The sequence below is a fragment of the Pseudomonas sp. KBN10P06128 genome (genome assembly GCF_037574945.1).
In the GTDB taxonomy this organism is placed as follows: Bacteria; Pseudomonadota; Gammaproteobacteria; order Pseudomonadales; family Pseudomonadaceae; genus Pseudomonas; species Pseudomonas aeruginosa.
The window spans coordinates 6,707,389-6,790,729 of record NZ_JBBELR010000001.1 but is presented as its reverse complement, the minus strand read 5'-3'; the positions used below and the strand labels follow the sequence as shown (position 1 = coordinate 6,790,729).

At 66.2% G+C, this 83,341-nt stretch carries 78 protein-coding genes (1 of these 78 cut by a window edge); 43 read left to right on the top strand and 35 right to left on the bottom strand.

The annotated features are described in order from the left end of the window. Together VQ065_RS31660 and VQ065_RS31655 are read right to left on the bottom strand one after the other, a co-directional pair. Positions 1 to 286, bottom strand: a 286-nt coding sequence (locus tag VQ065_RS31660) for an MFS transporter (RefSeq protein ID WP_340080522.1), incomplete at its 3' end; no start/stop codon positions are given. A 359-nt stretch (positions 287 to 645) separates the two neighbouring features. Next, entirely contained in the window at positions 646 to 1,269 is a 624-nt protein-coding gene (locus VQ065_RS31655) for an HAD-IB family phosphatase (protein ID WP_003097106.1), read from the bottom strand. 237 nt (positions 1,270 to 1,506) lie between these two features. On the opposite strand from VQ065_RS31655, the gene cfaB reads away from it, so the two are divergent. From cfaB to VQ065_RS31630, 5 genes are all read left to right on the top strand, one after another. Continuing rightward, on the top strand, positions 1,507 to 2,691 hold the full coding sequence (gene cfaB, locus VQ065_RS31650) for a C17 cyclopropane fatty acid synthase CfaB (RefSeq protein ID WP_003097104.1): 1,185 nt from the start codon (positions 1,507 to 1,509) through the stop codon (positions 2,689 to 2,691). 163 nt (positions 2,692 to 2,854) lie between these two features. After that, entirely contained in the window at positions 2,855 to 3,814 is a 960-nt protein-coding gene (locus VQ065_RS31645) for a TAXI family TRAP transporter solute-binding subunit (RefSeq protein WP_003097103.1), read from the top strand. 74 nt (positions 3,815 to 3,888) lie between these two features. Next, a complete protein-coding gene (locus VQ065_RS31640; RefSeq protein ID WP_003097101.1) occupies positions 3,889 to 5,913 on the top strand; it encodes a TRAP transporter permease in 2,025 nt (674 codons plus the stop codon). After that, the gene (locus VQ065_RS31635; protein ID WP_003097100.1) at positions 5,910 to 6,308 is read left to right on the top strand and encodes a DUF1850 domain-containing protein; all 399 of its coding nucleotides are present in this window, start codon (positions 5,910 to 5,912) and stop codon (positions 6,306 to 6,308) included. Before VQ065_RS31640 ends, VQ065_RS31635 begins: the two co-directional genes overlap by 4 nt. 82 nt (positions 6,309 to 6,390) lie before the next feature. Continuing rightward, on the top strand, positions 6,391 to 7,635 hold the full coding sequence (locus VQ065_RS31630; protein WP_003097097.1) for a serine hydrolase domain-containing protein: 1,245 nt from the start codon (positions 6,391 to 6,393) through the stop codon (positions 7,633 to 7,635). Positions 7,636 to 7,679: 44 nt separating this feature from the next. On the opposite strand, the gene VQ065_RS31625 is transcribed toward VQ065_RS31630, so the two are convergent. Genes VQ065_RS31625 through folE2 form a run of 3 tightly spaced genes read right to left on the bottom strand, consistent with a single transcriptional unit; the run spans position 7,680 to position 10,473 of the window. Then, a complete protein-coding gene (locus VQ065_RS31625; protein ID WP_003097095.1) occupies positions 7,680 to 9,017 on the bottom strand; it encodes a dihydroorotase in 1,338 nt (445 codons plus the stop codon). A 2-nt stretch (positions 9,018 to 9,019) separates the two neighbouring features. Continuing rightward, positions 9,020 to 9,580, bottom strand: coding sequence for a gamma carbonic anhydrase family protein (locus VQ065_RS31620; protein WP_003097094.1), 561 nt, complete (start codon positions 9,578 to 9,580; stop codon positions 9,020 to 9,022). After that, a complete protein-coding gene (gene folE2, locus VQ065_RS31615; protein ID WP_023098918.1) occupies positions 9,577 to 10,473 on the bottom strand; it encodes a GTP cyclohydrolase FolE2 in 897 nt (298 codons plus the stop codon). Before folE2 ends, VQ065_RS31620 begins: the two co-directional genes overlap by 4 nt. A gap of 99 nt (positions 10,474 to 10,572) precedes the next feature. Here folE2 and VQ065_RS31610 point away from each other — a divergent pair, with 99 nt between their 5' ends. Continuing rightward, a complete protein-coding gene (locus VQ065_RS31610; RefSeq protein ID WP_003097089.1) occupies positions 10,573 to 11,766 on the top strand; it encodes an N-acetylmuramoyl-L-alanine amidase in 1,194 nt (397 codons plus the stop codon). Here the strand turns inward: VQ065_RS31610 and VQ065_RS31605 are convergent. Further along, positions 11,744 to 12,160 (bottom strand): hypothetical protein, encoded by a 417-nt coding sequence (locus VQ065_RS31605; RefSeq protein ID WP_003097088.1) that lies wholly within the window; start codon positions 12,158 to 12,160, stop codon positions 11,744 to 11,746. The two genes, VQ065_RS31610 and VQ065_RS31605, sit on opposite strands and share 23 nt — an antisense overlap. A 112-nt stretch (positions 12,161 to 12,272) precedes the next feature. Between VQ065_RS31605 and dksA the strand changes: the two genes are divergently transcribed. From dksA to VQ065_RS31590, 3 genes are read left to right on the top strand one after another with little or no spacing between them, the layout of a single operon-like run. After that, positions 12,273 to 12,677 carry an RNA polymerase-binding protein DksA gene (dksA, locus tag VQ065_RS31600; RefSeq protein WP_003097086.1) on the top strand — a complete coding sequence of 135 codons (405 nt, stop codon included), beginning with the start codon at positions 12,273 to 12,275 and terminating at the stop codon, positions 12,675 to 12,677. Between the two features lie 14 nt (positions 12,678 to 12,691). Next, positions 12,692 to 13,894, top strand: a complete 1,203-nt coding sequence (zigA, locus tag VQ065_RS31595) for a zinc metallochaperone GTPase ZigA (RefSeq protein WP_003097084.1) — start codon at positions 12,692 to 12,694, stop codon at positions 13,892 to 13,894. After that, positions 13,891 to 14,532: a DUF1826 domain-containing protein gene (locus VQ065_RS31590; RefSeq protein WP_023098917.1), complete on the top strand. Its 642-nt coding sequence runs from the start codon at positions 13,891 to 13,893 to the stop codon at positions 14,530 to 14,532. The genes zigA and VQ065_RS31590 overlap by 4 nt, the downstream gene beginning before the upstream one ends. Positions 14,533 to 14,684: 152 nt before the next feature. Here the strand turns inward: VQ065_RS31590 and VQ065_RS31585 are convergent, their stop codons facing one another. Continuing rightward, a complete protein-coding gene (locus VQ065_RS31585) occupies positions 14,685 to 15,053 on the bottom strand; it encodes a hypothetical protein (protein WP_003097081.1) in 369 nt (122 codons plus the stop codon). Between the two features lie 102 nt (positions 15,054 to 15,155). Between VQ065_RS31585 and VQ065_RS31580 the strand changes: the two genes are divergently transcribed. Together VQ065_RS31580 and tonB1 are read left to right on the top strand one after the other, a co-directional pair. Beyond that, positions 15,156 to 16,124, top strand: coding sequence for a CobW family GTP-binding protein (locus VQ065_RS31580; protein WP_003097079.1), 969 nt, complete (start codon positions 15,156 to 15,158; stop codon positions 16,122 to 16,124). 92 nt (positions 16,125 to 16,216) lie between these two features. Continuing rightward, positions 16,217 to 17,245, top strand: coding sequence for an energy transducer TonB1 (gene tonB1 / locus VQ065_RS31575; protein ID WP_010895710.1), 1,029 nt, complete (start codon positions 16,217 to 16,219; stop codon positions 17,243 to 17,245). Between the two features lie 415 nt (positions 17,246 to 17,660). Here tonB1 and VQ065_RS31570 read toward each other — a convergent pair whose 3' ends face one another. Continuing rightward, positions 17,661 to 18,968, bottom strand: a complete 1,308-nt coding sequence (locus VQ065_RS31570) for an MFS transporter (protein ID WP_003097074.1) — start codon at positions 18,966 to 18,968, stop codon at positions 17,661 to 17,663. A 315-nt stretch (positions 18,969 to 19,283) separates the two neighbouring features. After that, on the bottom strand, positions 19,284 to 21,041 hold the full coding sequence (locus VQ065_RS31565) for a cation:proton antiporter (RefSeq protein WP_003097071.1): 1,758 nt from the start codon (positions 21,039 to 21,041) through the stop codon (positions 19,284 to 19,286). 363 nt (positions 21,042 to 21,404) lie between these two features. Between VQ065_RS31565 and VQ065_RS31560 the strand changes: the two genes are divergently transcribed. The 3 genes from VQ065_RS31560 to VQ065_RS31550 all read left to right on the top strand — a co-directional run bounded on the left by VQ065_RS31560 (position 21,405) and on the right by VQ065_RS31550 (position 23,284). Beyond that, the gene (locus VQ065_RS31560; protein ID WP_003097066.1) at positions 21,405 to 22,256 is read left to right on the top strand and encodes a Tim44 domain-containing protein; all 852 of its coding nucleotides are present in this window, start codon (positions 21,405 to 21,407) and stop codon (positions 22,254 to 22,256) included. 196 nt (positions 22,257 to 22,452) lie between these two features. Beyond that, positions 22,453 to 22,854 carry an SMI1/KNR4 family protein gene (locus VQ065_RS31555; protein WP_003097064.1) on the top strand — a complete coding sequence of 134 codons (402 nt, stop codon included), beginning with the start codon at positions 22,453 to 22,455 and terminating at the stop codon, positions 22,852 to 22,854. A 217-nt stretch (positions 22,855 to 23,071) separates the two neighbouring features. Then, on the top strand, positions 23,072 to 23,284 hold the full coding sequence (locus VQ065_RS31550; protein WP_003097061.1) for a YgdI/YgdR family lipoprotein: 213 nt from the start codon (positions 23,072 to 23,074) through the stop codon (positions 23,282 to 23,284). Positions 23,285 to 23,300: 16 nt separating this feature from the next. Here the strand turns inward: VQ065_RS31550 and VQ065_RS31545 are convergent, their stop codons facing one another. Together VQ065_RS31545 and VQ065_RS31540 are read right to left on the bottom strand one after the other, a co-directional pair. Beyond that, on the bottom strand, positions 23,301 to 23,981 hold the full coding sequence (locus tag VQ065_RS31545) for a GntR family transcriptional regulator (RefSeq protein WP_003097059.1): 681 nt from the start codon (positions 23,979 to 23,981) through the stop codon (positions 23,301 to 23,303). Between the two features lie 64 nt (positions 23,982 to 24,045). Continuing rightward, entirely contained in the window at positions 24,046 to 24,828 is a 783-nt protein-coding gene (locus VQ065_RS31540) for an SDR family NAD(P)-dependent oxidoreductase (RefSeq protein ID WP_014604139.1), read from the bottom strand. A 115-nt stretch (positions 24,829 to 24,943) separates the two neighbouring features. On the opposite strand from VQ065_RS31540, the gene VQ065_RS31535 reads away from it, so the two are divergent. From VQ065_RS31535 to VQ065_RS31525, 3 genes are all read left to right on the top strand, one after another. Further along, positions 24,944 to 26,338, top strand: a complete 1,395-nt coding sequence (locus tag VQ065_RS31535) for an aspartate aminotransferase family protein (RefSeq protein ID WP_014604138.1) — start codon at positions 24,944 to 24,946, stop codon at positions 26,336 to 26,338. A gap of 1 nt (position 26,339) precedes the next feature. Then, positions 26,340 to 27,707 (top strand): glutamine synthetase family protein, encoded by a 1,368-nt coding sequence (locus tag VQ065_RS31530; protein WP_003097049.1) that lies wholly within the window; start codon positions 26,340 to 26,342, stop codon positions 27,705 to 27,707. A gap of 94 nt (positions 27,708 to 27,801) precedes the next feature. Beyond that, positions 27,802 to 28,560, top strand: a complete 759-nt coding sequence (locus VQ065_RS31525; protein WP_003097046.1) for an SDR family NAD(P)-dependent oxidoreductase — start codon at positions 27,802 to 27,804, stop codon at positions 28,558 to 28,560. A 47-nt stretch (positions 28,561 to 28,607) separates the two neighbouring features. On the opposite strand, the gene VQ065_RS31520 is transcribed toward VQ065_RS31525, so the two are convergent. After that, a complete protein-coding gene (locus VQ065_RS31520) occupies positions 28,608 to 29,351 on the bottom strand; it encodes a hypothetical protein (RefSeq protein WP_003097043.1) in 744 nt (247 codons plus the stop codon). Between the two features lie 160 nt (positions 29,352 to 29,511). Between VQ065_RS31520 and VQ065_RS31515 the strand changes: the two genes are divergently transcribed. The 3 genes from VQ065_RS31515 to VQ065_RS31505 all read left to right on the top strand — a co-directional run bounded on the left by VQ065_RS31515 (position 29,512) and on the right by VQ065_RS31505 (position 32,662). Then, positions 29,512 to 29,994 (top strand): acyl-CoA thioesterase, encoded by a 483-nt coding sequence (locus VQ065_RS31515; protein ID WP_003097040.1) that lies wholly within the window; start codon positions 29,512 to 29,514, stop codon positions 29,992 to 29,994. Positions 29,995 to 30,372: 378 nt separating this feature from the next. Beyond that, the gene (gene ybaL, locus VQ065_RS31510; protein WP_003099695.1) at positions 30,373 to 32,076 is read left to right on the top strand and encodes a YbaL family putative K(+) efflux transporter; all 1,704 of its coding nucleotides are present in this window, start codon (positions 30,373 to 30,375) and stop codon (positions 32,074 to 32,076) included. Between the two features lies 1 nt (position 32,077). After that, positions 32,078 to 32,662 carry a YqaA family protein gene (locus tag VQ065_RS31505; protein ID WP_003097034.1) on the top strand — a complete coding sequence of 195 codons (585 nt, stop codon included), beginning with the start codon at positions 32,078 to 32,080 and terminating at the stop codon, positions 32,660 to 32,662. A 37-nt stretch (positions 32,663 to 32,699) separates the two neighbouring features. Here the strand turns inward: VQ065_RS31505 and pdxY are convergent, their stop codons facing one another. After that, entirely contained in the window at positions 32,700 to 33,566 is an 867-nt protein-coding gene (gene pdxY, locus VQ065_RS31500; RefSeq protein ID WP_003097032.1) for a pyridoxal kinase PdxY, read from the bottom strand. Between the two features lie 32 nt (positions 33,567 to 33,598). Between pdxY and VQ065_RS31495 the strand changes: the two genes are divergently transcribed. Further along, positions 33,599 to 34,099, top strand: coding sequence for a DUF3301 domain-containing protein (locus VQ065_RS31495; protein ID WP_003121391.1), 501 nt, complete (start codon positions 33,599 to 33,601; stop codon positions 34,097 to 34,099). Positions 34,100 to 34,111: 12 nt separating this feature from the next. Here VQ065_RS31495 and VQ065_RS31490 read toward each other — a convergent pair whose 3' ends face one another. Together VQ065_RS31490 and poxA are read right to left on the bottom strand one after the other, a co-directional pair. Next, a complete protein-coding gene (locus tag VQ065_RS31490) occupies positions 34,112 to 34,900 on the bottom strand; it encodes an OXA-50 family oxacillin-hydrolyzing class D beta-lactamase OXA-488 (RefSeq protein WP_003097028.1) in 789 nt (262 codons plus the stop codon). 71 nt (positions 34,901 to 34,971) lie between these two features. Continuing rightward, the gene (gene poxA / locus VQ065_RS31485) at positions 34,972 to 35,850 is read right to left on the bottom strand and encodes an alpha/beta hydrolase PoxA (protein ID WP_003097022.1); all 879 of its coding nucleotides are present in this window, start codon (positions 35,848 to 35,850) and stop codon (positions 34,972 to 34,974) included. Positions 35,851 to 35,931: 81 nt separating this feature from the next. On the opposite strand from poxA, the gene VQ065_RS31480 reads away from it, so the two are divergent. Together VQ065_RS31480 and VQ065_RS31475 are read left to right on the top strand one after the other, a co-directional pair. After that, entirely contained in the window at positions 35,932 to 37,698 is a 1,767-nt protein-coding gene (locus VQ065_RS31480; RefSeq protein WP_003097020.1) for a sensor histidine kinase, read from the top strand. Continuing rightward, positions 37,695 to 39,038, top strand: coding sequence for a sigma-54-dependent transcriptional regulator (locus VQ065_RS31475; protein ID WP_003097018.1), 1,344 nt, complete (start codon positions 37,695 to 37,697; stop codon positions 39,036 to 39,038). The genes VQ065_RS31480 and VQ065_RS31475 overlap by 4 nt, the downstream gene beginning before the upstream one ends. An 18-nt stretch (positions 39,039 to 39,056) precedes the next feature. Here the strand turns inward: VQ065_RS31475 and VQ065_RS31470 are convergent, their stop codons facing one another. From VQ065_RS31470 to zur, 12 genes are all read right to left on the bottom strand, one after another. Next, positions 39,057 to 40,406 carry an APC family permease gene (locus tag VQ065_RS31470; protein ID WP_003097016.1) on the bottom strand — a complete coding sequence of 450 codons (1,350 nt, stop codon included), beginning with the start codon at positions 40,404 to 40,406 and terminating at the stop codon, positions 39,057 to 39,059. A gap of 101 nt (positions 40,407 to 40,507) precedes the next feature. Then, positions 40,508 to 41,176, bottom strand: coding sequence for an N-formylglutamate amidohydrolase (locus VQ065_RS31465; RefSeq protein ID WP_073660292.1), 669 nt, complete (start codon positions 41,174 to 41,176; stop codon positions 40,508 to 40,510). Between the two features lie 67 nt (positions 41,177 to 41,243). Further along, a complete protein-coding gene (locus VQ065_RS31460; RefSeq protein ID WP_003097012.1) occupies positions 41,244 to 42,575 on the bottom strand; it encodes a glutamine synthetase family protein in 1,332 nt (443 codons plus the stop codon). Beyond that, positions 42,572 to 43,225 carry an isochorismatase family cysteine hydrolase gene (locus VQ065_RS31455; RefSeq protein WP_003097010.1) on the bottom strand — a complete coding sequence of 218 codons (654 nt, stop codon included), beginning with the start codon at positions 43,223 to 43,225 and terminating at the stop codon, positions 42,572 to 42,574. The genes VQ065_RS31460 and VQ065_RS31455 overlap by 4 nt, the downstream gene beginning before the upstream one ends. A gap of 4 nt (positions 43,226 to 43,229) precedes the next feature. After that, positions 43,230 to 44,087, bottom strand: coding sequence for a transcriptional repressor QapR (gene qapR, locus VQ065_RS31450; RefSeq protein ID WP_003097009.1), 858 nt, complete (start codon positions 44,085 to 44,087; stop codon positions 43,230 to 43,232). Positions 44,088 to 44,289: 202 nt separating this feature from the next. Beyond that, positions 44,290 to 45,072, bottom strand: coding sequence for a MetQ/NlpA family ABC transporter substrate-binding protein (locus VQ065_RS31445; RefSeq protein ID WP_003097007.1), 783 nt, complete (start codon positions 45,070 to 45,072; stop codon positions 44,290 to 44,292). 76 nt (positions 45,073 to 45,148) lie between these two features. Continuing rightward, positions 45,149 to 45,826, bottom strand: coding sequence for a methionine ABC transporter permease (locus VQ065_RS31440; protein ID WP_003097004.1), 678 nt, complete (start codon positions 45,824 to 45,826; stop codon positions 45,149 to 45,151). Beyond that, complete coding sequence (locus tag VQ065_RS31435; protein WP_003097002.1) at positions 45,826 to 46,833, bottom strand: methionine ABC transporter ATP-binding protein; 1,008 nt, start codon at positions 46,831 to 46,833, stop codon at positions 45,826 to 45,828. The genes VQ065_RS31440 and VQ065_RS31435 overlap by 1 nt, the downstream gene beginning before the upstream one ends. A 206-nt stretch (positions 46,834 to 47,039) precedes the next feature. Further along, on the bottom strand, positions 47,040 to 47,828 hold the full coding sequence (locus tag VQ065_RS31430; protein ID WP_073657448.1) for a PA5502 family lipoprotein: 789 nt from the start codon (positions 47,826 to 47,828) through the stop codon (positions 47,040 to 47,042). Between the two features lie 41 nt (positions 47,829 to 47,869). Beyond that, positions 47,870 to 48,658 carry a zinc ABC transporter permease subunit ZnuB gene (gene znuB, locus VQ065_RS31425; RefSeq protein WP_003096998.1) on the bottom strand — a complete coding sequence of 263 codons (789 nt, stop codon included), beginning with the start codon at positions 48,656 to 48,658 and terminating at the stop codon, positions 47,870 to 47,872. Then, a complete protein-coding gene (gene znuC, locus VQ065_RS31420) occupies positions 48,651 to 49,460 on the bottom strand; it encodes a zinc ABC transporter ATP-binding protein ZnuC (RefSeq protein ID WP_003096993.1) in 810 nt (269 codons plus the stop codon). Before znuC ends, znuB begins: the two co-directional genes overlap by 8 nt. Further along, a complete protein-coding gene (gene zur / locus VQ065_RS31415; RefSeq protein ID WP_003096992.1) occupies positions 49,460 to 49,963 on the bottom strand; it encodes a zinc uptake transcriptional repressor Zur in 504 nt (167 codons plus the stop codon). The genes znuC and zur overlap by 1 nt, the downstream gene beginning before the upstream one ends. A 69-nt stretch (positions 49,964 to 50,032) precedes the next feature. Here zur and VQ065_RS31410 point away from each other — a divergent pair, with 69 nt between their 5' ends. The 3 genes from VQ065_RS31410 (at position 50,033) to VQ065_RS31400 (ending at position 53,976) form a co-directional block, all read left to right on the top strand. After that, positions 50,033 to 50,956, top strand: a complete 924-nt coding sequence (locus VQ065_RS31410; RefSeq protein WP_003096990.1) for a zinc ABC transporter substrate-binding protein — start codon at positions 50,033 to 50,035, stop codon at positions 50,954 to 50,956. A 109-nt stretch (positions 50,957 to 51,065) separates the two neighbouring features. Next, positions 51,066 to 53,270, top strand: a complete 2,205-nt coding sequence (locus VQ065_RS31405; protein WP_014604136.1) for an adenosylcobalamin-dependent ribonucleoside-diphosphate reductase — start codon at positions 51,066 to 51,068, stop codon at positions 53,268 to 53,270. Positions 53,271 to 53,286: 16 nt separating this feature from the next. Then, positions 53,287 to 53,976: a TSCPD domain-containing protein gene (locus tag VQ065_RS31400; protein ID WP_003096987.1), complete on the top strand. Its 690-nt coding sequence runs from the start codon at positions 53,287 to 53,289 to the stop codon at positions 53,974 to 53,976. 617 nt (positions 53,977 to 54,593) lie between these two features. On the opposite strand, the gene VQ065_RS31395 is transcribed toward VQ065_RS31400, so the two are convergent. Together VQ065_RS31395 and VQ065_RS31390 are read right to left on the bottom strand one after the other, a co-directional pair. After that, entirely contained in the window at positions 54,594 to 55,544 is a 951-nt protein-coding gene (locus VQ065_RS31395) for a homoserine kinase (RefSeq protein ID WP_003096985.1), read from the bottom strand. Between the two features lie 33 nt (positions 55,545 to 55,577). Next, positions 55,578 to 55,868 (bottom strand): DUF2782 domain-containing protein, encoded by a 291-nt coding sequence (locus VQ065_RS31390; RefSeq protein WP_003096984.1) that lies wholly within the window; start codon positions 55,866 to 55,868, stop codon positions 55,578 to 55,580. Between the two features lie 77 nt (positions 55,869 to 55,945). On the opposite strand from VQ065_RS31390, the gene polA reads away from it, so the two are divergent. Continuing rightward, positions 55,946 to 58,687 (top strand): DNA polymerase I, encoded by a 2,742-nt coding sequence (gene polA, locus VQ065_RS31385; RefSeq protein WP_003096982.1) that lies wholly within the window; start codon positions 55,946 to 55,948, stop codon positions 58,685 to 58,687. Positions 58,688 to 58,950: 263 nt separating this feature from the next. Here polA and yihA read toward each other — a convergent pair whose 3' ends face one another. Next, entirely contained in the window at positions 58,951 to 59,598 is a 648-nt protein-coding gene (yihA, locus tag VQ065_RS31380) for a ribosome biogenesis GTP-binding protein YihA/YsxC (protein WP_003096980.1), read from the bottom strand. A gap of 183 nt (positions 59,599 to 59,781) precedes the next feature. On the opposite strand from yihA, the gene VQ065_RS31375 reads away from it, so the two are divergent. The 7 genes from VQ065_RS31375 to ampDh2 all read left to right on the top strand — a co-directional run bounded on the left by VQ065_RS31375 (position 59,782) and on the right by ampDh2 (position 65,955). After that, a complete protein-coding gene (locus VQ065_RS31375; protein ID WP_003096979.1) occupies positions 59,782 to 60,075 on the top strand; it encodes a c-type cytochrome in 294 nt (97 codons plus the stop codon). Between the two features lie 45 nt (positions 60,076 to 60,120). Beyond that, entirely contained in the window at positions 60,121 to 60,726 is a 606-nt protein-coding gene (locus VQ065_RS31370; RefSeq protein WP_003102831.1) for a c-type cytochrome, read from the top strand. Positions 60,727 to 60,893: 167 nt separating this feature from the next. Then, complete coding sequence (gene dsbA, locus VQ065_RS31365; RefSeq protein WP_003096976.1) at positions 60,894 to 61,529, top strand: thiol:disulfide interchange protein DsbA; 636 nt, start codon at positions 60,894 to 60,896, stop codon at positions 61,527 to 61,529. Between the two features lie 15 nt (positions 61,530 to 61,544). Beyond that, positions 61,545 to 62,423 carry an endonuclease/exonuclease/phosphatase family protein gene (locus VQ065_RS31360; protein ID WP_003096975.1) on the top strand — a complete coding sequence of 293 codons (879 nt, stop codon included), beginning with the start codon at positions 61,545 to 61,547 and terminating at the stop codon, positions 62,421 to 62,423. After that, complete coding sequence (gene dgcP, locus VQ065_RS31355) at positions 62,420 to 64,435, top strand: diguanylate cyclase DgcP (RefSeq protein ID WP_003096973.1); 2,016 nt, start codon at positions 62,420 to 62,422, stop codon at positions 64,433 to 64,435. Before VQ065_RS31360 ends, dgcP begins: the two co-directional genes overlap by 4 nt. Positions 64,436 to 64,552: 117 nt before the next feature. Next, positions 64,553 to 65,146, top strand: coding sequence for a MarC family protein (locus VQ065_RS31350; protein WP_003096971.1), 594 nt, complete (start codon positions 64,553 to 64,555; stop codon positions 65,144 to 65,146). A gap of 29 nt (positions 65,147 to 65,175) precedes the next feature. Beyond that, positions 65,176 to 65,955 (top strand): N-acetylmuramoyl-L-alanine amidase AmpDh2, encoded by a 780-nt coding sequence (gene ampDh2 / locus VQ065_RS31345; RefSeq protein ID WP_003096970.1) that lies wholly within the window; start codon positions 65,176 to 65,178, stop codon positions 65,953 to 65,955. 34 nt (positions 65,956 to 65,989) lie between these two features. On the opposite strand, the gene VQ065_RS31340 is transcribed toward ampDh2, so the two are convergent. Continuing rightward, on the bottom strand, positions 65,990 to 67,777 hold the full coding sequence (locus tag VQ065_RS31340; protein WP_003096967.1) for a KinB sensor domain-containing domain: 1,788 nt from the start codon (positions 67,775 to 67,777) through the stop codon (positions 65,990 to 65,992). After that, complete coding sequence (algB, locus tag VQ065_RS31335; protein WP_003096964.1) at positions 67,774 to 69,123, bottom strand: sigma-54-dependent response regulator transcription factor AlgB; 1,350 nt, start codon at positions 69,121 to 69,123, stop codon at positions 67,774 to 67,776. Before algB ends, VQ065_RS31340 begins: the two co-directional genes overlap by 4 nt. A gap of 467 nt (positions 69,124 to 69,590) precedes the next feature. Between algB and VQ065_RS31330 the strand changes: the two genes are divergently transcribed. The 4 genes from VQ065_RS31330 (at position 69,591) to VQ065_RS31315 (ending at position 73,622) form a co-directional block, all read left to right on the top strand. Then, entirely contained in the window at positions 69,591 to 69,752 is a 162-nt protein-coding gene (locus VQ065_RS31330) for a DUF1328 domain-containing protein (protein ID WP_003096961.1), read from the top strand. A 21-nt stretch (positions 69,753 to 69,773) separates the two neighbouring features. Next, a complete protein-coding gene (locus tag VQ065_RS31325; protein ID WP_003096958.1) occupies positions 69,774 to 70,241 on the top strand; it encodes an inhibitor of vertebrate lysozyme family protein in 468 nt (155 codons plus the stop codon). A gap of 712 nt (positions 70,242 to 70,953) precedes the next feature. Continuing rightward, on the top strand, positions 70,954 to 72,288 hold the full coding sequence (gene gltP, locus VQ065_RS31320; RefSeq protein WP_003096956.1) for a glutamate/aspartate:proton symporter GltP: 1,335 nt from the start codon (positions 70,954 to 70,956) through the stop codon (positions 72,286 to 72,288). A gap of 104 nt (positions 72,289 to 72,392) precedes the next feature. After that, on the top strand, positions 72,393 to 73,622 hold the full coding sequence (locus VQ065_RS31315) for a nucleoside recognition domain-containing protein (protein WP_003096953.1): 1,230 nt from the start codon (positions 72,393 to 72,395) through the stop codon (positions 73,620 to 73,622). A gap of 18 nt (positions 73,623 to 73,640) precedes the next feature. On the opposite strand, the gene VQ065_RS31310 is transcribed toward VQ065_RS31315, so the two are convergent. Then, a complete protein-coding gene (locus VQ065_RS31310) occupies positions 73,641 to 74,681 on the bottom strand; it encodes a DUF5924 family protein (RefSeq protein ID WP_003096951.1) in 1,041 nt (346 codons plus the stop codon). A 373-nt stretch (positions 74,682 to 75,054) separates the two neighbouring features. On the opposite strand from VQ065_RS31310, the gene VQ065_RS31305 reads away from it, so the two are divergent. Together VQ065_RS31305 and VQ065_RS31300 are read left to right on the top strand one after the other, a co-directional pair. Beyond that, on the top strand, positions 75,055 to 76,344 hold the full coding sequence (locus tag VQ065_RS31305; RefSeq protein ID WP_003096941.1) for an MFS transporter: 1,290 nt from the start codon (positions 75,055 to 75,057) through the stop codon (positions 76,342 to 76,344). Between the two features lie 142 nt (positions 76,345 to 76,486). Beyond that, positions 76,487 to 77,047 carry a GNAT family N-acetyltransferase gene (locus tag VQ065_RS31300; protein ID WP_003096934.1) on the top strand — a complete coding sequence of 187 codons (561 nt, stop codon included), beginning with the start codon at positions 76,487 to 76,489 and terminating at the stop codon, positions 77,045 to 77,047. A 5-nt stretch (positions 77,048 to 77,052) separates the two neighbouring features. Here VQ065_RS31300 and VQ065_RS31295 read toward each other — a convergent pair whose 3' ends face one another. Continuing rightward, a complete protein-coding gene (locus VQ065_RS31295) occupies positions 77,053 to 78,426 on the bottom strand; it encodes a M16 family metallopeptidase (protein ID WP_003096933.1) in 1,374 nt (457 codons plus the stop codon). 68 nt (positions 78,427 to 78,494) lie between these two features. Next, entirely contained in the window at positions 78,495 to 80,243 is a 1,749-nt protein-coding gene (locus VQ065_RS31290) for a Na/Pi cotransporter family protein (protein ID WP_003096931.1), read from the bottom strand. Positions 80,244 to 80,596: 353 nt separating this feature from the next. On the opposite strand from VQ065_RS31290, the gene VQ065_RS31285 reads away from it, so the two are divergent. The 3 genes from VQ065_RS31285 to prfH form a co-directional block, all read left to right on the top strand. After that, positions 80,597 to 81,397 carry a substrate-binding periplasmic protein gene (locus VQ065_RS31285; protein WP_003121370.1) on the top strand — a complete coding sequence of 267 codons (801 nt, stop codon included), beginning with the start codon at positions 80,597 to 80,599 and terminating at the stop codon, positions 81,395 to 81,397. 367 nt (positions 81,398 to 81,764) lie between these two features. Further along, complete coding sequence (locus VQ065_RS31280; RefSeq protein WP_003096925.1) at positions 81,765 to 82,904, top strand: RNA ligase RtcB family protein; 1,140 nt, start codon at positions 81,765 to 81,767, stop codon at positions 82,902 to 82,904. Then, positions 82,901 to 83,341, top strand: partial view of a peptide chain release factor H gene (prfH, locus tag VQ065_RS31275; protein ID WP_003096923.1) — the 5' portion only. 174 nt of this gene lie beyond the right edge of the window; the window shows 441 of its 615 coding nt (coding positions 1–441); the start codon lies at positions 82,901 to 82,903; its stop codon lies beyond the right edge, outside the window. Before VQ065_RS31280 ends, prfH begins: the two co-directional genes overlap by 4 nt.

Sequence of the window (83,341 nt, the reverse complement as noted above, 5' to 3'; positions counted from 1 at the left end):
CCAGGGTATCGACGGCGAAGAGGATCAGGGCGAGCAGCAGCAGCTTCCTGCGTTGCATGCGGTCGGAGAAGTAGCCCAGCAACGGCGCGGCGATCGCATAGGAGAACGCGTAGCTGGAGATCAGCCAGGCGGCGCCGCTGGTAGTGGTGTGGAACGCCTGCGCCAGCGGCCCGAGCATGGAGGACAGCATGAACTCGGTCACGCCGACGAAGAACACGGCCATCGACAGGGCCAGCAGGAACAGGCCGTCGAGCTTCTGTGAAGGCGGGGAAATTTTCTGGTTCATGATGTTCTCTTTGGCTGAATGAGCGGACGAACGCCAAGGGGGCGCCGGCTCGCGGAGCCGGCGCCAGGGCCAGGGATGAACCGCTCGGGCTATGGAAGGGATGGTTGTGTGGCTGGTGCGGGAACGGCGGGGAGAAAAGAAGGGAACGAAGCGAGATTCCGGGCGCCAGTGCACGATTTCATCGAAGAAGGCTTCGGAGTATCGCCGCAAGCGGAACCGCCCGGGCTTGGGAGCGCAGGAGAAACTACCCTATCGGAACGTTAGCCGAATTCTGCTCTCCTGCCGGATATCGCGACATTCGCCCCGGTTTGGTTCCCACTTTGGATTGATACTCGGACCAGACCATACCCGGCAACAGGTCAGCGGAACGGTTTCCAGAAGCGCTCCAGCGCCGCCGCCAGCAGTTCCGTATCGCCGCGCGAGTCGCCCCAGGCGCGCAGGGAGTATTGGGTCAGCGGACCGTAGTGCCGCTCCAGGCGGCAGACTTTCTCGTCGCGCCGGCAGTTGCGGCCGACGATCCTGCCGGTCAGTACGCCGTCTACCACTTCCAGCTCGGTGGCGATCAGGTGCACCCCGAGCTTCTCGGCGAACGGCCTGAGTAGCAGCGAAGGGGAGGCGGAACAGATGGTCACGGTGCTGCCGCTGCTGACCTGGTCGGCCACCGCGGTCAATGCGTGGGGACGCATCAGTGTTTCCCAGAAGCGGTTCTGGTAGGCCAGCGCCCGCTCTTCCAGCACATGTACGGGCACATCGGTGAGGAAGGTGGCGATCAGGCGCGCCTTCAGGTCGTCGCGGCCGATACGCCGGCAGAGATAGGCCAGGCTGGGTCCTGCCATGCGCAGCATGCGGCGGACGAACACTCGGTTGCCGAAGGCGAAGCGCAGGAAGGGCACGAAGCTGTCTCGGTATGTCAGCGTACCGTCGAAGTCGAACACGGAGAGAAAGCGTACTTCGCGTGTTTCGAGGGACACGGTCTCGTTCATCGGCGTTCCTTATATCGCTTCCTTTCCTTTGACACGGACTATGCGTCGTTCCGTTATTGCAGCAAGGGAAAGTTTGTATATCAAAACTGTCAATTATTCATAGGCAGACTGGCTGCTAACCTGAATCCGAGTGTTCAGGGGTTTTGCATCGATAGATAGGAGGCTAAGTAGCCGATAGCAAAACTCTATCAAGGTACTGGACTATAGTGATTCCGTCTTGTGACCAGGAGGTTTGGCATGATTGCACAGCTCCCCTCTGAGTTGCTGTCCCTGCAACTGCCGTTGCGGATCCGCATCGGCGATGCTCAGGCGTTCGATCTGGGGCCGGATCCACAGGTAACCATGGTCATTCGCGATCCCTCGCTGCTAACCGAGATCACCCATCCCAGCCTCGATGCGCTGGGCAAGGCCTACGTCGAGAAGCGTCTCGACATCGAAGGACCGATCAGCCAGGTCATCGGTATCGGCGATGCCCTCAGCGAAGCGCTCGGCGAACCCGATGGCGGCGCGCCGCCGGTTCGCGAAAGCCACGACAAGGTCACCGACGCCGAAGCCATCCATTACCACTACGACCTGTCCAACGACTTCTACCAGCTCTGGCTGGATCCGGAAATGGTCTATTCCTGCGCCTATTTCGAGACCGGCAAGGAAGACCTCGCCACTGCGCAACTGGCCAAGCTCCGCCACCTGTGTCGCAAGCTGCGACTGCAGCCGGGCGAGAAGCTGCTCGATGTCGGTTGTGGCTGGGGGGGCCTGGCGCGCCTGGCCGCTCGCGAGTTCGGCGTCGAGGTCACTGGCATCACATTGAGCAAGGAGCAGCTGGCGCTCGGGCGGAAGCGGGTCAAGGCCGAAGGCCTGGAGGACCGGGTCACCCTCAAGCTGCTGGACTACCGCGACCTGCCGCGCGATGGTCGCTTCGACAAGGTGGTCAGCGTCGGCATGTTCGAGCACGTCGGGCACGCCAACCTGGGGCTGTACTTCCAGCAACTCTACGATGCGGTGCGTCCCGGCGGCCTGGTGATGAACCACGGCATCACCTCGCGCTACACCGACGGCCGCCCGGTGGGCAAGGGGGCCGGCGACTTCATCGATCGCTACGTGTTTCCCCACGGCGAGCTGCCGCACCTGTCGCTGGCGGTGGCGCGGATGAGCGAAGCCGGGCTGGAAGTAGTCGACGTGGAAAGCCTGCGTCTGCACTACGCCCGGACCCTGGACTTTTGGAGCGCCAACCTGGAAGCCAGGCTGAAGGAGGCGGCTCGCCTGGTGCCCGAGGAAACCCTGCGGATCTGGCGGCTGTACCTGGCCGGATGTGCCTACGGCTTCAAGCGCGGCTGGATCAACCTGCACCAGATCCTCGCCATTCGCCCCCACGAGGATGGCTCCCACGAGCTGCCCTGGTCGCGGCGCGACCTGTACGCCTGAACGCCGGCGACCGGCTCCCTTGCGGAGCCGGTCGCGCAATCGGTCCTTGCGGATTGTCCTGCGTGGCGGGGCGGTCTAGTCTGCACGAAGTCCTGCGCGGTCGAGGGAAGCCGGGACGCTTCCGCGACAGCGCGACAACAACGATAAGAACAGGAGACTTCCCATGTCGCTGAGCAGACGCTTCGGTCTTTTCACGCTTGCCGCAACGGTGACCTTCAGTACCGCGGTCTTCGCCGCGCCGACCTTCATCAATATCCTCACCGGCGGCACCAGCGGGGTCTATTACCCCATAGGGGTCGGCCTCTCGCAGATCTACGGGCACGATATCCAGGGCGCGAAAACCTCGGTGCAGGCCACCAAGGCCTCGGTCGAGAACCTCAACCTGCTGCAGGCCGGGCGTGGAGAACTGGCGCTGGCGCTGGGCGACTCGGTCGCCGACGCCTGGAACGGGGTCGCCGACGCCGGCTTCAAGGCGCCGTTGAAAAAGCTGCGGGCTATCGGCAATACCTATCCGAACTATATCCAGGTAGTGGCCAGCCAAGCCTCGGGCATCAAGACCCTGGCCGACCTGAAAGGCAAACGCATTTCGGTGGGCGCGCCCAAGAGCGGTACCGAGCTGAACGCCCGGGCGATCTTCAAGGCCGCCGGCCTGAGCTACGAGGACATGGGCAAGGTGGAGTACCTGCCCTACGCCGAGTCGGTGGAGCTGATCAAGAACCGCCAGCTCGACGCTACGCTGCAATCCTCCGGCTTGGGCATGGCGGCCATCCGCGACCTGGCCTCGACCATGCCGATCACCTTCGTCGCGATCCCGGCGGACGTGGTGGCGAAGATCGACAGCCCGGCCTACCACGCCGCGAGCATTCCCGCCGGCACCTACGACGGCCAGGAGCAGGACGTGCCGACGGTGGCGATCGACAATATCCTGGTCAGCCACTCCGGGGTCAGCGACGAGCTGGCCTACCAGATGACCAAGCTGATGTTCGACAACCTGCCGCGCCTGGTCACCGCCCATGCTGCCGCCAAGGACATCGCCCTGGACAAGGCGGCGAAGAACCTGCCGATTCCGCTGCATCCCGGCGCCGAGCGCTTCTACAAGGAGAAGGGCGTACTGCCCGAGTGAGGCTCGTTTCTCCGTAGCCCCGGTCCGTGCGGCGGACCGGGTTCCCCGCGTTTCCGGCTGTAGGGAGTCGATGCATGAGCGATCATCAGAACGGGCTGCACCTCGAGGCGGAAAACTGGCCGCGCGCGCTGTTCGCCGTGGCCCTGGCCTTTTCCGTGTTCCAGGTCGTCACCGCGGCCTTTCCCCTGATTTCCACCCAGGTCCTGCGGGCAATGCACGTCGGACTGCTGTTGCTGGTGGTGTACATCAGCTATCCCGCCTTCGGCATACGTCGCCCCTGGCAGCCGTTGGCCTGGTTGCTGGGCATGGCCGGCCTGGGCACGGCGGTCTACCAGTGGGTTTTCGAGGCCGACCTGATCCAGCGCTCCGGAGAGCTGACCCAGGCCGACATGGTCGTCGGCGTGGTGCTGATCGTCCTGGTCTTCGAGGCGGCGCGACGGGTGATGGGCATCGCCTTGCCGATCATCTGCGCGCTGTTTCTTGCCTATGGCCTGTTCGGCGAACACCTGCCGGGCGACCTGGCCCACCGCGGCTACGGCTTCGACCAGATCGTCAACCAGCTGTCGTTCGGTACCGAAGGTCTCTACGGCACGCCGACCTACGTGTCGGCAACCTACATCTATCTGTTCATCCTGTTCGGCGCCTTCCTCGAGCAGGCCGGCATGATCCGCCTGTTCACCGATTTCGCCATGGGCCTGTTCGGCCACCGGGTCGGCGGGCCGGCCAAGGTCTCGGTATTCTCCTCGGCGCTGATGGGCACCATCACCGGCTCCGGCGTGGCCAACGTGGTCACCACCGGACAGTTCACCATCCCGCTGATGAAGCGTTTCGGCTACAAGCCGGCGTTCGCCGGCGGCGTCGAGGCGACCGCGAGCATGGGCAGCCAACTGATGCCGCCGGTGATGGGGGCGGTGGCGTTCATCATGGCCGAGACCATCAACGTCCCCTACGTGGAGATCGCCAAGGCGGCGCTGATCCCGGCCTTGCTGTATTTCGGCTCGGTGTACTGGATGGTCCATCTCGAGGCCCGCCGGGCCGACCTCAAGGGCCTGCCGCGCGAGCAGTGTCCGAGCGCCTGGGGTGCCGTCCGCGAGCGCTGGTTCCTGCTGATTCCGTTGCTGGTGCTGATCGCGCTGCTGTTCTCCGGGCGCACGCCGCTGTTCTCCGGAACCATTGGTCTGGCGCTGACCGCCATCGTCATCCTCGGTTCGGCGATCATCCTGCGGGTGTCCTCGCTCGGCCTGCGCATCGCCTTCTGGGTGGCGCTGGGGCTGCTCTGCGCGGGGTTCTTCCGCCTCGGCATCGGAGTGATCTTCGTTGTGATCGCGGCCCTGGCCCTGGCCTGCTGGTTCGTCCGTGGCGGCCGGGAAACCCTGCGCATTTGCGTCCGCGCCCTCGCCGAAGGTGCGCGACATGCGATTCCGGTGGGCATCGCCTGCACCCTGGTGGGAGTCATCATCGGGGTGATTTCGCTGACCGGCATCGCCACCACCTTCGCCAGCTACGTGCTCGACCTGGGACGGGAGAACCTGCTGCTGTCGCTGGTCCTGACCATGGTCACCTGCCTGGTCCTGGGAATGGGCATCCCGACCATCCCCAACTACATCATCACCAGCTCCATCGCCGCGCCGGCGCTGCTGGAACTGGGGGTGCCGCTGATCGTCTCGCACATGTTCGTCTTCTACTTCGGCATCCTCGCCGACCTCACTCCACCGGTGGCGCTGGCCTGTTTCGCGGCGGCGCCGATCGCCAAGGAAAGGGGATTGAAGATCAGCTTCTGGGCGGTGCGCATCGCCCTGGCGGGTTTCGTGGTGCCGTTCATGGCGGTGTATTCCCCGGCGCTGATGCTGCAGGAAGGCGGTTGGGGGGCGACGCTCTATGTCACCTGCAAGGCGGTGCTGGCCATCGGCCTGTGGGGCATGGCTTCCATCGGCTACCTGCAGGGGCCGCTGGCCTGGTGGGAGCGCCTGGTGGCGTTCGCCGCGGGGGCCAGCCTGGTCCTGGCCTTGCCGATCAGCGACGAACTGGGCTTCGTCCTCGGCGCGCTGGTGATCGGCTGGCACCTCTGGCGCCAGCGTGCGCGCGAGGCGGTGGCGTGATCGCGCTGTGCCTGGGCATGGCCGGCAGCGTCTGGGCGACGCTGCCGCTGCAGTCGTTCACCCTGGCCTGGCAACACACGGTCGAGAAGGTGCTCTGGGAAGAAGACTATCGCCTGAGCGAGCGCGGCCTGCTGCTGGAAGAGGCCCGGGTGCGGGGCAGCGGGGCGGGGATGGAGATCCCCGAGGGCGCCGTGCTGCGTGACGGCGCCTGGCATTACCGCCGTGGGGTGCCGCCGCTGCAACCGTTGCGACTGGGGCGCACACCGGAGGCCGGCGACTACCGGATCTGCCGTCAGGGGCGCTGCGATGCGCTGGCGCGCTGGATCGGTCCACCGGACCCTGAGCGCCCGGCGGTCGAACTCTGGGCGTGTCCGATACGGGACCCGAGCGACTGAACGTCCTGTGGATAAGCCGCGACGCCAGTCCACATCCATAAAAACGACGAAGCCGGAGCTGCTTCCGGTCATAAGGAAAACCATGCGTAGCTGTATATCCGTCTTCCGGCCGGCCCTGCTGGCGCTGTTCGTCTCGGCAAGCGGCTCGGCCGGCGCCGACGCGGCTGTGGAAAACCCGCGGATCGGCCGTGCTGCCGATCTCTATGAACTGATCCCGGAATACCAGCCGGACACCTACCGGAACATGGACAAGGTCTATCCGACCCGGGTTATCCACAAGGGGACCAAGGTCCGTCCGCTGCCGGCGGGTGTGGCCATCGCGCCGCGCTACCGGATCGGCGGCGAGGAATACGGCGTCGACGATTTCATGCGGCGCAACCGCGTTGGCGGCGTGCTGGTCCTCAAGGATGGCAAGGTCGCCCTGGAGCGCTACGGCCTGGGCAACGACGAACGCACGCGCTGGACCTCGTTCTCGGTGGTCAAGTCGATCTCCTCGACCCTGGTGGGCGCCGCCGTGCAGCAGGGCCTGCTGGCTCTCGACCAGCCTGTGGACAAGTACCTGCCGAGCCTGGCCGGCTCCGCCTACCAGGGGGTGACGGTGGAGCAGGTCCTGCAGATGAGTTCCGGGGTCCGCTGGAACGAGACCTATCGCGATCCGAAGTCCGACCGCCGGCAGATGTTCGACGCCCAGCTCGCCGAACGTCCCGGTGGCATCCTGCGGCTGCTGGCGAGCCTGCCGCGGCAGTACCCGACCGGTACCCACTTCACCTACAGCACCGGCGAGTCGCACCTGCAGAGCGAGCTGCTGCACGCGGCGACCCGCATTCCGGTGAGCGACTACCTGTCCGAGCGGATCTGGGCGCGAATGGGCATGGAGAGCGACGGCTTCTGGCAACTGGAATCGCCGGCCGGGCAAGAGATCGGCAGCAGCGGCTTGAGCGCGACCCTGCGCGACTATGGCCGCTTCGGCCAGTTCGTCCTCGAGGATGGGGTGATCGATGGCGAACGTATCCTTCCCGAGGGTTGGGTCGATCGTGCCAGTCGCGTCGAGGCTTCTTCCCACCTGGCCCCGGGCAAGCTCTACGATGGCGAATACGCGCTCGGCTACGGCTACCAGTGGTGGACCTTCCCGGTGGGCGCCAAGGCCCTGCCCGAGCATGACGGCGGGGCCTTCGAAGCCCAGGGCATCTTCGGCCAGTACCTCTACATCAACCGCAAGGAGAAGATCGTGGCGGTGGTCTGGAGCGCCTGGCCGAAGCCGGAGATGGACGATCGCGAGGAGGAGACCTATGCCTTCCTTGGCGCGGCGGTGAAAGCCCTGCGCTAGGGCCGTGGGCGAGCGGATATCCACAGCAGGCTGTGGACAGGTCTTCAGCGGGAAAACCGCAGGGGCAGTCCCTGGCAATCGTCGGACAGGCGTCCCGCGTGCCAGGCGAGCTGCCCGGAGACGATGGTGGTATCGATCCGATGGTGGAATGCCCGGTGGCGGAACGGCGTCCAGTTGCAGCGCGACAGCAGCGGCATGGCGCTGGCCAGCGCCGGGTGCTCCAGTTCGCTGACCAGCACCAGGTCGGCCCAGTAGCCTTCGCGGAGGAAACCGCGATCGGCGATGGCGAACAGTTCGGCGACCCGGTGGCTGGTCTTCGCCACCAGGGTGGCCAGCGACAGCCAGCCTTCGCGGACCAGCTCCAGGAGTGCCGGCAACGCATGCTGGACCAGTGGCAGGCCGGCCGGCGCCTGTGGATAAGCCTGCTGCTTCTCGGCCCAGGCGTGCGGCGCGTGGTCGGTGCCGATCACGTCCAGGCGGTTGCCGGCCAGCGCCCTGCGCAGGGCGTCGCGGTCCTCGCGGCTCTTGATCGCCGGGTTGCACTTGAGCAGATGGCCGAGGCGGGCGTAGTCGCTGTCGTCGAACAGCAGATGGTGGACGCAGACTTCCGCGGTGATGCGTTTCTGGCACAGCGGCTTGTCCTCGAACAGGGCCAGTTCACGCGCTGTGGATAAGTGCAGGACATGCAGCAGCGTGCCATGCCGTTGCGCCAGTTCCACCGCCAGGGCGGTGGAACGGTAGCAAGCCTCGGCGTCGCGAATGCGCGGGTGGGCGGCTGCCGGAATACGTTCACCGAAGCGTTGTCGCCAGCGCGCCAGATTGGCTTCGATCCGCGGCGTGTCTTCGCAATGGCTCAGCAGCAGGGTCGGAACGCTGGCGAACAGGCGCTCCAGGGTCGGCAGGTCGTCCACCAGCATGTCGCCGGTGGAGGCGCCCATGAACACCTTCACCGCGGCGACCTCGCGTGGATCGAGGGCGGCCACGGTGTCGAGGTTGTCGCGGCTGACGCCGAAGTGGAAACCGTAATTGGCCACGCTATGGGCGGCGGCGAGGCGCTTCTTTTCCGCCAGCGCTTCGAGGCTCAGCGTCGCCGGGCGGGTATTGGGCATGTCCATGAAACTGGTGATGCCGCCCGCCACGGCGGCGCGGGATTCGCTGGCGATCGAGCCCTTCTGTGGATAACCCGGCTCGCGGAAGTGCACCTGGTCGTCGATCATTCCCGGCAGCAGGTAGCGTCCGGCGGCATCGATCTCCCGGCTGGCGCCGCAGTTTTCCAGGCAGCCGGCGATGCGTTCGATGCGACCGTGGCGGACCAGCAGATCGCCTTCGCGTACCTGTCCCTCGTTGACCATCCGGGCATTGCGGATCAGCAGGCTTTGCATGTTCAGAACTCGTTCTGCAGCGACTTGTAGCCGCGTACCAGGTCGACGTTGGTGCGCGCCACGTCTTCCGAGAACTCGCTGGCCGAAACGCTGACCCGCGGCATGCTCGCCAGGTCGGTGCGCGGACCGATGCGCTCGGTGGACGGGACGTAGAAACCCGCTGGCAGGTCGCAGCCGTCGACCACCGCGTTGTGGCGGACCACGCAGCCATCGCCGACCCGACAGTTGAACAGCACGCTGTTGAAGCCGATGAAGACCCGGTCGCCGACTTCGCAAGGACCGTGGACGATGGAGCGGTGGGCGATGGAGCTGTGCTCGCCGATGGTCACCGCAGCACCCGACTTGGAATGGATCACCACGCCGTCCTGGATGTTCGAGTTGGCGCCGATCACGATCGGTTGCATGCCGCCGTCGGCGTTGACTTCGTCGGCACGGATCACCGCGTAGGGACCGACGAAGACGTTGGCCTGGATGATCACCTTGCCGCAGATGATTGCGGTCTTGTCCACATAGGCCGATTCGTCGATCACCGGCAGGTCGCCGGAGGGATTCTTGCGGATCATGCGGCACCTCGCTGCCAGTGGCTTTCGGCGACGGCGTCGTGGGCATGCAGGCTTTCCGCATGGACGACCCGTACGGAGAACCGGCTCGCCTGTGGATAACCCTGCAGGGCGCGGTGCAGCCGACGCACCGCGTCTTCGCAGAACATCAGGTTCTGTCCGTTGGCGAGGGCGAAGGCCTGCTCGTCGGCGCGTTTCACCGCAGTCTGCACCGCGGTGCCGAGGGCGCTTTCGCCGAGATCCGCCAGCTCTTCCAGGGGCAGTCCGACGCAGTCTTCCGCCAGGCCGATGCGCAGGTGCGCGCTGCTGCGCTGGCTGTGCGGGGTGGCGACGATGCCGGCGCTGCTGCCGAGCCAGGCGAGCACGCTGGCATGATCGAGCGGCTGTCCGGCGAAGTCCTGGTCGAAGCGCTCCTGGATCAATTGCCGGGCCAGTGCCGCCGAACAGGGGCAGGTCGAGGAGTAGGTCAGCTCGAGATGGACTTCGGCTTGGAAGTCATCGCCTTCCAGGCGCGTGTCCAGCACCAGTGGATAACGTTTCCAGCCGCTCAGCGGGCTGACCAGCGCCGGACGCCGCAGCAGCGGCGCGAGGCGCAGGCGCAGGTAGGCGCGACGCGACAGGCCGGCGTGGCTGTCGAGGAAGCGTTGCAGGACGGCGCGCAGGCGGGAAAGGTCCAGCTCGCCCTGTTCCAGTTCGGCCAGCGCCAGGTAGAGGCGCGACATATGGATGCCGCGGGCCTGCGGGTCGTCCAGGCTGACACCGGCATCGGCTTCGGCGGCGACCCTCTGCCCGCCGATCTGCACGGGGAGGGCGATGCCCTGCATGCCGACCCAGTCCAGGGGAAGATCGGCGGTGGTGGTCTGGCGGGCAATATCGGGAAGCGTCAAGGCATTCATGGAGAACTCGAAGAAGGGCAGGCAAGGCCTGGAAATGGCTTGAATGTTATAATATAACGTATTAGCTAATGCCGACCCTTGCAATCGGGTATTTCGTCGATGAAGCGCCGTCGCCTCCTGCAAAGCCTGCTCGCCGGCCTGGCCCTCCAGCCGTTCCTGGCCGCCAGCGCCAATGTACGAATCCGCCAGGCCCGGGCCTGGAATTCCTCGGAAAGCTGGCGCCTGGTGCTGGAACTGGACGGCCCGCCGCGTTATCGAACCTTTTCCCTGCAGGCCCCCGAGCGGTTGATCCTCGACCTGCCCGACGCGCAATTGCTCGCAACGCTCTCCGAGCTGCCGCTGGACGGCCCCGTGCGCGCCATCCGCAGCGGCCAACTGGGTGGCGGCGGGACGCGCATCGTCCTCGACCTGCGCCAGGCGGTCAGGCCGCGCAGCTTCGCCCTGGAACCGCAGGCAGGAAAGGGCCATCGCCTGGTCCTGGACCTTTATCCACAGGCGCTGGCGGCTCCCCCCGAGCCGATGCTGGCGCTGGCCCGCCCGCTACCCTCGACGGGCCGCGACATCCTCGTGGTGGTCGATGCCGGCCATGGCGGCAAGGACCCCGGCGCGGTCGGTAGCAAGGGCGAGCGCGAAAAGGACGTGGCGCTGGCCATCGCCCGCCTGCTGGCGCGGCGGATCGACCGCGAGAAAGGCTTCAAGGCGCGCCTGGTGCGCAACGGCGACGTGTTCGTTCCGCTGCGCAAGCGGCCGGAAGTGGCTCGGCGCTACAACGCCGACATGTTCGTCTCGGTGCACGCCGACGCGGCGCCGCGACTGACCGCCTCCGGCGCATCGGTATATGCCCTCTCCGAGCATGGCGCCAGCTCGACCATGGCGCGCTGGATGGCCGATCGCGAGAACGGCGCCGACCTGATCGGCAACAGCGGCAACCTGCCGCTACAGGGCCGCGACAAGGTACTCGCCGGGGTGATCCTCGACATGGCCCTGAGTTCGACCATCGCCAGCAGCCTGGACCTCGGCCACAGCGTTCTCGGCCAGTTGTCGGACGTCACCGCGCTGCACCAGAAGCGTGTCGAGCAGGCCGGCTTCGCCGTGCTCAAGTCGCCGGACATCCCTTCGATCCTGGTGGAGACCGGCTTCATCTCGAATCGCGGCGATTGTCGCCGGTTGATGGACGAACGCCATCGCCAGCGCCTGGCCGAGGCGATCTTCGCTGGCGTGCAGGGCTACTTCCGGCAACGCCCTCCCGCCGGCAGCTACCTGGCGGCGCTCAGCGCGCAGCCTCCCGGCTAGGGCCTTCGCTGCAGCCGCTGACCCGCCCGCAGGTCAGGCGTTGGCGCTGGCCCGATGAACTGCTCAGGCGGCTGACGCTGGTCCAGCCGATGTTGCGGCTGAGGCCGACCCAGATTTCCCCGTCGCTGGCGATGCCGCTGAAGAAGGTCAGGCGCCCGTAGCGCGTATTGGTCTGGGCCCAGCGTCGTCCGCTTGCCGCGTCGTATCCGCGCAGCCAGGTGTCGTTGCCGCCGGTGGCGACGCTGTAGTGGTTGCCCAGCCGATCCATGCAGGCCAGAACGGTGCGCAGGTAAGCGCATTCCGCCGGGCGGGTGCCGGGAAGAAAGCCCTGCGCCTGTGCCGCCGGAGCGAGCAGCAGGAGGGCCAGGCAGTAAAGGCGGAGGACGCGGCGCATCGGTGGATCCCGGGATGACATGGGCCCAGGGTAGCCGGAAGGCGATTGGCGGGCCATCGATTGTGGTGTTAATTGTTATAGTATAACGTTTTAAATTTCCCAGGTTCAGCCTATGACCGAACAGGAACTGCTTGCCCAGCCCGACGCTGCCTACATGGACGAAGCCCAGCAGGACTTCTTCCGCGACCTGCTGCTGCGCCAGCGCCAGGAACTGCAGGCGCGCATCGAAGGCGAATTCGGCGAGCTGCGCGATCTCGAACGCCCCAGCGACGAGGCCGACCTGGCTTCCCGCGAGGAACAGCGGCAATGGCAACTTCGCCTGCTGGAGCGGGAGAAGAAGCTGCTCGACAAGATCGACGAAGCGCTGGAGCGCCTGGCCCGCGGCGACTACGGCTGGTGCCAGGAAACCGGCGAGCCGATCGGCCTGCGCCGCCTGCTGTTGCGTCCCACCGCCACCCTCTGCATCGAGGCGAAAGAGCGCCAGGAGAAGCGCGAACGCCACGTGCGGCACAACTGAAGAGGTTACCAACCGTGAACCAACGCCTACCTGTCACCGTGCTGTCCGGCTTTCTCGGCGCCGGCAAGAGCACGCTGCTCAACCATGTGCTGAAGAACCGCGAGAACCGCCGGGTTGCGGTGATCGTCAACGATATGAGTGAAATCAATATCGATGGCAGCGAAGTCCAGCGCGATGTCAGCCTGAACCGCGCTGAAGAGCGCCTGGTGGAGATGAGCAACGGCTGTATCTGCTGCACCCTGCGCGAAGACCTGCTGGAAGAGGTCGGCCGTCTCGCCCGGGAAGGCCGCTTCGACTACCTGCTGATCGAGTCCACCGGGATTTCCGAACCGATGCCGGTGGCCGAGACCTTCACCTTCCGCGACGAGCTGGACCGCAGCCTGTCCGACGTGGCGCGACTGGATACCATGGTCACGGTGGTCGACGGGATGAATTTCCTCCGCGACTACCAGGAGGCCGCCAGCCTGGCCAGCCGTGGCGAAACCCTCGGTGAGGAGGATCAGCGCTCGATCACCGACCTGCTGATCGACCAGGTCGAATTCGCCGATGTGATCCTGGTCAGCAAGATCGACCTGATCTCCAGCGAGCAGCGCGAGGAACTGCTGGCGATCCTGCGCCAGCTCAATGCCGAGGCGGAGATCCTGCCGATGGTGATGGGTCAGGTGCCGCTGGCGAAGATCCTCGATACCGGTCGCTTCGATTTCGATCGCGCGGCGTCCGCGCCGGGCTGGCTGAAGGAACTGCGCGGCGAGCACCTGCCGGAAACCGAGGAATATGGCATCGCCTCCATGGCCTACCGGGCGCGCCGTCCGTTCCACCCCGCGCGCTTCCACGCCTTCCTGCACAATCCGCTGAAGCAGGGGCGGCTGCTGCGCTCCAAGGGCTTCTTCTGGCTCGCCAGCCGGCCCCGCGAGGCTGGCAGCTGGTCGCAGGCCGGCGGCCTGATGCGCTACGGCCTGGCGGGCCGCTGGTGGCGCTTCGTGCCGACCGGACAGTGGCCACAGGACGAAGAGGGCCTGCGGGCGATCATGCGGCACTGGGAGGAAGGCGTCGGCGACTGTCGCCAGGAGCTGGTTTTCATCGGCCAGAACCTGGACTTCACGGCCCTGCGCGCAGCCCTCGATGCTTGCCTGCTGGATGATGCCGAGATGAACCTGGGCATTCCGGGCTGGCAGGGCCTGGACGACCCCTTCGAGGACTGGGGGCACGCCGCATGAGCGCACTGCCACAGGAAAGTCTGTTGCCGCGCCAGGCGTTCGGCGAAGACCCCCAGGTGCTGGCCGAGGTGCTTCGCGACGGGGTCAACCTGGCGGTCTGGACACGCCGGTTGAACCCGGCGCTGCGCGACTTCGCCGCCGCCCTGGTACGCAACCGGCCGGGACTGGCGCTGAGCCAGACGCTGGAGATGGAAGAGGAACGGCTACCCGCCTTGGACGGTCTGCTCGACGCGCATCAACTGCCGGGACAAGCCGATTTCCTCGATGACCTGGGCTGGCTGGTCGAGGCCTTCTTTTGCCTGACCGGGGCGCGGCGTATCGGCCTGCGCCTGCGCGTTCTGGATAAACCGATGTGCCCGCGTTTCCACGTCGACCACGTGCCGCTGCGGCTGGTCACCACTTACCAGGGCGCTGCCAGCGAATGGCTGGACGAGTCCGGCCTGGACCGTCGGCTGCTTGGCGGAGCACAGGCGGAAGTTGTCGATGAACAGCTTATCCATAGCTTGTCCACAGGCGACGTGGCGCTGCTCAAGGGCGAACGCTGGGAGGGTAACGAAGGTGCCGGACTGGTGCATCGCTCGCCGCGAGCGGAGCCCGGGCTGGCGCGCCTGCTGTTGACCCTGGACTGGCTTGCCTGAGCCTGTGGACAAGTGTCTTTCGAGGAATAAAAAAAGGCCATCCGCAGATGGCCTATCACCAAAAAGTCGTCCTACCTTGGGGATGGGGACGAAGGGTGCTGAGGTACCCGACTCCCATTTAGCCCGGACGCTGTGACAGGCTGATGACGCGCTCAGGGCTTTTTCGCGGCGCTAGGCTCTTCCCAGCGGCCTTGGCTCTGGCTGGCGCAGAACGGCTCCAGGTAGCGTGCGTCGGTCGCGATGCCGTAGTAGAAGATGTCCTGCCGATAGGGCGCATTGGGTACCCTGGCGTCGCGGCAGACACCGAAGGCGCCCGTCGGACACTCCTCGGCGAACGCCACCTCGACCTTCTGGCCCTGCAGTTGTGGCTGGCAGAAGCCTTCGCGGAACAGCTTGGCCGGGATGCTGCGGTTCTGCTGGCAGACCTTCACATCGAGATTCTTCGCCTGGCTATGGACGATGCAGGCTTCGGCCAGGGCCAGGCCCGGCAGGCAGGACAGGAAGAACAGGAACGGACGCATGCGAGGACTCCATTGCAGACGGGCGCGACTCTAGCACGGGGCCTGGCTCCCCGCAGGCAAGGACCGCATTGATCCACAGGCTTTCACATTCCGGTTGCGCAGATGCTTCGAGAGATACCCACACACCTGATCGGCGGCCCCCTGGGGGCCGGCAAGACCAGCCTGATCCGCTCGCTGCTGGCGCAGAAGCCGGCGGGCGAGCGCTGGGCGGTGCTGGTCAACGAGTTCGGCGAGATCGGCCTGGATGCCGCGCTGCTGGCCACGGACGTCGAGGGCGTGGCCATCGGCGAGGTGGCGGGCGGGTGCCTCTGCTGCGTCAATGGCGTGCCGTTCCAGGTGGGGCTCGGTCGCTTGTTGCGTCGGGCACGACCGGACCGGCTGTTCATCGAACCCTCCGGGTTGGGACATCCGCTGGCGCTGTGGAAACAGCTGCAGGCTCCTCCCTGGTCCGGCGTCCTGGCCCTGCAACCCCTGGTAGTGGTGCTGGATGCCGCCGCGCTGGCCTCCGGCCAACCGCTGCCGGAGGCACAGGAACAGGCGCTGGAAGCGGCCGGCATGTTGCTGCTGAACAAATCCGAAGCGCTCGACGCGACGCAGCGCTGCGCCGTGCGCGCGCGCCTGCCGGTCCTGCCGTTGCGCTGGAGCGTGCGCGGCCACCTGGCATTGCGCGATCTGCCGACCAGCGTTGCCGGGGAAGGTAGCGCGACGACCTGGGCGGCCCTGCCGGACGCGCCTGCTCAGTTGGGAACGGTGCTGCCCGCCGAGCGACCGCTGCGCGCCGTGCGCGAGCAGGACGGCCAGTTGGCCATCGGCTGGCGGCTGGCGCCGTCGGTGCGTTTCGATCGGGTCGCAGTGGACGCCTGGCTGAGCCGTTTGTCCGGACTGCGGCGGGCCAAGGCGGTGCTGCATTGCGCGGACGGTTGGTATGCAGCGAATGCCGCGCCGTTTGTGGATAACTGGGGCAAGTCCTCGTGGCGACGGGATAATCGGCTGGAACTGATCCTCGCCGCAGGCGCGGATGAAGAGGCGCTCGAAGAGGCGTTCCTGGCGTGTCGGATGGTCGCGGAATGATCCGCCAAGGTTGCCCTGAGGACGCGACTGAATGATAATAATTATCAGAAGACTCTACTTCCTTACCTTTCACTTCTCCGCAGGTCGCCCTCATGTCGCCACAGCCTTCACGGTCGCCTGACCGTTTTTCGCTGGCCGCGCTCGCCGAAGACCATCCCACCGCTCCTGCCCAGGGAGACGAAAGCGAGTCCCTGCCATGCGTGAATGCCCAGCGCGGAGAACCCAACCTGCGCGTGGTGGACTGCTCCGGTGCGCGCCGCGACGAGGAAGTGGCGGTCGAGGAAGTGCTGATCCCCTACGCCCATGGCAGCGATCCCGAAGACGTCCCCGGCGAGCCGCCCAAGTCGCGCTGGTGGTTGTCCTCCGGCGCAGCGGTGGCGATGCATGTGGCGATCATCGGTGCGCTGGTGTGGGTGATGCCGACCCCGGCCGAACTCAACCTTGGCCACGGCGAACTGCCGAAGACCATGCAGGTGAATTTCGTCCAGCTCGAGAAGAAGGCCGAGCCGACCCCGCAGCCGCCGGCTGCCGCGCCGGAACCGACGCCGCCGAAGATCGAGGAACCCAAGCCGGAGCCGCCGAAGCCGAAGCCGGTGGAAAAACCCAAGCCCAAGCCGAAACCCAAGCCCAAACCGGTGGAAAACGCCATTCCCAAGGCCAAGCCGAAGCCGGAACCCAAACCCAAGCCGGAACCCGAGCCGAGCACGGAAGCATCCAGCCAGCCCAGCCCGTCCAGCGCCGCGCCGCCGCCCGCGCCTACCGTCGGGCAGAGCACGCCCGGCGCGCAGACTGCGCCCAGCGGCTCGCAAGGCCCGGCCGGCCTGCCCAGCGGCAGCCTCAACGACAGCGACATCAAGCCGCTGCGCATGGATCCTCCGGTCTATCCGCGGATGGCCCAGGCGCGGGGTATCGAAGGCCGGGTGAAGGTGCTGTTCACCATCACCAGCGATGGCCGCATTGACGACATCCAGGTGCTGGAGTCGGTGCCGTCGCGCATGTTCGACCGCGAAGTGCGCCAGGCCATGGCCAAGTGGCGTTTCGAGCCGCGTGTCAGCGGTGGCAAGATCGTCGCCCGCCAGGCGACCAAGATGTTCTTCTTCAAGATCGAGAAGCGCCGCTGAGGCGGTTCGCCGACAACGAAAAGAGCCGCGCCTTCGAGCGCGGTTTTTTTATTCCCGGTAGGTCTCGCAGACGGGGCCTCGCTGCCTGGGGACGGCAGGCCCCTTGCGCTGTTCCGCCGTGGGAACGCGAGGAGATCGGCGTTTACGCGCCAAGGTTCCAGCCCCGCCGGAATGACGAGCCGCAGGGTGAATAACCGCTTGCGGTTATCCGCCGTGGAACGCAGGGGCACCGGCGGATTACTCCGCCGGCGTTGCGCGCCCTAGGGTTCCGGTCGGGATGCCGTGCCGTGGACCAACAGCCGGCGGGTGTGGGGAAATCGGTTGCCGCGCCAAAAAGCAGGACGGCGACCCGAAGGTCGCCGTCCTGTGGATAAAAAGGCCCGGAGTGTGTCGGGGCCATGAGCACGAGGCTCAATCAATCGGTCGTGATCTTCGAGTGCTTCTGGGTGTCCTTCATGAACACATAGACCAGCAGCGAGCAGGCGATGCAGGCGGTGACGTACCAGTAGAAGCCGCTCTCCAGGCCGACGCTCTTGAACCACAAGGCAACGTATTCGGCGGTGCCGCCGAAGATCGATACGGTCAGGGCATACGGCAGGCCGACGCCCAGGGCGCGGATCTCGGTGGGGAACAGTTCGGCCTTCACCACCGCGTTGATCGAGGTGTAGCCGCTGACGATCACCAGCGCCGCCATGATCAGGAAGAACGCGCCCCACCAGCTGTCGACGCTGTGCAGGGTGCTGAGGATCGGGTAGGTGAAGACGGTGCCGAGTACGCCGAAGGCGATCAGGATCGGCCGCCGGCCGATCTTGTCGGAGAGGGCGCCGACGATGGGCTGCAGCAGCATGAAGAGGAACAGGGTGGCAGCCGAGATCATGGTCGAGTCGGTCTTGCTCATGCCTACCGTGTTCACCAGGTACTTCTGCATGTAGGTGGTGTAGGTGTAGAAGGCCAGGGTGCCGCCCATGGTCAGGCCGACCACGGTCAGCACTTCCTTCGGATGGCGCAGCAGGGTGCGCAGCAGGCTTTCCTTCGGCTCTTCCTTCTTCTTCGAGAAGGACTCGGTCTCTTCCATGCCGCGACGCAGGAACATCGCCACCACTGCGCACAGCGCGCCGATGAAGAAGGGTACGCGCCAGCCCCAGCTTTCCAGTTGTTCTACGGTCAGGGTCTGTTGCAGGACGATCAGCACCGCCAGAGCGATGAGCTGGCCGGAGATCAGGGTCACGTACTGGAAGCTGGAGAAGAACCCGCGCTGTTCCTTGTTCGCCATCTCGCTCAGGTAGGTGGCGGAGGTGCCGTATTCGCCGCCGACCGACAGGCCCTGGAGCAGGCGCGCGACCACCAGCAGGATCGGCGCGGCGACGCCGATGGTTTCGTAGCTGGGGGTCAGGGCGATGATCAGCGAGCCGAAGCACATCAGCAGCACCGAGGCCAGCAACGCCGCCTTGCGGCCCTTGCGGTCGGCATAGATACCCATCAGCCAGCCGCCGATCGGGCGCATCAGGAAGCCCACGGCGAAGATAGCTGCGGTGTTCAGCAGTTGGGCGGTCATGTCGCCCTGGGGGAAGAATGCCTTGGCGAAGTACAGCGAGAAGGCGGCGTAGACGTACCAGTCGTACCACTCGACCAGGTTGCCGACGGAACCGCTGAAGATCGACTTGATGCGTTGCGAAGTGGTGCGGGGCTGGGCAGACGCGGAAATGGCGTTGGCGCTTTCCATCGTGTTTCCTCTTTTCGTTGTTGTCTTGGATGTGCTGATCAGGGCGCAGCACACCGGCACATCGCGAGGGCGACGTATTGGGTGGCTCGATAGCAGGCGGCGTGCCAACGCGCTAAAGCCGCATGGGGACTGGGCTGGAGGAGGAAGAGGGAGGTCTCGGCCGAGCGAGAGTCCGCCGACCGGAAGCGTGGATAAGCGGAAAACCGCCGACTTTTCAGGGTAAAGGGCCTGTCATCGACCACCTGGGTAGGCGAGGGCGAATAACCGCAGCGTGGTTATCCGCCGATTCGACGGTAGGCCGGGATTGCTTGGCTCTCAGTGGCTGCCCTTTTCCTGCTCTAGGGTTTCCATCAGGGCGATCTGCATCCGCGAATGCACGCGGATCAGCCAGCGCCAGAGCACTGCGATCACCAGGCCGGCGACCAGCGCCACCACGATCAGCAACTCGCCCGGCGGCAGGATGCTCGAGCTGAGCGCAGCCAGCAGCATCATCATGCCTGCCAGCGACAGCAGCGGGATCACCTCGGAGATCACCCGGCGTACCCGCGCCGTATGGCGTCCGGCTTTCTCCGGCTTGACCCCGAGTTCGGCCAGCAGCATCGACAGAGCCTTGAGCTTGCGGTACGCGGCGATCAGGAAGGCCAGCGAGACCAGCAGCGCGCCGCCCCAGATCAATGCCTTGTGCAGTCCATCGTAGGCGACCCACTGGCTCATCCAGGCGGAAAGCGTATCGGCGAAATAACCGCCGGCGAGGAAGATCGCGATCACCAGCGCCAGGTTCACCCCGACCTGCAGCAGGATGCGCCGGATCATCGCCGCCAGCACCGCACGGTCGCCCTGCGGCTGGATGCTGCGCAGCCAGTCGCCGTAGTGGCCGAAGATCCTCGCCATGCGCTGCGGCATGGCGTTGGCCAGGTGCTGCGAGAGCGGATCGGCGGCGCGGATCAGGTACGGGGTGAGCAGGGTGGTGATGGCCGAGACCGCTACCGCCACCGGGTAGAGGAAGTCGCTGGTGACTTTCAGGGTCATGCCCAGGGCGGCGATGATGAAGGAGAACTCGCCGATCTGCGACAGGCCCATGCCGACCCGCAGCGAGGTGCGTCCATCGTTGCCGGCGATGAACGCGCCCATGCCGCAGGAAAACATCTTGCCGAGCACCACCGCGACGGTGATCAGGGCGATCGGCCAGGCGTACTCGACGAGGATCTTCGGATCGATCAGCAGGCCGATGGCGACGAAGAAGATCGCACTGAACATGTCGCGGACCGGCTCGATCAGCCGTTCGATCTGCACCAACTGGCGCGACTCGGCCATGATCGCGCCGATCAGGAAGGCGCCGAGCACCATGCTGTACTCCAGCTTCACCACCAGCAGGCAGAAGCCGAAGCACAGGCCGAGCACGGTGACCAGCAGCATCTCGTTGCTCTCGAACTTCGCCACGTAGGCCAGCAGGCGCGGCACCAGGAGGATGCCGACGACCAGCGCGACGATCATGAACAGGCTGAGCTTGCCGACCGTGGAGAACACCTCGCCGGTTTCCACCGAACCGCTCACGGCGATTCCCGACAGCAGGGCGATGATGCCGATGCCGAGGATGTCCTCGACGATCAACACGCCGAAGATCAGTTGGGCGAAGCGCTCGTTCTTCATCTTCAGGTCGCCGAGCGCCTTGACGATGATGGTGGTGGAGGAGATCGCCAGGATCGCGCCGAGGAACAGCGAGTCCATGGTGCTCCACTCGAAGAAGCGACCGATCTCGAAGCCGATCCAGATCATCAGGACGATTTCCAGGAACGCCGCGATGAACGCCGTGGCGCCGACCTGGAAGAGCTTGCGCAGGCTGAATTCCAGGCCGAGGCAGAACATCAGGAAGATCACCCCGAGTTCGGCCAGGGTCTTGATCGTGTCTTCGTCGTGGATCAGCCCGAAGGGCGGGGTGTGCGGGCCGATGATGAAGCCGGCGACGATGTAGCCGAGGACCACCGGTTGGCGCAGGCGGTGGAAGAGAATGGTGACCACGCCGGCCACCAGCATGATCACGGCGAGGTCCTGGATGAAATCGACGGCATGCATGGCGGCGGTCCTCGCTCGAGTGGGAATGGGTCGGCAAACGCGCGACCGGGAAGCCTCGCAGAGCCGCAGACTAGCACTGGCAAGTGCTTGATCGGGGTACTGAAAAAAACTGTAACAGACCTTTCTGCAAGGCTTTGCGCTGCGCCTTTCCAGCCGCCGGGCGGGCGTTCGTCCGCCGATCCGGGATAGCGCCTGTCATCCTCGTCAACGACGGTGTACCCTGGCGCCGACCCGCGAGCCAGACGCGGCGGGCGAAAAAACGGCGGCCGCGGAGCAATAGCCCGAAACAAAATCCGGCTGGTCCTGCCGCCCGTACCGCCGCAACATGACGCGCGTCGATTCCCCCAAGAGAGAAAGACTACAATGCAGCGTGTTCTCAGCATCGCCCTCGCCTTCTGCCTGGCGCTGACCGTCAGCCTGGATGCCAATGCCAAGCGCTTCGGCGGCGGCAAGAGCCTCGGCTCGGCACCCAGCCACCAGACCCGCCAGGCGCAGCCGGCCACTGCGCCGAACGCCACTGCTGCCGCCCCCAACGCCGCCCGTCCCGCCGCTGCCGCCAGCGGTGCTTCGCGCTGGCTCGGCCCGCTGGCCGGTATCGCCGCCGGCGGCCTGCTCGCCTCCATGTTCATGGGCGACGGCTTCGAAGGCATCCAGATGCTCGATATCCTGTTGATCGCCCTGGTGGCCTTCATTGCCTTCCGCTTCATCGCCGCTCGCCGGCGCCAGCAGAACCAGGGGCAGCCGGCGATGGCCGGGCACGCGCCGATGCAGCGCGAAATGCCGGCCCAGGCGCCGATCTTCGGTGGCGCTGCCGCCACTGCTGCGCCGAGCCCGGTGATCAACGCGCCGAGCTGGTTCAACGAGGAGCGCTTCGTCGGTGCCGCTCGCGAACACTTCATGTCCCTGCAGCAGCATTGGGATGCCAACGAGATGGACAAGATCGCCGAGTTCGTCACCCCGCAGATGTTGCAATGGCTGAAGCAGGAGCGCGCCGAGATCGGCGACGCCTACCAGTCCACCTACATCGACAATCTGGTCGTGCAACTGGACGGCGTCGACGACCAGGCCGACAAGACCATCGCCACCCTGACCTTCAGCGGTGTGTCGAAGACCTCGCGCTTCGACCAGGGCGAAGCCTTCAGCGAAAGCTGGCGGATGGAGCGCGCCCAGGGCGAGAACCAGCCATGGCTGGTGGCCGGTATCCGGCAGAACTGATCCCGAGTGGTTGCGGTCCCTTCGGGGGGCCGCCGAAACCCCCGCTCCCGCCAGGGAGCGGGGGTTTTTCATTTCCGTTGGCGGGTTGACCGACCATTCGTCCGGCGCCATGGCCGAAGGCCAGCCACGACACTTGTCTTGCGCTCGGTGCGGCTACTGTATAAAAAGCGCGCCACCCGTTGCGAGAGAGCCTGTCGTGGAAGACGTCATCGAAAAACTGCGTGAACTCAACGAACCGGTTCCGGTGCCCCTGGAACTGCCGGAAGAAGAACTGCTGGTGGAAATCGAGGAAGAGCTGCTGATCGGTATTCCCGCCGAATTCCGCGAATTCCTCCTGCTGGTCAGCGATGTGGTCTACGGCCGCCTGGAGCCGGTGACCGTGACCGATCCGCACTCGCACACCTACCTGCCCGAAGTGGCGGCCACTGCCTGGGACCTCGGCGTTCCGCGCGAGCTGATCCCGCTTTGCCAGGACGACGGCAGCTACTACTGCGTGGCGGAGGACGGCGAGGTGGTGCTCTGGGCCGATGGCGACCTCACCGATGAAAGCTGGGATTCGGTGTGGGTCTGGGCTCGCGACGTCTGGCTGGAGAGCTGAACCTGAACCGCCGCAAGGGCTCTGCAACGTGCCTTTGCGGCTGACTTCCCGACGTCGCGCGAGGCTGCCTGGAGGCCCTGCGCGCCGCCGTCGGCGCTTCGTCTCCGACAAAGCGTCGCTGCGCTAAGGAATTTCCCTCGATTGCCACGGTCACAAGGGCAATTCCGCACTTGTCGCTCCGGATGTAGGCAAGTGCGCTGCCCCGTGTGGAGATTCTATGAAGTTCAAAGCTCTGTTCGCTGCATTGCTGCTGACCAGCCTGGCGGGTTGCGCCAACCAGGCGGTGGTCACTTTGCAAGATGGCAGCGAGGTCCTGGTCAAGGATCAGTCGGATTACGACAAATACAATGACTACTACGAGTTCGAACAGCTGAATGGCGACACCATCCTGATCAAGAAGGACAATGTGCGCACCATTCGCCCGCAGTAGCAGCGCTTATCTCCCGTCAGGCGTGCTCGCCGGAACGGTGCCGCTTTCGTGGCCGGGCCTCCAGCTCCAGGAGGTTCAGCAGGTACTGGCCGAAGTAGGCCAGGTCCTGTTCGATCGCCGCGCGCGCGGCCGGGCCGTCGCCGCGGCGTAGCGCGTCCAGGGCGTCCTCGTGGAAATCGTTCAGGCGTAGGGAGAGGTCGGCCTCGGTGAACAGCCGGTTGAAGAACGGCCCGACCTGTAGCCAGAGCGTCTCGATGAGACGCAGCAGCACCGGGTTGCCGCAGGCGCGGTAGAGCGTCAGGTGGAATTCGCTGTTGGCTTCCAGGTAGGCCTGTACCTCGCGTCGGCGCAAGGCGTCCTCCATTCGCCGCAGACAACCTTCGAGTCCTTCCAGTGCCTGCTCGTCCAGCCGGCCGCTGGCGCTTTCGGCCGCCAGCCCTTCGAGGGACAGGCGCACCTGGAGGATCTGCAGGAAACGTTCGCGGGTCATCAGCGGCACCCTGAGCGAGCGTTGTGCCTCGCCCTCCAGCGCCCCTTCCGCCACCAGCCGTTGCAGGGCGGCGCGAACCGGCATCGGGCTGGTGCCCCACTGGTTCGCCAGGTCGCGGATCTTCAGTCGCTCGCCGGGCTGGAAACGTCCGGCCAGCAAGTCTTCCCGCAGTCGTTGGTAGAGTCGTTCCTGGAGATTCTCGGCCATGGTCAGCTCCGGGTCGCCGGTGGTGCCGGAAGCTGGGAAAGCGTCAGGTTGCAGTTGCGCATGTTCAGCTCCGTTTGTTTTCGATCAGGCAGTTGCCGCCGTCCACCACCAGCAGTTCGCCGTTGACGAAGCTGGCTTCGGGCGAGGCGAGGAAGGCCACCGCGGCGGCCACCTCTTCGGGCCGGCCGGCACGTCCGCTGGGGCTGGCCAGGGCGGCCTGGCGTTCTTCGGCGGTGCTCGAGCCGGTGGCGATCCAGCCCGGCGCGACGCTGTTCACCGTGATGCCGCTCTTCGCCACCTCCAGCGCCAGGGCCATGCTCCAGCCGACCAGACCGGCCTTGGCCGCGCTATACGCGGCTTCGCCCGGGTTGCTGCCGCGGGTTCCGGTGGTGGAGGCGACGTTGACGATCCGCCCGTAGCCGCGCTCGCGCATGCCCGGCAGCAGGCCGCGGGTGAGCAGGAAAGCGCTGGTCAGGTTGCGCGAGAGGGACAGTTGCCAATCCCGCAGCGAGGTCGCTTCCACTGCGCTGAAGGGTTCCGCGCTGTTCAACTGGGCCATGCCGGCATTGTTCACCAGGATGTCGACCCGTCCCCACTGGGCTTCGGCCCAGTCCAGCAGGCCCTGCACCTGGGCTTCGTCGGTCAGGTCGGCGCTCGCGGCGCGCACGTCGTGACCACATGCGCTCAGTTCCTCCGCTCGTTGCCTAATCCGCTCGCTGCTGGCGGTGATCAGCAGGCGCACGCCTTCGCGGGCCAGCCGCCGGGCAATGGCGAAACCGATGCCGAGTTCGCTGCCGGCGCCGCTGATGAGCGCGACCTGGCCTGTCCACTTCGGAAAATCGTTCATTTTTGTGATCACAAAATTGACATGGAAAACAGATTATCAGTGCTTTCAAATACTGTATTGACTTTTTTGTGATCACAAATGAAAGTTGTGCGAAATAAAAAACGAGGTGTTCGAAATGACCGCCAGTGGCATCGCCGAAGCCGCCGTGGAAACCTTCATGGCCCGCGAGCAGCAACGTTTCCTTGCGCAAAATCCACAGTCCGTCGCGCTCGCCGAGCGAGCCCGGCGTGCGTTGTTCGACGGCGTGCCGATGCACTGGATGAGCGATTGGTCGACACCCTGTCCGCTGTTCGTGGAGCGTGCCCACGGCGCGCGTTTCCATGATGTGGATGGCCACGTCTACGTGGACTTCTGCCTGGGCGACACCGGCAGCATGTTCGGTCATTCTCCGGCGCCGATCGCCCGGGCACTCGCCGAGCAGGGCGCGAACGGCCTGACCACCATGCTTCCGGGGGAGGATGCCATCGTCGCCGGCGAGCTGCTGGCGCAGCGCTTCGGCCTGCCGTTCTGGCAGGTAGCGACCACCGCCACCGACGCCAACCGCTTCGTCCTGCGCTGGGCGCGTGCGATCACCGGTCGCAAGGTGGTGCTGGTATTCGACGGTTGCTACCACGGCACGGTCGACGACACCCTGGTTCGCTGCCGCGACAGCCGCACCGTGCATCGCTCCGGCCTGCTCGGCCAGGCCCACGACCTCACCCAGTTCAGCCGCGCGGTGCCGTTCAACGACCTCCAGGCCCTGGAGCGGGCGCTGGCCAGCGAAGACGTGGCCGCCGTGCTCTGCGAGCCGGCGATGACCAACATCGGCATGGTCCTGCCGCAACCCGGCTTCCACCAGAAGCTGCGCGAGCTGACCCGTCGTCACGGCACGCTGCTGATCATCGACGAGACCCACACCATCTCCACCGGACCAGGCGGCTGTACCCGCGCCTGGAAACTCGAGCCGGACTTCATCACCCTCGGCAAGCCGATCGCCGGCGGCGTACCGTGCTCGGTGTATGGTTGCAGCGCGGCGATGGCCAGCGCCATGCAACTGGCCAGGACACGCGCCAGCGAGCAGAGCGAAGGCCACGGCCACAGCGGCATGGGTACCACGCTGTCGGCCAACGCCCTGGCGATGCGCTGTATGCGCGCCAACCTGGAAGAAGTGATGACCGATGCCGCCTACGCCCACATGCTGCCCCTGGCGGCGCGTCTGGCCGAGGGCTTCCGCAGGATTATCCACAAGCACGGCCTGGCCTGGTCGGTGACCGAGCTCGGTGCGCGCAGCGAGTTCCAGTTCTGCCCGCAATCCCCACGCGACGGCGCGGCCGCCGAGGCGGCGTTCCACGACAGCCTGCAGATGGCCTTGCACCTGTATCTGATCAACCGCGGCATCCTCATCACGCCGTTCCACAACATGACCCTGTGTTGCCCGGACACTCGCGAAGAAGACGTCGGCCGCCTGCTCTCCAGCCTCGACGAGGCGCTCGGCGAGCTGCTCGCCATACCCGGCGCGCGGGAGGCCTGAGATGCATTTCGCCGATCCGCGGGAAGCCCGCGAGTTCCTCGCCGCACACCCCGAGGTGCGCAGCATCGAGCTGTTCCTGATCGACGCCAACGGCGTGCCGCGCGGCAAGCTGCTGCATCGCGACGAGCTGCTGGCGGTCTACGAAAGCGGGCGGCCGCTGCCGAGCACCATCCTCGGCCTGACCATCAATGGCGATGACGTCGAGGAGACCGGCCTGGTCTGGGACGTCGGCGATGCCGATTGCTGGACCTTCCCGCTGCCCGGCAGCCTGACCCTGCAACCCTGGCGGCGGTCACCGACCGGACAGGTGCAGGTCAGCATGCATCCCGAGTTCGGGCTACCGGCCGCGGCGGGCGATCCCCGGCATGTGCTGCAGCGGGTTATCCACAGCCTGCAGGCGGAGGGTTTCCACCCGGTGATGGCGGTGGAACTGGAGTTCTACCTGCTCGACCGCGAACGCGACAGCGACGGCCGGCCGTTGCCGGCGTTGCAGATGAATGGCCAGCGGCCGCGGGCGACCCAGGTCTATGGCGTCTACGAGCTGGAGCAGTTGCAGCCATTCCTCGATGACTTGTATGCCGCCTGCGAGGCCCAGGGCCTGCCGGCGCGCACGGCGATCTCGGAGTACGCGCCGGGGCAGGTGGAGATTACCCTGCAGCACCGCTTCGACGCGCTCCAGGCGATCGACGAAGGCGTGCGCTACAAGCGCCTGGTCAAGGGTGTGGCGAATCGCCATGGGTTGCAGGCCTGCTTTATGGCCAAGCCGTTCGCCGATCTATCCGGCAACGGCCTGCACCTGCACGTCAGCCTGGCCGACGCCGCTGGCAACAATCTGTTCGCCAGCGAGGACCCGGCCGGGACCCCGCTGCTGCGCCAGGCCATCGGTGGAATGAAGGCGTGCCTGCTGGAGTCTTTGGCGCTGTTCTGTCCGAACGCCAACTCGTTCCGCCGCTTCCAGGCGAACAGCTACGCGCCGCTGGCGCCGACCTGGGGAATCAACAACCGCACCGTGTCGCTGCGGGTTCCCGGCGGCCCGCCGTCCAGCCGGCACATCGAGCACCGCATCTGCGGCGCCGACGCCAATCCCTACCTGGCGGCGGCGGCGTTGCTCGCGGCGGTGCGCCTGGGTATTCGCGAGCGACTCGACCCCGGTGCGCCGATCACTGGCAACGGCTACGCTCAAGCCACCCAGGCGTTGCCGAGCGACTGGCTGACCGCGCTGCGCGCGCTGGAGGGCTCGGCCTGGGCGCGCGAGGCGCTCGGCGAGGATTTCCTGAAGATCTACCTGGCGATCAAGCAGGCCGAATACCGTGCCTTCATGGGCGAGGTCGGCGAGCAGGACTGGCGCTGGTATCTCAACCAGGCCTGAATGAACGGCTGCCGGCGTTGCCGGTCAGTCATTGAAGCGGGCGGCCGATTGGCCGTCGGTGTTTTCCACGCGGCACAGGAGTAAGGAAAAGCAGATGAGCACGCCCGTCGTTCTTATCACTGGTGCAGCCGGCGGCTTGGGCCGGGCAATCGCCAAGCGTTTCGCCCAGAGTCATTGGCGCATCGCCGCCACGGATGTGGATAAGGAGGGCCTGCACGCGCTGAACGCGCAGGTGCCGTTGGACGCCAGCGGGGTCGCCGACCTGCGCAGCGCGGATAACTGCCATACCCTGATGTCGAAGATTCTCGCCCGTACCGGACGTCTCGACGCCCTGGTGAATGCCGCGGGCGTCTGGCGCGAGGGGCCTGTGGAAAACTTCACCGAGGAGGATTTCGACCTGGTCCTGGGAGTCAACCTCAAGGCCTCCTTCTACATGTGCCAGGCCGCGATTCCCTACCTGAAGGAAAACCAGGGCAGCATCGTCAACATCTCCAGCGACTCCGGACGCCAGGCCTACCGGGGTTCGGCGGCGTATTGCGCGAGCAAGGCGGCGCTGACCATGCTGAGCAAGACCCTCGCGCTGGAACTGGCCGAGCAGGGCGTGCGGGTCAACGCCGTGTCGCCGGCGGATATCGCCACACCGATGCTCGACTACCAGGCCGAACGCTATGGGATGGGCAATCCGGATGGCTACAAGCGCGCGCTGCTGAAGGATTATCCACAGGGCAAGGCGGCACGCTTCATCCGCCCGGAAGAAGTCGCCGAGCTGGTCTGGTATCTCTGCGGCCCTCAGGCCGAAGCGATCACGGGTGCCGACCTGGCGGTGGACTTCGGCCTGTCCGCTGGCCGCTGAGTGGATTTTCCACGGGTCGCTCCGCTGGAGCGGCCTGTGGAAAAGTTTCAGTCGTCCCTGGCCTGACTGGATATCTTCACCCAGTTACCGGCGGCGGCGATGCCCATGCCGCCGTAACCCTGGCAGTCCCCGCCAAGGCTCTCCACCACTCGCAGGTCGATGCCTTCCTGCCATACCAGCAGGCTGCAGCCGGCGCCCAGGCCTTCGCTGCGCAGTCGGTAGAGGGCGCCTTGCCCCTCCAGCCGACCGGACAACTCGCCGACTGCCGCGGGCCCATATTCCATCAGTTTCTCCGGATTGCCGATGCGCATCAGGGCGAAGCTCGCCTGGTAGCCGCCCTTCACCGGTTCGATCTGCAGGCTTTCCCATTCGGCCTGCCCGGCGTAGCGCAGGTAGTGCCCGGCGAGGCCCTGGAGGGACGGATAGTCGACTTTCAGGGCAATCTGTTCCAGGTTGTAGCGCGTGGCCTTGCCGCTGTAGCCGCGATCCAGCGCCAGGTTCATCCAGGCGCGGGCGTGTCCCGGTTGCCCGGCCTTGAGGCTGGTCAGCGCGAGATTGTTCAGCGCCTGTTCCGAGTCGGCTCCGCCCTGTTCCTGGCGCTCGGCCAGGCGCAATTGCCAGGCGAAGGCGTCCAGCGCCTGTGGATAACTCCCCTGTCGATAAGCCTGGGTGCCGCGCGTGTTGCATTCCGCGGCGGTGGCGCAGGGCGTATCCTCGGCCTGGATGGCAGCGGCACCGATGCCGGCAAGCACGGCCAGGGCCAGGAGAAGGATGCGAATGGCGGCAGGCATTGGCGCGATTCCCGGTGGAAAAGGGCCAGTCTAGAAAAGCCCGCGGATGTCTGCACGACCCGGCGCGATTTCGATCATGACGATTGAAAATTTGTGGCCGCTGCCGTCTTCGTTTGCGTCTATGGTGTCCCCCGCCCGTCCTGATGAGAGAAAAAGCGCTATGCAACCCGGAAACAACCAACTGTCGATGACCGTGCTGATGACCCCGGACATGGCCAATTTCTCCGGCAATGTCCATGGCGGTACCCTCCTGAAGTATCTCGACGAAGTCGCCTATGCATGCGCCAGTCGCTATGCCGGTCGCTACGTGGTGACCCTGTCGGTGGATCAGGTGATCTTCCGCGAGCCGGTGCATGTCGGCGAACTGGTGACCTTCCTCGCTTCGGTCAACTACACCGGGCGGACTTCCATGGAGATCGGCGTCAAGGTCATCACCGAAAACATCCGCGAGCAGTCCGTGCGTCATACCAACAGCTGTTTCTTCACCATGGTCGCCTTGGATGACGAGCGCAAGCCGGTGGCCGTCCGCCCGCTGGAGCTGGAAACCGCCGAGCAGAAGCGCCGCTTCGCCCAGGCCCAGCAACGCCGCCAGCTGCGCGCGGAGCTGGAGGCCCGCTACCAGGCGATTCGCGAAGACGGTTGAAGAAGGCTGCCGGTGTCCGGTCGAGCCCGCTTCGGACCTGATGCCGTTTCGCGAATTTTCGCAGCTTTTCATAAGAAAACGCAGAAGTTTGCCGCTGCTGGCGTCCATTCCTGACATTTCTTGATAAGAAACCGGCGTGCCTGTTAAAACTCCAGCAACGTCAACGGGTTAACCTGTCGGTATCGCGCCGGGTTTCTCCAGGAACCATAGCCGCCGTCGGGTCGCTCGAATGTCATGGGCCGGTCGCTCTGCCCGGCTCCGTTGGCGGAAAGCCTTTCCGCCTTGCCGTCACGGGCGCGGGTCCGTGATCCATTTCGAACGTCGTCGTCCGCCGGCCAGGCCGCGGAGGAGGCGTTCCCCGTGTTGCCGGGAGTCCTGATGCACCATACGCCGTTACTCACCACACTCGCCGCGGGGTTCGTCCTCGCCTTCCTCTTCGGGGCCCTGGCCAATCGCCTGCGCATTTCGCCGCTGGTCGGCTACTTGCTCGCAGGTGTTCTGGCCGGGCCGTTCACTCCCGGTTATGTCGCCGACCAGGCGCTGTCGCAGGAAATCGCCGAACTCGGCGTGATCCTGCTGATGTTCGGCGTCGGCCTGCACTTCTCGCTCAAGGACCTGCTCTCGGTGAAGGCCATCGCCATTCCCGGGGCGCTGGTGCAGATCGGCGTCGCCACGCTGCTTGGCATCGGCCTGGCCAAGCTGCTCGGCTGGAGCTTCGGCGGCGGCCTGGTATTCGGCCTGAGCCTGTCGGTGGCCAGTACCGTGGTGCTGTTGCGCGCCCTGGAGCAGCGCCAGTTGCTGGACACCAAGCGTGGCAGGATCGCCATCGGCTGGCTGATCGTCGAGGACCTGGCGATGGTCCTGACCCTGGTGCTCCTGCCGGCGCTCGCCGGCACCCTCGGCGGCAAGACCGACGGCGGCGACGCCGGTCTGCTCTGGCCGCTGCTGATTACCCTGGGCAAGGTCGCCGCCTTCGTCGCCCTGATGATCTTCGGCGGTCGCCGGGTGGTGCCCTGGGTGCTGGAGAGGATCGCCGCCAGCGGTTCGCGGGAACTCTTCACCCTGGCCGTGCTGGCCATCGCCCTGGGCATCGCCTATGGCTCGGCGGTGCTGTTCGGGGTGTCCTTCGCGCTAGGCGCCTTCTTCGCCGGGATGATCCTCAACGAGTCCGAACTCAGCCACGAGGCGGCGGAGAACTCGTTGCCGCTGCGCGACGCTTTCGCGGTGCTGTTCTTCGTCTCGGTGGGGATGCTGTTCAATCCGATGATCCTGTTGCAGGAGCCGCTGACGGTCCTGGCCACCTTCCTGGTCATCGTCTTCGGCAAGTCGGTGGCCGCCTACCTGATCGTCCGCGCCTTCGGCCATCCGAACAGCACCGCACTGGTGATCGCCGCCAGCCTGGCGCAGATCGGCGAGTTTTCTTTCATTCTCATCGGCCTGGGCATTGGCCTCGAACTGGTGCCGGAGCAGAGCCGCGACCTGGTGCTGGCCGGGGCGATCCTGTCGATCCTGGTCAACCCGCTGCTGTTCATCGCCATCGATCGCCTGCAGCAACGCAAGGAGCAGCGCCTGGCGGAGGCCGCTGGCGGAGTCCGCGAGATGCCGGCGCAGGACCTGCCGCCGCCGATCCTGGAGCGCGAGCATGCGGTGCTGATCGGTCATGGCCGGGTTGGCGGGTTGGTCAGCGCTCGCCTGCGCGCCGCCGGGACGCCTTTCGTGGTGGTGGTGGACAAGCGCGACAAGGCCGACGAACTGCGCGAACAGGGCTACAGCGTGGTCCTCGGCAACGCCGCCAGTCCCGGCGTGCTGGAACTGGCCAACATCGCCGAGGCGCGCTGGTTGCTGATCGCCATTCCCAACGGCTTCGAGGCCGGGCAGATCGCCAGCCACGCCCGCGCGGTGAACCCGCCGCTGGACATCGTCGCCCGGGCGCATTTCGACGCCGAGGTGGACTACCTGGAGCAGAACGGCGCCAACCTGGTGATCATGGGTGAGCGCGAGATCGCCTGCGGCATGGTCCATCGCCTGGGACTCGACCGTGACGAGCGCGGCGCCGACGCACCGCTGCCGCAGTCGGCCTGACATGTTGCGCCGTCTCTACGACTGGACCCTGCGCCTGGCCGGCCATCCTCGCGCGGAGCTGGCCCTGGGCGGGGTGACCTTCGCCGAAAGCTCGTTCTTCCCGATTCCGCCGGACGCCTTGCTGGTGCCGATGGTCCTGGCCAACCGGGCCAAGGCCTGGCGCTACGCGACGATCTGCGCGATCAGCTCGGTGCTGGGCGGCATCGCCGGCTATTTCATCGGCTTGCTGCTGTTCGAGAGCGTGGCCATGCCGATCCTGGCGTTCTACGGCTTGCTGGAGAACTTCGAACAGGTCGCCGAACGCTACAACGAACTGGGCTGGCTGATGGTGCTGCTGGGCGGCGGCTTCACGCCGCTGCCGTACAAGGTGATCACCATTACCAGCGGAGTGACCCAGCTCGACCTCTGGCTGTTCGTCGGCCTCAGCCTTGTCGCCCGCAGCCTGCGCTTCGCCGCTACCTGCGCTTTGCTGTTCTGGGCCGGCCCTCGCCTGAAGACCCTGATCGAGCGGCGCCTGGGCATGGCTTTCGTGCTGATGGCGGTGATGGTGGTCGGTGGGTTGATGCTGGGGAAATACGTTCTTTGAGCTGCCTGTGGATGATTTTCACCCACTGGGGCGGAGACTAAAGGCGCACTGCGTCGAAACGAACCCTTGGATGTGCGATCCGATCCTGCGCCCGCACCAGCTCCAGCTCGTAGCTGCCGCAGGCCTGGGTTTCCAGCAGCACTTCATGGACCGCGGCGCCGGTGAATTCGAAGGCGTTACGCAAGTCGTCGCCGAGCAGCAGGCGAGAGAGGAACAGCCCCGAGGCCAGGTCACCGACCCCGACCGGTTGCCGCGGGAAGGCCAGCAGCGGGCGTTGCAGGTGCCAGACCTGGTCGGCGGCCACCAGTAGCATCTCGAAGGTGTCGCCGGCCTTGCCCGGATAGTTCAGGTGCTTTACCAGGATTGCCCTGGGACCGCGTGCCAGCAGGCTCCGTGCCATTTCCACGCAGTCGGCGAGGGAGTTCGGCTGGCGGTCGCAGAAGCTGTCCAGCTCCAACTGGTTGGGGCACAGGTAGTCGGCGACCGCGGCGGCTTTTTCCAGCAGGAAGTCGCTGACTTCCGGGGCCACGATGCAGCCTTTTTCCGGGTGGCCCATGACCGGGTCGCAGAGGTACAACGCCCGAGGATTGGCCTGTTTGATCCGTGCCACCACGTCGAGAATGGCGCGGCCCTGGGCGGCGCTGCCGAGATAGCCGGACAGCACTGCGTCGCAGTTGCCCAGTTCGCCGATGCCGGCAATACCGTCCACCAGAGCCGGAATCTGCTCCGGCGGCAGCACCTGCCCGGTCCATTGACCGTACTGGGTGTGGTTGGAGAATTGCACCGTGTTCAACGGCCAGACGCTGATTCCGATGCGCTGCATCGGGAACACCGCCGCGGCATTGCCGGCGTGGCCGAAGACCACATGGGACTGGATGGCGAGCAGGTGGGGCGTACGTGGCATGAGACGACTTCCTACAGCTGAGTCGGCGCAGTATGGGGGCTAATTCACATGGCGAAAACACCCCCCACTCGCTGCCTGCCGGGAGAACGGGTAAGCTGGCCGTCCCCCTACACCGGATTCCGCTCGTGACCCTGGGTAACCTTTTCGTCATGCTCCTGTTGGGCGCCGCCGCAGCCTGGTGGTGGCGCGCCCATGGCGTGCGCGAGCGGGCGTTACTGCTGGCCAAGCAGCATTGCGCCAAGCAGGGCGTGGAACTGCTCGACGAGAATGTCGCGCGCCGGCGCCTGCGCCTGGCCCGTGACCACCGTGGGCAGTGGCGGCTGAGCCGCGAGTTCGGTTTCGAATTCACCGTCAGCGGCGAGGAACGCTACGCCGGGCGCATCGTCATGTATGGCTATCACCTCGGCGCCATCGAATTGGCCCCGCATCGCTTCGAGGCGGCCGCCGAGGTCGACAACCCGCCGGTGCATAGCGCCGAGGTGATTCGCCTCGACGAGTGGCGGCAGTCCCGGCAGAAAAAGGTCGGCGACTGAGGCGGCAGAGCGTCAGGGCAGTATCCCGAGAGCCTTGAGACTGGCCTTGCCCAGTTCGACGCGCTTGCCGATGTCGGCCTCGCCGCCGGGCATGTCGATGTTCAGGGCGAAGCCGTAGAGCCGCTCGTTGCGCTTCACCCAGCCCACCCACCAGCCGAGTTCCGGCGTGCAGTCGAAGCACCAGCCGGTCTTGCCGTGCAGCTCCCAGCCCGGGCCGCTTTCCAGCAGGGTCATGGCGCGCACGGTGGACTGCACCGGGGCGGGGAATGGCAATTCTCCCTGCGCCAGTCGGAGCAGAAAGCGGGTCTGTTCCATCGCGCTGATCTTCAGCGGTCCCACCAACCAGAAGTTATCCACAACCTGGCCGATTTCCGCGTTGCCGTAACCCAGGCGCGAGACATTGGCGCGCATCCGCTCCAGGCCGATGCGCCGCGCCAGTTCCTGGTAGACCGGTACGTTCGATGCCTTGATCGCGTCGCGCAGGCTCATGTCGTGCTCCCAGGCCTTGAAGCGCTGGGGTTTGCCGCCATAGGGAAGAACCTCGTCGGCGGATCTAACCGCCCCTGTGGATAAGCCGATCAGGCTGTTCGCCACCTTGTAGGTGGAAGCGGGAACGAAGCGGGTTTCCGCGCGCTCCCGGTCATGGCCGACATAGCGCTGCCGCTGCACATCGTAAAGGACGAAGGTGCCTTTCACACCGGCCGCTCCGAATAGCTTGTCCACGGCCCGGCTGTCGTTCCATTCGCTGGCCTGGGCATGCCCGGAGAGCAGGAGAAGGGCGCTGAAGAGGAGAGGGCGCATGGCTCGGTCCTGTGGGGGTCATCCTCCCTGGGACCGATGGATGAGCGCCGGATTCCCTACGGAAGGAGCGTTCATGGATTGGGCAGGAGAAAGTCGCGTACGCGTTCGGCGGCAGCGGCCGGGTCTTCCTGCATGAAGCAGTGGCCGCCGACCACCGCGTGGGCGCTGACCTGGGGGTTGAGCGAGCACCAGCGCGCCACCGACTTGGCGACGAAAGGGTAGGTGCGGTCACCGTAGAGCACGCGGGTCGGCGTGGTGATCTTGCCCAGCGACGGCCACAGCCGCCTGGGGAAGGAGCTGAAGATCTCCGCTTCGCGGCTTGGCCGGCACTTCAGCTCGACTCCGCCGTCGCTCTCCTTCAGCGCATATTCCACGTAGGCCCACAGCGCCTCGTCGGTCCAGCCCTTGAAGATACCGCGGCCGCGCAAGCCGGCGTAGGCGGCTGCGCGATCGGGCCACTGGCTGCGGCGCAGGCGCGCCTTCTTCGCCAGGCTGCCGCGCAATTGCAGGCCGAGGGTCTCGGAAAGTGCCATCACGCCGATCATCGCCGGGGTGAACAGTACCGGGTCGAGCAGCACGGCGCGGGCGAACAGGGTGGGATGGCGGGCCAGGACGAGGCTGCTGAGGACGCCGCCGAAGCTGTGCCCGCAGGCCAGTCGCTGGACATCGCCATAGGGACCGCGCCCGGCCTCGAAGGCCTCCACCGCCATCTCGGCGTTGCGGTTCCAGCCGTGGAAGCGGCCGCCATGGTCGCTTTCGCCGTGGCCCTGGATGTCGCACAGCCAGAGGTCGAAATCCTCCGCCAACAGACGCAGCATCGGTTCGTAGGTGCGGCCGCAGAAGCCGTTGCCATGGAGGAAATGCAGCAACGGCTTGCCGCTCGGTTCGCTGCGCCAGCCGCGCAGGGTGAAACCGGCGGAGCAGGAATGGGACCAGGGGGATAGCGACATGGGCAGACTCCTCGTACGGCGCGCAGTGTAACCGGGCGCCGTGCTATCGTCGCCGCTTCCCGCCGCCGTTTCGATCCGCCGATGTCCTTGTCCCGTCCGCTGCGCCTGTTCCTGCTGTTGTTGCCGCTGCTCGGCGGCCTGCTGCTGTCCATGGACTGGGCGGGACGCCAGGCGCGGCAGCAGGCGCTACGCGCCGAGGGCGAACAGGTGCGCAAGCAGCTGGACCTCTACGCCGGCTCGCTGCAGACCCTGATCGAACGCTTCCGCAGCCTGCCGGCGGTACTCGCGCTGGATCCGGATCTGCGCGCGGCGCTGGCCGGGCCGATCGACGGCGAGTTGCAGCAGCGCCTCAACCTCAAGCTGGAAAGCATCAACCTGGCCGCCCGCTCCTCCACCCTGGAGCTGCTCGACCGTACCGGGCTGGCCGTGGCGGCGAGCAACTGGAACCTGCCGACCAGCTACGTGGGCCACAACTACGGTTTCCGTCCCTATTTCCGCCAGACCATCGCCCAAGGCTCCGGACGTTTCTATGCGGTCGGGGTGATCAGCGGGATTCCCGGTTATTTCCTGTCCCACGCGGTGCGCGCTGAGGACGGCAGCTTCCTGGGCGCAATCGTGGTCAAGCTGGAGTTTCCCGATCTGGAACGGCAGTGGAACCAGACCCCCGACCTGGTCCTGGCCAGCGACGCCAAGGGCATCGTGTTCCTCGCCAACCACGCCGGTTGGCGCTACCGCGAACTGGAACCGCTGGATACCGTGGACCGCTTCGAACTGGCGGAGACCCGGCAATACGATCGCCAGCCCCTGACACCCCTGCGCCACCAGACCTTGCGCAGCTACGGCGAAGACAGCCGTCTGGCGCGGGTGGAAAGCGCCGACGGCGAGAAGGACTACCTCTGGCAATCGCTGGACCTGCCCAACGACGGCTGGACCCTGCACTTGCTGCGCGACACCGCGAGCATCCAGGACGACGTCGCCACCGCGCGCCTGGCCGCCGCCGGCACCTGGCTGGCGCTGGTCTTCCTCGGCTTGTTCCTGCACCAGCGCTGGCGTATCGCCCGCCTGCGGCAACGTAGCCGGGAGGAGCTGGAGCGCCTGGTCGAGCAGCGCACCGCCGACCTGCGTACCGCGCAGGACGGCCTGGTGCAGGCGGCCAAGCTGGCCGCCCTGGGGCAGATGTCGGCGGCCCTGGCCCATGAGATCAACCAGCCGCTCACCGCCCAGCGCATGCAACTGGCCAGCCTGCGCCTGCTGCTCGACGCCGGACGCCACGACGAGGCGCGCCAGGCGTTGCCGCGCATCGACCAGATGCTCGAACGCATGGCCGCGCTCACCGGCCACCTGAAGACCTTCGCGCGCAAGAGCGCCGGCGGCCTGCGCGAGCGTATCGAGTTGGGTCACGTGGTCGAACAGGCGCAGCAGTTGTTGCTGCCGCGAATCCGCGCCGAACGGGTGGAGATCGAGCAGGCGCTGCTCTGGCCGGCCTGGGTGATGGGTGACGCGATCCGCCTGGAACAGGTGCTGGTCAACCTGCTGCGCAACGCCCTGGATGCCGTTGCCGGCCAGGAGCGGCCATGGATCCGCCTGGCCCTGCAACGGCTTGGTGGCGACTGGGTGCTGAGCGTCGCCGACAACGGCGGCGGGATTCCCGCCGAGCACCTGGGCAGCGTCTTCGATCCGTTCTTCACCACCAAGCCGGTGGGAGAGGGACTCGGCCTCGGCCTGGCGGTATCCTATGGGATCGTCCACGAACTCGGCGGCCGCCTGCAGGTCGCCAATGCCGAAGCGGGAGCGGTGTTCAGCCTGATCCTGCCGGCGGCCCCCGATGACACGAGCGTAACGACATGAGCGACCAGGTGATCTTCGTCGACGACGAAGCGACGATCCGCGAAGCGGTGCAGCAATGGCTGGAGCTGTCCGGCTTCGAGGTGCGCCTGTGCCTGCGCGCCGAGGAATGCCTGGAAGCGTTGGACAAGTCCTTCGCCGGGGTGGTCATCAGCGATGTGCGCATGCCCGGCATGGAAGGCCTGCAACTGCTCGCCAACCTGCAGGCGGTCGATCGCGACCTGCCGGTGATCATGGTCACCGGGCACGGCGACGTGCCGATGGCGGTGGAGGCCATGCGCCAGGGTGCCTACGACTTCATCGAGAAACCCTTCACGCCCGAGCGCCTGCTCGGCAGTTTGCGGCGCGCGCTGGAAAAGCGCCGCCTGGTGCTGGAGAACCGGCGCCTGAAGGAGCAGGCCAGTCTCAAGGACCAGGTCGATGCGCGTCTGCTCGGCGTGTCCAAGCCGATGGAAGCGTTGCGCCGGCAGGTTCTGGCCCTGGCGCCGACCCCGGTGAACGTCCTGATCCGTGGCGAGACCGGCAGCGGCAAGGAACTGGTTGCCCGCTGCCTGCACGACTTCGGGCCGCGCGCCGACAAGCCGTTCGTGGCGCTGAACTGCGCGGCGATTCCCGAGCAACTGTTCGAGAGCGAGCTGTTCGGTCATGAGAGCGGCGCCTTCACCGGCGCGCAGGGCAAGCGCATCGGCAAGCTCGAGCATGCCCATGGCGGCACCCTGTTCCTCGACGAGATCGAAAGCATGCCGTTGGCGCAGCAGGTCAAGCTGCTGCGCGTCCTGCAGGAGCAGCAACTGGAGCGGCTCGGCTCGAACCAGAGCATCCACGTCGACCTGCGGGTGATTGCCGCGACCAAGCCCGACCTGCTGGCCGAAGCACGTGCCGGACGCTTCCGCGAGGACCTGGTGTATCGCCTGAACGTCGCCGAGCTGCGCCTGCCGCCGATCCGCGAGCGTCGCGAGGACATCCCGCTGCTCTTCGAACATTTCGCCAGCGTTGCCAGCCAGCGCCTCGGCCGCGAGCCGCAGCCCGCCGCGCCGGCGGAACTGGCGCGGCTGATGGCCCACGACTGGCCGGGCAATGTACGCGAGCTGGCCAACGCCGCCGAGCGTCATGTCCTCGGCCTGGAGCGCGGGGACGCGGAGGAAGGCGGCGGCCTCACCTCGGGGCTGGCGGAACGCATGGAAGCCTTCGAGGCGGAGTGCCTGCGCCAGGCGCTCGGCCAGTGCCGCGGGGACATCAAGGCGGTGATGGAGTTGCTGCAACTGCCGCGTCGGACACTCAACGAAAAGATGCTGCGGCATGGCCTCAGCCGCAGCGATTTCGTCGGCGAAGAGCCGGCCTGAAGCAGCCCTCGCGAGGCGTCAGAGATCCTTGGCCAACTCCGTTGGCGCCTGGCGCCCGCCGCGTTGCAGCAACGCCAGGTAGACCAGCCCCACCGCGATCCAGGCCAGTCCGAGCAACTGTGCGTCGAGGCTCATGCTGTACAGCACGTAGGCGATGATCGCCAGGCCCACCAGCGGGAACAGTAGATGCCGCAACCACCGGCCGGAGCGCTGGCGGCGGTAGTAGTGGTTGATCACGCTCAGGTGCAGCAGGCAGAAGCCGGTGAGGGCACCGAAGTTCACCAGTGAGGTGAGCACGTCCGGTGCGTCGAGGAAGGCCCAGCCGATTCCCAGCGACAGCACCGCCACCAGGTACAGGCTGACGTGCGGCGTCTGGTAGCGCGGATGGACCCTGGCCAGCGCGCGCGGCAGCCTGCCGTCGCGGGCCATCGAGTAGAGCAGGCGCGAGACCGCTGCCTGCGAGGTGATCGACACGGTGACACCCCAGGCCAGCGCGGTGGCTACCGCTGTCAGCATCGACAGCCACTGGCCACCGGCCGCTTCGGCGATCTCGTAGAAGGCGGTGTCCGCCGACTTGAAGTTCATCCCGGCGGCGAGGTCGGTGGCCAGCCAGGTCTGCGCGATGAAGATGCCGCCCATGATGAACAGCGCGATCAGCGCGGCGCGGCCGATCTGTCGCGCGGGATCGCCCTTGACCTCCTCGGCGAGGGTGGAGATGGCGTCGAAGCCGAGGAACGACAGTACGGCGATCGAGGCGGCCTTCATCACCAGGCCGAGATCGAAGGCCTCCGGGCGATACAGCGGCTCGAGGGTCAGCCGGCCGTTGCCCAGGCCGCCTTCCAGCGCCTGGTAGCCGACCACCAGGAAGATCGCCAGGACCACCAGCTCTCCGATCAGGAACAACAGGTTGGCGCGGGCGGCGAAGGTGATGCCGCGCAGGTTGACCAGGGTCGCCGAGACCAGGAACAGCAGCATCCAGGCCAGCTTGGGGATCGCCGGGAACAAGTGGTTCAGCGCCAGCGCGCTGAACACGTAGAGCAGCGGCGGGATCAGCAGGTAGTCGAGCAGCAGCACCCAGCCGGCGATGAAGCCGACATGGGGGTGGATGCCGCGCTGGGCGTAGGAATACACCGAGCCGGCAATCGGAAAGGCCTTGGCCATGGCTCCGTAGCTGAGGGCGGTGAAGAGCATCGCCAGCATGCCCACCAGGTAGGCCATCGGCACCATGCCGTGGGCGTCGGCATGGACCCAGCCGTAGACCCCGAACGGGGCGATGGGGATCATGAAGATCATCCCGTAGATGATCAGGTCGCTCAGGGACAGGCTGCGGCGCAGCTGTTGCCGGTATCCGAACTGTTCGATGGCCATGACGGGCTCCTCGGGAAAAGGCAGCGTATTGTCGTTATCGGCGCCGCACGCGAAGCGGGCCTCTTTCTCGTTATTGGCGACCGGCGGCGCCGGTCATCGCATCAGAGCCAGGGATACAGACGCTCGGCCCAGGCGCTCACCGCATCCGGCGTGCGCAATCCATCGTTGCGGATCTCCAGCAGCACCGCTTCCAGACCGCGTGCGTCGCCATGCACCGGAACGGTAGTGTCTTCCGCCGGGTCGATCGCATAGGGCTGGTTGCCGGCGACTTCCAGGCCGTGCCGGCGCAAACCGTCGAGGATGCGCCCGGCGTAGGCGCCGGCGTTGCGATAAAGCACCCCGGCAACCAGCGGGCGGGGTCTGCCGTGGTACACCGGGGTAAAACTGTGCACGCCGACCACGCGGGTCGGCACGCCGGCGGCCTGGCGCTCGCCGAGCAGTTGCGTCAGGCGCTGGTGGAACGGATGGAACAGGCAATCCTGGCGATAGCGGCGCACCGTCTCGGACAGCTCGCGGTTGCCGGGAACCGGGTAGATCTCGCTGTGCGGCGGAATGCTGTCGGGTGCCTCCAGCGGTCGGTTCAGGTCGATCAGCAGGCGCGAGTAGCCGGCCGCCAGCAATGGCGCGTCGAGCCGCCGGGAAAGCTCTTCGGCCAGCGCCAGGGCGCCGATATCCCAGGCGATGTGTTCTTCCGCCGCGGCCTGGTCCAGGCCGAGGCGCTGCAACTCCAGCGGGATGTGCCGGCTGGCGTGCTCGCAGACCAGGACCACCGGGCTGCGCCCTTCGGGGTTGAGCAGGCGGTAGGGTGGCAGCTGGTAGATGCCGAGTTCGGGGTTGTCAGTAAAGCTCGGCATAGTGGCGGCACAGGTCGTCGTCGGAAAGGCCCGCCGTCAGTGCCAGTTCGTGGCGCTTCATGGCGAGGTAAGTGTCCAGCAGCGGCTTTGGCAGCTCGGCGCAGAGCGTCTCGTCGCGCTGCAGGCAGTCGAGCGCATCGCCGAGGGTCGCCGGCAGGGCCTGGATGCCGCGGGCCTGGCGCTCTTCGTCGCTGAGGCCGTGCGGATCGACATCGGCCAGGGCGCGCAGCGGCAGGCGTCGTTCGATGCCCAGGCGGCCGGCGATCAGCACCGCGGCCATCGCCAGGTGCGGACAGGCAGTGGCGTCCATCGGCCGGAATTCCAGGTTGTACTGCTTGCCCAGCGGCTTGCCGCCGACGCTCACCACCGGGCAGATGCGCAGCGCCGCTTCGCGGTTGCGCAGTCCCAGGCAGGCGTAGGCGGCGCTCCAGTGGTGGGGTTTCAGGCGCAGGTAGGAGGCGGCGGTAGGCGCGGTCAGCGCGCACAGCGCTGGCAGGTGCGCGAGCACGCCGGCGGCCCAGTGCTCGCCGAGTTCGGAGAGATCGTTGGGTCGACCGGGCTCGTATAGCAGCGGGCTGCCGTCGGCATGTTGCAGGCTCAGGTGCAGGTGTACCCCGTTGGTCACCGCGCCGGGTGCCGGCAGCGGTGCGAAGCAGGTACGCAGGCCCATCTGCCGCGCCACTTCGCGAGTGACCTCGCGGACGTTCACCGCGCGGTCGGCGGCGGCCACGCCCTGCGCCGGGCGGCAGGTGACCTCGTACTGGCGCTGGCCGTATTCGGGGAGGAACATCTCCGGCTCGGTGCCGGCCTGGGCCAGGGCGCTGACCAGCCAGCCGGGGAACTGCCCGGCGGCACGCTGGGCCTGCAGCGAAAACGCCGCGGCCGGACGCTCGCCGGGCAGGCCGAGCAGGCTGAATTCGTGTTCGAACGCCGCGATGACCTGCAGGCCGCTGTCGCGATAGCGCTCCACCTCGGCCAGCAGCAGGCCGCGCGGGCAGGCCGGCCACGGCGTGCCGTCGGTTTCCACCAGGTTGCCGTGCAGGTAGTCGAGCGCCGGCGCAGCGGCGTCGGGACCCTGCTCGACGCGCACCCGGCTGTTCGGGTCGGGCAGCAGGCGCAGGTCGCCGTGGCTGCCCCAGGGGCTGCTCTCGTCGATCAGGTCCTGCGGGGTCAGCGAACTGTTCGCCGGTACCCAGCCGCAACCGCTGGCCAGTTGCTCTTCCAGGGTCGCCAGGGGCAGCGAGCGCCCGCGGGTGATGCCGGCCAGGTCGGTGGTGACGAAGCTGACCAGGCGTACCGGCTGCAGGCGGTTCACAGGTTGCTCCGGCCGAGGGCGGCGATGCGTTGCAGGACGGTCTCGGTGTCGCTGATCCAGCAGTAGCCCTTGATCGCTTCCAGGCAGGCCTGGTGGCGTTCCGGGGTATGGGTGGCACAGGCATCCTCGACCAGGGTGACCAGGTAGCCGCGGTCGGCGGCATCGCGCACGGCCATGTCCACGCACTGGTCGGTGACCACCCCGCAGACGATCAGGTGGCGGGTGCCGAGGTTGCGCAGTACGTAGTCGATGGCGGTGGAGTTGAAAACGCCGGAAGAGGTCTTCGGCAGCACGATCTCGTTGGCGGTCGGCTCCAGGGCGTCGATCACCCTGGCGTCCGGGCTGCCCTTGGGCAGGTGCATCTCCGACAGCTTGTGATCCAGCGAGCGGTCGCGACCATCGGCGGTGAGGCTCTCGATGACGGTGTGCAGGACGTTCTCGTCCACTGCGCGCATGGCCCCGAGCAGGCGCTGCTGGTTGGGGATCACCTGGTTCTGCACGCGCTCGTAGAAGTAGCCGGCCGCCTGCGGATCGACGTGCGGGTCGCGCCCCGGCTCGACCCAGGCGCGCTGCATGTCGACGAACAGGATGGCGGTCTGCCGGCGGCCGAACGGCAGGTCGCGCGGCGAGTGGTGGGGCAGGCTGAACATCGGGTCATTCCTCCAGAAGATGACTGCTGAACGCGTTGCGGAGCTGGTCGATGCCCTCCAGGCGTTCGTCGAGCGGCGCGCCCATGCGCGCCACCAGGGTCGCAACCAGTGCCTCGACCTGGGCCATGGCCGGCACCAGCGAGTCGAAGGGCGAGGCGGATTCCACTGGCGAACTGACGATCAGGTCGGCGTGTTCGCGCAGCGGCGAGGCGTAGATGTCGGTGAACAGCACCAGCCGTGTGCCGCGTGCCTTGGCGGCCTGGGCCACGTGCTGGGCCTGGCTCTGGTAGCGGCGATAGTCGAACAGGACCAGCAGGTCCTGGCGGCCGAGGTCGTAGAGCTGGTCGGGGAGCAGGGCGCCGTCGTCGAGTAATCGGCATTGCGGGCGCAGCAGGCGCAGATGGGTGACCAGGTAGCCGGCGAGGAAACGGCTGAAGCGTCCGCCGTGGCAGTGCACGCGCAGGCGGCTGTCGAGCAGCCAGTCGGCGAGGCGCTGGATGTCATCGGGGCGGGTCAGGCCGAGGGTCTGTTGCAGGCTCTGGCCAGCCTGGTCGAGGTAGCGCGCCCAGGTGTCGTCGCGGCCCATCCGCTCGCGGCGTTCGGCGAGCAGGGTGCGCGGCGAGCGCAGGCGGTCGTCGACGTCGGCCAGCAGCGCTTCCTGGAAGTCGCCGTAGCCGGCGAAGCCGAGCTTTTTCACCAGGCGCATGATCGTCGGGTCGCTGACTCCGGCGTGCCGGGCCAGGCGCGTCATCGGACCGAGGCCGAGGCGCGGGTAGTCATCGAGCAGGGCACGCACCACCTTGCGCTCCGCGGGCGTCAGTTCGGCGGGCGGGGAGGCCAGGCGTTGTTTTAGTTCTTGCATGGGGCATCCTCGAAGGTGGGTCGATTGTGTAGTGAGTTTTTCAGATTGTTCAATATGTGACGGAATGTTTTTTTCACTACATTCTCCGCAAACGACCGAATGACCGCTGTCGTGGCACGGCAGGCAGACGTGCGGCCGGGCCGGAAACGAAAAAGCCCGGTCGAAGACCGGGCTTTTTCCAGGGGCGGTTACGCGGCTTGGCTCAGAACGCCGGCACCACCGCGCCTTTGTATTTCTCCTGGATGAACTGCTTGACCTCGGCGCTGTGCAGGGCCTTGGCCAGCTTCTGCATGGCGTCGCTGTCCTTGTTGTCCGGCCGCGCGACCAGGATGTTCACGTAGGGCGAGTCGCTGCCTTCGATGGCCAGCGCATCCTTGGTCGGGTTCAGCTTGGCTTCCAGGGCGTAGTTGGTATTGATCAGCGCCATGTCGACCTGGGTCAGCACGCGCGGCAGGGTCGCGGCTTCCAGTTCGCGGATCTTGATGTTCTTCGGATTGTCGACGATGTCCTTCGGCGTGGCGGTGATGCTCTTGTTGTCCTTGAGCTTGATCACCCCGGCCTTGTCCAGCAGGAGCAGGGCGCGGCCGCCGTTGGTGGCGTCGTTGGGGATCACCACGGTAGCGCCGGAAGGCAGTTCGTCGAGCTTCTTGTACTTGCTCGAGTAGGCGCCCAGCGGCTCGATGTGTACGCCGGTCACGGCGACCAGGTCGGTGCCCTTGGCCTTGTTGAACTCATCGAGGTACGGCTGGTGCTGGAAGAAGTTGGCGTCCAGGCGCTTTTCCGAGACCTGCACGTTCGGCTGCACGTAGTCGGTGAACTCCTTGATCTTCAGGTCCACGCCTTCCTTGGCCAGCAGCGGCTTGACCACGTTGAGGATCTCCGCGTGCGGCACCGGGGTGGCCGCGACGGTGAGGGACTCGGCGGCCTGGGCGGCGGTGAGGCCGAGCGCCGCGACAGCGGAGAAAGCAGCAAGCAGTTTTTTCATCTTCAACTCCTTTCGAGGTGTTCCTGGCGGCTGTGGATAACCGCGGCGCTCAGGGTTTTGGGCTTGGCCGGCAAGCTTACTTGCGCGAGAAGTGCACCACCAGCTTGTCGCCCACGGTTTGCAGAATCTGGACGAGGATCAGCAGCATCACCACGGTGACCACCATCACGTCGGTCTGGAAGCGCTGATAGCCGAAGCGGATCGCCAGGTCGCCCAGCCCGCCGGCGCCGACCACTCCGGCCATCGCGGTGTACGAGACCAGGGTGATGGCGGTGACGGTGATGGCGGCGATGATGCCCGGCCGGGCTTCCGGCAGCAGGGCGTTCCAGATGATCTGCCGGGTGCTGGCGCCCATCGCCTGGGTTGCCTCGATGATGCCCTTGTCGACCTCGCGCAGCGCGGTTTCCACCAGGCGCGCGAAGAACGGCGTGGCGCCCACCACCAGCGGCGGGATGGCCCCGGCGACGCCCAGCGAGGTACCGGTGATCAGTACGGTCAGCGGGATCATCACGATCAGCAGGATGATGAACGGCAGCGAACGGAGGATGTTCACCACTAGCGAGAGCAGGGTGTAGACCGCCTTCTGCTCGAACATCTGCCGTGGCCCGGTAAGGAACAGCAGGACGCCGAGGGGCAGGCCGAGGACCACCGTGAACAGCAGCGAACCGCCGAGCATCCAGAAGGTGTCGACGCTGGCCAGCCAGATTTCGTACCAGTCGATGTTGGCGAAGCTCATGGTTTCGAAGAAGTCCATCAGCGCAGTACCTCCACATGTACGTCAGCGGCGTTCAACTGGCTCATGGCGGCTTCCAGGTCACCGCCGACCAGGGCCAGGGTCAACTGGCCGTAGGGCGTGTCCTTGATGCGGTCGATGCGTCCGGAAAGGATGCTGTAGTCGACCCCGGTCTGCCGAGCCACGGTGCCCAGCAGTGGCGCATAGGTGGCTTCGCCGCGGAAGGTCAGGCGCAGGATGAGACCCGGCACGTGGGCGAAATCGTCGTGACGCTCGTCTTCGTCGACCCGTTCGGCCTCGAACACGAAGCGGCGGGTGGTCGGGTGCTGCGGATGGAGGAAGACATCGGCGACATCGCCCTGCTCGACGATGGCGCCGCCGTCCATGACCGCGACCTGGTCGCAGACACGACGGATCACGTCCATCTCGTGGGTGATGAGGACGATGGTCAGCTTCAGCTCGCGATTGATTTCCGCCAGCAGTTGCAGGACCGAGGCGGTGGTCTGCGGATCGAGGGCGCTGGTGGCCTCGTCGCAGAGCAGGATGCTCGGCCGGCAGGCCAGGGCGCGAGCGATGCCGACGCGCTGTTTCTGTCCGCCGGAGAGCTGGGCCGGATACTTGCGCGCGTGGTCGGACAGGCCGACCCGCGCGAGCAGCTCGGAAACCCGTGCATCGACTTCGGCACGGCTGAAGCCGCCGGCCAGGCGCAGGGGCATGGCGATGTTGTCGGCGACGGTCTTCGAGGACAGCAGGTTGAAGTGCTGGAAGATCATCCCGACGCGCTGGCGGAAACGGCGTAGGCCTTCGGCGTCGAGGGCGGTGACGTCTTCGCCCTCGACCAGGATGCGGCCGCCGCTGGGCTCCTCGAGGCGGTTGATCAGGCGCAGCAGGGTGCTCTTGCCGGCACCGGAATGGCCGATCAGGCCGAAAATCTGCCCGGCCTGGATGTTCAGGCGGGTCGGTTGCAAGGCGGGGATTTCCCGACCGGCAACTCGATAGGTCTTGTGGACGTCGTGGAATTCGATCACTGGGCGAACCTTGTGGGTGCGGCGATGCTGTTACGGCTGGAGCACGGGCTTGGCGGGAAGCATGGGCGGTCAGCTAAACCGAGCATTTTACCTTGCTTTCTTATGCATTATTAATATTTATTGGTGATGAAAAAACATTGAAATGGAATAAGCGTCTGGCTCGCTCCCGACAAGCGCTTTCTGCTGCGGCCGGGGCTGGACCGGCCTCAATTCCGGGGGGTAAGTATCAATCGGGTCGGCTTGTCGGCCTGTACGACATGGCTGAGATGCAGGTCGAAATCGGGTGAGAGCTTCTTCACCCGCGCCAGGAGCTGGTCGGAAACCAGCGGATAGTCGCTGTCCCGGCGCACTTCGATATGCACCCTGCAACGGTAGGCGACGACATCCGCGGCCACCGCATCGAGCACCGCACCGAGCCCGCCCTGGCCGGTGCCGTCGAGCATCGGCAGGGGCACGGCGCTGCTGGCCGCTTGCGGATCGATCAGGTGGGGAGCGCCGGGCAGCGGCTTCAGTTCGCCGTCGGGCGGCGTCTGGATGATCTGCTGCATCTGCTGCTGGGCCGCCTGCTGCATGCGTCGGGCCTGCTCGGCGCGGGCGGGATCGACCTTGGCGCGGTTGATCGCACCGTCCAGCCCGGCGGTCAGCGCCGGCGCTTTGGGCATCAGTCCGCGGGCATGGCCGAGGGCACTGGTGGCGGTGTTGAGGTCTCCTTGGCGCAGCGCGGTTTCCCCGCGCTGCATGTAGGCCTCGGCCAACTGGCGGCGGAATGCTTCGACGCGCTCGTCGCCGGCGGCTGCGCTGCGCAGGGCCAGCCATTGTTGCTCGGCCTGTTCGAGCTTGCCGGCGGCCAGGGTTTCCTGCAGTTCGGCATAGGGATCGGCGGGCTGCGCCTGGGGCGCGACCACCGGCGTCGGTTGCGACGACGCATTGCCCTGGCAGGCGCTGACCAGCAGCGCCGCCGCCAGGATGGACAGCAGGCGAAAGAAGGACGACATCATTCCTGCGGGTTCTCGTTTGGTCAAAAAATCGCCAGATTCTACACCGTGCGGCGGGGCAGGACAAAACTCAGCAGGAACAGGCCGGCGGCGCTGACCACGATCGAGGGGCCGGCGGGGGTATCCTTGAACCAGGACAGGGCCAGGCCGGCGCACACCGCGACCAGTCCCAGCAGGCTGGCACCGACCGCCATCTGCTCGGGACTGCGGGCATGGCGCTGGGCGGCGGCGGCGGGAATGATCAGCAGCGAGGTGATCAGCAGTACGCCGACGATCTTCATCGCCACGGCGATGACGATGGCGATCAGCAACATCAGCGCCAGGCGGATCGCTCCGACCGGCAGGCCTTCCACCTTCGCCAGTTCCTCGTGCACGGTGATCGCCAGCAGCGGCCGCCAGAGGAAGCAGATCAGTGCCAGGACCAGCGCGCTGCCGGCGATTATCCACAGCAGGTCGCTGGCGCTCACCGCCAGCAGATCGCCGAACAGGTAAGCCATCAGGTCGACCCGCACTTCCTTCATGAAGCTCAGGGTGACCAGGCCCAGCGACAGGGTGCTGTGGGCGAGGATGCCCAGCAGGGTGTCGGCGGCCAGCGGCTGGCGCTGCTGCAGGGTCACCAGCAGCACCGCGAGCAGCACGCAGCCGACGGTCACAGCCAGGGTCGGGCTGACATCGAGGAGGAAACCCAGGGCTACCCCGAGCAGTGCGGCGTGGGACAGGGTATCGCCGAAATAGGCCATCCGCCGCCAGACCACGAAGGAGCCCAGGGGGCCAGCCACCAGGGCCAGGGCGAGGCCGGCGAGGAGGGCGTTGAGCAGGAAGTCAGCCATGGTTGCAGTCGGGGCCGTGCTTGTGGACAGGAGTGAAGCGGGTGCCTGGAGGCAAGGCGCCGGGACCGGCCTTGACCACCTCGCCGTGGAGGTCGTGGGCGTGGTCGTGATGGTGGTGGTAGATCGCCAGGCTGCGAGCGTCCTGGCCGAACAGCTCGACGAAGGCCGGGTCGCCGCTGACCTGCTCGGGGTGCCCTGAGCAGCAGACATGGCGGTTCAGGCAGACCACCTGGTCGGTGGCACTCATCACCAGGTGCAGGTCGTGGGAGACCATCAGCACACCGCAGCCGTAGCGGTCGCGCAGTTTGCCGATGAGGCGGTAGAGTTCGGCCTGGCCGGCGACGTCGACGCCCTGCACCGGCTCGTCGAGCACCAGTAGCTCGGGCTTGCGCAGCAGAGCGCGGGCCAGCAGCACGCGTTGCAGTTCGCCGCCGGAAATGCTTTGCAGCGGTCGCTCCAGCACGTGCGACGCGCCGACCTCGCGCAACGCCGCCAGCGCCTGCTCGCGCCTGACCCCGGGTACCAGGCGGAGGAAGCGCAGTACGCTGAGCGGCAGGGTGGCGTCGACGTGGAGTTTCTGCGGCATGTAGCCAATGGTCAGCCGCGGCCGTCGCCAGACCTCGCCGACGTGCGGCTTGAGCAGGCCGAGCACGCTGCGTACCAGGGTGGTCTTGCCGGCGCCGTTGGGGCCGATCAGGGTGACGATCTGGCCGGGCTCGATGGCCAGGTCGACATCGCTCAGCACCGCCTGGCCGTTGAAGGACACGCCGACCTGGGTCAGCCGCACCAGCGCGTTGTCCATCAGGCGTCCTTCTGGTCCCGGCAGGTGCCGCAGAGGCCGACCACCTCGACGGTCTGGCTTTCAACGGCGAAGCCGACGCTGTTCGCTCCGGCGACGATGGCCCGGCTGATATCCGGCTGTTCCAGCTCGATCGCGGTGTGGCAGGTGCGGCAGATGAGGAACTGGCCCTGGTGGCTGTGCTCCGGGTTGTTGCAGCCGACGAATGCGTTGAGCGAGGCGATGCGGTGCACCAGGCCGTTCTCCTGGAGGAAGTCCAGCGCGCGGTAGACGGTCGGCGGCGCGGCGCGGCGGCCGTCGGTTTCGCTGAGCACCGCGAGGATATCGTAGGCCCCCAGCGGCTTGTGGCTCTGCCAGACCAGTTCCAGCACGCGCCGCCGCAGTTCGGTCAGGCGCACGCCCTGGCGCGCGCACAGCGCATCGGCCTCGGCCAGCGCGGTGCTGACGCACTGGCTGTGGTCATGGGGCTGGCAGGCCAGCGGGGTCTTGGGCGCAATCTTGTACATGGGCTGCGACGCTCGAGGGTAGAGACGTTATTATATTACCCGCTAACCACCTTTCATGTGAGTGCCGCCGTGACCCTGCGTCCCTTTGCCCTGCTGTCCGCCTGCTTCGCCCTGTTCCTGCTGGCTTCGCCGGCGCGCGCCGAGGTCAGCGTGCTGACCAGCATCAAACCGCTGCAACTGGTCGCCGCGGCCATCCAGGACGGCGTCGGCCAGCCGGACGTACTGCTGCCGCCGGGCGCCTCGCCACACCAGTACGCCCTGCGTCCTTCCGACGTACGGCGGCTGCGCGAGGTGCAATTGTTCTACTGGATCGGCCCGGACCTGGAGAACTTCCTGCCCAAGGTGCTCGCCGGCCGCCAGGGCACCAGCGTCGCGGTGCAGGACCTGCCGGGCATGCACCTGCGCAAGTTCGTCAATTTCGAGGAAGAGGAGCATGCCGGGCACGACGAGCACGACCATGACCATCGTCCCGGCATGCTCGACGCCCACCTCTGGCTGTTGCCGGCCAACGCCCGCACCATCGCCGCGCGGATGGCCGAGGACCTGGCCCAGGTCGACCCGGCCAACGCCGGGCGCTACCGGGCCAACCTGAAGGCCTTCGAGGAGCGCCTCGGCGGGCTCGACGGGAAACTCCGCGAACGCCTGGGCAAGCTTGCCGGCAAGCCTTTCTTCGTCTTCCACGAAGCCTTCGATTATTTCGAGGAAGCCTATGGGCTGCGCCATACCGGCGTGTTCGCGGTATCCGCGGAGGTCCAGCCGGGAGCACGCCATGTCGCCGCCATGCGCGCCCAGCTGAAGGCCGCCGGTCCGGCCTGCATCTTCAGCGAGCCGCCGCTTCGACCGCGGCTGGCCGACACCCTCAGCGAAGGCCTGCCGGTGCGCCTGGCCGAACTGGACGACCTGGGCGTGAACGTGAGCGTGGACGCCAACGGCTATGAGAATCTTCTGAACAACCTGGCAGGCGAATTTGCCGGCTGTCTGGAAAAGCTCTGAAAACCCGTGACTGATGGCCGCGCCCTCTTGCGCGCGGCGTCCCGATGACTAAGGTTGTCTGTTGCTGCCTGACACAAGATATTGATTCCCGTCAGGTACGGATAACTAGATGTTGCGTACGGTGGCCGGCTTCGGACGCCCCAACAACCATCGGGAGGTTAATCAGCGGATGGCCAAGACAGACGCACGCAGTCCCCGCACCGAACGCGGGACCATCGCCCTGCAGGACGCGTCGCAGGATATCTGGGACAAGAAGTACCGGCTCAAGAGCAAGGACGGTACGCCGGTGGATGCCAGCGTCGACGGTACCTGGCAACGCGTCGCCCGCGCCCTTGCCGATGTCGAGGACAAGGCCTCCCGCGAACACTGGTACGGGCGCTTCCTCTGGGCCCTGCGCAACGGCGCCATCCCGGCCGGCCGGATCATTTCCAATGCCGGCGCCCTGGGGCACAAGCCGGCCACCTCGACCATCAACTGCACGGTGTCCGGGACCATCCAGGACTCCATGGACAACATCCTCGAGAAAGTCCACGAGGCCGGCCTGACGCTCAAGGCCGGCTGCGGCATCGGCTATGAGTTCAGCACCCTGCGCCCGCGCGGCGCCTACGTTTCCGGTGCCGGTGCCTACACCAGCGGGCCGCTGTCGTTCATGGACATCTACGACAAGATGTGCTTCACCGTCAGCTCCGCCGGCGGCCGCCGCGGCGCGCAGATGGGCACCTTCGATGTCAGCCACCCGGACGTCCGCGAATTCATCCGCGCCAAGCGCGAGGACGGGCGCTTGCGCCAGTTCAACCTGAGCCTGCTGATCACCGACCAGTTCATGCAGGCGGTGGAACAGGACGCCGACTGGCCGCTGGTATTCCCGGTGCACGTGAAGGAGCGCGACGAGATCGACCTCGACGACCCCAACGCGGTGGTCTGGCGCGAATGGCCGATCCAGGACGACTACGTCCAGCGCGCCGACGGGCTGGTTGCCTGCAAGGTCTACGGCCAGGTCCGCGCCCGCCACCTGTGGGACATGATCATGGTCTCCACCTACGACTATGCGGAGCCGGGCTTCATCCTCATCGACCGGGTCAACGAACTGAACAACAACTGGTGGTGCGAGGCGATCCGCGCCACCAACCCCTGCGGCGAGCAGCCTCTGCCGCCGTACGGCTCGTGTCTGCTCGGCTCGGTCAACCTCACCTGCTTCGTCGAGCAGCCATTTGGCGACGAGGCGCGCTTCGACTGGGACCGTTTCCGCGAAGTGGTGCGGGTGTTTACCCGGATGCTCGACAACGTGGTGGAAATCAACGGCCTGCCGCTGGAACAGCAACGCCAGGAAATCCTTGGCAAGCGCCGGCATGGCATGGGCTTCCTCGGCCTGGGCTCGACCCTGACCCTGCTCAAGCTGCGCTACGGCAGTCCCGAGGCCTGCGTATTCACCGAGGAAGTGGCGCGGGAAATGGCCCTGGTGGGCTGGGAAGTGGCCCTGGAGCTGGCCAGGGAGAAGGGCCCGGCGCCGATCCTGGCGCAGGACTACGAAGTCACCGCGGAAATGCTTCGCAAGCGTCCGGAAATGGCCGCCGATGGCTATAAGGCCGGCGACCGCATCCGCGGCAGCGTGCTTCACGCCAAGTATTCCCGCTACATGCAACGGGTCGCCGAACATGCTCCGGAACTGATCGAGGCGTTGGCTGAAACCGGCGCGCGCTTCACCCACCACAGCTCCATCGCGCCGACCGGGACCATCAGCCTGAGCCTGGCCAACAATGCCTCCAACGGCATCGAGCCGAGCTTCGCCCACCATTATTCGCGCAACCTGATCCGCGAAGGCCGCAAGACCAAGGAAAAGGTCGAGGTCTACAGCTACGAGCTGCTGGCCTACCGGACCCTGGTCAACGCCCAGGCCCTGCCGGACAGCGACGACCCGGCGCGACGCCTGCCGGACTACTTCATCACCGCCGACAGCGTCACCCCGGCGCAGCACGTGGACATCCAGGCGGCGGCGCAGAAGTGGGGCGATTCGTCGATCTCCAAGACCGCCAACGTGCCCACCGACTACCCGTTCGAGGACTTCAAGGACATCTACCGCTACGCCTGGCACCAGGGACTCAAGGGCTGCACCACCTTCCGCTTCAATCCCGAGGCGTTCCAGGGCGTGCTGGTCAAGGAGTCCGACCTGGAGAAGACCCGCTACCGCTTCGAACTGGAGGACGGCAGCGTGGTGGAGTTCAAGGGCAACGAGCAGGTCGAGTACGACGGTGAGATCCATACCGCCGCCAACCTCTTCGACGCCTTGAAAGAAGGCTATTACGGCAAGTACTGAGGCCGGGGGAATCGATATGTCAGCAGTCAAGATCACGCAGAAGATCAAGGGCTTCAAGGTCGTCAACGAAGCCGAGGAGCAGGCCCTTGCCGCCGCCGCGGAAGCCGCGTCGGTGGTGCAGATGGACGAGACCCTGGAGCGCCCGGATACCCTGATCGGCGCCACCTACAAGATCAAGTCGCCGCTGTTCGAGCACGCGCTCTACGTGACCATCAACGACATGGTCCTCAACGCGGGCACGGCGCACGAGCAGCGGCGTCCCTTCGAGATCTTCATCAACTCGAAGAACATGGATCATTTCCAGTGGATCGTCGCACTTACCCGCATCATGTCCGCGGTTTTCCGCAAGGGCGGCGACTGTACCTTCCTTGTCGAGGAACTCAAGGCGGTATTCGACCCGCGCGGGGGCTACCTGAAGAAAGGCGGCATCTACATGCCTTCCATCGTCGCCGAGATCGGCGGCGTGCTGGAGCGCCACCTGACGGCCATCGGCCTGTTGCGTGGCCCTGAACTGGACGAGGAACAGCGTCTTTTCCTCGCGGAAAAACGCGCCGCCTACGAGGCCGCCCAGGGCACCAGCAAGGTCGAGCCGGGCGAAGGCTTCCCCGCCGGCGCGCAACTGTGCGGCAAGTGCAACAGCATGGCGGTGGTACAGATGGACGGCTGCGCCACCTGCCTCAACTGCGGACACTCGAAATGTGGGTGAGCACTTGAAAAACGCATGCGTTTTTCAATGCGAACGACCGGCCAGGATGGCCGGGCCGGGGGTGGGCTGAACGACGAAGCCTCGACAGGATGTCAGCTCGGCCTTACCCAAGACGCCGAACCGCATGCGTTTTGAAGGGCGAACGACCGGCCAGGATGGCCGGGCAGGGGGTGGGCTGAACGACGAGGCCTCGACAGGATGTCGGCTCGGCCTCACCCCAAGACGCCGAACCGCATGCGTTTTTCAATGCGAACGACCGGCCAGGATGGCCGGGCCGGGGGTGGGCTGAACGACGAAGCCTCGACAGGATGTCGGCTCGGCCTCACCCCAAGACGCCGAACCGCATGCGTTTTTCAATGCGAACGACCGGCCAGGATGGCCGGGCCGGGGGTGGGCTGAACGACGAGGCCTCGACAGGATGTCGGCTCGGCCTCACCCCAAGACGCCGAACCGCATGCGTTTTGAAGGGCGAACGACCGGCCAGGATGGCCGGGCCGGGGGTGGGCTGAACGACGAAGCCTCGACAGGATGTCAACTCGGCCTCACCCAAGACGCCAAACCGCATGGGTTTTGAAGGGGGAGCGGCCGCAGGACGGCCGTACTCCTGCGGTTCCTACCTACAACGCAAACGGCAAATGAATCTCCACGTTCTGCCGTTGCGCCAGGCGCATCTCGAACTCCGCCGGATCATGGATCAGCACGTCCTGTCCGGCGAACGCCTCGGCGGCGATCAGTCGCGACAGCCAGAAGCGCACGCAGGCGACCCGCAGCATGCTCGGCCAGTGCTCGGCTTCCAGCGCGGTGAACGGCCGGCGGTTGGCGTAGGCGGCGAGCAGGGCGCGGGCGCGGTCCGGGTCCAGGCTGCCGTCGGCATTGGAGCACCAGTCGTTCAGGGTGATCGCCAGGTCGTAGAGCATCCAGCCGGAGCAGGCGTTGTAGAAGTCGATCAGACCGGCCAGGTGCGGGCCGTCGAACAGCACGTTGTCGCGGAACAGGTCGGCATGCAGGTTGGCGCGCGGCAGCGCAGGGCGCTCGGCATCCAGCGCGGCGATCTCCGCCAGGGCCGGGGCGAGCAGGGCGCGGGCCCGTTCCGGTAGTCGCGGGGCGAGGTTGGCACCTTGTTCCAGCATCCAGGGCAGGCCACGGTCGCTCGGGCGTTCGAGGATGCGCCCGCGGGTGGCGGCGTGAAGGTGGCCGAGCAGATCGCCCACTTCCTGGCAGTGGTGGGCGTTCGGCTGCCGCTCGTGGCGGCCGGCCAGGCGCGGTTGCAGCAGCGCCGGCTTGCCTTCGAGACGGCGCAGGGCCTCGCCGTCGCGGGTGCGCAGGGCGTAGGGCACCGGCAGGCCGTCCTCGTGGAGCACGTCGAGCAGTTCGATGAAGAACGGCAGGTCCTGCACCGGCCCGCGCTCGACCAGGGTCAGGACGAACTCGCCGTGTTCCAGGCTGACGAAGAAGTTGCTGTTCTCGGAGCCTTCGGCGATGCCACGGAAATCCCGCAGGCGGCCCAGGTCGTAGGGGGCGAGGAAGGCTTCCAGGGTCGAGCGTTCGAGTGGGGTGAACACCGACATGTCAGCGCGGCCTCGCCAGGTTGGAAATGCACATCACCAGCTGAAGATCTCCCATTGTGGAATCAGCTTGTCCGGCTGGTCGGAGCGAATGAAGTTGCCATCGCTGCCGTCAGCGCGGACCAGGAAATAGGGTTTGCCATGCTTGGGAACCACCTTGATGGCGTAGAGGAAGCCATTCACGCGGTATTCCTGGATGGTCTTGTCGCCCTCCTGGCGGATGGTTACGTCGGGCTCGCCGGAAGGCGCGTCGTCGTCCGCCGCCATCGCGACGAGCGGGGCGAACGCCAGCAGTCCGGCGAGCATCAAGCGGTTCAGCGTACGCATGGTAACCTTGCTCCTTTATCGAATCGTCCAGGGTTCATTCTACACGCCCTGGTCTCCGGAAAAGGTTGATTCCCCTCATGAGCCAAGCGCCCCTCGTCCTGGTGGACGGTTCCTCGTACCTGTACCGCGCCTTCCATGCCCTGCCGCCGCTGACCACCTCGACCGGCAAGCCCACCGGTGCGGTGAAGGGCGTGCTGAACATGCTCCTGAGCCTGCGCAAGCAGTACCCGGACAGCCCGTTCGCGGTGGTCTTCGACGCCAAGGGCCCGACCTTCCGCGACGAGCTGTTCGCCGAGTACAAGGCCAACCGGCCGTCGATGCCCGACGACCTGCGGGTCCAGGTCGAGCCGCTGCATGCCAGCGTCCGCGCCCTCGGCCTGCCGCTGCTGTGCGTGGAGGGGGTCGAGGCCGACGACGTGATCGGCACCCTGGCGCGCAGCAGCGCCGCGGCTGACCGCCCGGTGGTGATTTCCACCGGCGACAAGGACATGGCGCAACTGGTCGACGGGCACATTACGCTGGTCAACACCATGACCGGTAGCCGCCTCGACGTGGATGGCGTGAAAGAGAAATTCGGCGTCGGTCCTGAGCTGATCATCGATTTCCTCGCCCTGATGGGCGACAAGGTCGACAACATCCCCGGCGTTCCCGGCGTCGGCGAGAAAACCGCGCTGGGCCTGCTGACCGGCGTCGGTGGCGGCCTGGAGGTGCTCTACGCCAGCCTGGACAAGGTGCCCGAGCTACCGATCCGCGGCGCCAAGGGTTTGCCGGCGAAGCTCGAGGAAAATCGCGAGCAGGCGTTCCTGTCCTATCAGTTGGCGACCATCAAGACCGACGTCGAACTGGACGTGGAGATCGACAAGCTGTATCCCGGCGAGCCGCAGCGCGAAGCGCTGATCGCCCTGTACCGCGAGCTGGAGTTCAAGAACTGGCTGGACGACCTCCTGCGCGAGGCCAAGGAGGCCGGCGAGAACGGCGAGGCGGAAACGCCTATCCAGGCCGAGGTCGACTACGACGTGGTGCTCGACCAGGCCGGGTTCGACGCCTGGCTGAAGAAGCTGGAGGAGGCCGAGCTGATCGCCTTCGATACCGAGACCACCAGCATCGACGCCCAGCAGGCGCAGGTGGTGGGGGTGTCCTTCGCCGTGAAGGAGGGCGAGGCCGCCTACGTGCCGCTGGCCCACAGCTACATGGGCGTTCCCGAGCAACTGGACCGTGACGCGGTGCTGCGTGCGTTGAAACCGCTGCTGGAGGATCCGAAGAAGCTCAAGGTCGGCCAGCATGCCAAGTACGACATCAATGTCCTGGCCAATGCCAGCACCCCCATCGCGCTGCGGGGCGTAGCCTACGACACCATGCTCGAGTCCTATGTGCTGGACTCCACCGCCACTCGCCACGACATGGACAGCCTGGCCCTGAAGTACCTCGGCCACAGCACCATCCGTTTCGAGGACATCGCCGGCAAGGGCGCCAAGCAACTGACCTTCGACCAGATCGCCATCGAACAGGCCGGGCCCTATGCGGCGGAGGACGCCGACGTGACCCTGCGCCTGCACCAGGCCCTGTGGCAGAAGCTGGAGGCGATCCCGTCCCTGGCCAGGGTCCTGACCGACATCGAGATGCCGCTGGTACCGGTGCTGGCGCGGATCGAGCGCAACGGCGCGCTGGTCGACGCCAACCTGCTGGGCATCCAGAGCCGCGAACTGGGCGAGAAGATGGTCGCCCTGGAGCGCCAGGCATACGACCTGGCAGGGCAGGAATTCAACCTCGGCTCGCCCAAGCAGCTCGGCGCGATCCTCTACGACAAGCTCGGCCTGCCGGTTCTGAGCAAGACCGCGACCGGCCAGCCGTCCACCGCCGAGGCAGTGCTCGCCGAACTGGCCGAGCAGGACTTCGAGCTGCCCAAGGTGATCATGCAGTACCGCTCCATGAGCAAGCTCAAGAGCACCTACACCGACCGCCTGCCCGAGCAGATCAACCTGCGTACCGGACGCATCCATACCTCATACCACCAGGCGGTGGCGGCTACCGGGCGGCTGTCGTCGAGCGACCCGAACCTGCAGAACATCCCGATCCGTACCGCGGAGGGCCGGCGCATCCGCCAGGCGTTCGTCGCGCCGCAGGGCTACAAGCTATTGGCCGCGGACTACTCGCAGATCGAGCTGCGGATCATGGCCCACCTGGCCAAGGACGATGGCCTGCTGGATGCCTTCCGCCACGACCTGGACGTACACCGCGCCACCGCGGCGGAAGTCTTCGGCGTGCCGCTGGAAGACGTCAACGGCGACCAGCGACGCAGCGCCAAGGCGATCAACTTCGGATTGATCTACGGCATGAGCGCCTTCGGCCTGGCCAAGCAGATCGGCGTCGAGCGCAAGGAGGCCCAGGCCTACATCGACCGTTACTTCGCCCGCTACCCCGGCGTCCTGGCGTACATGGAACGGACCCGCGCCCAGGCCGCGGAGCAGGGCTTCGTCGAAACCCTGTTCGGCCGTCGCCTGTACCTGCCGGAGATCCATTCGAAGAACGGTGCCATGCGCAAGGCCGCCGAGCGCACCGCGATCAACGCGCCGATGCAGGGCACCGCGGCGGACATCATGAAGCGCGCCATGGTCGCTGTGGATAACTGGCTGCAGGAAAGCGGCCTCGATGCCCGGGTGATCCTCCAGGTGCACGACGAACTGGTGCTGGAAGTGCGCGAGGACCTGGTCGAGCAGGTGTGCGAGGGAATCCGCCCGCTGATGAGCGGCGCGGCGACCCTGGACGTACCGCTGGTGGTCGAGGCGGGTGTCGGTTCGAACTGGGACGAAGCCCACTGATGAACGGTTGCGAGGCCCGTGTGGCGGGCCTTGCGAGCAGGTCCGGAGTGCCCGGTGAGGGTGCCGTGGAAAAGTTTTTCGCGGTGCGCTGAACTTTCCCGTTTTGCCGACAGTCAGAACACACGAATGGCTTCTTGAGCCCTTCGATGCTCCTTTGCAGTGTTTAGTGTTGGCAGATTCCTGGACCCCGCCCTAGCGGTCCGGACTTGAACCCCGAACTTCCCCCTCCCCATACGAAGCTCGGGGTTTTTTTTGCCTGGAATTCAGGCTTCCTCGAACGCCTCTTGTTCCTCGTCCAGCAGGCCCAGCCATTGCGCCAGGACCATTTGCGCCTCGTCGACGCCCTGGCGCTTGGGCGCGGAGAACAGTTGCAGGGTGGCGACGTCGCCCCAGCCTTGCTGGACTTCCCGGCGTACCTTGAGCAGGGCGTTCTTGGCCGCGCCGAAGGCCAGCTTGTCGGCCTTGGTCATCAGTACATGGATCGGTAGCTGGCTGGCCTGGGCCCAATCCAGCATCAGTCGGTCGAAGTCGGTGAGCGGGTGGCGGATGTCCATCATCAGGAACACCCCGGCCAGGCTTGCGCGGCTGCTCAGGTAGGCTTCCAGGTGGCGCTGCCAGTGCTGCTTCAGGGGGATCGGCACCTTCGCGTAGCCGTAGCCGGGCAGGTCCACCAGGCGCCGCGAGTCGTCCAGGGCGAAGAAATTGAGCAGTTGGGTACGTCCCGGGGTTTTCGAGGTGCGCGCCAGGTTGGCGTGGGTGAGGGTGTTCAGCGCGCTCGACTTGCCGGCATTGGAGCGCCCGGCGAAAGCGACTTCCAGGCCCTCGTCGGGGGGGCACTGGTCGACCTGGGCGGCACTGATGAGAAAGCTGGCCTTCTGGCACAGGCCGACGATGGGGTTCTTCTCTGACATGGGTTATCCACAGGGGTGCGACTCGGTGTCGCGGGGGGCTGTTTCGTTTCCGTTTCGGTATCGGAAGTATATAATGCCGCGGATTTTGTGTGCGCTTTATCCCCCAGGGTCGAGCGCGCGCGGGAACGGACAGAGCATTTTCCGCGCGGTAGAACGCGGGCGTTCCCCCTGATGAGGACGATCATGAAGAAACTGCTGCTCGCAGCGACAGTCGTTGCGGTGGCCGTTACGGCGCAGGCGGCGCAGGACCCGGAAGCAGTGTTCAACCGGACCTGTGGCGCGTGTCACGACGGCCAGCTGCCGATGGCGCCGAAAAAGGGCGACCATGCCGCCTGGGAGCCGCGGCTGGCCAAGGGCATGCCGACCCTGGTCCAGCATGTGACCAACGGATTCAACGCCATGCCGCCCCGCGGCCTGTGCACCGACTGCAGTGCCGAAGACTACCAGGCAACCATCCAGTGGATGGTGAAGAAGTAGCCGAAGCCCACTATCTTTCACCCTTAGCCGTAATTGGATTAGCTGATGAACAAACTTCTCGTGAGTCTGCTGTTGACCCTGGGTCTGACCGGCCTTGCCCATGCCGCTGGCGATGCCGCCGCGGGCCAGGCGAAAGCCGCGGTATGCGGCGCCTGTCACGGTGCGGATGGCAACAGCCCGGCGCCGAACTTCCCGAAACTGGCCGGCCAGGGCGAGCGTTACCTGCTCAAGCAGATGCATGACATCAAGGACGGCAAGCGTACCGTGCTGGAAATGACCGGCCTGCTGACCAACCTCAGCGACCAGGACCTGGCCGACATCGCCGCCTACTTCGCCAGCCAGAAGATGAGCGTCGGCATGGCCGATCCGAACCTGGTGGCCCAGGGCGAAGCGCTGTTCCGCGGCGGCAAGATCGCCGAAGGCATGCCGGCCTGCACCGGTTGCCATTCCCCGAGCGGCGTCGGCATCGCAACCGCCGGTTTCCCGCACCTGGGCGGCCAGCACGCGACCTACGTGGCCAAGCAGCTGACCGACTTCCGCGAAGGCACCCGCACCAACGACGGCGACACCAAGATCATGCAGTCCATCGCCGCCAAGCTGTCGAACAAGGACATCGCCGCGATTTCCAGCTACATCCAGGGTCTGCACTGATCGCTGCGTAGCACGGCAAAAAAGATGTATGAAAAAGGGTGGCCTCGGCTGCCCTTTTTTGCGTCCGCCATCGCTACAATGCTGGAACCCGTGACCGCTCCCCCCGGTCGAACTGACCGGGCCGAACCCGACCGGAGAGCGGCACTGACCTCGCCTAGGAGTGAACGATGCGTAACCTGATTCTCACCGCCATGCTGGCCATGGCCAGCCTGTTCGGCATGGCCGCCCAGGCCGACGACTATACCGCCGGCAAGGAATACGTCGAGCTGAGCAGCCCGGTGCCGGTGTCCCAGCCGGGCAAGATCGAAGTGGTGGAACTGTTCTGGTATGGCTGCCCGCATTGCTACGCGTTCGAGCCGACCATCGTGCCGTGGAGCGAGAAGCTGCCGGCAGATGTTCATTTCGTGCGCCTGCCTGCCCTGTTCGGCGGTATCTGGAACGTCCATGGGCAGATGTTCCTGACCCTGGAAAGCATGGGTGTCGAGCATGACGTACACAACGCCGTGTTCGAGGCGATCCACAAGGAGCACAAGAAGCTCGCCACTCCGGAAGAAATGGCCGATTTCCTCGCCGGCAAGGGCGTGGACAAGGAAAAATTCCTGAGCACCTATAATTCCTTTGCCATCAAGGGCCAGATGGAAAAGGCCAAGAAGCTGGCGATGGCCTACCAGGTCACCGGCGTACCGACCATGGTGGTCAATGGCAAATACCGCTTCGACATCGGCTCCGCCGGTGGTCCGGAGGAAACCCTCAAGCTGGCCGACTACCTGATCGAGAAAGAGCGCGCAGCGGCCAAGAAGTAGGCAAGGTGATTCGGCATGTTGCGCCGCTGGCAGCGTGAACCTCGGGTCGCAGGCAGCTGCGACCCGCGAGTGAACCCCTCCTGTGACGATTCGCGGGAGTTGCCCGACGACGGCCGCCTGCGCCTTCTCAGCTTCAACATCCAGGTCGGTATCAGCACCGAGCGCTACCGCCACTACCTGACCCGCGGTTGGCAGCACCTGCTGCCCCACGCGGGGCGGGCGACCAACCTGAAGCGGATCGGCGAACTGCTCGCCGACTACGATCTCGTCGCCCTCCAGGAAGCCGACGGCGGCAGCCTGCGTTCCGGCTACGTCAACCAGGTCGAGCACCTGGCCCAGTTGGGGGCGTTCCCCTACTGGTACCAGCAGCTCAACCGCAACCTCGGGCGTATCGCCCAGCACAGCAACGGCCTGCTCAGCCGCTGGCGGCCGACCCTGCTGGAAGATCATCCGTTGCCTGGTCCGCCGGGACGCGGCGCGATCTTCGTGCGCTTTGGCGAAGGCGCCGACGCGCTGGTGGTAGTGATGATGCATCTCGCTCTCGGCGCTCGCACCCGCACCCGCCAGCTCGCCTATATCCGCGAGCTGATCGGCGACTACCGCCACCAGGTGCTGATGGGCGACATGAACACCCACGCCGTCGATCTTCTGGAAAACTCGCCCCTGCGCGACCTCGGCCTGATGGCGCCGCAGGTCGAGGCGACGTTTCCCAGCTGGCGGCCGCAGCGCAATCTCGACCATATCCTGCTCAGTTCCGATCTCGCTCTCGAGCGGGTCGACGTGCTCGACCAGCCGATCTCCGACCATCTGCCGGTATCGGTGGAGATTCGCCTGCCGGACAACCTGCGCGACAAGGCCTTGGTCGTGCGCGGGGATGCCGGGAGTCCGCCATGAGTCGCGACGACGTCCAGCGCTGGAAAGACAAGTACCTGGAGAACATCGAGCAGCAGGAGCGCCTGCAACGGCGCTGGGATGCCCGCATCGACCTGCTGCGTCGCGGCCTGGTGCGTAGCAGTCTGGCGGCCGAAGGCAGCGACAAGGCGGTCGACCAGTGCATGAAGGAGCTGCGCGAGATCCTCCGTCGCGACGACATGGACGCCGGCCTGTCGGGCCTGATTCCGCGCCTGGAAAAGGCCGTGCTCGACTCCGAACAACGCCGCCAGCAACGCACCCAGCAGAACATCGATGCCCTCGGCGAACTGGCCCAGCAGTTGCTGGCCCTGAACCTGCCGCGGGAACTGCGCAAGCCGCTGAAGCAGTTCGCCCGCGATATCGAGGAGCGCGCCCGGCAGTCGCGCGAGATTCCGATCCTGCTCAGCGAGCTGAGCAGGCTGCAACGCCAGGCGCTGGCCGAGCGCAAGGGCGGCGATGCCGAAGACGGTCGCCCGAGCCTGTTGCAACGCCTGTTCGGCGGCAAGGAGTCGGAAACCGCCGCGGAGCCGAGCGCATCGGTGCCGTCCGTTGTGGCGGCAAGCAATACACCGATCCAACCGGCGGCGGCCGCGCCGTCCCTGCCGGTCGCCGAGCACGACGAGGCGCCAGGCGGTCCGCCGCAGCCGTTGCCCGCCCGCACGGTCGCCGCCATCGAAAGCGCGCCAGCGGGTTGGGTCGGGGTCGCCGAGCGTGGCGAGCCGAACCAGATCCTGCTGGATGAGCCTCGGGAAATCTGGCTCGACAGCCTGCCGCTACCGGCAGGCCTGAGCTTTAGCGAGACGCTGGAAGACGCGGGTGCGGAGTCGCCGCGCGCAGTGCTGGCGGACGTTGAAAGCGCGCCCGAAGCTCCGGTCACCCCTGTGGATAACCTCGACGGGCAGGCGGTAGACGAGGCCTACGAACTGCCGCCGCCGATACCGGAGCCCGGCTACAGCGCGGTGGCGCCGCACATCGAGGCCAGCCTGCTGCGGCTGCTCGACGGCCTGTCCCTGCCGAGCAGCCACCAGCCCCAGGCCGAGGCGCTGCGGGAGCGGATCGATGGCAGCCTGAACTGGTATGAGCTGGTGCCGGTACTCGACGACCTGGCGGTGCTGGTGCTGTCCCTGGCGGACAGTGGCCAGCGCGACTTCGAGGAATACCTGCGGCAACTCAACGAGCGCCTGGAAAGCTTCCTCGGCCACCTGGGCGACGCCCACGCCGGCTATACCGACGTGTTGGACAACGCGCGCGGCTTCGACCAATCGCTGCGTGAGCAGGTCAGTGGCCTGCAGGCCAGCGTGCAGCAGGCGACCGACCTGAACAGCCTCAAGCTGGCGGTGGACAGCCGGCTGAACGGCCTGCTCGCCTCCATGGACGAACACCAGCGCGAACAGGCCGAGCACGAACAGGAGGTGTCCGGCCGCCTGCAGGCGCTGATGGAACGGGTCAACAGCATGGAACAGGATGCCAAGGCGTTCCACAGCCACCTGGAGGACCAGCGACAGAAAGCCCTGACCGATCCGCTGACCGGGCTGCCCAACCGCGCGGCGCTCAGCGAGCGCCTGGAACAGGAGGTGGCGCGCCGGCACCGGGACGGCGGCGATCTGCTGCTGGCGGTGCTGGACATCGACCACTTCAAGCGGATCAACGACGACTTCGGCCACCTGGCCGGGGACAAGGTGCTGAAGATCATTGCCGGCGAATTGCGCAAACGGTTGCGCCAGGCCGATTTCATCGCCCGTTTCGGCGGCGAGGAGTTCGTCGTCCTGCTCCCGGCCACGTCCCTGGAAGCCGGCCGGCAACTGCTCGAACGGCTGCGCGCGGCGATCGCCGCCTGTCCGTTCCATTTCAAGGGCGAGCCCCTGAGCATCACCTGTTCCGCCGGCATCACCGCGTTCGAAGGCAACGAGGCCGGCGAAGTGGTTTTCGAGCGCGCCGACCAGGCGCTGTATCGAGCCAAGCGCGCCGGCCGGGACCGCCTGGAAGTGGCCTGAAGGGCGACCAGCGCACATTCCGGCGACTCGGGACGGGCTCGCCTGCAGGTGTTGCCTCGGCTCGCTAGAATGGTCCCGCCCGGTAGAATGACCGGCTGTCCCGCTCTGGAAACTCCCATGGATATGTTCGGCGTCGCCGTCCTGATCTTTCTGGTCACCGATCCCTTCGGCAACATCGCCGTGTTCCTCGCCGCGCTGAAAGGCGTCGCCCCCGGGCGCCGCTTGCGCGTGGCGTTTCGCGAGCTGGCCTTCGCCCTGGGCCTGCTGCTGCTCTTCCTCACCCTCGGCGAGCACATCCTCAGCGGCCTCGGCCTGTCCCGCGAGGCGACCGGGATCGCGGGTGGCATCATCCTGTTCGTGATCGCCATGCGCCTGATCTTCCCGTCGCCCCAAGGGCTGCTCGGCGAAGTGCCCGACGGCGAGCCGCTGCTGGTACCCCTGGCCACCCCGGCGGTGGCCGGGCCCTCGGCGCTGGCGATGCTGATCACCCTGCGCACCACCTTCGACGGTCCGCTGTGGGAGCTTTACCTGGCGGTGGTGCTGGCCTGGGCCGCTACTGCGCTGATCCTGCTGCAGGCGGCGTTCCTCCAGCGTTTCCTCGGCCCGCGCGGGCTGACCGCCATCGAGCGCCTGGCCGGCATGCTGCTGATCATGCTCAGCGTCGATATGCTGTTGGACAACCTGCGCAGCGTGTTGCACATCACCGCCTGACCGCGCTGCCCATTTTTTTCGGAGTCATCATGCGTTCGTTCGTTCTACTGGCTTTCACCCTGTCGCTGCTGGCCGGCTGCTCCAGCGGCCCGCGCCTGAACACCGACTACACCTCGGCGAACCAGGACAGCCGTGTCCAGTTCATCGTCCTCCACTACACCTCCACCGATCTGCCGCATTCGCTGGGCATCCTCACCCACGGTGGCGTCAGCGCGCACTACCTGATCGGCGACGACGAGCCGGCCACCGTCTACCGCCTGGTGGATGAGAACCGCCGCGCCTGGCACGCCGGGGTCAGTGAATGGCAGGGCCGGACCTGGCTGAACGCCACCTCGATCGGCATCGAGATCGTCAACCAAGGCTATCGCGATACACCCCAGGGGCGGGTCTGGTATCCGTTCAGCGAAGCGCAGATCCAGGCGCTGATCCCCCTGCTGAAGGACATCGCCAAGCGCCACGGCATCACCCCGGACCGGATCATCGGACACAGCGATATCGCGCCGGGCCGCAAGGTCGATCCAGGTCCGCTGTTCCCCTGGAAGCGCCTCGCTGACGCCGGCCTGGTGCCCTGGCCGAAGCCCGGCGAATTGGCGCGCCGGCTCGCCGAACTGAACGGCCAGCTGCCGGATGTGCGCTGGTTCCAGCAGCAGTTGGCGCGGCACGGTTACCTGGTGCCGCAGACCGGCGAGCTGGAGAAGGACACCCGCGACGTCATCGGCGCTTTCCAGATGAAATACCGTCCGGCCCGCTTCGATGGCGAGCCGGACCTGGAAACCGCCGCCCTGCTGCTGGCGGTGCCGACTTCCTGAGACCTGTGGAAAAGCCTGCCGGGAGCTGCCCCGGTCACACCGGCAGCAGCATGTAGAAGCGCGCGCCCTGGCCCGGTTGCGAGCGCACCGCGATGCGCCCGCCATGCAACTGGATGATTTCCTTGCACAGCGCCAGGCCGAGGCCGGCGCCGCCCTTCTTGCGTCCAACCTGGACGAAAGGCTCGAAGATCCGTCCTTGCTGGCTGAAGGGAATGCCTTCGCCATTGTCTTCCACCGCGATCAGCACCCGGTCGCCCTGGCGCCGGGCCTGCAGGTGGATCTGCCCGCCTTCGCTGCTATGGCGCAGGGCGTTTTCCAGCAGGTTGTCGATCACCCGCTCGATCTGCAGGCGGTCGAGCTGCAGGCGCGGCAGTTCATCGCCCAGCTCCAGTTGCAGCGAGACCCGGCGGGCCTCGCCCTTGGGAGTGAAACGCTGCTGCGCCTGGGTGAGCAGGTCGACGAGGTCGCAGGAAGCCAGTTCGAGCTTCTGCATGCCGGTCTGGTAGCGCGAGAAGTTCAACAGGTCGTTGATCAGCAGGACCAGCCGCGACATCTCTTCGTCCACCGTCTGGATCAGGTCCGCTTCCCGTGACTCCGCGGGGAAGTCCAGGCGTTCGCGGAGCAGGCTGAAGGCCATCTGCATGCCGGTCACCGGCGTACGCAGTTCGTGGGAGGCGCGCAGGACGAATTCGCTGCGGACCCGTTCGAAGGCGCGCTGCTCGGTCACGTCGCGGACCACCAGCACCGCGCCGACGCTATGCCCGCCAGGATGGGTGACCGGATACAGCGACCAGGCCAGCAGGCGCGACTCGCCGGCGACGTCCACCACCAGGTCGGGCATCGCCTCGTCCTGGACTTCGCCGAGCAGGGCCTTTTCCACCGCCTCCTGGACATCTACATCGCTGAGTATTTCGTCGATCCGCTTGCCATGGGGGTCGTTGGAGACGAACAGCTGGCGGATCGCGACCGGGTTGGCGTGTTCGATGCGTCCCTGGTTGTCGAAGATCACCAGGCCGTCGTCGATGCTGTCGAGTACCGCCTGCAGGCGCCGCTCGCCGGAAAGCACCTCTTCGACGCTGGTCTTGCGGTACTGCCGCAGGGCCTCGGCCATCAGGCCGAAACGCCGGGTCAACTGGCCGACCTCGGCGACGTTGGTCATCGGCAGGGTCACGTCGAAATCGCCTTCGCCGATCCTGTCCGCCGCCCGCGCCAGGGTTTCGATCGGTGCGCCGAAGCGCCGGGCGATGCTGTGGGCGGTGACGAAACCGATCAGCAGGATGGCGACGCCCACCAGGCCAAGCAGGCCGGCGACCAGGTAGGCTCGGTGGCGGGCGCTGGTCTCGGCGTCGCTGATGCCGGCCAGCGCCAGTTGCTGCAGGTCCTGCAGGCGTAGGCGCAGGGTATTGAAAGCTTCGCTGAAGCCGTCGTTGTCGGCCATGGGCGCCTTGAGCAGCGCCGGGGTGTGCGCCTGCAGTTGCAGGTAGGCGTCGCGAACGCCATCCAGGGCGGCCTGCTCGGCGCCGTCGACGGTATTCGCCCGACCCTGTTCCAGGACCCGTCGGAAATCGTTCTGCGAGCGCTCCAGGGCCTGCCCGTCGGGTTTTTCGCGGAGCAGTATGACCAACTGGTCGCCGAGCAGCTGGCGCAACTGCTGGCTCACCTCGATGGTCGCGTGGTGGTGCGACATCCGTTGCTCCTGAGCGCGGCCGAGCTGCATCACGCTGAACAACCCGAGCAACAGGCCGAACAGCGAGACGGTGATCAGCGCGGAAATGCTGAGGAACAACCGGGTCCGGAGCTTCATCGGCAGCGGCATGCTCATAGGCCGTACTGCTTGCGCTTCCGGTACAGGGTCGAGGCATCGATACCGAGGGTCTTGGCGGCCTGGTCGAGGGTCGCGCTGGAGGCCATCACCGCCGTGATATGGGCTTTCTCCAGGTCTTCCAGGCTCAGCGATTCGCCGATCCGCGGCGCGCTGCTGGCAGATTGCGCAGCGCTGAAACCGAGGTGGTCGACATCCACCCGTTCCTGGTTGCAGATGATGCTGGCGCGCTCGATCACGTTGCGTAGCTCGCGTACGTTGCCCGGCCAGGGGTATTGCCGCATGGCCTCGCGGGCGGCTTCGCTGAAGCCGCGGGCGGGGCGGCCGTAGTCCTTGACGAAGCGGGCGAGGAAACGTTCGGCCAGGCCGAGGATATCCTCGGCGCGTTCGCGCAGGGGAGGCAGGTTGAGCACGATCACGTTGAGGCGGTAGAGCAGGTCCTCGCGGAACTGGCCCTGGGCGACCATCGCGCCCAGGTCGCGGTTGGTCGCGGCAAGGATGCGTACGTCGGCGCGGCGGGTCACCGGATCGCCGACGCGTTCGTATTCCTTGTCCTGGATGAAGCGCAGCAGCTTGGGTTGCAAGGTCAGCGGGAAGTCGCCGATCTCGTCGAGGAACAGGGTGCCGCCGTCAGCCTGGCTGACCCTGCCCAGGGTGCTTTCGGTGGCACCGGTGAAGGCGCCGCGACTGTGCCCGAACAGTTCGCTTTCCATCAGTTCGGCGGTCAGCGACGGGCAGTTGATGGTGACCTGGGGCTTCTTCGCGCGTTTGCTCCAGGTGTGGATGGCGCGTGCCAGTTCGCCCTTGCCGGAGCCGGATTCGCCGAGGATGAGGATGTTGGCGTCGGTCGCCGCTACCTGGCGCGCGGTCTCCAGTACCGCGGCCATGGCCGGGCTGTGCGATTCCAGGCCGTCGCCCTGGCGGCGCACTTCGTCCTCCAGGGCCTCCAGGCGCGCGGTCAGTTGGCGCACCTCCAGTTGCTTGGCGGCGGCCAGGCGCAGTTGGTCCGGGCTGCAGGGCTTGACCAGGTAATCCACCGCGCCGGCCTGCATGGCGTCGACCGCGGTATCCACCGCCGAATGCGCGGTGACGATCACCACGCGCATCCATGGCGCCTGGACGCGCATCTGGGCGAGAACGTCGAGCCCGTTGTCTTCGCCCAGGCGCAGGTCGAGGAAGCACAGGTCGAATACCTGGCGCTGCAACAGGGCCTCCGCCTGCGGCGCGCTGCTGGCGGTGGCCACGCTGTAGCCTTCGTCTTCGAGGCAATAACGGAAAGTGCGCAGGATCGCCGACTCGTCATCGACCAGCAGGATGCGCCCCTGTTTTTCGGAAGTGGTTTCCATCGTTGCTTTTTATCCTCTAGGGAATTCACTGCCATTCGGCTTCTGGGTTAGTCCCCGGAAAGCCCATGCAAGTTGCAGAGCGCCCCGCCGCCCATCCGGGCGGCGTGCAACCTGCCGATGTTGCTGTTCTTGGGTTTTCGGGAAGCCGTGGCGGCTCCACGGATGGCTCCGGGTAGCAGGTGCCGGGTCGCTTCCCTGTTGCATGTGACAGCGTACCGCGCCGATCGTGCAAAACGCCCGGAATAATTTGTCGCGTCGTGCAGGATGAACTGCGCAGACTACCTGGGTTTTTTTATAACTTATTGAATTAAAAGTATTTTTATTTTTTAGAAAGGCTGGCATGGGGCGTGCAATGAGGTAGTCACGGTCTCCCTGAAGAAAAAATGGACACAGGCCGGTTCGCTACCCCGATGGGCCCGGCCCCGAGGCGGTACCGACAGTTCCGAAGGCACACAGGAGAAAACATCATGCTTAGTTGGGCTATCACCTTTCTGATCATCGCCATCATCGCTGCCGTCCTCGGGTTTGGTGGCATCGCAGGTGCCGCCACCGGAATCGCGAAGATCCTCTTCGTGCTGTTCCTGGTGCTCTTCGTGGTCTCGTTCTTCTTCGGACGCCGTCGCGGCTAGCCGGATGCCAAGGAGAAAGCGATGCGACTCATGCGTAACCTGATGAACGCACTGCTGCTCGGTGCCGCCGCCAGTTCGCTGGCGGTGGCGGCCGACAGGGACGGTGAATACCGCTTGAACGAATTGCAGAGCACCGATGCCGGATACCGCGAGGCCTGGCAGAACCTGGTGGAAGACGAGAGCCGCTTGCCCGACTGGGTGATGAATCTCTCGGGAACCGCTACACCGATGCATGCCGTCGACGACCAGGGCGACAAGTATCTGGTTGGCGGTCTCTGCGAGAAGTCCGATTGCAAGGGCCAGCGCCTGCTGGTCGCCTTCGATTGGGACAAGAGCCATGCCTACGGGCTCTACGTGCAGGTGCCCGAAGGGCTGCCGCAGGACAAGTCGCCGAGCAAGCACGCCAGCTTCCGCTGGCTGGGCAAGCCGGAGCCGGCGGTACAGAAGATCCTCGACGAACAACTCAAGGCCGATCCGAACTGGTACTGAGGCGGAACGGGCTTGCGTGACACCGCCCCGCCCGCAGCGGGGCATGGCCAGGGGACCGGGATGCGCTGGGTGAGGTCGATCCGGCGGGTTCCAGGGGTACAGGGAGTACCTCCTTCGGGGTCGGGCCAGGCGAAAACGCGCCGGAGGGGAGCCACCGATGTCTCGCTGCCTTCCGGCGCGCTTCTATATATAGAAGGGGTACGACGCTCCGCCGTCCGGCGGAGCGTCGGCTTCCGCACCGATACTCCGCGAACTTCCCTGATATCGATCAATGCCTGTGGATGGCGGAGTCGTTTTACAATCGACCACCCGCGCGTTCCGAGGCGCCCTCCCAGAAGGGCTTTACCGCGCGGTTATCCACAGAACGCCGCTTATCCACAGCCGGCGATGGCGTGCCGGACGGCGTTGCGTGTCCTGTGACCATCCATCGCAGCGATGATGAGCGACTTTCAACTTCCCAGGATGGGCACGAGGCTCCCAGGCCTTGCACGGAGTGCCTTCCGCTCCCTGTTCTTGTACGAAAATCAAGGGCAATTTCCTGTGGGACGGACGTTTCATTAGTGATTTCTCATGCCGATTCGGCATGGGGCAGTCACTTACGGCATTAGACGGGGTAGGGGAGCGCATGAATCATTGCGCCCTTTCGCCTGTCGGGAGCGACTCTCCCGTTGGAGCGACTCCCGACTTCCACAAGAATTAAGGGTGACGAAACATGGGTAAAGCCAAGCTAAGCCTCGCCTGGCAGATCGTGATCGGTCTGGCACTCGGTATCGCCGTCGGCGCAGTGCTCAACCATTTCAGCGCCGAAAAGGCCTGGTGGATCGCCAACGTGCTGCAACCGGCCGGCGACATCTTCATCCGTCTGATCAAGATGATCGTGGTGCCGATCGTGATTTCCTCGCTGGTGGTCGGCATCGCCGGCGTCGGCGACGCGAAGAAGCTTGGCCGCATCGGCCTGAAGACCATCATCTACTTCGAGATCGTCACCACCGTCGCCATCGTCGTCGGCCTGCTGCTGGCCAACCTGTTCCAGCCCGGCACCGGCATCGACATGAGCACCCTGGGTACCGTGGACATTTCCCAGTACCAGAAGACCACCCAGGAAGTGCAGCATGACCATGCGTTCATCGCGACCATCCTCAACCTGATTCCCTCCAACGTCTTCGCCGCCATCGCCCGTGGCGAGATGCTGCCGATCATCTTCTTCTCGGTGATGTTCGGCCTCGGCCTGTCGAGCCTGCCCAACGACCTGCGCGAGCCGCTGGTGAAGGTGTTCCAGGGCGTTTCCGAGACCATGTTCAAGGTCACCCACATGATCATGAAGTACGCCCCTATCGGTGTCTTCGCCCTGATCGCGGTGACCGTCGCCAACTTCGGCTTCGCCTCGCTGCTGCCGCTGGCCAAGCTGGTGATCCTGGTCTACGTGGCCATCGTCTTCTTCGCCCTGGTGGTGCTGGGCCTGATCGCGCGGATGTTCGGCTTCTCGATCATGCGCCTGATCCGCATCTTCAAGGACGACCTGGTCCTCGCCTATTCCACCGCCAGCTCGGAAACCGTGCTGCCGCGCATCATCGAGAAAATGGAAGCCTACGGCGCGCCGAAGGCGATCAGCAGCTTCGTGGTGCCCACCGGCTACTCCTTCAACCTCGATGGCTCGACCCTGTACCAGAGCATCGCGGCGATCTTCATCGCGCAGCTCTACGGCATCGACCTGTCCATCGGCCAGCAGATCATGCTGGTGCTGACCCTGATGGTGACCTCCAAGGGTATCGCCGGCGTGCCGGGCGTATCCTTCGTGGTGCTGCTCGCCACCCTGGGCAGCGTCGGCATCCCGCTCGAGGGCCTGGCCTTCATCGCCGGCGTGGACCGCATCATGGACATGGCGCGCACCGCCCTCAACGTGATCGGCAATGCCCTCGCGGTGCTGGTCATCTCCAAGTGGGAAGGCATGTACGACGCGGCCAAGGGCCAGCGCTACTGGGATTCGCTGCCGCACCTGCGGCAGGCGGTCGGCGAAGCCAAGGGCAAGCAGGCCACCCTCGAATAAGGCCGCTTCCCGCCCAGGAGGCCCCGGCATCGTCCGGGGCCTCGGCGTTTCTGGCGCCGGCACCGCCTGCGCCGCTATCATCCGCGCAACGCGGGGGATTCTGAATGCTGAACGGCTTGTGGTTGGGTTTTTTCCTGGTGGCGGCGGCGAGTGCGCTGGCGCGCTGGTTGATCGGCGGCGATGCGACGGTGTTCGCGGCGATGGTGGAGAGCCTGTTCGCCATGGCCAAGCTGGCGGTCGAGGTGATGGTCCTGCTGTTCGGCACCCTGACGCTCTGGCTCGGCTTCCTGCGCATCGCCGAGAAGGCCGGGCTGGTGGAGCGCCTGGCGGTGCTGCTCGGTCCGTTGTTCCGCCGGCTGATGCCGGAAGTGCCGCCGGGGCATCCGGCGATCGGCCTGATCACCCTGAACTTCGCCGCCAATGGCCTGGGCCTGGACAACGCCGCCACGCCGATCGGCCTGAAGGCGATGAAGGCGCTGCAGGAACTCAATCCCAGCAGCACCACCGCGAGCAATGCGCAGATCCTCTTCCTGGTGCTCAACGCCTCGTCCCTGACCCTGCTGCCGGTGACCATCTTCATGTACCGCGCGCAGCAGGGCGCGGCCGATCCGACCCTGGTATTCCTGCCGATCCTCCTGGCCACCAGCGCCTCGACCCTGGCCGGCCTGCTGTCGGTGGCGCTGATGCAGCGCCTGCGCTTGTGGGACCCGGTGGTGCTGGCCTACCTGATCCCCGGCGCGTTGCTGCTGGCCGGCTTCATGGCGGTGCTCGGCACGCTCTCGGCCACCGCGCTGGCGCAGCTGTCCTCGCTGCTGGGCAACCTGACGCTGTTCAGCCTGATCGTGCTGTTCCTGATCGTCGGCGCGCTGAAGAAGGTGCCGGTCTACGAGAGCTTCGTGGAGGGGGCGAAGGAAGGTTTCGACGTCGCCAGGAACCTGTTGCCCTACCTGGTCGCGATGCTTTGCGCGGTTGGCGTGCTGCGCGCCTCCGGGGCGCTGGAAGTGGTACTCGGCGGGATACGCTGGGCGGTCGAGGGGCTGGGCTGGGACAGCCGCTTCGTCGAGGCGCTGCCCACCGCGTTGGTCAAGCCGTTCTCCGGCAGTGCGGCGCGGGCGATGCTGCTGGAGACCATGCAGACCCACGGCGTCGACAGTTTCCCGGCGCTGGTCGCCGCCACCGTGCAGGGCAGTACCGAGACCACCTTCTACGTGCTCGCCGTCTATTTCGGCTCGGTCGGCCTGCAGCGCGCGCGCCACGCGGTGGGCTGCGCGCTGACCGCGGACCTGGCCGGGGTCATCGCCTCCATCGGCGTGTGCTACTGGTTCTTCGCCTGAGGTCGCCAGGCTTCGACGTCACTGGGTGACGTCGAAGCGCAGGGTACCGATCATCTGTCCGGCCTCGGTGAGTACCTTCACCTGCCAGTGGCCGACCGGGTCGCCGGGGAAGTTCTGCTTGTGGGTCCAGGCCCGGTAGCCCTCCTTGCGGCCGCCGTGGATATCCAGGGCGATGCGGTCGAACTCCTTCCCGTTGAACATCCACACGTGATAGATGCGCTCGTCGAGGCCGCGCGGCGCGTTGATCGCGGTATAGGCGAACAGGCCCTGGCTGCGCAACTGGCTGGCGCCGACCTGCTCCAGGCTGTCGCCGGGCGTGCGGCTCTGGTCGTCGAACTGGCTGCTCACCGCCACTTCGGTCAGCCACAGGGTGGCCGGCGGCACCCAGGTACGGCCGAACCAGCCGGCCAGGCCCACTGCCAGGGTCAGGCCGAGAAGCAGGAAGCCGCGCCACCAGTGCTGTAGCGGGAAGGTCACGAGCAGGCTGGGGAAGGACAGCACGACGGCGATGCCCAGCGACAACCGGTAGCTTTCCGGGGTGGTCAGGTGCAGCAGGATCGGCAGCGAGGTCAGCAACACCGCGAACAGGGTCAGGGTGTGGTAGGCGAGGAACACCCAACGACGCCTGGACAGCCAGCGATAGTAGAGCGGATCGGTGATGGAGATCAGCGCCGCGGCGGCCAGCGTCCCTGTGAACAGCGCTTGCCCGCTGTTCCAGGTGGTGGTGATGAGAAAGAACGGGAGGACGAAGAACAGGCTTTCCTGGTGGATCAGTTGGGTCGCGTAGCGCAGCAGCGGCGCCGGGATCTCCCAGCCGAAGCGGTGGGCGAAGGTCTCCCGCAGGAGGTTCTCGAGGATCAACCAGACCCAGCTGACCAGCATGATGATCGCCAGCACCTGGGCGAAGCCCTTCTGCCGGTCGACCATGATGAAACTGAACACGCCCGAACAGAAGCCGAACAGGGCGATGGTGCGCGGATAGCGGGCCATCAGGCCGCCGACCAGGGCGATCAGTTGCTCCAGGCGGGCCTTGAGGACGGGGCGTTGTTGGTTGGGCATGGGGACCAGCGGGTTCTCGATCGGAGCTGCTCGGCCAGCCGGCCGGGGCGCGCAGCATAACCCCGGCCGGGTTTCCTGGGTATGAATGAAGGACAGCTGCCGCGTGGCGAATGTTTCCTTCGCCCGACAGAGGCTCCGCTCTCCTTTCTGGAGGTCGACCAGGGAAAAAGGCGTCGCTTTCCCGACCGATGGTCGCGAAGCTTTCGACAGCCTTTCAAACCCCTTCAATTCGCACCTTTCGGGCAATTTTAGATTGTTCGACAGGAGTTTTTACACATATGGTTACAACTCGGTCGATGGATGACGTACCCGCCTGCGTGGCCATCGACGCCGCCATGGACCGCTTCCCCGTGTCTGCCTGAGTGTGTGTCCCATGGCCTCTAATAAATCCAAAGGTGTCGCCATTTTCCGTGTGGTCAGTGGCAACTTCCTCGAGATGTACGACTTCATGGTGTATGGCTTCTACGCCACCGCCATCGCCAAGACCTTCTTCCCCGGCGACAACCCGTTCGCCTCCCTGATGCTGTCCCTCGCCACCTTTGGCGCCGGCTTCCTGATGCGGCCGCTGGGTGCGGTGTTCCTGGGCGCTTACATCGATCGCCACGGCCGCCGCCAGGGCCTGATCATCACCCTCGGCCTGATGGCCATGGGCACCCTGCTGATCGCCTTCGTTCCCGGCTATGCCACGCTGGGCGTGGCGGCGCCGTTGCTGGTGCTGTTCGGCCGGCTCCTGCAGGGTTTTTCCGCCGGCGTCGAGCTGGGAGGGGTTTCGGTCTACCTGTCGGAGATCGCCACGCCAGGACGCAAAGGCTTCTTCGTCAGTTGGCAGTCGGCCAGCCAGCAGGTCGCGGTGGTCTTCGCCGGCCTGCTCGGCGTGCTCCTCAACCAGTGGCTGAGCCCGCAGGACATGGGCGAATGGGGCTGGCGCGTGCCGTTCTTCATCGGCTGCCTGATCGTTCCGGCGCTGTTCGTCATCCGTCGCTCGCTGGAGGAAACGCCGGAGTTCGAGGCGCGCACCCACCGACCGTCGCTGTCGCAGGTGCTGCGCTCCATCGGGCAGAACTTCGGCGTAGTGCTGGCCGGTACCGCGATGGTGGTGATGACCACCGTATCGTTCTACCTGATCACCGCCTACACGCCGACCTTCGGCAAGAACGAACTGCAACTGTCGGACCTCGACAGCCTGCTGGTGACCATGTGCATCGGCCTGTCCAACTTCATCTGGCTGCCGGTGATGGGCGCGTTCTCCGACCGCATCGGGCGCAAGCCATTGTTGCTGGGTGCCTCCGCGCTGGCACTGCTGACCGCCTACCCGGCGCTGTCCTGGCTGGTCCGCGAGCCGAGTTTCGCCGGCCTGCTCGGCGTCGAGTTGTGGCTGTCGTTCCTCTACAGCAGCTACAACGGCGCGATGGTGGTGGCGTTGACCGAGGTGATGCCGGCGGACGTGCGCACTACCGGTTTCTCCCTCGCCTACAGCCTGGCTACGGCGACCTTCGGTGGTTTCACCCCGGCGGTCTGCACCTGGCTGATCCACACCCTGGACAACCGCGCGGCCCCGGGCATCTGGCTCAGTGGCGCGGCGCTGCTGGGGCTGCTCGCCACCCTGGTGCTGTTCCGCCGGCGCGGCAAGGAGATCGCCGAGGCCGAGCTGGCCAACGCCTGAGGCGTTTCGCCGCATGCCGTGCGTCGGCTCCCGCCGGGGCTGCGGCGGCGGCGTTGATGTCGATCAACCGGAGCTGCGCCAAACCGCGTAGACAGGAAGGAAGTGGTTGTACCGACTTCCTTCCCTTCCTGGAGATCGCATCATGTCCAATGTACAAAATGCCAGCCGGTCTTCCGCGTTCGCGGCGGTAGAGGGCGACCATTGGGTCGAGTCCCTCGACGATGGCCGCCACGTGCTGATCCGTCCCCTGCGCGAGGAGGACCGGGAGCGCGAACGCCAGTTCATCAACCGGCTGTCCCCGGCGACCCGCCACTTCCGCTTCCTCGGCGAGATCAAGGAAGCCAGCCCGGCGCTGCTCGATCAACTGATGGACATCGACTACCAGCAGAGCATGGCCTTCGTTGCCCTGGTGCACGAGGACGGTGAGCTGCGCGAGGTCGGTATCAGCCGCTACGCCGCCTGCTGCGAGGAAGGGCAGTGCGAATGCGCGGTAACCATCGCCGACGACTACCAGGGTCTGGGCCTCGACGCCGTGCTGATGCGCCATCTGATCGACGTGGCGCGGCGCAACGGCTTCCGCCAGATGTATTCGGTGGACTCGGCGGCCAACCGGGCGATGCGCGACCTTTGTTGCGCACTGGGCTTCGTCGGCCAGCGCGACCCGGACGACTCGACCCAGGTCATCCACCGCCTGGCCCTGTAGCCCGGTCAGGCGCGCCGGCGGCGCAGGCCGAACCAGAGCAGGCCGCTGGCCAGGAGACCGGCGGCGAGCAGCAATGGGTAGAGCATGTCGTCGTCGAATAGCGGCTTTTCGATGCGCAGGTAGCCTTCGCCGTCGAACAGCCGCTTCGCCAGCGCGTTCGCCTGTTGCAGGCTGACCTTCGCCAGGCGGCGCTCCTCATTGGGGAAATGGCCGTCCTCGTAGTCGGCCAGCGAGCCCCAGTAATAGTCCGCCAGCGCCGCGTTGCCCTGGGTGCTCCAGGCCAGCCTGGCGCGCTCGGCGAATTGCACCCGCTTGAAACGCCCCGGGTCCAGGCCATGCTGGCGGATGCCGTCGAGCAACTCGCGCAGGGCGGCCTCGGTGGCGGGTAGGTCGCTGCGCTCGACATCCGCGTCGAGGCTGAAGAAGCCCTGGTTGGCGAACACCTGGCGATCGGTCGATGGCCCGTAGGTGAGTCCGCGACGCACACGCAGGTCGGCGTACAGCGCGTCGTTCATATAGGCCTGGAGCAGGACCATGGCGTCCGGGTCGGCGTCGTCCGGCTCCGGATAGATCCAGTGCAGCATCGCACCCTCGCCGAATGGCCGGGTGATCAGGGTGCGCCTGGCCTCGGCATGCCCGTTGGCCGCCGGCAGCTCGCGGCGCTCGGGGAGCTCGTGGTCTTCCAAGGTGCCGAAGGTCCGGGTCAGATAGGCCGGCAGGCGCGGATCGAGGTCACCGACCAGGATCAGGGTCATGTTGCCCGGTACGTACCAGTCGCTGCGCAGCCGCTCCAGCTGCTCCGCGCCAAGCGGCGCCAGCGGCGCGCGCTGGGAGCAGGCCAGGCCCAGTTCCACCGCCAGTTGGTCCATGGCGCCACGGCCCAGGTTCTCGCGGTCGAGCCAGCGCTGCAGGTGCGAGTAATGGCCGCCGCCTTCGCGCTCGATCACTCGCTTGGCGGCGGCGATGCGCGGCTCGTCCAGTTCGGTGCGGGTGATGGTGTCCAGCAGCAGGTCTAGGACCTGCCGCTGGGTGGCGGCAGGTGCCTCGATGACGAAGGTGGTGTCGCCTTCGCTGGTGTAGGCGTTCCATTGTCCGCCGAGGGCCTGCATGCGGGCTTCCAGGTCGGCCTCGTCGCCGCCGTCCAGGCCGCTGAAGAAAAGGTGCTCGAGCAGGTGCGGCAGCTGCTTTTCACGGCACGAGAAGTCGGCGAAACCGACCCCCACCACCAGCCGGATCGAGACGTGCCGGTGCTGCTCGGTGGGCTTGAGCAGCACGCCCATGCCGTTTTCCAGCTGGAAGGCTTCGACCTCGCTGCGCTGGTCGGCGTACGACCAGGGGCAGAGCAGGCAGAACAGCAGCAGGGTGGACAACGAACGCATGGGCCGAGCCTGGAACTGAAAATACCGAGAATAGCGGATGCTTCATGACGAACCTACCCGCAGAACGGCTAATGTCGCGAACGGCGCGTTTCCGCTCGCTCCTCGGCGAGCGCTGGCTCGGCCAGCGGCGCCGAGGTCATGTCGTCGACTTCGTCGGCCCAGTCGTCCTCGTCCCGCCGAGTGCCCTCGTCGGCCGCGCTGCTCGGCGCGTCTGGATTGTCCAGCACGGCGTAGGCGATGGCGCAGAACAGCGAGTTGAGACGCTTCATGTCGCTGATCAGGTCCAGGTGCAGCGAGCTGGTCTCGATGCTCTGTACCACCTGCTGGTGCAGGCGGTCGACATGGGCATGGGCGTAGCGCCGTTCCTGCAGACGGAAGCGCTGCTTGGCCCGGCGCAGGCGCTTGGCGCTGTCGAGGTCGCCGTTGAGGAACACCGAGAGACCCAGGCGCAGGTTGGAGACCAACTGCTGGTACAGGGTGCCGATCTCTTCCAGGCCGGTGTCGGAGAACGAGCGGCTGCGCGAGGTCTTCTTGTCCTGCACGGCGGCGAGCATGTGCTCGATGATGTCGCCGGCCTGCTCCAGGTTGATCGCCAGCTCGATGATCTCCGCCCAGCGCCGGCTGTCGCGTTCGGACAGGTCCTCGCGCGGCATCCTTGCCAGATACAGCTTGATCGCGGTGTAGAGGGCGTCGACGTCGTCGTCGAGCTTGCGGATGTCCTTGCCGAGCAGCGGATCGCCGCCGCGGATGATCTGCATCAGATTGTTCAGCATCTGCTCGACGGTGTCGCCCATGCGCAGGGTCTCGCGCACCGCGTTGGCCAGCGCCAGGCTCGGCGTGTCGAGGGCGGCGGGGTCGAGATGGCGCGGCCGGGCGACGTCGTCGGGAAGGGCACGGTCGGGCATCACACGGGTGCAGAAGCTGGCCATGGCGTTGGTCAGCGGCAGGCAGGCGAGGCAGCGCGCGGCGTTGTAGAGCACGTGGAAGGCGATCACCAGTTCGGCTGTGCTGAACTGCCAGTGATCCATCCAGTCCGCCAGCGGCCCCACCAGGGGCAGCACCAACAGGCAGCCGGCGACCTTGAACAACAGGCTGCCGAGGGCCACCCGGCGACCGGCGGCGTTTTGCGCGGTGGCGCTGAGCATGGCCAGGATGCCGCTGCCGAGGTTGGCGCCGACCACCAGGCACAGCGCGACTTTCAGCGAGATCACCTTGGACGCGGCGAGGGTCGCGGTAAGCAGCACGGCGGCCAGGCTGGAATAGGAAATCATGGCGAACAACGCGCCGGTCAGCGCGTCGAGCATGATGTCGCCGGTCAGGCTGGAAAACAGTACCTTGACGCCCTTGGCTTGGGTCATCGGCTCGGCGGCGGCGACGATCAGCTGGAGCGCCAGGATGATCAGGCCGAGGCCGATGAATACCCGGCCGAGCTGGCCGAGGCGGGTCTGTTTGCGGCTGAGGAAGAAAATCACGCCGAAGAAGATCAGCAATGGCGAAAGCCACGACAGGTCGAGGGTCAGCACCCGCGCCATCAGCGCGGTGCCGACATCGGCGCCGAGCATGATCGCCAGTGCCGGCGCCAGTGCCATCAGGCCCTGGGCGACGAAGGAGGTGGCCAGCAGGGCGGTGGCGTTGCTGCTTTGCACCAGGGCGGTGACGCCGATGCCGGCGGCGAACGCCAGCGGGCGTTTTTCCACGCTGCGACTGAGGATGCGCCGCAGGTCGGCGCCGTAGACCCGGAGGATTCCGGTGCGGACGATATGCGTGCCCCACACCAGCAGGGCGACGGCAGAGAGCAGGTCGAGCAGTTTCAGCATGGCGTGGCCCCCCTGGCACTACGACGAATGGCCAACCTCGCGCCAGGTTCCGCGTGCGTTGCGCCGCGGAGCCCGGACAACGGCGCCAACGGCCACGATGGAAAGGCAGCGTTCAGGCGAGTTGTAACACGAACGTCATATTTGGACAGGCGCCCCCCGCGGGAGTTCGTCTCGGCAGCCCGAGCGGCAGGGCGCCTACCCTTCATTCAAGCGTGCGCGCCGGGAAACGGCGAGGATTTTTTCGCCTTCCGTTCGATGCATGCGTTTGCGCCACAGGCCATGGAATTAGCCGACAGGAAGGGTATCCTTTGCACCTTTTAAAAAGCCCCGGTCTAGAGGGATACAGAGGAGTGGTGCGGATGCGATTTTCGGGGATCAGTGGCTGCCTCTCGGCAGCGGTGTTGGCGCTCGGGGTAGGGGGAGCGCCGGTGGTTCAGGCCGATGCGCTGGGCGATAGCCTGGAGCAGGCGCACATCCGCAAGGCGACCTTCGCCGCGCCGGCCTGGGAAGGCTATACCAACGCCGACGGCAGCGGTCTGTACTGGGACCTGCTGAAGCAGGTCTATGCGCCCTACGGGCTCGACGTGAAATTCATCAACATGCCCTGGAACCGCGCCAACAAGCTGATGACCGCGGGCTCCATGGTCGATGGCGTGCCGGGCGAGATCCCCGGCGTTGAGGGCAAGCTGTACGCCCAGTTGCCGATCGACATCGAGTACCACGGCGTGATGCATGCGGCGAAGACGCCGTTCTCCGGCCGCGCCAGCCTCACCGGCAAGCGCGTCGGCTGGCGCCACAGCTACAACCTGATCCCCGCGGAGCAGCGCGACTTCACCCTGGTCGAGTGCGTCCGCCCCGAGCGTTGCACCGAGCAGGTCCAGAACGGCGAGCTGGATTTCTTCCTCGACGAGCCGGACGAACTGGAAAAGCAGCGCAGCGAAGCGCATCTGCCGGCCGACGCCTACCCGATCGCGCAACTGCCGCCCGGCAAGGAGTCCTTCATGACCTTCGCCGACAGCGCCAGCGGCCGGCTCCTGCGCGAGGTCTACGACGCGCGGGTGCGGCAGATGGCGGCGTCCGGCGAGCTGCGGGCGCTCTACCAGCGCTGGAACAGCGAGGTGCCCGGCGCCGTGCAGGCTCTTTCGGCGCAGTGATGCGCCGCTCATTTCCATCGCGAAGCCTTTCCGGGGCTTGCGCGGTGGGAATGAAACGCCTAGGATTCGCCCTTCATTTCCCCCACTTACGCACCGCAAAGGAGGTTACATCGATGATTCAGTTCTCTACCCTTTGCAGGCTGCGCCTGGCCTAACGGCCACCGAAACCTACCGCTCGACCCCCTGCACCGCTGAACGATTCCCGCCCTTGCGTCCGCGCAAGCTTCCGGCGAGAGGTCATCGGCTGCCGCGGTCACCGCTCCCCAGGTTTTCACTTCTCCGTTAGACGCCCTTCGCCCTTCCGCGAGTGCCCGCTCGGCTTCGGTCTGCCCCCCGGATCTACCGTTTCAATCACATGGATTGGATTATGGGCAACTACATCAAGCCTTTGTCCGCGGGCGTCGCACTGATCGCCTCGGACAGCACCTGGATCGAAGGCAAGGCGATCCAGCAACTGCAAACCACCGCCGAGCTGGACGGCATGTGCCGCGTCGTCGGTCTCCCGGACCTGCATCCCGGCCGCGGCTATCCGGTCGGCGCGGCGTTCTTCTCCGTCGGTCGCTTCTATCCGGCGCTGGTCGGCAACGACATCGGCTGTGGCATGGCCCTGTGGGAAACCGGCCTGGCCCCCGGCAAGCTGTCGGCGGACAAACTGGAAAAGCGCCTGGGCAATCTCGACCTGCCGCTGGACGAGACCTGGAGCGACTGCATCGAAGCCCTGGATCTACCGGCCCGCGAGCACTGGCGCGCGCTCGGCACGATCGGTGGCGGCAACCACTTCGCCGAGCTACAGCAGGTCGAGACCGTGTTCGACCAGGCCGCCCTGCACGCCCTCGGCCTCGATGCCGGCCGCCTGCAACTGCTGGTGCACAGTGGCTCGCGCGGTCTCGGCCAGGCGATCCTGCAAGAGCAGGTCAGCCTGCATGGCCACGCCGGCCTGCTCGACGGCAGCCTGGAAGCTTCCGCCTACCTGGCGTGCCACGCCGATGCGCTGCGCTTCGCCGAGGGTAACCGCCAGCTCATCGCCCGGCGCATTCTCGAACGCTTGCGCTGCGACGGCCTGGAACTGCTCGACATCAACCACAACCTGGTGGCGCCGGCACAGGTCGATGGCGTCGACGGCTGGCTGCACCGCAAGGGCGCCACCCCGGCCGACCAGGGCGTGCTGGTGATCCCCGGCTCGCGCGGCGACTACAGCTACCTGGTGGAGCCTGTGCCGAGCGCGCAGAGCCTGTTCTCCCTGGCCCACGGCGCCGGTCGCAAATGGCAGCGCGGCGAGTGTCGGGAGCGTCTGGCGGCGCGCTTCAGCGTCGACCAGTTGGGCCGTACGCGCCTTGGCAGCAGGGTGATCTGTGGCGACCGCCAACTGATCTACGAGGAAGCGCCGGAAGCCTACAAGGGTATCGACTCGGTGGTCGGCGCGCTGCTCGAAGCCGGCCTGCTGCGCCTGGTCGCCCGCCTGAAGCCGGTGCTGACCTACAAGACCCGTGGGGAGTGCTGCCGATGATCCTGCTGCAACTCTCCGCGGCCCAGGGGCCGGCGGAATGCTGCCTGGCGGTGGCGAAGGCGTTCGAGCGGCTGTGCCTCGAGGCGGCGCAAGCCGGCGTCGAGGTCGAGGTAATCGAGGAAGTGGCCGGCGAGCGTCCGCGCACCTGGCGTTCGCTGCTCCTGGGGCTGCGCGGCACTGCCGCCGAAGCGCTCGCCGAGCGCTGGTGCGGCGGTATCCAGTGGATCTGCCCCAGCCCCTACCGGGCAAGGCATGCGCGCAAGAACTGGTTCATCGGCGCGGAGCGCTTAGCCGCGCCGCCGGCCAGTCTGGAGGGCGAGATCCGTTTCGAGACCCTGCGCTCTTCCGGCCCCGGCGGCCAGCATGTCAACACCACCGACTCGGCGGTGCGCGCCACCCACCTGGCCAGCGGCATCAGCGTCAGGGTGCAGAGCCAG

Excerpts from the sequence above, each read along its gene's own strand:
- VQ065_RS31565 (WP_003097071.1), bottom strand. The coding sequence starts at position 21,041 with ATGCATGCCGTCGATTTCATCCAGGACCTCGCCGTGATCATGCTGGTG.
- VQ065_RS31480 (WP_003097020.1), top strand. The coding sequence starts at position 35,932 with ATGTCCTTGTCCCGTCCGCTGCGCCTGTTCCTGCTGTTGTTGCCGCTG.
- VQ065_RS31490 (WP_003097028.1), bottom strand. The coding sequence starts at position 34,900 with ATGCGCCCTCTCCTCTTCAGCGCCCTTCTCCTGCTCTCCGGGCATGCC.
- VQ065_RS31470 (WP_003097016.1), bottom strand. The coding sequence starts at position 40,406 with ATGGCCATCGAACAGTTCGGATACCGGCAACAGCTGCGCCGCAGCCTG.
- VQ065_RS31580 (WP_003097079.1), top strand. The coding sequence starts at position 15,156 with ATGCTTCGAGAGATACCCACACACCTGATCGGCGGCCCCCTGGGGGCC.
- yihA (WP_003096980.1), bottom strand. The coding sequence starts at position 59,598 with ATGTCAGAGAAGAACCCCATCGTCGGCCTGTGCCAGAAGGCCAGCTTT.
- tonB1 (WP_010895710.1), top strand. The coding sequence starts at position 16,217 with ATGTCGCCACAGCCTTCACGGTCGCCTGACCGTTTTTCGCTGGCCGCG.
- VQ065_RS31590 (WP_023098917.1), top strand. The coding sequence starts at position 13,891 with ATGAGCGCACTGCCACAGGAAAGTCTGTTGCCGCGCCAGGCGTTCGGC.
- VQ065_RS31280 (WP_003096925.1), top strand. The coding sequence starts at position 81,765 with ATGGGCAACTACATCAAGCCTTTGTCCGCGGGCGTCGCACTGATCGCC.
- VQ065_RS31395 (WP_003096985.1), bottom strand. The coding sequence starts at position 55,544 with ATGTCGGTGTTCACCCCACTCGAACGCTCGACCCTGGAAGCCTTCCTC.
- gltP (WP_003096956.1), top strand. The coding sequence starts at position 70,954 with ATGGGTAAAGCCAAGCTAAGCCTCGCCTGGCAGATCGTGATCGGTCTG.
- VQ065_RS31625 (WP_003097095.1), bottom strand. The coding sequence starts at position 9,017 with ATGCAAAGCCTGCTGATCCGCAATGCCCGGATGGTCAACGAGGGACAG.
- VQ065_RS31560 (WP_003097066.1), top strand. The coding sequence starts at position 21,405 with ATGCAGCGTGTTCTCAGCATCGCCCTCGCCTTCTGCCTGGCGCTGACC.
- VQ065_RS31295 (WP_003096933.1), bottom strand. The coding sequence starts at position 78,426 with ATGCGTTCGTTGTCCACCCTGCTGCTGTTCTGCCTGCTCTGCCCCTGG.
- VQ065_RS31620 (WP_003097094.1), bottom strand. The coding sequence starts at position 9,580 with ATGATCCGCAAGAATCCCTCCGGCGACCTGCCGGTGATCGACGAATCG.
- dksA (WP_003097086.1), top strand. The coding sequence starts at position 12,273 with ATGACCGAACAGGAACTGCTTGCCCAGCCCGACGCTGCCTACATGGAC.
- VQ065_RS31370 (WP_003102831.1), top strand. The coding sequence starts at position 60,121 with ATGAACAAACTTCTCGTGAGTCTGCTGTTGACCCTGGGTCTGACCGGC.
- VQ065_RS31535 (WP_014604138.1), top strand. The coding sequence starts at position 24,944 with ATGACCGCCAGTGGCATCGCCGAAGCCGCCGTGGAAACCTTCATGGCC.
- VQ065_RS31305 (WP_003096941.1), top strand. The coding sequence starts at position 75,055 with ATGGCCTCTAATAAATCCAAAGGTGTCGCCATTTTCCGTGTGGTCAGT.
- VQ065_RS31350 (WP_003096971.1), top strand. The coding sequence starts at position 64,553 with ATGGATATGTTCGGCGTCGCCGTCCTGATCTTTCTGGTCACCGATCCC.
- zur (WP_003096992.1), bottom strand. The coding sequence starts at position 49,963 with ATGTACAAGATTGCGCCCAAGACCCCGCTGGCCTGCCAGCCCCATGAC.
- VQ065_RS31405 (WP_014604136.1), top strand. The coding sequence starts at position 51,066 with ATGTTGCGTACGGTGGCCGGCTTCGGACGCCCCAACAACCATCGGGAG.
- dgcP (WP_003096973.1), top strand. The coding sequence starts at position 62,420 with ATGAGTCGCGACGACGTCCAGCGCTGGAAAGACAAGTACCTGGAGAAC.
- VQ065_RS31545 (WP_003097059.1), bottom strand. The coding sequence starts at position 23,981 with ATGGCCGAGAATCTCCAGGAACGACTCTACCAACGACTGCGGGAAGAC.
- VQ065_RS31315 (WP_003096953.1), top strand. The coding sequence starts at position 72,393 with ATGCTGAACGGCTTGTGGTTGGGTTTTTTCCTGGTGGCGGCGGCGAGT.
- algB (WP_003096964.1), bottom strand. The coding sequence starts at position 69,123 with ATGGAAACCACTTCCGAAAAACAGGGGCGCATCCTGCTGGTCGATGAC.
- VQ065_RS31310 (WP_003096951.1), bottom strand. The coding sequence starts at position 74,681 with ATGCCCAACCAACAACGCCCCGTCCTCAAGGCCCGCCTGGAGCAACTG.
- cfaB (WP_003097104.1), top strand. The coding sequence starts at position 1,507 with ATGATTGCACAGCTCCCCTCTGAGTTGCTGTCCCTGCAACTGCCGTTG.
- VQ065_RS31430 (WP_073657448.1), bottom strand. The coding sequence starts at position 47,828 with ATGTCGTCCTTCTTTCGCCTGCTGTCCATCCTGGCGGCGGCGCTGCTG.
- VQ065_RS31655 (WP_003097106.1), bottom strand. The coding sequence starts at position 1,269 with ATGAACGAGACCGTGTCCCTCGAAACACGCGAAGTACGCTTTCTCTCC.
- folE2 (WP_023098918.1), bottom strand. The coding sequence starts at position 10,473 with ATGAATGCCTTGACGCTTCCCGATATTGCCCGCCAGACCACCACCGCC.
- dsbA (WP_003096976.1), top strand. The coding sequence starts at position 60,894 with ATGCGTAACCTGATTCTCACCGCCATGCTGGCCATGGCCAGCCTGTTC.
- VQ065_RS31340 (WP_003096967.1), bottom strand. The coding sequence starts at position 67,777 with ATGAGCATGCCGCTGCCGATGAAGCTCCGGACCCGGTTGTTCCTCAGC.
- VQ065_RS31400 (WP_003096987.1), top strand. The coding sequence starts at position 53,287 with ATGTCAGCAGTCAAGATCACGCAGAAGATCAAGGGCTTCAAGGTCGTC.
- VQ065_RS31640 (WP_003097101.1), top strand. The coding sequence starts at position 3,889 with ATGAGCGATCATCAGAACGGGCTGCACCTCGAGGCGGAAAACTGGCCG.
- VQ065_RS31605 (WP_003097088.1), bottom strand. The coding sequence starts at position 12,160 with ATGCGCCGCGTCCTCCGCCTTTACTGCCTGGCCCTCCTGCTGCTCGCT.
- qapR (WP_003097009.1), bottom strand. The coding sequence starts at position 44,087 with ATGCAAGAACTAAAACAACGCCTGGCCTCCCCGCCCGCCGAACTGACG.
- VQ065_RS31290 (WP_003096931.1), bottom strand. The coding sequence starts at position 80,243 with ATGCTGAAACTGCTCGACCTGCTCTCTGCCGTCGCCCTGCTGGTGTGG.
- znuB (WP_003096998.1), bottom strand. The coding sequence starts at position 48,658 with ATGGCTGACTTCCTGCTCAACGCCCTCCTCGCCGGCCTCGCCCTGGCC.
- znuC (WP_003096993.1), bottom strand. The coding sequence starts at position 49,460 with ATGGACAACGCGCTGGTGCGGCTGACCCAGGTCGGCGTGTCCTTCAAC.
- ampDh2 (WP_003096970.1), top strand. The coding sequence starts at position 65,176 with ATGCGTTCGTTCGTTCTACTGGCTTTCACCCTGTCGCTGCTGGCCGGC.
- VQ065_RS31630 (WP_003097097.1), top strand. The coding sequence starts at position 6,391 with ATGCGTAGCTGTATATCCGTCTTCCGGCCGGCCCTGCTGGCGCTGTTC.
- polA (WP_003096982.1), top strand. The coding sequence starts at position 55,946 with ATGAGCCAAGCGCCCCTCGTCCTGGTGGACGGTTCCTCGTACCTGTAC.
- VQ065_RS31445 (WP_003097007.1), bottom strand. The coding sequence starts at position 45,072 with ATGAAAAAACTGCTTGCTGCTTTCTCCGCTGTCGCGGCGCTCGGCCTC.
- VQ065_RS31440 (WP_003097004.1), bottom strand. The coding sequence starts at position 45,826 with ATGGACTTCTTCGAAACCATGAGCTTCGCCAACATCGACTGGTACGAA.
- pdxY (WP_003097032.1), bottom strand. The coding sequence starts at position 33,566 with ATGCCACGTACGCCCCACCTGCTCGCCATCCAGTCCCATGTGGTCTTC.
- VQ065_RS31520 (WP_003097043.1), bottom strand. The coding sequence starts at position 29,351 with ATGCCTGCCGCCATTCGCATCCTTCTCCTGGCCCTGGCCGTGCTTGCC.
- poxA (WP_003097022.1), bottom strand. The coding sequence starts at position 35,850 with ATGTCGCTATCCCCCTGGTCCCATTCCTGCTCCGCCGGTTTCACCCTG.
- ybaL (WP_003099695.1), top strand. The coding sequence starts at position 30,373 with ATGCACCATACGCCGTTACTCACCACACTCGCCGCGGGGTTCGTCCTC.
- VQ065_RS31360 (WP_003096975.1), top strand. The coding sequence starts at position 61,545 with ATGTTGCGCCGCTGGCAGCGTGAACCTCGGGTCGCAGGCAGCTGCGAC.
- VQ065_RS31530 (WP_003097049.1), top strand. The coding sequence starts at position 26,340 with ATGCATTTCGCCGATCCGCGGGAAGCCCGCGAGTTCCTCGCCGCACAC.
- VQ065_RS31455 (WP_003097010.1), bottom strand. The coding sequence starts at position 43,225 with ATGTTCAGCCTGCCCCACCACTCGCCGCGCGACCTGCCGTTCGGCCGC.
- VQ065_RS31645 (WP_003097103.1), top strand. The coding sequence starts at position 2,855 with ATGTCGCTGAGCAGACGCTTCGGTCTTTTCACGCTTGCCGCAACGGTG.
- VQ065_RS31300 (WP_003096934.1), top strand. The coding sequence starts at position 76,487 with ATGTCCAATGTACAAAATGCCAGCCGGTCTTCCGCGTTCGCGGCGGTA.
- VQ065_RS31390 (WP_003096984.1), bottom strand. The coding sequence starts at position 55,868 with ATGCGTACGCTGAACCGCTTGATGCTCGCCGGACTGCTGGCGTTCGCC.
- VQ065_RS31475 (WP_003097018.1), top strand. The coding sequence starts at position 37,695 with ATGAGCGACCAGGTGATCTTCGTCGACGACGAAGCGACGATCCGCGAA.
- VQ065_RS31330 (WP_003096961.1), top strand. The coding sequence starts at position 69,591 with ATGCTTAGTTGGGCTATCACCTTTCTGATCATCGCCATCATCGCTGCC.
- VQ065_RS31375 (WP_003096979.1), top strand. The coding sequence starts at position 59,782 with ATGAAGAAACTGCTGCTCGCAGCGACAGTCGTTGCGGTGGCCGTTACG.
- VQ065_RS31570 (WP_003097074.1), bottom strand. The coding sequence starts at position 18,968 with ATGGAAAGCGCCAACGCCATTTCCGCGTCTGCCCAGCCCCGCACCACT.
- VQ065_RS31325 (WP_003096958.1), top strand. The coding sequence starts at position 69,774 with ATGCGACTCATGCGTAACCTGATGAACGCACTGCTGCTCGGTGCCGCC.
- VQ065_RS31550 (WP_003097061.1), top strand. The coding sequence starts at position 23,072 with ATGAAGTTCAAAGCTCTGTTCGCTGCATTGCTGCTGACCAGCCTGGCG.
- VQ065_RS31505 (WP_003097034.1), top strand. The coding sequence starts at position 32,078 with ATGTTGCGCCGTCTCTACGACTGGACCCTGCGCCTGGCCGGCCATCCT.
- VQ065_RS31540 (WP_014604139.1), bottom strand. The coding sequence starts at position 24,828 with ATGAACGATTTTCCGAAGTGGACAGGCCAGGTCGCGCTCATCAGCGGC.
- VQ065_RS31495 (WP_003121391.1), top strand. The coding sequence starts at position 33,599 with ATGGGGGCTAATTCACATGGCGAAAACACCCCCCACTCGCTGCCTGCC.
- VQ065_RS31610 (WP_003097089.1), top strand. The coding sequence starts at position 10,573 with ATGAAGCGCCGTCGCCTCCTGCAAAGCCTGCTCGCCGGCCTGGCCCTC.
- VQ065_RS31515 (WP_003097040.1), top strand. The coding sequence starts at position 29,512 with ATGCAACCCGGAAACAACCAACTGTCGATGACCGTGCTGATGACCCCG.
- VQ065_RS31585 (WP_003097081.1), bottom strand. The coding sequence starts at position 15,053 with ATGCGTCCGTTCCTGTTCTTCCTGTCCTGCCTGCCGGGCCTGGCCCTG.
- VQ065_RS31525 (WP_003097046.1), top strand. The coding sequence starts at position 27,802 with ATGAGCACGCCCGTCGTTCTTATCACTGGTGCAGCCGGCGGCTTGGGC.